This window comes from Stappia sp. MMSF_3263, from assembly GCF_030733745.1.
Classification (GTDB): Bacteria; Pseudomonadota; Alphaproteobacteria; order Rhizobiales; family Stappiaceae; genus Stappia.
The window spans coordinates 114109-226963 of record NZ_JASHIK010000006.1 but is presented as its reverse complement, the minus strand read 5'-3'; the positions used below and the strand labels follow the sequence as shown (position 1 = coordinate 226963).

Sequence of the window (112855 nt, the reverse complement as noted above, 5' to 3'; positions counted from 1 at the left end):
CGCGGGGCCTTTCCTGGATTTCAAAGGCTGCGTCGCGGTCGAAGCGGCCGCGAGCAGGATATCAGGCGGCTTCGGTCTGCTCGCCATCCTCGTCCTGGGCGGCTGCGGCCGCTGCCGCCTCCGCTGCGGCCTTGCGGCTGGCGGACTTGGCCAGGTTCTGCTCGATCTGGCGGATGGCCTCGGTGTCCGAGCACTTGTTGACGGCGGCGATCTCGCGAGACATCCGGTCGAGGGCGGCCTCGTAGAGCTGACGCTCGGAGTAGGACTGCTCGGGCTGGCTGTCGGACCGGAACAGGTCGCGGACCACCTCGGCAATGGCGATCAGGTCGCCGGAATTGATCTTCGCCTCGTATTCCTGGGCGCGGCGGCTCCACATGGTGCGCTTGACGCGCGGGCGCCCGCGCACGGTCTCGAGCGCCTTCTTGACGAAGGCCGCATCCGCCAGCTTGCGCATGCCCACGGTTGCAATCTTGGCAACCGGAACACGCAGCGTCATCTTGTCCTGTTCGAAATTGATCACCAGAAGTTCAAGCGCATATCCCGCGACGTTCTGCTCCTCGATTGCGGTGATCTGTCCGACGCCGTGTGCCGGGTAGACAATGTATTCACCGGTCTTGAAACCCTGTCTCTGCGCGGTCTTCTTCATCGTTGTTGCCATACGCCTATGCTACTCCTGCGCAGTTGCGGCCAGAAGCCGAATGGTGACGCCGTGCCGGCGTCGACCTGTCTACGGAGAAACGCACGTCCGCCAGCCCGTGGCTCACCACAAGCTGCCGGAGTCCGCTATTCGATGATCAGCCGACCGAACTCTAGCCTCGGATCAGTTCCAGGAGGGATGTCGCCTCCCTTCGCGGGAGGCGAAGGGTTCGCAACCATAAAAAAACCTCCGCTGGGAGGGGAGACCGATGGTTCGATTACTGAGGAAAAGACTATATCACAAAACTTGTGGATTTCAAAATATTGCAGTGCAGTTGCGCATGACGCAACGTCACCGCGGCCGGGAGGTCGCGATGCGCGCGGGCACTGGGGGCCAGCGGACCGGCCAGCTCATGGGTCTCAGTCGCCGCTGCCCGGTTCGGCGGAGAAGTGCTCTTCGTACTTGTTCTGCTTGCCGTCGAACTCCTCGGCCTCCGGCAACTGGTCCTTCTTGACCGTGATGTTCGGCCATTTGGACGCGTATTCTGTATTGACCTCAAGCCATTTCTCGAGGCCTGGCTCGGTATCGGGCTTGATCGCGTCGGCGGGGCATTCGGGCTCGCAGACGCCGCAATCGATGCATTCGTCGGGATGAATGACGAGCATGTTCTCGCCTTCATAGAAGCAGTCGACCGGACAGACTTCGACGCAATCCGTGTACTTGCACTTGATGCAGTTGTCCGTGACGATATAGGTCATCGCAGTCCTCTCGCGGCAGTCATTTCACCGCCGGAAGCCGGCAGGCGAACGGTGCCCAACACAGTTCTGGCCTGGAGATCGGTCCGTTGCGCGGCGTGGAAGGCGGGCGCTGCGGTCTGGCATCCGGGCGGGTCGTTGAAACTGCGTAACGGGTTTGCCGGCACGCTTCAAGTTCGGAATATGTTGTCAATCATAGTGCCCGGAGAACAATTTTCTCCTGCGCCGGGAGGGCGTGAGCACGCTCCCGTGCGATGCGCGGCGGCAAAATGCCGTGTCGTTTCCTACTCGTCGCCGCGCAGCCGGTCGAGTTCGCGCCGTTGCCGCTTGGTCGGACGGCCGCTGCCGGGCTCGCGCCGGGCGGGGGCCGGCAGGTCGGCGCCAATCGTCGCACCTGTCCTTCCGGCAGGCGCCGCGACGTCTTGCGGGTCCGGTTGGGCGGAAGGATCCGGGCGGGGCTGCAGGTCCTCGTAGAGTTGCTGGGCTTCCGGTGCCGGCCCGCGCCTGACGCCCGGCGCGCGCACCTTGAGCAGCCGAACGCGGTCGGCGACGACGATGGTCAACACGTCTCCGGCCCGCACCAGCTTGGCCGGCGCCGTCGTCTTGTCGCGATTGACGCGCACATGCCCGCCGCCGACCAGTTTCTGCGCCAGGCTGCGCGACTTGACGATGCGGGCGAACCACAACCACTTGTCGAGACGCTGGGGTGGCCCGTGCGCCGCGCCGGGCAGCGCATCCGCCTTCGTGCCGGGATCCTCGTCGCTCAACGTCCTCGCACCTCCGCGCTCCGGAGTTGCCGGCTCCGACGAAGGCGGAGCGCGGCCGTCAGGTCTTGGGTTTCTTTTCGCCGGGCTTCTTCTCGAGATCGGCCTTCAGTGCGGCCAGCTTGGCAAAGGGCGAATCCGGGTCGATCGCGCGTTCCGGCTTCGGTCCGCGTCCCCGGTTCCCGTCCGGCCTGTTGCCCTCCGGCCTTGGTCGCTCGCCGCGATTGCCGGGTCCTTTCGCCGCGCGCGGCGCACCGCGCTGGTCACCGACCCGCCCCTGGTCCGGCCGGCCATGCTGACGGTTGCCGCCCTTGCCATGACCGCGCCCCTTGCCCGCACCCCGGGGCTGGCTCTCGCCATCCCGCTCGGCATCGCCGCCGCGCCGCGTCCGCTGGCCGGCGGCCTGGGGGCGACGGTCGCGGCGCCCCGGGCGCCAGATTTCGATGGTGACGGTCTCCATGACCACGTCGGATGCGGCCGCGGATGCATCGTCGGGCGCGGACGCGGCCTCGTCGAGCGGTCCTCCGGCCGCTTCCGCCTCACTGGAGGCGGTGCCCGTTTCCTGGGAACTTTCCGCAGATGCGACCGGGATGCCGTTCTCGCCTGCGGGGTCCGCCTCTGCGACGGTTTCCTCCTGCGGCGTTGCCGCGATATCGGCTGCTACAGTGGCGACGGGGGCTTCGCCGACCGGGGCCAGGTCAATCGCGGGCTCATCGCCGGCAGTGCCAGTCGCGTTCGCCTCCGCGCCCTCAAGGCTGGCGGCGTCCGCATCCGGCTCCCGGGCGGCAGGTGCATCGACCAGCGGTTCGGCCGCAACGGGCGGGGCCGTTTCCTGCGCCGGGCTGTCGTCAGGGCTTGCCGCCGCGGCCACGACCGGCGCCGGGCGCTGGATCTCGCGAGCCTCGACCCGGTATCCGAGCGATTTCAGCACGGCGGAGAAATCTTCGCCGGCACAGCCGAGCAGCGACGTCATCGCCACGGTGACGGTAAATCCGCCGCCTTCGGCGATCGCCCCTTCAGGCGGCTCGACGCTGGCGTCGAGCGGCTTCCAGGAAAGCAGTGGCCGGATCAGGTCGGCAAGCCGCTCGAGAATGTCGATACGCACCGCGCGCGGTCCGCAGACGCGGAAGCCGACGACCTTGTAGAGGTCCTTCGAGATCTCCGGATCGACGGTGATCGAGGTCCGTCCCGAAGCCGAGAGCTGCGGCAGTTCGGCAAGGCCCGGCATGTCCGGGTTTCCATGTTTCAGCGCCCAGAGTTGCGCCAGCAACCGGCTCGGGGCCGGCTTCAGCAGGGCAGGCACGAAGATGTGGTAGGCGCCGAAGCGTACGCCGAGGCGGCGCAATCCCGCCCGCATGGTCTGGTCGAGCTGACGCACGTCCTCGCCGATCTCGGAGCGTTCGAGAATGCCGAGCGCCTCGACGAGGCGGAAGGCAACGCCACGGGCGAGCCCCTCGAGCCCTTCGCCGGTCTCCAGGTCGCGAAGCGGCTTCAGCGCCGTGTCGACATGGGTCTTCAGCCAAAGGGTCAGGCGCTGGTCGACCTTGTCCCGGTCGGCCGGCTCCAGCGTTTCCTCGCAAAGCAGGACGAGGCCCGGGGTCAGCACGCTTTCGCCGGGAATCACCCGGGCGACGATTTCGCCATGCCAGCGCAAGGCACCGTCGGAGGCGAGCGCGAAGTCCTCGTTGGGACTGCGCGACAGCCTGTCGGCGCGCTGGGTCAGCTCGCTCGCCAGTGCCTTTTGCGCGGCTGCGCGCAAGGCCTTGACGTCCGGTCCGTCCGCGGCCGGGTCCGGCGCAAAGCGGAAGCCCTGCAACTGGCCGACATGCTGTCCTTCGACAAGCACGTCTCCTGCCGATGTGATTTCCGCTTCAAGCATCGCATTCTCTCTCAGCCGTCGCATCAATACGCTGGTCCGTCGGTCGACGAAGCGCTGTGTCAGCCTCTCGTGCAAGGCATCCGACAAACGGTCTTCTACGCCGCGCGTCACGCCTTGCCAATGGGCGGGATCCGCAAGCCAGTCGCCGCGGTTGGCAACAAAGGTCCAGGTACGGATGTGCGCCATCCGGTTGGACAGGGTGTCGATGTCGCCGTCGACACGGTCGGCATAGGCCACCTGGCGGGCGAACCAGTCGTCGGGAACGACGCCGTCGCGGGTCAGGTGGCCGTAGATTCCGGCGATCAGGTCGGCGTGGTTGGCCGGCGCGATCTTGCGATAGTCGGGCACCTGGCACACGTCCCAGAGCAGGCGCACCCGCTCCGGCGCATCGGTCACGCGGCGGATCGCCTCGTCCCGCACCGCATGGTCGAAGGCGGTTTCGTCGGCCGAGGGCGGGGAGCGGGTCAGCCCCTGCTCGCGCGGCGGCTCGTCGAGCGAGCTGCGCAGCGTCTCGATCTGCGAGAAATCGAGCGCCCGGTTGCGCCATTGCAGGACCTTCAGCGCCTCGAAGCGGTGCGCCTCCAGCGCCTCGACCAGTTCGTCGTCGAACGGATCGACGCGACCGGTGACGCCGAAGGTGCCGTCGCGCGTGTGCCGGCCGGCGCGGCCGCCGATCTGGCCCATCTCGGCCGGTGTCAGCATCCGGTACTGGTAACCGTCGAACTTGCGGATGCCGGCAAAGGCAATGTGGTCGACGTCGAGGTTGAGCCCCATGCCGATCGCGTCGGTGGCGATCAGATGCTCGACGTCGCCGTTCTGGAAGAGTTCCACCTGGGCATTGCGGGTGCGCGGGCTGAGCGAGCCGAGCACCACCGCCGCTCCGCCGTGCTGGCGGCGAATCAGCTCGGCGATCGCATAGACCTCGGAGGAGGAAAAGGCGACGACGGCGGAGCGCGCCGGCAGGCGGGTGATCTTCTTCTGCCCCGAATAGGTCAGCATCGACATGCGCGGACGCGTCACAACGTTGAGACCGGGCAGCAGACGCTCCAGCAGCGGACGGGCCGTTGCCGAACCGAGCAGCAGCGTTTCCAGCGTGCCGCGCATGTTGAGGATACGGTCCGTGAAAACGTGGCCGCGCTCCAGGTCGCCGGCAAGCTGGACCTCGTCGATGGCGACGAAGTCGGTCCGCAGGTCCAGCGGCATCGCCTCCACCGTCGACACCCAGTAGCGGGCGCCGGCGGGAATGATCTTCTCCTCGCCGGTGACCAGCGCCACCTTCTCCTCGCCGATGCGGGCGACGATGCGGCCATAGACCTCGCGCGCCAATAGGCGCAGCGGCAGGCCGATAATGCCGCTTTCGCGGGCGATCATGCGCTCGATGGCAAGATGCGTCTTGCCGGTGTTGGTCGGCCCCAGGACGGCCGTCACCGTCCGCGCACGCACGGATGGCGGCAACTGCGCAGGGAAGGCCTGCTCCGAAAGGGGCTGCGAACGTGAGGATTGGACCATTGTCTGGCGACGACGCTGTGCGGTTCCTGGCGACGGCGATACACGGTCCGGCGCGGGAGGATGCGGCGGATCGCTGGGCTGTGCCGGCGGGCCTTGGCGATGCCGGCGAACAATGCCTTGTCTGGTAGCACAGACAGCGCCGCGCTGTCGCGCCCTCTTTTGCGGCGCTTCGCAACCCTGGCGGGCAGCGCCGCCGCGCCCGCGTCCGCTGGCGAATCGGTCTCCCGGGGGCGGGCTTCCGGCTTCCGGGGCGTGGATTTCGGGGAGAACAGAACGAGTCCTGAACAAAGCCGGACCGAATCGATGACCTGTGTGGATTCAGGTTTCGTTCCCTACGACATGTTGTGTTCGGGCGGAAGGGCATGTCGAAATCGTGAATCGGCTCAATATCTTGGCTCGGCGGGGCGGCTGATTCTCCCGATCGCTCCGGCCGGGCCAGGTGTTGCGATAAAGTTAACCGGATGAATTGATTTTTATCGAAGCCGTTAACGTTTCGGCGAAACCGGGAACGAAGCCTGTCCGAATCGCTGATCCGGGAGTGTTTTTGTTTTGTTCTCGCGACATGTTGTGTTTTCCTGCCGATGGGCGTCCGTATCGTGAAGGCGGCTGAAGCTAGGTTTTGCAAGCTCGCATAACGGGTTTACCCATTCGTCCCGTTCTGGCACGTCGCCAGGGGCGGTGGAGCTGCCTATGGCCATCACTGCCTGCTGCCACCTTCCCATCCGCGGATCTGGCCGTTAGAAGGCGGTGACGTAAAGGCACTGGCGGAGAGGTGTTCCGCCGGCAGTTTGAGGAGGGGTGCTTTTGGCCATTCGCAAGATACTTGTCGCCAACCGGTCCGAGATCGCGATCCGAATTTTCCGTGCGGCGAACGAGTTGGGCATGCGTACGGTTGCAGTCTATGCCGAGCAGGACAAGCTGGCGCTGCACCGGTTCAAGGCGGACGAGGCGTACCAGATCGGACGCGGGCCGCATCTGGCCGAACCGCTCGGTCCGATCGAGGCCTATCTGTCGATCCCCGAGATCATGCGGGTTGCGAAGGCCGCCGGCGTTGATGCGATCCATCCTGGCTACGGCTTTCTTTCCGAAAGCCCCGAATTCGCCGAGGCCTGCGCCGAGGCTGGTGTCATCTTCATCGGGCCCTCTCCGGAGACCATGCGCCGGCTCGGCAACAAGGTGGCGGCGCGCAACCTGGCCATCGAGGCGGGCGTACCGGTGATGCCGGCGACCGATCCGCTGCCCGACGACATGGCGGAGGTCCGCCGGCAGGCGGCCGCGATCGGCTACCCGGTGATGCTCAAGGCGTCCTGGGGCGGCGGCGGACGCGGCATGCGCGTCATCCGCGACGAGGAGACGCTGGTGCGCGACGTGGACGCGGCCAAGCGCGAAGCCAAGGCGGCCTTCGGCAAGGACGAGATCTATCTGGAAAAGCTTGTCGAGCGCGCCCGCCATGTCGAGGTGCAGATCCTCGGCGACGCGCATGGCAATCTCGTTCACCTGTTCGAGCGCGACTGCTCCATCCAGCGCCGCCACCAGAAGGTGGTTGAGCGTGCGCCGGCGCCGTATCTGTCGGCCGAGCAGCGCACGCGGCTCAGCGAATACGGCCTGAGGATCGGCCGCGCCTCGGATTATCGGGGCGCCGGCACCGTCGAGTTCCTGATGGATGCGGATACCGGAGACTTCTATTTCATCGAGGTCAATCCGCGCGTCCAGGTCGAGCACACGGTGACGGAGGAGGTCACCGGCATCGACATCGTCAAGGCACAGATCCGCATCGCCGCCGGCGCGATTATCGGCGATGCCGGCTCGGGCGTGCCGGCACAGGGCGACATCCGCCTCAACGGCCATGCGCTGCAATGCCGGATCACCACCGAGGATCCGGAGCAGAACTTCATTCCCGATTACGGCCGCATCACCGCCTATCGCGGCGCCACCGGCTTCGGCATCCGGCTTGACGGGGGCACGGCCTATTCGGGCGCGGTGATCACCCGTTTCTACGATCCGTTGCTGGAGAAGGTGACCGCCTGGGCGCCGTCGGCGGAAGAGGCGGCGCAGCGCATGGACCGCGCCCTGCGCGAGTTCCGCATCCGGGGCGTTGCCACCAATCTCGTCTTCCTGGAAAACGTCATCGGCCATCCGGACTTCCGGGCGAACAGCTATACGACACGCTTCATCGACGAGACGCCGGCCCTGTTCGAGCAGGTGACGCGCCGCGACCGGGCGACCAAGCTGCTGACCTATATCGCGGATGTCACCGTCAACGGCCATCCGGAAACCAAGACCCGGCCGCGTCCGGTCGCAGACGCGCTGGTGCCGCGCGCGCCGGTCTATGGCGGCGAGGCGAAGAAGGGCACGAGGCAGCTTCTCGACGAACTCGGGCCATTCGGTTTCGCCGACTGGATGAAGGCGGAGCGGCGTACGCTCGTCACCGACACGACCATGCGCGATGCCCACCAGTCGCTGCTGGCCACCCGGATGCGCACCTTCGACATCGCGGCGATCGCGGAGGCCTATTCGCGCGGGTTGCCGCAGCTTTTCTCGCTCGAATGCTGGGGCGGGGCGACGTTCGACGTCGCCATGCGCTTTCTCACCGAGGATCCCTGGGAGCGGCTGCGAATGGTGCGCGAGCGGGCGCCCAATATCCTGTTGCAGATGCTTCTGCGCGGAGCCAACGGTGTCGGCTATGCCAACTATCCCGACAATGTGGTGCGCGACTTCGTCGCCCGCGCGGCGGAGAACGGGGTCGACCTCTTCCGCGTCTTCGACTGCCTCAACTGGGTGGAGAACATGCGCGTCTCGCTCGATGCGGTGATCGAGGCGGACAAGCTGTGCGAGGGCACGATCTGCTATACGGGCGATCTCAATGACAGCGCCCGGCCGAAATACGATCTGGCCTATTACGTCAGGCTGGCGAAGGAACTGGAGCGCGCCGGCTGCCATATCCTCGGCGTCAAGGACATGGCCGGCTTGATGAAGCCGGAGGCGGCGCGGCAGCTCTTCACCGAGCTGAAGCGCGAGGTCGGCCTGCCGATCCATTTCCACACGCACGACACCTCGGGCATCTCCGCGGCGACCGTGCTGGCCGCCGTCGAGGCCGGGGTCGATGCGGTCGATGCCGCGATGGACGCCTTCTCGGGCCTCACCTCGCAGCCGGCGCTGGGCTCGCTTGCCGCCGCGCTGCGCGACGGGCCGCGCGATACGGGACTCGATCCGAAGGTGATCCGCGAGATCTCCTTCTATTGGGAAGCGGTGCGGGCCCAGTACCGGGCCTTCGAGAGCGACCTCAAGGCACCCGCCTCGGAGGTCTACCTGCACGAGATGCCCGGCGGCCAGTTCACCAACCTGAAGGAGCAAGCGCGCTCGCTCGGCCTGGAAACCCGCTGGCACGAGGTGGCGCAGGCCTATCACGACGTCAACATGATGTTCGGTGACATCGTCAAGGTGACGCCTTCGTCCAAGGTCGTCGGCGACATGGCGCTGATGATGGTGGCGCAGGGGCTGTCGGTCGCCGATGTTCTGGCCCCCGACAAGGACGTCGCCTTCCCCGACAGCGTCGTGCAGATGATGCGTGGTGATCTCGGCCAGTCGCCGGGTGGCTGGCCCAAGGACATCCAGGCGCGGGTGCTGAAGGGCGAGAGCCCGATCACGGTGCGTCCAGGCTCGCTGCTTGCCGATGACGATCTTGCGGCCCGCCGTGCGGAAGCCGCGGAGAAAATCGGTACGGATGTCGACGATGCCGACCTTGCCTCCTACCTCATGTATCCGAAGGTGTTCACGGACTTTGCCGCCGCCCGCGACCTCTACGGTCCGGTCAGCGTGCTGCCGACGCCGGTCTATTTCTACGGACTGCCGGCCGGCGAGGAGATCATGATCGATCTGGAGCCGGGCAAGACGCTGGTCGTGCGTACCCAGGCCGTCGGCGAGACGGACGAGAACGGCGAGCGCAAGGTGTTCTTCGAGCTGAACGGCCAGCCGCGCATCATCAAGGTACCCGACCGGGCGCATGGCGCGGCCGGGGCGGCGGTGCGGCGCAAGGCCGAGGTCGGCAATGCCGCTCATGTCGGTGCGCCGATGCCGGGCGTTATCTCCACGGTGGCGGTGAAGGCCGGTCAGAGTGTCGCCGCCGGTGACGTGCTGGTCTCCATTGAGGCTATGAAGATGGAGACCGCGCTGCATGCGGACCGGGCCGGCGCCATCGCCGAGGTGTTGGTGACGCCGGGACAACAGGTCGACGCGAAGGACCTTCTGGTCGTCTTCGAGGCAGGCGGGGACTGAGCGCGGGCATGGTGCCGAGGATCGCCGCTTCCGACCTGCGACGGGTGTTCCTGCACCTGCAGGGATTGTCCGACCCGCCGGCGCGGCGGGTCGGCCCGGGCGAGCTTTGCGACCTTGTCGACCGTCTCGGCTTCGTCCAGGTCGACAGCATCAACACTGTCACGCGTGCCCACCACCAGATCCTGTTCTCGCGAAACCAGACCTATCGCGAGGACGGGCTCACCCGGTTGCTGGAGCGCGACCGGGCGCTGTTCGAGAACTGGACGCACGACGCGGCGGTGATCCCCTCCGCCGCCTGGCCCTATTGGCGGCATCGGTTCGAGCGCCAGCGCGAAAGGCTGAAGGCGCGCTGGACCAATTGGCACGGGGGCGATTTTCACGGTGAGATCGACCGGGTGCGCGACCATATCGTGGAGAACGGTCCCTCGCGCGGGCGCGATTTCGACGGCGAGCGGGAGCGCAAGCAGCCGGGCTGGTGGAACTGGCAACCCGGCAAGACGGCGCTGGAATATCTCTGGCGGACCGGCGAGATCGCCGTCACGGGGCGGGAGAATTTCGCCAAGATCTACGACCTTGCCGAGCGGGTCATTCCCGGCGAGCATTTTTCCCGCGAGGTCAGCCACGACGAATTCGTCGACTGGGCCTGCCGCGAGGCGCTGCTTCGGCTCGGCGTGGCGACACCCGGCGAGATCGCCGCCTTCTACGACCTGGTCAAGCCGGAGGAAGCGAAGGCGTGGTGCGCGGCGCAGGCTGGCGACACGATCCTGCCGGTCGAGATCGATTTCGGCCGCGACACGCCGCGACGGGCGAGCTTTGCCCGTTCCGATATCGCTACGCTGGTGGCGGAGGCTCCCGAGCCGCCGGCGCGCGTGCGGGCGCTCAGTCCCTTCGATCCGGTTTTGCGCGACCGCAAGCGGGCCGAGCGGTTGTTCGGCTTCTCCTACCGGATCGAGGTCTTCGTGCCGGCGCCGAAGCGGACCTATGGCTACTATGTCTATCCACTGCTGGAGAAGGACCGGCTGATCGGCCGGATCGACATGATCTGCCGGCGGGCGGAGGGCGAGCTTCTCGTTACGGCTTTCTGGCCGGAGCGCGGCGTCCGTCTTGGCGAGGGGCGTCTTGCCCGGCTGGAGGCCGAACTTGCCCGCATGGCCCGCTTCACCGGCATGGACCGCGTGCGCCTGGCCGATGGCTGGCGACGCGATCCGGCCGGCTGAGACGGGTCTTGCCTCAGTTCTTGGTGGTCAGGATCCGCTCGATTTCCTCCGGCGGATGTTTCGTCAGGGTCTTGTCGACCTCGGCGACGACGCGCGAGGCCACTTCCTTGTGGAACTCCTTGCGCAGGTCTCCAAGGGTCATCGGCGGAGCGACGACGACCAGCTTGGAAAAGCGTCCCTTGTGGGCTTCCTTGTAGAGTGCGGCGGCGATCCTGCCGGCGAAGCGGTGCTTCTCGATCAGGTGCCAGTCGGTTGGTTCCATGGCGCTGCGGTTCGGCCCCGGGCCGTCACTGCGTCGTCCGGGTGCGTCGGTGCCCTGCTGCGATGTCGCCGGGTTGTCCTGCTCCAGCACTCGGAGAACCTCAAGGTTGGGATAGTCGGCATCGCCCTGGTTGCGGAAGAAGAGGGCCTTTTCGCCGTCTCCCACAAGCACCCAGCTGTCGTGCTCGATACGCAATCCGCTCATGATCGGGTCTCCTTCGCGAGTGTCGCCGATGCCCTCCGGCACCGGGTGCGCCTGCGACCCAAAGTGCGCCGCAAGCGTGCGCCCCCATCACTCCACGTAGGTATGCGTTCGCGGTTTTTGAATGGCCGCGGCCAAACGGTCGCAGCTCAGGTCGCGTTCCCGTGTTCGGCAAGCAGCTCCTTGCAGCCCTTTTCGAGCATGGCATGTACATCGGCGAAGCCGTCGTCACCGCCATAATAGGGATCGGGAACGTCCCGACCGAGAAAGCGGCGCAGCCGCGCGCGCGCACCGACCGGAGCCATGGCCTGCAAGTCCTCCAGGTTGGCAGCATCCATTGCCAGGATCAGGTCGAAGCGGGAAAAGTCGTCAAGGCAGACCTGGCGGGCGCGCAAGCGGGAGATGTCGATGCCGTGACGCGCGGCGATGGCGATGGAGCGCGGGTCCGGCGCCTTGCCGACATGCCAGGCGGCGGTGCCGGCGCTGTCGACCTCAATGTCCGGTCGGTCGCCGGCCTCGGCGCGAAGGATGCCCTCGGCCAGCGGCGAACGGCAGATATTGCCAAGACAGACGAACAGGATGCGTGTCATCTCGCAGGCTCTCTTGTTGCGGCCCCGGGGCCGGGCGCCGATTGTCTCGCCGCGTCTCGCGGCGGTGGTTGTCTTGCCGCCGCCGCCGTGTTCCCATCGTGGCTCCCGGATGTCCCCGGGGGGCGGAGGCAAGGAGACAGATCATGACCGAGAAACTCGCCCCCGAAGCCCGCGCCGATGCGCTTGCCGCGCTTTCCCGCTGGCGGGAGGTCGAGGGGCGCGATGCGATCGCCCGCACCTTCACCTTCAAGGATTTCAACGAGGCCTTCGGCTTCATGACGCGGGCAGCGCTGGTCGCAGAGAAGATGAACCATCACCCTGAATGGTTCAATGTCTACAAGACCGTCGAGGTGGTGCTGACGACCCATGACGCGGGCGGCCTCAGCGATCTCGACCTGCGCCTTGCGCGGGCCATGGACCGGATCGCGGGGATCTGACGCGGCGCGTTTGATGCGGCGGGGAGGCTCTCAGCCGCGCTCCAGCGTGAAGACATGGACCTCGTCCGCCCCCGTCTCGCGGGACAGCAGCCGGTGACCCGCCTCCTGGCAGAAATGGGGAATGTCGATTACCGACATGGGGTCCGTCGAGAGGATGCGGACGCGGGCACCCGGCCGCATTGCCGTCATGGCCTTGCGGGCCTTGAGCACCGGCAGCGGGCATTTCAACCCCTTCAGGTCCAGTTCGTGATCGACATCGTCCGTCATGCGGGGTCTCCGGCCCGGTCTTCGCTTCCGCATTTCCCGCCTCGATCCGCTCCGAACGCCGGCGGGAATTGTGCGGGGGCCGCGAGGGATGCAATGATCCGCCTCCCGAACCACGTCCCGACAGGAGCATATGTCCCCGATGACCAGCGGCAAGCCCGATGCGACCGATATTCTCGATTTCTGGTGGATGGCAGGCCCGCCCAGGTGGTTTGCCCGCAGCGATGCGTTCGACGAGGAGATCCGCGACCGCTTCGGCGCGCTTGTCGCTGCGGCGCGCGAGGGTGAGCTCGACGGCTGGGCCGGAACGCCGCACGGGGCGCTGGCGCTTCTCCTCCTGCTCGATCAGTTCCCCCGCAATATCTATCGGGGCGACCCACTGGCCTTCGCCTCCGATGCCCGCGCCCGCACGATCGCCGGCAAGGCCGTGGACGCCGGGTTCGACCGGGCGTTTCCCAAACAGGCGCGCCCGTTCTTCTACCTGCCGTTCGAGCATGCGGAGGACATGGCGGCGCAGGAACGCAGCGTCGACCTGTTCCGCCGTCACGGCGAGCAGGAAGCCTATCTCTATGCGCTCATCCATCTCGACGTGATCCGCCGCTTTGGCCGGTTCCCGCATCGCAACGCCGTGTTGGGGCGGGTGTCGAGCGAGGCGGAAAAGGCCTTCCTGGCGGATGGCGGGTTCAGCGCCTGAGGTGAATTGCACAAAATATGTGCACATAATTTAGCCACATTCGGTCGCCGGATGTGGCTATTTTTTATGCAGAAGCGCAGGGGCGGCACCCCCTTTGCCGGTCTCTTCGGGCTGGGTCCGGATATTGTGCTCAATCCGTTGTTTTTGTTGCTTTAATTCAGCCTGCCTTGAGAGCCTTGGCGACGCTTTTCGCGACGCAACACGAGTTGGCACGCTCCTTGATACCTGTAACCCGGCGTTAACCGGACCGGTCGTTTGCGCGGCATCACCGCCGTCGGGGTCCGCCGGCACAAGCCAGCAGCGGCTGACCGACGCGTGTGCGCGGCGGGCCGGTGAAAGCGAAACAGGGAAAGGAACGGAAGCGAGCATGAAAATCGTGATGGCGATCATCAAGCCGTTCAAGCTCGACGAGGTGCGCGACGCCCTCACGAGCCTCGGCGTCCAGGGGCTGACCGTGACCGAGGTCAAGGGCTACGGCCGGCAGAAGGGACACACGGAAATCTATCGTGGCACCGAATATGCCGTCAGCTTCCTGCCGAAACTGAAGATCGAGGTCGCCGTGGCCTCCGAGCTTGCCGACAAGGTGGTCGAGGCCATCGCCGGCGCTGCCAAGACCGGCCAGATCGGTGACGGCAAGATCTTCGTCTACGCGCTCGACCAGGTTCAGCGCATCCGTACCGGCGAAACCGACGCCACCGCGCTTTGATCCATTCCGAGCAGAGGAAACCCCGATGAATACTCGTTTCAAGATCGCCGGAACGGCTTCGCTTGCGCTTCTCGCGGCGACCGGTGCGGCTCTCGCCCAGGACACGACCGCAGCGGCCGAGGCGCCGCAATACGCGCTCGCCTCCGAGACGGCCTATATCTTCAACACGCTGCTGTTTCTTGTCGGCGGCTTCCTGGTCATGTGGATGGCGGCAGGCTTTGCCATGCTTGAGGCCGGCATGGTGCGTTCCAAGAACGTGTCGATGCAGTGCCTGAAGAACATCACGCTCTACTCGATCGCCGGCCTGATGTTCTGGATCACCGGCTACAATCTCATGTACACGGGCGTCGACGGCGGCTACATGGGCTCCGTCGGTCCCTATGCCTTCGACGCGGTCGGCGGCAATGCCCTCGACACCGGCTACTCGACGGCCTCCGACTGGTTCTTCCAGATGGTGTTCTGCGCCACCACGGCGTCGATCGTCTCGGGCACCCTGGCCGAGCGCATCAAGCTGTGGCCGTTTCTCATCTTCACGGTTATCCTGACCGGCATCATCTATCCGATCGCCGGTTCCTGGGAGTGGGGTGCCGGCTGGCTTGACGGCATGGGCTTCTCCGACTTTGCCGGCTCCACCCTGGTGCATTCGGTCGGCGGCTGGGCGGCACTTGCAGGTGCCCTGGTGCTCGGCGCGCGCACCGGCAAGTATACGGCCAACGGCGTGCATCCGATGCCCGGTTCCTCCATGCCGCTGGCCACGCTCGGCACGTTCATCCTGTGGCTCGGCTGGTTCGGCTTCAACGGTGCCTCGCAGCTCGCCATGGGGACGATCGGCGACGTCAGCGACGTCTCGCGGATCTTCGCCAACACCAACATGGCGGCGGCAGCCGGCGTCGTGGTCGCAGTGATCCTCACCCAGATCATGTACAAGAAGGTCGACGTGACCATGGCGCTCAACGGCGCGCTGGCCGGCCTGGTGTCGATCACCGCCGAGCCGCTGGCACCGTCCGTGTGGCAGGCGGTCTTCATCGGCGCCGTCGGCGGCGTGATCGTCGTCTTCACCGTGCCGCTGCTCGACAAGCTGAAGATCGACGACGTCGTCGGCGCCATCCCGGTTCACCTGGTGGCCGGCATCTGGGGCACGCTGATCGTGCCGCTGTCGAACTCCGACGCGACCTATGGCGTGCAGATCATCGGCATCGTCGCCTATGGCGTCTTCACCTTCGTCGCCAGCATGGTTGTGTGGCTGGTGCTGAAGTCGACCATCGGCATCCGCGTCACGCCGGAGGAAGAGGCGCTCGGCCTCGACAAGGTCGAGGTGGGCGTCGAGGCCTATCCGGAATTCGGCCAGGGCAGCCAGCGCGTCTGAGCCCGGCCGGCAAAGTCTCCCGAAGCAGTCGTCGTGATCGGCGGCTGCACCTTGAAGCCCGGGGTTCGTCCCCGGGCTTTTTTTACGTGCCGACGGCCATTGCCGTTTGCCCCGCGAGGCGGCATCCTGCACTCCGCTTCGGGAGGTACGCTCTGCCCGGGCGTCCGGACATTTCCGATCCCGCCCGTCAGGTTCCCGGGGCAGAACGCAAGGACCATGGCATGCCGCTGATCGTCTCCATCCCGCTCACCGTGGCGCCGCTTCTCGTCTACAACATCCTGGCCTTCTCTCTGCTCGGCGATGCAGGCGGGGATCCGTGGCAAGCGCCGGTGCTGACGCTGGAGCTTGTTTCCGGTGCCCGCTTCACGCTGGTGATCGGCGACCTGATGATCATCGCCGGACTTGCGCTGCTCTTCGTCGAATTGCTCAAGGCTACCCGCACCGGCGTCGTCGCGCTCACCGACCACATCCTGTCGACGCTGGTGTTCATCGCCTATCTGGTGGAATTCCTGACCGTGCGCGAGGCCGCGACCTCGGTGTTCTTCATCCTGATGTGCGTGACGCTGGTCGATGTCATCGCCGGCTTCTCGATCACCATCACCGGCGCACGCCGCGACTTCGGCGTTTCCAACGGCGATCACCTGCGCTGAACCACCGGACGGCTTTCGCCATGTTGCCGGACTTCTCGACCGAGCGACTTTTCCTGCGGCCGCGGACAATCGCCGATCTCGGTGCCTGCCTCGCCATGGACCGCGACCCTGAGGTGACGCGGTTCGTCGCCGGTCCCTGGGCCGATCCGAAGGCGCATGAGGCCTTCGTGCGGGCCCGCATGCTGCGCGACTGGGGAGCGGGGCTCGGCTACTGGTCGATCGCCGCGCGCGCCGCGCCGGATCGCTTCCTCGGCTGGATCCTGCTGCTCCCCCTCGACGGCGAGGAACCGGGGATCGAGATCGGCTGGCGGCTGGCGCGCGCTGCCTGGGGCCATGGTTATGCATCGGAGGCCGCCTGCCCGATTGTTGCCCACGCCTTCAACACGCTCCTGCTTTCGCGGATCATTGCCGAGATCAATCCCGGCAATGCCGGCTCGATCCGGGTCGCGGAAAAGATCGGCATGCAGCGCGATGCCGTTGTCCCTGCCGAGGCCGGCTACATCTCTTTTGTCATGACCCGGGACGATTTTCACAGCACCCGGGCGTGAAGGACGGGCGGGGCCTGCCCCCACTGGTCCGCCATCCCCATGCATTGCCACCCTGGAAACCGTGGAAAACCGGGCTTTTCGGCCGTTCTTCACCCAAAAGTTAACAAAACCTTACCTGCTGGCACGGCATTTGCGCTAAATTCTACGGCAAGAAAGCCAATGTCCCGAATTGGCACGCCGGGGAGGCGAGAATGCGGATCGAACAGGGATACCGTCCCGCGAGGGGACCGGGAGAGACACGGCGCAGCGCCCGCACCGAGACCGGCGCGGCAGCGCAGGTCGACGCGTCCCTCACCCGTGAAATCGTCGCCGTCGATCCGGTCGCGTCGGTCAGGACCGACCGCTTCTACGGATTTCACCGGCCGAATGCGGGTTTCATCGCCCAGCTGATCGCGACGCGCGAGCATCTGCCGCAGACGCGGGCGCGCCGCCGGGCCGCGCCGGCCGAGGCGATCGACGCCTACCGGACCGCCGAGCGTCAGCCGCGCATCCTGCCCGCCGGTCGCATCCTCGCCGTCAGCCGCTGAGGCCAGGCGGCTGCGCAGACCACCGGTTTCGCAAATGAAAACCCCGCCCGGCAGGTTGCCGCGCGGGGTTTTTCGTTTCAGCAGGGACGCGGGATCTCAGTAGCCGATGGCGCAGCCGTCCTTGCGCGGGTCGGACCCGCCGATGAGCATGCCGCTTGCCCGGTCGATGAGGATCGCCTGGGCGCCGCCGATCGGTTCGTTCGACGGCGTGACCTTGTGGCCAAGCGCGCGCAGGCCCGCCACGGTTCCCTCGGGTACCCAGCGCTCGGCCTGCAGCACATGGGTCGTCTCGTCGAAGAACATGCGCGGCGCGTCGATCGCCTGCTGCGGATCCATGCCGAAGTCGACCATGTTGGTCAGCACATGCGCATGGCCGCAGGGCTGGTAGCCGCCGCCCATCACGCCGAAGGAGAGGAACGGACGCCCCTCCTTCATCACCATCGCGGGAATGATCGTGTGCAAGGGGCGCTTGCCGCCGTCGATGCAGTTGGGATGGCCCGGTTGCAGACGGAAACAGGCGCCGCGATTCTGCAGCAGCACGCCGCTTTTCGGTGCGCAGATGCCCGACCCGAAATCCTTGTAGACCGAGTTGATCAGCGACACGGCCATGCCGTCGGCATCGACAACGGACAGGTAGACGGTGTCCGAGGAGGGGCCGAGCAGGGCCGGCGGGATGTCGGTCATGCGCGCCGTCGGTGACATGCGGGCGGCGAGCTTGTCGAGATAGCTGTCGGCCAGGAACGTGTCGGGGCCATGGTCCATATGCGCCGGATCGGCGAGGAACAGGTCGCGCACGGAATAGGCGATCCGTCCGGCCTCGAGTTCCAGGTGGAAGCGCTCGGCGCCGATCGGGTTGAGCGGGGCAAGGTCGAAGCGCTCCAGCAGGCCGAGCATGACCAGCGCGATGAAACCCTGGCCGTTGGGCGGCAGCTCGACCACGTCGAGGCCGCGATAGTTGCGGCTCACCGGCGTCATCGGCAGTGTGGTCATGCCGGCCAGGTCGTCGAGCGTCATCAGCCCGCCTTTGGCGGCCAGCGTGTCGACGATGTCGCGCGCCACCTCGCCCTCGTAGAAGGCGGATGCGCCCTCGGAGGCGATCTTCTCCAGCGTGCGGGCAAGGGCTGCATGGCGCATCACGGCTCCCGCCTTGGGCACCTCGCCATCGACGAGATACTCGGCGGCCGCGCCGGCATCGGCGGAAAGCTTCTCCTTGTTGCGGGCCCAGTCATGGGCAACGCGCGGGGCGAGCGCATAGCCGTCGCGGGCATAGGAGATCGCGCGCTTGAGGACGTCGGCCAGGGTTCGCCGGCCATGGGAGGCGAGGAGGTCCTGCCAGGCGCGCACGGCACCGGGCACGGTGACCGCATGCGGGCCGTGCGGGTCGATCGCGGTCACGCCGAGTTCCGCAAGCCGCGCCGGAGTGGCGGCCTTGGGCGCGGGGCCGGAACCGTTGATGCCGGAAATCGTGCCGTCGGGCTTCGCGACGATGGCGAAACAGTCGCCTCCGATGCCGGTCATCTGCGGTTCGACCACGGCAAGCACCGCGGCGGCGGCAACCGCCGCGTCGACCGCATTGCCGCCGCCCTGCAGCACTTCAAGCGCGGCGGCGCTGGCCAGCGGATGGGACGTTGCGGCCATCGCGTTGGGCGCATAGGCGGTCGAGCGTCCGGGAGCGTGGAAATCGCGCATGATGGGCCTTCCTTCTTGTTGGCGGCGGGCCGGCGAGGGCGTGAACGGGCCGCGAGGGCGGGAGGTGACGGGTTGTCCGGGCGATGGGGAAGCCGGGACGGAAGGTGGCGGGACCTATTGTTTCCGCATCAGAATGAGTGATTATCGTTTTTGTCCGTTGGTTGGCAACCGGGACGCTGATAGCCAGTTCACGGAACAGTACCGAAAGCCGACCGGGAGACCATATCGCAATGAGCAAACTCACTCTTGCCCAGGCGGAAAAGATCATCGCCTCCGCCTTCGCCAGGGGGGCGGAACTGTCCCTCAAGCCGCTCACCGTCGCCGTGCTCGACGCGGGCGGCCATCTGGTGGCGCTGTCGCGCCAGGACGGCTCCTCGATCCTGCGTCCGCAAGTGGCCAGCGGAAAGGCCTTCGGCGCCGTTGCCGTGGGCGCCGGCTCGCGCTGGCTCGACGACAACGCCAAGACACGACCGCATTTCGTGCAGGCGCTGAACGGGGCGGCCGGAGGGGCCATCGTGCCGGTGCCCGGCGGCGTTCTGATCCGCGAGGCCAAGGGCGGGGAGATCCTCGGTGCGGTCGGTATCAGCGGCGACACGTCCGACAATGACGAGGCCTGCGCGATTGCCGGCATCGAGGCGATCGGCCTGACGCCGGACCAGGGCTGAGCCTCGCGGCCCGGCTCGTTGCCGGGAATCTCGACCGATCAACCTTGCAGCGGGCGCCGGTGACGGCGTCCGCCCGCCTGCTCAGCCCTTGCCGCCGCCGTCGGCGATGGAATCGATCTTCTTCTGCATGTCGGCGAGCTGCCGCTTCAGCGCATCGAGGTCGTCGGCGCTCGCCGCGGCCGATCCCTTTGCCGGATCGGCGGAGCGTGCCTGCTGTCCGGCCTGCCCCTCCTCGCCTTCGCCTTCCTTGCCCGTGCCGAAGGGCAGGAACATGCGCATCGCCCGATCGAATATCTCGGCGTTGCGCTTGACCTGGTCCTCGATCACGTCGAAGGCGGTGGAACCCAGGGCATTGGACATCTGCTCGCGCATCCGGTCCTGCTCCCTGGTGAGCGAGGAGATGGAGAAGTCGAGATAGCTCGGCACCACGTTCTGCATGCTGTCGCCGTAAAAGCGGATGAGCTGGCGCAGGAACGTGATCGGCAGCAGGTTCTGCCCCTTGTTTTCCTGCTCGAAGATGATCTGGGTGAGCACCGAGCGGGTGATCTCGTCGCCGCTCTTGGCGTCGAAGACCACGAAATCCTCTTCGGCCTTGACCATCAGGGCGAGGTCTTCCAGCGTCACATAGGTGCTGGTACCGGTGTTGTAGAGGCGGCGGTTGGCGTATTTCTTGATGATCGTCGGCTCGGTCGTCTTTGCCATGTCGGTTTTCGGATCCCGGCTTTGCGCACCGTTCAGGGCCCGGTGCGTCTTTCCTCCCAGCGACGCGCGCGCATTGCAAGCGCGCCCGCGACGTCTCCTGCACTGCACGATAAGCCAATCGTGGCCGGGCGCACCACCGTTTTGTCGACGGCGCTCGTGTAGCCCCCGCCCCGACGAAAGAATGATCCGCCGCGCGCCCGTCTTGCCCGGTGCCGCGAGGGCTCAGGGCCCATCAAATTGACGAAAACGGCGTTTGACATGACAAGCGACACCAGGAAAAGCCCGGAGAGCGGGGTCGGCACTCCGGTCGAGAGCTTTGATGCCGCAGGTCGCCGTCGGATCGAACGTCCTTCGGAGCGGGCGAATTTGCACGGGAGCTCAGCATCGCAAGTCCTTGAACGGCCTCAGCCTTCCTTTGGTGCTGCTCCTCGCCTCCGTAGAAATTCGCTCCGACCATGTTCGCCAATTTAATGGGCCCTGCCTCTAGGGGTTCCGGTTGACTACGGCCGCGCGGGCGTCTCTAGTTCGGGGGAAAGCGCGCGCGTGACGCCAACCACAAAAGAGGGGACGCGCGCCACGGGAGGTCCGGATAGTCTCGGGAGATCATGAAATGAGCGCAGCCACCGACGTCGTCATTGTCAGCGCCACACGCAGCGCAGTCGGGTCCTTCAACGGAGCCTTCGCCAATACCCCCGCCCACGAACTCGGCGCGGCCGTCATCCGCTCCGCGCTGGAGCGCGCCTCCGTCGCGCCCGCCGATGTGGATGAGGTCGTCTTCGGCCAGGTCCTCACCGCCGGCCAGGGCCAGAACCCGGCCCGCCAGGCCGCCATCCTCGCCGGCATTCCCGACAGTGCCACCGCCTGGGTGCTGAACCAGGTCTGCGGGTCCGGGCTGCGCACCGTCGCCATCGCCATGCAGCAGATCGCGGCCGGCGATGCCTCGGTGGTCGTTGCCGGAGGCCAGGAGAACATGTCGCTGTCGCCGCACTGCGCCCATATGCGCGCCGGCTACAAGATGGGCGACTACAAGATGATCGACACGATGATCAAGGACGGATTGTGGGACGCCTTCAACGGCTACCACATGGGCCAGACGGCGGAAAACGTCGCCGAGAAGTGGCAGATCTCGCGCGACCAGCAGGACCAGTTCGCCGTCGCCTCGCAGAACAAGGCGGAAGCCGCCCAGAAGGCCGGCCGCTTCAAGGACGAGATCACGCCCTTCACCATCAAGGAGCGCAAGGGCGAACGCGTCGTCGAGGAGGACGAATATATCCGCCACGGCGCCAGCCTCGACGGCATGGCGAAGCTGCGTCCGGCCTTTGCCAAGGAGGGCACCGTGACCGCCGGCAATGCCTCGGGCATCAATGACGGTGCCGCCGCGCTGGTGGTGATGAGTGCCGCGGAAGCCGCCAGGCGCGGCCTGACGCCGCTGGCCCGGGTGGCCTCCTGGGCAACCGCCGGCGTCGATCCGACGATCATGGGCTCGGGTCCGATCCCGGCCTCGCGCAAGGCGCTCGACAAGGCCGGCTGGAAGGTCGAGGACCTCGGCCTGGTGGAAGCCAACGAGGCCTTCGCCGCCCAGGCCTGCGCGGTCAACAAGGACATGGGCTGGAACCCGGATATCGTCAATGTCAATGGCGGCGCCATTGCCATCGGCCATCCGATCGGCGCCTCGGGCGCCCGCGTTCTGGTCACCCTTCTGCACGAGATGGCGCGCCGCGACGTGAAGAAGGGTCTTGCGACGCTTTGCATCGGCGGCGGCATGGGCGTGGCGCTCTGCGTCGAGCGCTGATCGCGTAGTGCCGGTCCGGCTCGGAGGGGCCGGATCTTGTTGACAGGGATCATGGCGGGAGACGACCGGACTGCCATGATCCATCGCATACCGGAAGAACGGGCCGCCGCCAGAGGCATCGGCGGCCTGCAACACGCGGGAGGAAATGCATGAGCAATGTGGCAATCGTGACAGGCGGCACCCGGGGCATCGGCGCGGCGATCTCGAAGGGCCTGAAGGACGCCGGCTATACGGTCGCGGCGACCTATGCGGGCAACACCGAGAAGGCCGAGGCTTTCAAGGCCGAGACCGGCATCCATGTCTACAAGTGGGATGTGGCCGATGCCGCCGCCTGCCAGGAAGGCGTCACCCAGGTCGTGTCGGATCTCGGCGCGGTCGAGGTGCTCGTCAACAATGCCGGCATCACCCGCGACGGCTGGTTCCACAAGATGGACTACGAGCAGTGGTCGGCGGTGATCCGCACCAATCTCGATTCCATGTTCACCATGACCCGCCCGGTGATCGACGGGATGCGCGAGCGCGGCCACGGCCGGATCGTCAACATCTCCTCGATCAACGGCCAGAAGGGCCAGCTCGGCCAGACCAACTATTCGGCGGCCAAGGCCGGCGTTATCGGCTTCACCAAGGCGCTGGCCTCGGAAAACGCCCGCAAGGGCATCACGGTCAATGCCATCTGCCCCGGCTATATCGACACCGACATGGTCGCGGCCGTGCCGGAGAAGGTGCTGGAAGGGATCATTGCCGGCATTCCGGTCGGGCGACTGGGCCAGGCGGAAGAGATCGCTGCCGCGGTCGCCTACCTCGCCTCGAAGCAGGCGGCCTTCATGACCGGCGCGGTGCTGACCATCAATGGCGGCCAGTATTACGCCAACGGCTGAGGCAGGCGCGGCCTGCGCGGCCACAATGTCTTGCCATCGGGGCTCCCGGCCAGGCCGGGAGCCCTTTTTTGTGCCGAGGATGCCGGCATTCGGCCTCCGTTGTCAGGGAAGCGACCTTGCCCAGCGGCGCAGTTGCCTGCCGGCCGGCAGGGGGCCAAGGGTGAGGCGGTAGAAATCGAAGAGATCCGGTCGCTCGGATGCCAGGAAATAGCAGAAATGCAGCTTGAAGAAGCGGTAGCGCAGATGGCGATAGCGCTCCGCCGTCATCCGGTCCGGCACCCTTGCGCTGAAACGTCTCGGCTCCCGGACACGGGGAGCCAGATGGGGCGTATAGGTCGCCACCGGCGTGGTCCTCCCGCAGCAGAGCAGATCGTGCGGCGCGTAGACGTCCGTCCAGTCGAGATGTTTCGCCTCGGCCACGCTCGCCACGGCGGCGCCGAACCCTCTATGCGCTCCGAAACCGCCGACATAGGCAAAGGCCGAACCCATTGTCAGGACCGTGAGGCGATCCTGCGTTGCGCCGAAATCGGGTACGCGCCTCAGCACCTCCTGCAGCGTGTAGAGCATGACGAATGTTCCGGAACTGTGGGCGACAAGCACAAGCTCCTCGTCCGGCTCGCATCTGGCGGCGATCCCGATGATCCGTTCGGCGAACTCGGCGATGCGCGCCGTCATCTGCGGGTCTTCGTTTCGCGCCAGGCGCCTGATCGAATACCAGTCGTGGATCAGGTACCAGACATAGGTCCAGCGCTCCACATGGATGGTCAGCCGGTAGAGCAAGACCATCCAGATCAGGCCCGCTGCAATGCTCGCGAGGGCATGGGCAGGACCGGTTCCGGGAAGAAGCAAGGGAAAGAACAGCGGCGGAACGATCGAGGCGATCAGAAACACGAACAGCGCGAGCACCGGATAAAGAAAGAAAAGACCGTTCGCCCAGTTGTGCCGCATGCGCTCGGCGTAGCCGCCGGCGGCGGCGAACAGGATGAACGTGCGCACCGCCTCGGCAATGACCACCGGGAGGGGGCGCTTGAAGTCCCTCCGGCCCAGGTCCCGCCAGCCCAGCAGCGAGAAATGCGTCGTCACCCTGCCTTCCGGCCAGTCGATCTCGCCGGTCCAGTCGACGGAAGCTTCCCCGGATCCAGCGGCTGGCATCAAACCGGAGAATGCTCCCGGCACCGACCGCAGCTCGCGGAAACGGCTCAGCTCGTTCGTGAGCAGGGCATGGGATGCCTCGGGTCGGCGCAGGTCGTAGCCCGGTACGTAGACGACCCGGCGCTTGCGGATCGCCGGCGTTTCACTTTTCTTGTCGTCCATGCGCATCCTGCAAGCTGCGATGGTCCCGTGGTCAGGTGTGACACGCACAAATCTGTCCGCGTAGGTAGCCGGAGCTGTACGTGGCCTGCAAGGCGTGATGGTCGCGGCCTTGCAAATGATCTCGGGCACAGCCGCTCGTTGCAGGCATGGGACCGATTTCGAACGGAAAAAGGGCCGGTGCTTGCGCGCCGGCCCTTTCAATTCGCATGCTTGTCGCCGCGTGCGACGTCAGGCCCGTGAGGGCCGCGACATCACGCTCAGACGTCGTCCTTCGGCGCCAGGATCTGACGGCCCCGGTACATGCCGGTCTTCAGATCGACGTGATGCGGGCGGCGAAGCTCGCCCGAATCCTTGTCCTCGACATAAGTCGGCTGCCTCAGGGCGTCCGTGGAGCGACGCGCGCCGCGCTTCATGCGCGAGGTTTTTCTCTTCGGAACGGCCATTGTTCTTCTCTCCGTCGTGCAATAACCATCGGAACCCGGACCGGGTCAGCCCGGGGCGTGGGTCCGCACGGTGTGCAGGAATGGCGGGCTTATACCGAACCTTGCGCCGCTTTGCCAGCCCGAATGGCAAAAAATTTGGTGCGCGCGCGGCGAATCTTTTCGTTCCTCACGAGCCGAAACCCGGCAGGCAGCCGAGATGGGCGTCGATGGCGGAGGCCCGGCCCCGGTTGATGCGCGCCAGGCGATCGTGGCCGGGGCGCGGCCGGGCCGGATTGCGGGCCAGCGGATTGGGCAGCGCGGTGGCAAGGCGCGCGGCTTCCGTGCGGCTGAGATCGGCGGCAGGCTTGCCGAACCAGGACTGCGCGGCGGCCTCCGCGCCGAACACCCCCTCGCCCCATTCGGCGATGTTGAGATAGATTTCCAGCAGCCGGCGCTTGGTCAGCATGGCGTCGAGCATCAGCGCCAGCGGCAGCTCCATGGCCTTGCGGATATAGTCCCGGTCGTTCCACAGGAACAGGTTCTTGGCCACCTGCATGGTCAGCGTCGAGGCGCCGCGCGGATTGTCGCCATCATTGAGCGCCTCGATCTGTTTGTCGAGCGCCTCCCAGTCGATGCCGTTGTGCTCGCAGAAGCGGGCATCCTCCGAGGCGATCACCGAGCGAACGAGATGCGGGGAGATCGCGTCGAGGCGCACATAGGTCCGCTCCACCCACAGGCCGCTGACGTAGCGGCCGAGCATCAGGGTGCTGACCGGCGGCACGACCGCATAGAGCAGGGTGAGCACCGGCGGCAGCAGTAGCAGCGCCAGCAGTGCCCGCAGCACCCAGCGGCGCACTCGCCGTGCCAGGGACGCATGTCCGCCCTTGCCCTCGTTCCCGGGGCCGTCCCGCTTGCCGCCCCTCATCGGCAGGGCACCTGCAGCGGGCGCCGCGTCATGATCCTCGAATGTTTCGCCATCGCGGCTCGCACGCTCCCCGGCCACATCTGCGCCCTGCACTCCCGGTTTCCGTCCACGGGACCTGCACAGCACGCCCTTGTGGTGAATACAGGCAGTCGCGGGAGCGCACAACTCGCCGGACCCGATTGCGGCGGCGGGGTGCGCGGCGGATTGATCCGCCAGCCGATCCGCCCGGTTGACCTGCGGCCGGATTTTCGACACTGAAGCCGGCAGGGACGTTGTCCCCGCCCTGTCGTTCCCAGCCAGCCGGAGCCCGAGCGTGACCGCCGATCTTGCCACACAGCTTGCCAGACAGCTCGCCAGCGATGCCGCCCGGGTCGAGGCGATGCTCGAGACGGTTCTCGTCAAGGAGCCGGGGGACGGGGAAAGCCCGCGCCCGGCACGGATCATCGCGGCGATGCGCCATGCCTGTCTTGGCGGCGGCAAGCGGCTGCGCCCGGCCCTGGTGGTAGCGGCGGCGCGTCTGTTCGGCCGCGATGACGACGGCGTGGCGCTGGCGGGCGCGGCGCTGGAATGCATCCATTGCTACTCCCTCGTCCATGACGACCTGCCGGCCATGGACGATGACGACATGCGCCGGGGCCGGCCGACCGTTCACAAGGCTTTCGACGAGGCAACCGCCATTCTTGCGGGCGATGCCCTGCTGACGCTCGCCTTCGACCTGATCGCCGATCCGCGTGTCCATGCGGATGCGGCGGTGCGGCTTGCCGCCTCGCGGGACCTTGCCCGCGCCTCCGGGTTCGGCGGCATGGCGGGCGGGCAGATGCTCGATCTCGCCTCCGAGCATCGCGATCGCAGCGAGGACGAAATTCGCCTGCTGCAGGCGATGAAGACCGGGGCGCTGATCCGCTACGCGGCGCGCACCGGGGCACGGCTTGCGGGCGCGGCGGCGGGCGACATCGAAACGCTGACGCGCTTCGGCGACGTCATCGGCCTTGCCTTCCAGCTTGCCGACGATCTTCTCGACGTGGAAGGCGATGCGGCGCGGCTCGGCAAGGCGGCCGGCAAGGACGCCGCCGCCGGCAAGGCGACGCTTGTCGCGCTGAAGGGGGCCGACTGGACGCGGGCCGAGTTGCAACGGCTCGTTGGCGAGGCGGAAACGCTGCTGGCGCCGTTCGGCGCGCGGGCGACCCCTCTCGTCGCGCTGGCCCGATATGTGGCGGTGCGCGATCGCTAGGGCGGCAGGGCAGTGCATCCGGTTCTCGATATCTGGGAGCATGCCGCCGTCACGGACGGGCGGGAACTCGTCCTGCCGGACGGATGCCGCGACCTGATCATCGTCGAGGAGCCGGGAGGCGTTCGCGACGCCTTTGTCAGCGAACTGCATGCCGTGCCGCATCTGGCGAGGATTGCCGCCGGCAGCCGGCTCACAGGATTTCGCCTGCGCCCGGGCTCGGCCGTCGACGAGACGCGCTTGCTCGCGCGGTTGCGGCTGCGGAGCAATGATCCGGACAGGGTCGGGGACCTGCTCGAGGAGCATGCCGGTTGCGCGGCCGATGTCGGCGAGGCGCTCACCGGGATCGCGAGCGGCGCGGCGACCGGCCCGCAGGCTGTTGCAACCCGGCTTGGGGTCTCGCTCCGCTCGCTGCAGCGGCTGTTCCGCGACAACAGTCTGCCCGCGCCGGGCTTCTGGCTGCAGCTCGCCCGTGCCCGGCGCGCCGCCCTGATGCTCGGGCGAGAGCCGGACGTGTCTCTGGCGGATGCGGCGGCCGTGGCCGGCTATGCCGACCAGGCCCATATGACGCGCGCCTTCCGGCGGTTTTTTGGAGCCACGCCGGCCCGGCTCATACGGGATCCGGCGCGGCTCGACCTGGTGCTTCAGCCGGGATTGGCGACGCCGGCCACCGGCGAGCAGATTTCCACCAGATAACCGTCCGGGTCCCGCACATAGGCGGTTGTCTGTCCCCAGGGCTCCTCGCGCGGTTCCTGCAGCACGCTGGCCCCGGCCCGCCTTGCCCGTTCGATGGCTGTTGCCACGTCGTCGGTTTCGAAGGCGACCTCGAAGACCGGCGCCTTCGCATCGGCACGACCGGGCGACTTGCCGAGGGAGGTCATCAGCTTGCGCGAGGAGAAGGCTAGCCTGGTGTCCCCGGTGACGAGTTCGCCATAGTCGCCGCTTTCGTGCAGGAACCCTGTCTCGAGGCCGAAGGCTTGGCCGTAGAAGTCGAGGCTTGCCGCGACGTCCTCGACATAAAGGATGGTGTATCTGAAGATCATCGATGTGCTCCGCTGGTTGCCGTCCGCTTCTGGACCGGGCCGACACATCCGTCTTGAACGAAAGCGTCAACGGGGTGGCGTTCAGCCGAAAAAGGCTCTCATGTGGAGGGCCGCCGCATCCCGCGACTGGGCGTATTCGCGCCCGTAGGGGCAGGCGCGGCGGGCAAGGCATCCCGTGTGGCAGGCAGTGTCCGGCGCGGCCCTCAAATGGGCAAGGCAGCGCGGCACGTCATAGCTTGCCGGCGGCAGGGCATCGGAGAGCGCGCCGGCCGGACAGGCGGTGATACAGGGTTTGTCGAGGCAGGTTCCACAAGGGCCGGGCTCGGCGGCCGAAGCGGTCGCCTCGACCGGCTGCGGTGACAGGAGCGCGGCACGCAGGCCAAGCCAGGTTCCGTATTCGCGATGCGCTAGCACCCCCATCGGCGAGGGCGAGAAGCCGCCCGTCCTAAGCGCCCAGCGCTGGAACGGAAAATAGGGCGGTCCCTCGAAGGGAAAGACGATGCCGAGCCCGGCTTCCTCGGCGATGCCGGCCAGCGCCCGCCGCGTGTAGCGGTCGAGCGGGTCGGGCCTGTCGTCCGCCGCTTCCGGGCTTTCGCGAAACAGCGTGAAGAGTTCGTCGGAGAGCGAGCCGACGAGGAACAGCGCGCGGGCCGGCCGGCCTTGTGCGACGTCGGGCACACGATCGGCCGGGGTCGTCGCGAAATGGCCGAGCAGGCGGAAGCCGGCGCGGGCAAGGGCCGCGCCGGGATTATCCCTGCCGTCCCTGTCCCGCGCCCCGCTCATCGGCCGGTGCGCCGGTTCAGCGCAGGCGGTCGCGCTTGGCGAGCGTCCTGAGGCGCAGGGCGTTCAACCGGATGAAGCCGGCCGCGTCCTTCTGGTCGTAGGCGCCGCGGTCGTCCTCGAAGGTGACGAGTTCTTCCGAGTAGAGCGAATAGGGCGACTGCCGGCCGACCACGATGACATTGCCCTTGTAGAGCTTGAGGCGAACCTCGCCAGCGACCATTTCCTGGCTCTTGTCGATCAGGGCCTGCAGCATCTCGCGCTCCGGCGAAAACCAGAAGCCGTTGTAGATCAGCTCGGCGTAGCGCGGCATCAGCTCGTCCTTGAGATGCGAGGCACCCCGGTCGAGCGTGATCGATTCCATCGCCCGGTGGGCGGTGAGCAGGATGGTGCCGCCGGGCGTCTCGTAGACGCCGCGCGACTTCATGCCGACGAAACGGTTCTCGACCAGGTCAAGCCGGCCGATGCCGTTGTCGCGGCCATAGTCGTTGAGCTTTGCAAAGAGCGTTGCCGGCGACAGCGCCTCGCCGTTGAGCGATACGGCATCGCCCTTGTCGAAGCCGATGGTGATCTCGGTGGCGACGTCGGGGGCGTCCATCGGCGACAGCGTGCGCTGGTGCACGTATTCCGGCGGCTCGACCCAGGGATCCTCCAGCACCTTTCCTTCCGAGGAGGAGTGCAGCATGTTGGCGTCGACCGAGAAGGGCGACTCGCCGCGCTTGTCCTTGGGAACGGGGATCTGGTGCTTCTCGGCGAAGTCGATCAGGTCGGTGCGCGACTTGAACGTCCAGTCGCGCCAGGGCGCGATCACCTTGATGTCGGGGTCGAGCGCATAGGCGGACAGCTCGAAGCGGACCTGGTCGTTGCCCTTGCCGGTGGCGCCATGAGCGATGGCGTCGGCGCCGGTCTCGTGGGCGATCTCGATCAGGCGCTTGGAAATCAGCGGCCGGGCGATCGAGGTGCCGAGCAGGTAGACGCCTTCATAGACGGCGTTGGCACGGAACATCGGAAAGACGAAATCGCGCATGAACTCCTCGCGCAGATCGTCGATATGGATTTCCTTGATGCCAAGCAGCTCGGCCTTCTTGCGTGCCGGCTCGAGTTCCTCGCCCTGGCCGAGGTCGGCGGTGAAGGTCACCACCTCGCAGCCATATTCGGTCTGAAGCCATTTCAGGATGATCGAGGTATCGAGGCCGCCGGAATAGGCGAGCACCACCTTCTTGATGTCTTTGTGAGCCATGGGGTCGGTTGTCCAGTCCTGGGCGGGTTGCGGCGGTCCCGAGGAGCGCGGTTGTTCTCGAAGGGCCTGCCGGGCGGTCAAATCCGCGCGCACTGTATCTTCTGCGCGCCGGAGCGCAAGCGGGGAAACCCTGCCTCGTCGCGGGTTTTCAGCCGCGCGGGCGGGGGCGCCAGCCCTTCGGCGCCATCTCGAAGCCGGCAAACTCGAAGCCGGGCGCCACCGTGCAGCCGACCAGTGTCCAGCGCCCGAGGCTCTCCGCCGTCTGCCAGGCGCCGGCCGGCACGATGCCCTGCGGGCGCTGGTGCGCGGCAAGGTCCGGGCCCAGATGCAGGGCGCGGGCGTCATGACCGTTTTCCGAGATGGTCAGCGCCAGCGGGCCGCCGGCATGCCAGTGCCAGACCTCCACCGCATCGACCCGGTGCCAGGCCGAGAGCTCGCCGGCGTCGAGCAGGTAATAGATCGCGGTCGAGCGCGCCCGTCCGTTCGCGTCGGTGGCAGGATCGCGGAAGGTCTCGCGATAGTGTCCACCCTCGGGATGGGGGCTGAGGTCGAGCAGCGCGACGACATCGGCGGCGGAAAGTGAGGCGTCGATCATCCGTCTTTACTCTTTGGGCTTGTCAGAAACTGTCCTTGCGGCGGCGTATCTCGGCAAAGACCTCCGCGTCGCTCGCATCCGCCATACCGAGGCTGGCACGAACCGCCGGGTCGGCGGCACGCAGGAAGGGGTTGGTGGCGCGTTCCGCCGCCATGGTCGTCGGCAGGGTGGGCAGACCCTTTTCGCGCAGTCCCTCAACCTCGCTGGCGCGCGCGGCGAGCGCGTTGTTGTCGGGATCGATGGTAAGCGCGAAGCGGGCGTTGGAGAGCGTGTATTCGTGGCCGCAATAGATGCGCGTGTCGTCCGGCAGCAGGCGGGAGAGCTTGTCCATCGAGGTCCACATCATCGCAGGGTCGCCCTCGAAGATGCGGCCGCAGCCGAGCGAGAACAGCGTGTCGCCGGTATGGGCGAAGCCGATCGCCGGCGCCCACCAGGAGATCTGGTCGAGCGTGTGCCCCGGCGTCGCGATGGCGTGAAACTCGGTGCCGCCGATTGTGACCCTGTCGCCGTCGTCGACGCCCTCGTCGAGGCCCTCGATCCGTTCGCGCGACAGTTCGGGGCCGATCACTCTTGCGCCCGTCTGTGCCTTGAGCTTCAAAAGCCCCTGGACGTGGTCCCAGTGGTGGTGGGTGACCAAGATATGGGTCAGTTGCCAACCGGTTTCCTTCAGGACGGCGAGGTACGGGTCCGCGTCCGGCACGTCGATGGCGATCGTCGCGCCGCCGTCGTCGCCCGGCAGATGCAGGATCACGCCGAAATTGTCGTCGAGACAGGAAAACTGCCGGATATCGACGGTCGGGTTGGTGTCGCTCATCGTCTGTCCTCGTCCGCTGTGCCGGTCTTGTCGGGGCATGGTTAGCATCTTTCGCCGGACGATGGCAGGTGCCGGGGCCGGCCTGGCGGCCGGGTCAGCGGCTTCGCGTCGTTTCCCGTTCGACAAGGGCCGCCTCGAGGCGCAGCAGTTCGGGTGGCGCGTCCGGGTCGGCGAGGCGGCGTTCCAGATGGGCGACGGCGGCCTCGGCCATCTTCTCCGGATCCTGGCGGAAGGTGGTCAGCCGATAGGCGTCCCAGGCGGCTTCGGGAATGTCGTCGAAGCCGATCACGGCGACATCTTCTGGAATGCGCAGGCCGAAGCGGCCGCGCGCCCGGTCGATCAGGCCGATGGCCATCAGGTCGTTGACGCAGAAGACCGCGTCCGGCCGTTCGTGCCGGCTGCCGTCCCGCGCAAAGAGTGCATCGGCCGCCGCCTGGCCACCGGCATAGGTGGCATCGCGCGCATGTCCGGCCGCAACCGTCATGCCGAGCGCGCGGGCCTCCTGGGTGAAAGCCCTCTCGCGCTCGGCCAGGCTCGGGGTTGCGGCGGCGACGCCGGCAAGTGCCAGGTGCCGGTGGCCACGTTCGACAAGGATGCGCGCGGCCATGCGCGCCGCGCCGGAATTGTCGATCCGCACGTGGTCGCAATCGGTCTCGGCGCGGCCGATCATGATCAGGGGCTGGCCGTTGCGCCGGGCGAGGTCGACAAAGGAGGCGGGCGGCGAGCCGGACAGGATGATCGTCGCCTCGGCGCGGTAACCGAACAGCGCTGCCTGGGCTGCATGCAGCTCCTGCTCCATGCTGCCGGTGTTGATCACCAGCGGCACGCTGCCGCGCAGCACCAGCGCCCTTGTCAGGGCCGATACGAGATGGGCGCGAAAGCCTACTTCCGGTTTCGTGACAACGAGGCCGACGAGCCGGCTGCGATTGGCGAGCAACCCGCGCGCCAGGTCATTGACGTGGTAGCCGAGCTCGAGGGCTGCCCGCATCACCTTCTCGCGCGTCTCCGGCGCGATGCTGGCGCCGGGCGTGAAGGCGCGAGAGACGGCCGAACGCGACACGCCGGCCCTCTTCGCCACCTGCTGCGCGCTGACAAAGCGGCGCGCATTGGCGGGGTTCTCGCTTTTTTCGCGTTTCAATGGCCGACCTTCGACAGCACGTCGGATTTGAGGAACCGTTCGACGACAAGCATGAAAGCAATGGACGGTACAAGGAGCAACAGCGCGGTGATCGATGCAACCTGATAATTGCCGCCGGCACCGGCGGTGTAGAGCAGCAGCGGCAGCAGGTTGACGTCCGGCGCGCCGACGAAATAGCTGCCGGTGAACTCGTCGAGCGATTCCAGGAAGACGAAGACGGCGCTGGCGAGCAGGCCGGGCGCGGCGAGTGGCAGCGTCACGTCCTGGAACGTGCGCAAGGCGCCGGCGCCGAGCGAACGTGCCGCTTCCTCAAGTTCGCTGTCGACGGCGGCAAAGGCGGCGGTCGCGATCCACACGGCATAGACCAGCCCGTGGGTGACATGCACCAGCACCACCCCGGCGACCGTGCCGTTGAGGCCGATCTGGTAGAACAGCCTGGCGATGTTGACGTAGACCGGCAGGTTGGGAAAGGCCTGCGGGATCAGGAAGGCGAGCAGGATGAGCGCCCGGAAGGGAAGCTTCAACCGGGCCAGCGCATAGCCGGCGGGAACCGCCAGCGCCAGCGCCAGCACCACGGTGAGGCTTGCCACCAGAACGCTGTTGGCGAGCGATTCCATCGCATTGCCGCGCGGCGAGAAGACCTTTGCCCAGTAGCTGAAACCGTATTCGAGCGGCAGCGCGTGGGGGAAGTACCAGCGCTCGGCGAGGGTCCACAGCAGCAGATTGGCGAGCGGGCCGAAGATGACGAAGGCCAGCAGCCCGAGCGCCATGGCGCGCGGGATCCACCACAGGCCGGCAAGCGCGGCGGCCGGCAGACGGGTGGCGGGCAGGGTACGGGTGTCGGAACTCATCCGCGATCCCTCATGCTCTGGCGCAGGTAGAACCAGGCGACGCAAGCGGTGGCGGCAAGCGAGATCAGGCCGAGCGCGTTGGCAACGCCATAATCGCCATAGGCGTTGATGCGGAAGGCGATGTCGGCGGTCAGCATGGTCGGCGACTGGGCGTTGATCATCAGCGGCACGGACAGCACCGACATCATGGTGACGAAGGAGAGCACGAGGCCGACCATCAGCGTGCGGGCCACCTGCGGCACCAGGATCTCGACCAGAATGCGCGCCCGCGAGGCGCCGAGATTGCGTGCCGCCTCGATCGTGCCGCGGTCGACCGAGGCCATTGCGCCGGCGAGCAGCAGCGTGACGAAGGGCGTCTGCTTCCAGACGAAGGCGATGACGATGCCGCGCCAGTCGAGGAAGCTGATCGCCTGCAGCGGCGTGATCAGCCCGGCGCCGACGAGAATGTTGTTCATCAGGCCGTTCTTGGCGAGGAAGGTGCGCAGGACCTGGCCGACGACGATGAAGGGTATGAACAGCGGCCAGCGATAGAGCCAGCGCAGGATGGCGACGGCGCGCGGGTTCTCGCCAAGCGTCAGGTAGCCGCCGATGGCGATGGAGACGAGGCCGATCATGCAGGTCGACAGACCGACGATCATCAGGGTGAAAATCATGTCGGAGCTGTAGAGGGCGAAGGACTTGACGAAATTGTCGAGCCCGAACCCCGTTTCCGTCTCGAAGGCGCCGGCGACCGACAGGGCGAGCGGCAGCACGAACAGGAACAGGATCACCGTCAGCGCCGGCAGGACGAGAAGCAGGGCAGGCAGGCGTCTTTGCATGGGGGTGTCGGTCCGGCTGGGACCGCCCGGAACTGCCGGGCGGCCCTTGTCTGTCGGATATGGCGGTCAGGCGCGGATCAGTTCGCCGCCTTGGCCTCGTAGGCCTCCAGGATCGCGGTGTTGTAGGGCGCGATCGGGAAGGGCTTGCCATAGCTGGCGAGGTCTTCCGGCGTCACGTCGGTGAACAGCTTGTTCCAGGTGTCCGCGTCGAGCTCGGCCTGGACATGCTGCGCGTCGATACCTGGATACCAGTTGAAGCGCTTGACGATACCTTCCGCCTGCACTTTCGGGCTGGTGGCGAGCGCGACGAACTTTTCCGCCAGCTCCTTGTTGGCGGCCTTTTCCGGGATCACGTAGTGCATCGGCTGGCCGGGCATGCCGGGCGCCGGCAGCACCAGCTTGAATTCCGGCGGCAGCTGGCCATTGGCCTGCCAGGAGTAGAACATGTCGACCCAGACCGGGCCGATGGCGATCTCGCCGCGCGACAGAAGGTCGAGCGTGCCGGCATTGCCCGGAGTGAGTGTGGCATTCCGGGTGAAGGCCTTGAGGCTGTCGAACGCGGCATCCCATTTCTGGGTCTCGGCCTCCTCGAACGGGCCGTTCATCAGCTTGTCGGCGTCGCCCTCGCCGAAGGCGTAGATCCAGCCCATGACGAAGCTGACGCCGGAGGCGCCGCCCTTGATGCCGTTGTAGCCGAACTGCTTCGGGTTCTCCGTCACCCAGGCGGCGAGTTCCGCGTAGCTCTTCGGCGGGGTGGGCACGAGCGCCGGATTGTAGGCGAGCGCCGTCTGGCTGTTGAACATCGGCATGACATAGCCGCTGACCCTGGCGCCGAGCGCCATGTCGGCATTGGCGCGGGTGACCAGCTTGCCGGTGGCGATGTTGTCGCGATAGGCGGCGAGATAGCCGCCCTCGATCATCGGGCCGATGAACTTTTCGTGGGCAACGGCAACGTCCGTGTCCCAGGTCTCGCTGCCGGCCTGCTTCTGCGCCTCGAAACGCTCGACGATCTTCTGCGAGCCGGCATCGCCGGGGCCGGTGCCGACCGCGCGCACCGTGTGACCCGGGTTCTGCTCCTCGAAGAGCGGGCCGAGATATTCGTTGATGTAATCGACCATGTTCTGGTCGCCCGCCGTGATGACGGTCAGTTCAGCCGCTGCGACGGGCGTGGACGCAAGGCCCAGCGCCAGGGTCGCCGAAAGAAGGTTCCGCATGTCGGTTCTCCGCTTTGTGGTCGTCGGGGTCAGTCAGGTCTTCAGCGCTTCCAGGGCGCGGCCGCGCGGACCGTTGCCGGTGGAGCCTTCGTTCGGGCCGGGCACCTCGCCCGGCCGGTCGAAGAGGAACAGCGCGGGGGCCGGGATGCGGATGCGCACCGCAGCTCCTTGCGCGAAGGGTTCGGGGGCATCGACGAGCAGCGTCTCGTCGCCGATCCGGACCGAATGGCGCCAGGCGCCGCCGGGATAGCTGGCCGTCTCCACCCGCCCTGCGAGGTCGAGCGCTTCGTCTGTCACGTCGCTGGTCGCGACATCTTCGCCTTCGGCGGCGGGCAGCAGCCGGGCGGCCTCGGCGCGGAACCGCGCCTCCAGCGGACCACTGGACAGGGGGCGGCCGTCGCGCGGCAGGCGGGCGGGCGCATTGTGCGGGCCGGCGAGGATCGCGACTGTGTCGCCCTCGATCCCCGCGCTCAGCTCTATGCGGTTCTCGGCGCCCATGAAGGCGGCGACGAAGGAGGTTTCCGGCCTGTTGTATAGCGCCTGCGGCGTGCCCTGCTGGGCGATGCGGCCGCGATCGAGGATGACGATGCGGTCGGCCATCACCATCGCCTCCTCGCGGTCATGGGTGACATGAACGGCGGTGATGCCGAGGCGCTTCTGCAGTGCCGAGATGTCGTGGCGCACCTTGAGGCGGATGCGGGCGTCGAGATTGGAAAGCGGTTCGTCGAGCAGCAGGATGCGCGGATCGACGGCGAGCGCCCGGCCAAGCGCGACGCGCTGGCGTTGGCCGCCGGAGAGCGCGGCGGGCTTGCGGTCGCCAAGGCCGGTGAGGCCGAGCAGCTCCTCCAGCTCGCCGACGCGGCGGGCAATCTCTGCCTTCGATCGGCCGCGCAGCTTGAGCCCGTAGCCGATGTTCCGCGCCACGCTCATGTGCGGCCAAAGGGCATAGGACTGGAACACCAGCGCCATTCCGCGTTTGTCGGGCGGGCGGTGGGTGACGTCCTGGCCGGCAACCGAGATGCGGCCGGCGGATGGTGTCGCGAAACCGGCGATGGCGCGCAGCAGGGTCGTCTTGCCGCAGCCGGAGGCGCCGAGCAGGGCGACGAACTCCCCCTCGCCGATCGACAGGTCAAGACCGCCGAGCACCTGCGTCGCGCCGTATCCGGCGGACAGTCCGGCAATGTCGAGGAAGCCCTGATGCATCATTCCCGTCCTTTGCACAGCTGTGCAAGCCAAGGCGCAAACGCCCCCGTTGATGCGAAGCGGCGCAAGCCCGTCGCCCCGTGCAAACGGGGACACCCTGACGGGAGACGGGCCATGGCGCCGGCCGCGGAACGAGTGATAGGGGGTGTGTGTAACGGCCGCATGACGGCGCAAAGCGGATGCAATTTCGAAAAAGAATCGCGCAATTTTTCGCAGATTTCTGCAAAACTTGTCGCAATCGGCGGAAATCCGTCCGGCTTTTTGCCCATTTCCGCAAGGTCCGGGCCGGACGGGGACCCGCGCATGGCGTGCCGCCACAGCTATCGTGGATCGCCTGCCGGCCCTGGCCGGATGCCTCGGCCGTCTGCCCTTGGCCGCTTGATGTGGCGATGACGGGTCCGCCGGCGGATCCCGTCTGCGCAGGCGCTAAGGCTCGCTTCTGGCGGCCATCGCAACGATGAACTCGTTGAGTTCCGCCTTTGCCTCTTCGGTCGAAATTTCCCTGCGCGCGGCGGCATGCGACACGGCATCGGCGGCACCGAGCATCGCCCAGAAGCTGGATCCCGGTATCCCTTTCTCCCCGGTGAACGGCGCAAGCGCCCTTCGGCACTTCTCGATGAATGCCCGCTGATAGTCCTGCTTGACCGCTTCCAGTTCAGGGGAACCGGCGAGCCCCGCGAGAACACCGGGGATTTCGCGCCCCTGGGCAAGCACGCAATCGACATAGGAAGACGCGATGACCCCGGCCGTCGCTTCCAGGGTCGGGGCGCCGGCCTCGAGCGCGGCATCGATCACCATTGTCTGACGTGCATCGAAGTCCTGATAGAGCGCGGTGAGCAGGCCGTTGCGCGTTGAGAAATGATCGTAGATCACCGGCTTGGTCACGCCGGCCTCCTCGGCCAGGCGCGGCAGTGTCAGGGCATCGGTGCCCTCCTCCCGCGCAAGCTGCCACGCAACGTCGAGAAGCTGGCGGTACCGCTGCCCGCGGCTCAGGCGAACACGCTTCACAGCGGTCTGAGGGTCATTCGGCATGCTTGACATCTCGATATACCATTAGTAACTTACCTGAAGTATATAGACTGTCCCCTTCAAACGCAATCATCCCGCCAGCGTCCGTTCGGCGGCCGATGCGGCGTGCTCGCGCGCCGCACACAGAGGAACTGCATCCCCATGACAGACTTGACGCTTCCAGGTTCCGCGCATCGAAACGCATGGCTTGGCCTCATGGCCGTGCTCCCGCTCGTCCTTCTCGTCGCGATGGATGGCTCCATTCTCTATCTTGCCATGCCCCACGTGACCTCGGCGCTCACACCGACGGCGGATCAGGCGCTCTGGATTCTCGACATATACGGTTTCGTGGTCGGTTCGCTGCTGATTGCTTTCGGCAATATCGGCGACCGCTACGGGCGGCTCAAGCTCATCATGGCAGGCGCGCTGATCTTCGGTGCAGGGTCGCTTGGCGCGGCATGGTCGCAGTCGCCGTTGATGCTGATCGCGGCCCGGGCGCTGATGGGGCTGGGAGGCGCGACGCTGCTGCCGGCCGCGCTTGCCATCGTCAGCGCCCTGTTCCCGGATGCGCGCCTGCGTGCGCGCGCCATCGGCATTTTCGCCGCAACCTTCGCGGCCGGCTTTGCCATCGGGCCGCTCATTGGCGGCATGTTGCTGCGACAATTCGAGTGGGGCGCTGTCTTTCTCATCAATGTCCCCGTCGTACTCGCCTTCCTGCTGGTCGCGCCGATCCTGTTGCGTGAAGTCCGTGCGACAAGCTATGGCCGGATCGACCTGCCAAGCCTTCTGGCGTCGTTCGTCGGCATCTTGTTGTTCACCTGGTCGCTGAAGACGGCGGCTGCCGAGGGCTTTTCGGCGGCGCAGTCGGCGGGCGGAATTGTCGGCATCCTCGCCCTTTCGATTTTCCTGCGCCGGCAGACCCGCATCGACCACCCATTGGTGGACCTCGACCTGTTCCGTGACCGGGTCTTCTCGATCGCGATCCTGACCGGGTTCCTGTCCCTGGTCGTCTGGTCCGCCGCCAGCTACCTGTCCGGGGTGTACCTGCAGTCCGTGCTCGGCTTCGACGTGTTCACGACGGCGCTTCTGACGCTGCCGGGGGCCGCCGTGCTGACGGCGACATGCGTCGGCACGGCGCGCATCGTCGAGCGGATCGGACGCAAGGCGGCTCTTGTGGCGACATATCTGCTCATCAGCGCGGGCATGTGGATGCTGTTGTTCACGAGTACCGAAGCCGGTGCCACGGCCTTCATCGTCTCCACGGTTGTCGCAGGCATCGGCTATGGCCTGTCGTTCAGCCTCGTTGCCGAGGTCGCGGTGTCAGCGGTTCCCCCCGAGCGCGCCGGCGCCGCCGGGTCCCTCGCGGAAACCAGCAATGAACTGGGAAACGCGTTGGGCATAACCCTGCTGGGATCCCTGGCCGCCCTGAGTTTCCGGCTGCTTGGCCCGGGCGTGGCCGGGACGCTTGATGAAACGCTCGATCATGCGGGCATCGCCCCGCAGGTCGCCGAGCAGGCCAGGGAAGCGTTCGTTGCAGGTCTGCACATCGTCGTGGGAGTGAGCGGGCTGGTCACCCTCGTTGCCGGTATCGTTGCCTGGCTCTGGTTGCCGCGCACCCTGCCGGAATGACGGTCCTCGAGCCGGACCGTTCCGGATACAGTTTGGCAATCGCTGGCTTGGAGGAAATGGTGATCCCGACAGGATTCGAACCTGTGACCCTCAGATTAGGAATTTAAAGCGAGCCATACGCGGCTTTATCCGTTAGCTCTACTGATCTCAAAAATCGTCAAATTTCTCTTGATATTCAATTAATTATCGTACAGCGTGCGGTTGTGGCGAACTGCAGCCGCTAAACACTTCGTTACGCCAAAACCGTTTCAAAAACCGTTTCAAAAAGTTCAGGTATCATGACATGGCCGACATGCGTATCCTATTGAACGATAAAGCAATTGAACGTCTCATGTCGCCCGATAAGGGACGCTACATTGTCCGGGATACCGAGCTTAAAGGGTTCTTCCTGATGGTCGGAGCTCGAAAGAAGACCTTCATGGTGCAGGCGGATCTCCGAAAACTAGGCAAGCGCGTCTCCACGGTTCGCCTCGCCATTGGCGATACGAGGGAACTTTCCACGCGTGCGGCGAGGTCCGTCGCGAAAGAGTACTTGTCCCAACTCAGCCGGGGTATCCATCCTAAGAGCGGTGAGAAAGCTGCGAAGGCTTCAATCGCTTCTGAGATAACGAACGGCGAAAATAGCGAGGCATCCGGCATCACACTCAAGCAAGCCTGGGCTCGCTACAAGATCGCCATGCAGCGTAAGAACCGGAGCGAGCGCACGATCGAGAGTTATAGGGATCACGTCGAGCGGATCTTTAAGGATTGGCAGGAAACGCCTCTGAAACAGCTTGGCGACGATCCTGGTCAGGTTGCCACCAAACATGATGAGATTGGTGAGAAGCACGGACCCTACATTGCCAATGGCAGCATGCGTACTTTCCGGGCGATCTACAATCATGCTCGCAAGACCAATCGGGAGCTGCCTGCGGACAACCCGGTCGACAGTGTGGACTGGAATCACGAGAAACGCCGCGATAGCGGCATGGGTCTCATTGACCTGAAGGGATGGTTTATCGAGGTCGCCAAGCTTGAAAATCCCGTCCGACGCGAGTTTCACCTGTTTACGCTGCTGTCCGCGTGCCGGCCAGCCGCGTTAAAAGAAGCGAAACCGGCCCATCTGGATCTCCGCCGCAGGGTGCTTCACATCCCCCGTCCGAAAGGAGGCGCGGATCGTGCCTTTGATATACCGCTGTCGAGGGAGATGATCTGTTGTCTACTGCGATGCATTCGATTTGGTCGGCAGATGCACCCGTATGAGGCCAATGACTGGCTGTTTCCCGCAGACAGCGCCACTGGTCACCTGGTTGAGCACAAGGAAGATCGCGCGACATTGTCGAAATGGGGCAATGAACTGCGCCAGACCTATCGCACTGTGGCGACGCCGGCGGGTGTCTCGGAGTTGGACGCAAGGATGTTGATGAACCATTCGGTTCCTGGCGTGAATTCTGGGTACATTACTCGGCACAAGCTGCTCGAGGATCATCTACGAGCGCAGCAGCAGGCAATCAGCGATACGATGTTTTCAGTGTTTCGCAACCCGTTAAATGAGAACCGTGAAATTCAAGATTGGCTTGGGATCGGTGCGGCACGTCGTCAGCTCCTTCGGGCAAAAGAGGATGCTAGACGCTCTGAGATGAATGAACTCACGCGGACGCGTAGAAGGGCCGCTTAGCCAAATAAGTGAAACTGTATTGCATTTTGCGATACAATTCTCTATAAATGCAACAAAGGAGACCTGCCATGGCTACCGTTGCCGATCGCAAGGAGCATCCGATATCGATGCGTCTGCCTGAATCGGATGTCGCAATGATCGACCGGGCCGCCAGCTTGCGCGGCCGCTCGCGCACAGACTTCGTGCGCGAGGCTGCCGTGCGTGCTGCCGAAGAGGTGGTTATGGAGTCAGGTCTCATTCGAATGAGCGCGGAGGGTTTCGCCGCTTTCATGGATGTCGTTTCCGCCGATACTGCGCCTGTTCCTGAGATGGTGGATCTGGTCCGGCGAGCCGCGCCTTGGGAGTCCAGCGGCACCTCGAAGCCGTAATCCACTGTGCTCTCCGCACCGGAGCCGTTGAATGCGGCGCATGTTCTTACCGATTTCTCCTGTGGCAAGCCCGCTCTCGATCATTGGCTAAAGACCCGGGCGCTCTCCAACCAGCAGAAGGGTTTTACGGCCGTCATGGTTGTGCATGATGATGGCCGAGTGGTGGGCTACTATGGGCTCGCGCCGACATCGATCGTGCCCACCGTCATGCCGAGATCGATCCGCACCGGTCAACCGCCGGATCCCGTTCCCTGCCTTCTGCTCGGACAACTCGCTACCGATTTGGCCTGGGCCGGGCATGGGATCGGTACAGGCCTCGTCAAGCATGCATTGGAGCGCAGCGTTCAGGCGGCGGCGCTTGTTGGAGGACGGGCACTTGTGGTGAATGCCGTCGATAACGAGGCGGCGCAGTTCTGGCAGCGCCGCGGTTTTGTACCTTCCCGCGGCGACCCGTTTGTTCTTTTCCGTTCAGTTGCCGCCATTGCGACATCACTCGAAGCTGCAAGAACTTAGTCACCAAGGAGGAGTGAGGGTGAGCGGGAGGCTTGCCGTATCAGGTACTCGGTTGAGCGAATGGAACTCGGTGACCGTCGCGGAAAATCGCGATACCCCGAAATAGGCGCAATCAGAGTGCCGGCTCGGGCCGGACAAAAAATTTATGACCAAATCACCGACAAAATCATCGCCGGTCTGGAAGCTAACCGCGTGCGTGAATCGGCGTCACGGATTGACCCCGGTGGTGTATACAATTTCAATAACCCACGACGCCGATCGGCGACCGGACCTCTAACCAGTAAGAAGGCGGCGAGCGCAGCCGAGAAGGTCTTACGGAACCCGAAAAGCAGCAAGGCCGCCAAGAGCGCGGCTGCGTCGGCGCTGACCCAGCGTCCGAACGAGAAGTAACCCGGAAAGGGGGCAGCGATGACGGCCGCGAAGCGATCCACCCTTGTCGTGTATGGTCGCCTGGCAATGCGGGAGGCCCGCCTCGCGGCGGCCCGCGGCGGTCAACATGGCCTCCAGATCATGTCATTCGAACAAGTCGCGGTGCGGCTCGCGGGCGGCTTCACCCGCGCGATCGACGAAGACAGCCTGCGCGCGGCGATCCAGACGGTCCTCCCTGAAACACCGATGGGCGAACTGGAAGATATCAAGATGCTGCCGGGCATGATCGGCGCGGCCGCCGACACACTGCACAAGGCGTGGCGGGCAGGTATCGATCTTGCCTCCCGGTCAGCTGATCATCCAAGGCTTGAAGCCATCGCTCGCCTGGAGGCCGCTGTTCTCACCGAACTTCCGGGCGGAATGATGTATCCGGTCGATATTGTCGCCGCAGCCATCAGCCGGGTCACCCATGCGCCCGCCATATTCGGCTCGATGGAAATCGTCGGACTGACCGAACTGTCTCCCTGCTGGCGGCCTCTGCTGAAGGCGCTCGCCGAGCACATCCCCATGCAATGGACGTCAGGTCCTCGCCCTGTCCCGGCGTGGCTCAAGGAAAGCGGCGTTGCTGTCGCTCGAGGTGACGCTGAGGCACCGACCATTCGATCCGTCAGTGCCGCGACCGCTTACCATGAGGCAGTCGAGACACTGCGTTGGGTCCGGTCGCTGCTCGCGTCGGGCGTATCGCCCGCCGACATTGCCATCGCCACCGCGTCGCCGGCCGACTACGACGATCACTTTCTCGCGCTGCGCGCCAATGCCAATATCGATCTGCATTTCGTTCATGGCGTCCCTGCCGTGACGACACGTGACGGACAAGCGGCAGCGGCACTCGCCGACATCGTCGTGCGCGGACTTTCGCAGTCGCGCTTGCGCCGTCTCGCCGCCCTGTGCCGCGATTCTGCACCTCTGACTTCCTTTCCCGATGGCTGGATGCGCGTCCTTCCAAGGGATGCACCCTTGTCAACGCCGTCCGCATGGAACCAACTGCTGGCACGCCTCGCGCCAGACGACTGGCCTGACGGCATGGATCACGCCCCGGTGTTGCGTGCTGCGGTCGATCTGCTGGCAAAGGGACCGGACGCGGTACAGGAGATCGGCGAAGCCTTCCTCAAGGGCCGGGCATTGTCCATCTGGCGCAAAGCCCTACTGGCAGGGCCCGCCGGCGCGATCGACAGCACGCTGGAATCATTGAAACAGGATGACGGGCTCGAGGCCTCCGTCTCCGTGGCTTGGATGCCGGCCAGCGCCCTCGCCGCGTCGCCGCGACGCTTCGCTCGGCTGATCGGTCTCAATTCCTCCCGCTGGCCACGCGGGATCGCCGAAGATCGGCTGATCCCGGACCACATCATTCCAACGGGCGAGCTCGACCCGCTTCCCGTCAATCTGGCGGATCGCCGTGACTTTGATACGATCCTCGCCACTACGGGCAGCGACGTCGTCCTCTCCCGCGCCCGACGCGACAGCGACGGCCGGCTGCTGGGTCGCAGCCCCCTCCTCGCCACCTATGACGAGGAAGCCTATCTGCGGCGCAACGCTGTTCCCGCCCATGCCTTCAGTGAAACCGACCGGCTGATGGCGCGGCCACAGGAATTCGCCGCCGATCCCCAGGCATTGAGTGCGCGTTCCTGCTGGCGCGATTGGCGCATGGCCGATGTGACAGCTCATGATGGAATGGTCAGGTCTGATCATCCTTTGGTTCTCGCGATCCTCGCGCGGACCCAGTCGGCGAGCTCGCTCAAAACACTGCTGCGCAGCCCCATCAACTTCCTCTGGCGCTATGCTCTCGGTTGGAAATCCCCGCAAGGCAGTGCCGAGCCGCTCGTGCTTGACGCCCTGCAAACCGGCGACCTCATCCATCTGGTGCTCGACGGCGCCCTGCGAAACCTCGAGGCGACAGGCGGTATCGCGTCGGCCGACGTGGCTGCCATTCGGGATGCGGTGGACGAAGCTGCTGGTGCGGTGGCGGCCGAATGGGAAAGCGAACGGCCCGTTCCGCCCGCTGTTATCTGGGGTCGCACGCTCGGGGACGCGCGCGCTCTTGCCGGACAGGCGCTTGCCTATGGCAATGATCATTTGCCGGGCAGCCGATCCTTTGGCGAAGTCCCGTTCGGCGGGTCCGAGCCCAAGTCGGAGGCGGCATTGCCCTGGGACGCTAGTGTGCCGGTGATCATCCCCGACACCGGATTTCAGATTGCCGGCTATATCGACCGGCTCGACATCGCTGATGACGGCAGTTGGGCGCTCGTACGCGACTACAAGACCGGTAGGCCGCCCAAAGGCAACATCCGCATGAACGGCGGCCGCGAGCTTCAGCGTTGCCTCTATGCCTTCGCCGTCAAGGCGCTCCTGGGCGACCACATCGCAATCAGTGCCTCGCTGCTTTATCCGCGTGAACCGCTTGACCTCCAGCTTGACGAGCCGGATATCGTCCTGGCGGAGATCAAGGCATATCTGCAGGCGGCGAGAACCGCATTGGCCAGCGGCGCTGCACTGCCCGGGCCGGATACCGGAGGCGACTACGACGATCTCGCTTTTGCCCTGCCGGCAAACGCAGACGCCACCTATTGCAAACGCAAGCAAGCCGCCGCAATCGAGTGGCTGAGCGAGGTCGCACCGATCTGGGAGGCGGAATGATGAGCAGCGTGGAAGTCCTCAAGGATGATGGTGCCCGGCATGACGCTATCAGCCGTCACGACCGGTCCATCCTGGTGGAGGCCGGCGCGGGATCGGGCAAGACCGCGGTCATGGCCGGCAGGATCGCTGTCATGTTGGCGAAGGGCGTCGCTCCAAGTTCCATCGCGGCGGTTACGTTTACCGAACTGGCGGCAAGCGAGCTCCTCCTGCGCGTTCGGGAATTTGTCGAAAATCTCGCCGCCGGTCATATCGCACCGGAGCTCCGCGTCGGCCTGCCGGAGGGACTGTCTGCGGCACAGCGCGAGAATCTGATTTCAGCCAGCGCGGCGATCGACGAAATCACCTGCTCGACCATCCACGGCTTCTGTCAGCGATTGATCAAGCCCTACCCGGCGGAAGCTGATATCGATCCGGGCGCAGCGGTCATCGATCGCAACCAGGCCGATCTCAACTTCCTCGAAATCGTCGATGGCTGGCTGCGCGAGCGATTGTCTGGCGATCAGGGCGGTGTCCTGGCCGAGATGGTTCTGCATAGCCCGGGAGAGACCGTCGCTCTGATGCATAAGATCGCCGAAGCCCTCCGGCGTTCGAGGAATCTGGTCGCACCGGACGCGATGCCCTTTGCAAGCCACCTGCAAGCCTTCCAGCAGGCGGCCGACGAACTATCGGCCTTTGTGCAAGGTGCCGGCGTCGATGAGCCGGAAACGGAGGTCTTCGCCGCGCGCTTTTCTGAAATGGTGGCTGCCCTTCCATCCGTTGCAGATGGTTCCACGCCCGCCGCACTCGTCGGGCTGCTGGTTGCACGTCCGCATCCCGACCTTACGACCGGGGCAGGCAGTTTTTACGCCTACCGCAAGAAGGGCAAATGGGCGGCGGCGGCCAAGCAGGCCGGGCTTTCCAAGGCAGACGGCGACAGGCTGAACGATACGGCCAGTGGTTTGTACGAGGCGTGCTGTGGCGCGTGGACCGCACTGCTCCAGGCGGTTTCCGGCCAGGTCCTGACGACATTGATAGATGAAGCACGCACAATCCTGGCACGCTATCGCGAGCACAAGCGCACCAGCGCCCAGCTCGATTTCGACGATCTTATCTACGCCGCGCGCGATCTGTTGCGTGACCATGAATCTGTGCGACAGGCGCTCGCCCATCGGTATTCAAAGGTCTTGGTCGACGAGTTTCAGGATACCGACCCGCTCCAGGCCGAAATTTTCTGGCGTCTATGCGGTGATCCCGATGATGATCCGCAGGACTGGACGCGCTTCCGGATTCGGCCGGGCGCACTCTTCTTGGTTGGCGACCCCAAGCAGGCAATCTATCGTTTCCGCGGCGCGGATGTCGGCGCTTATATCCAGGCCCGCACCGCCTTCTCGACACAGGACGCGGACGGACTCGTCTCGATCTCGACCAATTTCCGTTCCTGTGCTTCGATCCTCACTTTCGTCAACGAACGGTTCGAGACTGTCCTGTCGGCTGATGGCCAGCCCGGCTTCACAGCGCTTGATCCCTTCCACGGCGATCCGGATGACGGCGTCTGCGTCGCGGCGATCGATATCGCGGTTGCTGACGAGAACGGCAAGGCCAGCGCCGAGCAGCGACGCGACGCCGAAGCCGAAGCGGTGGCTGAACTTTGCGCACGGTTGATCGACAGTCATCCGGTCCAGGATCGCAAAGCCGGTGCTGAACGTCCCTGCCAGCCGGGCGACATCGCCTTGCTCGCCCCGACCGGCGCGGAACTCTGGCGTTATGAAGAAGCCCTTGAACGCCGCGGCATCCCGGTCGCAACCCAGGCCGGTAAAGGGCTGTTTCGCCGGCAGGAAGTCCAGGACCTCATCGCAATCACGCGGGTTCTCGCCGATCGTCGTGATACGCTGGCGCTCGGCGCACTGCTGCGCGGCCCGATTGTCGGGCTCAGCGAAGAGGAACTCCTGGACATCGTCTGGGCGCTTCCGCGTTCGGAGCAAGAGCCTGACCGGATCCCGCAGCTCGACCTCGGCGTCGACTCCGCAGCAATAGTGCATCCGCTGGCGAGCGATGTGATCGAGCGGCTGCAGGCGCTCCAGAAACGCGCCAATAGCACGACACCGCACGATCTTCTTTCGCAGGCCGTCGACGTTCTTCGGTTACGCCCGGTTCTTCTGGAACGGCATCGCGGTCAGGCAGAACGAGCGCTTGCCAATGTCGATCTCTATCTCAGCCTCGCCGTCGGCTATGCAGTACGCGGCCTGCGGGCCTTTTCCGAGACAATAACGGCGGCATGGACGAATGAGTCCCGTGCGGTGGAAGGACGGCCTGATGCGCAGGAAGAAGCCGTCGCCCTCTACACGATGCATGCCGCGAAAGGTCTCGAATGGCCGGTCGTCATCCCCATTAACACCATGACAGGTGTGATGGCGCCTGATAGCGCCGTGACCGATCGCCAGACTGATACCTTCTACTGCCCGGTTCTGGGTGTCCCTCCGTCCGGTTACGACGCGGCGCGGCAGGCTGAGAAGGATGAACTGGACCGCGAGCGAGTCCGGCTCTGGTATGTCGCGGCAACCCGCGCCCGGGAGCTCTTGGTCTTGCCGCGGCTCGACGCCAAGCCTTCAGCGTCGGCCTGGATCGGTCTGGTGGACCTGTCCCTGACAGAACTCCCTCCCTTTGACGTGTCGCATCTGCCGCTCGATCCGATCGCGGTGACAGGCGATGCCACAAACGACCAGACACGGGAGAGTTTTGCCAATGAGGCTGGTGTGATTGCCAAAAAGCAGATGCACCTGACCTGGCTTGCACCGAGCCGCGACGAGGCGGCGACCGGTTCGGTGCTTCAGAAAGAAGAACCGGATATATGGACCGGCTCAGCTGATGCTTCGACGCCAGACGCCGAAGCGCCCACTTCCATCCAGGGCGGGCGCGAGCGTGGATTGATCCTTCACAAGCTCATGGAAGAAGTCCTGACAGGTGAATGCTACGAGGCCGGCGAGTCGCTCACCGCGCGTGCCGCTGACCTCATCCGTGCGCTCGGCAAGGAGCTCTCCTCCGATCCGGCGAACGGACTTTCTCCCGAAGAACTGGCCGATTGCGTGACGCGGACGCTGGCCTTGTCGGAGGTTGCGGCCCTGCGTCCCTCATTGCTCGGAGAATTTCCGGTCTATGCCCTTCAGCAAGAAGATGCGGAGTTGGTTGCGACGGTCGGCGTTGCGGACGCGCTTACAATTGATCCGGAAGGTCGGCCAGCCGTCGTGATCGACTGGAAGAGCGACGTGAATCCCGCCCAGGAGACACTCGATCACTATCGGGCCCAAGTGTGTGCCTATCTCGACATGACCGGCGCCGAACGGGGCCTGATCGTTCTGATGTCGAGCGGAACGGTGATCACCGTCCCGCCTTCGCCCCAGACGATTGCGGCTTAGTCGAGGACGCGACCATGGCCTCCCGCAAACGCCCCGAGCCCGCCCAGGACGATCTCTTCAATCCCGAGGTCGAACTGCTTCTGCCGGCTCGGCTTGCGATCGAGGGCAAAGTCCTGGGAAGCCCGATACGCCAGTTGGCGGTTCCGCCGCCGCGCGTGCGTTGCCGGCTGCGACCCTTTTCGATCCGCCGTGTGACGGGTTATGAAACCACGCTGCCGACCGGCGAGACACTGAAGATCCTAAATGCGAAGACCGCCACTTCGCTGGAGGCCGATCTCATTCTTCTAGTCCCCGGTGCAAGTGAACCGGCGCAGATCGCCAAAGCACTCGATGCCGGCGAAGGCCGGTGGATGACTGCGTTGCCCATCCGCATCGACATGTTGAATCGCCAAGCGCGGGTCGAACGGCTGGCAGAGGTTTCGGCATCCTGGTTAGGCGCCTTTCATCTCCGGGAGGGACGAGCCGCCGAAAGTGAGCGGCCAGCCCAGCCCGGTCTGCGACGTCCCCAAATCGGCGCGTTGCACGCGGCTTTGGCCCATGCGACGCGATCGAGCGATCCGGCCACCATCGTCATGCCGACGGGCACCGGCAAGACGGAAACCATGCTCGCGCTCAACGCCCACCAGCGCTTCGAGAGACTGCTGGTCGTGGTGCCGACGGACGCCCTGCGAGAGCAGATCGCGGGCAAATTCGAGACCTTCGGCGTGCTGAGGCAACAGCAATGCCTGGAAGACAAGGCAGTATTTCCCGTGGTGATGCGCCTTTCGCACATTCCGACGACGGTAGTCGAGGTGGATGAGATCTTCGACAGCGCCAATGTCATCGTCACGACGATGCAGATCGCCGGCCGCGCCGAAGCAGCGGTCCAGGAACGGATGGCAGCACGTACCTCGGCACTGTTTATCGACGAGGCTCATCACATCGGCGCGCCGACCTGGGCCCGCTTTCGGGGTCTCTTCGTCGATCGCGAGCCGCCGCTTCCGATCGTCCAGTTCACCGCCACACCGTTCCGTGAGGACGGCCGGCGCGTCGACGGCGAGTTCATCTACACCTATCCGCTCAAGAAGGCGCAGGCCGAAGGCTATTTCAAACCGATCCGCTTCGAGGCTGTCTTCGGGCTCGATCAGGCGGACGCCGATCTCGCGATTGCGGAGAAGCTCGGTGAAGTCCTCCAGGGTGATCTGGCCGCCGGCCTCAACCATCTCGCCATGGCGCGCTGTCAGACCATCGACCGCGCCAGAACCCTCCACCAGCTTTACAGCGAGATGTACCCGGAACTTCGTACGGTCATCGTTCATAGCCAGCAGTCGATCCGTGAACGCCGTGCAAACCTTGCCGCTCTGCGGCGCTTCGAGAGCCGGATCATCGTTTGCGTGGACATGCTTGGCGAAGGTTTCGATCTGCCGGAACTGAAGATCGCCGCCCTGCACGATCCGCACAAGAGCATCGCCGTCACCATCCAGTTTGTCGGCCGCTTCACCCGCCAGGATCCACGCCTCGGCGACGCCACCGTCATCGCCAACACCGGCATTGACGACATTGATCGTTCACTGGCCAAGCTCTATGCGGAGGATGCCGACTGGAACGCACTGGTCGAGGCACTCAGCACCGCGAAGATCGACCGGCAGGTCCGCCGTTCCGAGATGTTCAAGGGCTTTGTCGGCGACTTGAGCGACATTCCGCTGCAGACGCTTGAACCGAAGATGAACGCCGTCGTCTATCGCACTAATTGCGATGGTTGGGAGCCTTTGCGGGCCGAGGACTTGTATAGTCCCGGCGTCTATCTCGGCATGAAGGTTAACCCACACCAGCGTGTCGCCATCTTCGTCACCCGCTCCGAAGAGCAGGCCGGCTGGACCACGGCCCAGCACGCGACCAATGTCACCTGGGACCTGCACATGATGCATTGGGATCCCGATAGTCAGCTCCTCTATATCAGCAGCTCAATCAAGGGACCGTATGACCGATTGGCCAAGGCGGTCTGCGGTGAGGCCACGCGCCGGGTCGAGGGCGAGGAGGTTTTCCGCAGCCTGCATGGGTTCAATCGCCTGATCCTGCGCAATCTTGGCCTGACGCACCATCAGGGACGCGGTGTCCGCTACTCCATGTATATGGGTGTCGATGTCGCCGACGGACTCGACACGGCGAAGTCCCAGTCGCGCATCAAGAACAACGTGTTCGCAACCGGGTTCCTCGACGGCGTTCCCGCCTCTCGTGGCTGTTCAGCCAAAGGCAAGTTCTGGTCGATTTCGCGGGTTCGTGATCTGACTGACTGGGTCGAATGGTGCGCGGATATCGGCAAGGCCGTCAACGATCCAGGGATCACCACCGATGGCGTATTCAAGAGCGCGATGCGACCTCGCCAGATCAGCGAACGCCCACATGTGCCGCCGGTCGCGATCCACTGGCCGGAATCGCTGCTGACGCAAATCGAGGACCGGATAGAAATCAGTTTCGGCGACGAGCCCGTAGCCTTCGCCGAATGCGACATCGAGCTGCTGGATCATGAACGCACGGGTCCGTTGCGCTTCGCGGTGCGCAGCGACACCCATATCGCCGAATTCGAAGTTGTGTTTGCCGAAGGTGTTGCCCGCTATCCGCAGCGCTCTGGTCCGAAAACAACCATAAAGGTCAGCGGCAAGGTGAAACCGCTGTCGGAATCCTTCGGCGAGGATTCCCCACAGATCGACTTTGGGGATGGCTCACTGCTGATCTACAGCCACCTCTATGCCCTGCCTGAAGGCGTCGTGGTCGAACCCTATCCCAACGACCGGATCGAGGCCTGGGATTGGTCGAAAACCAATATCCGCGCCGAGGCGCAGGGACCTGAGAAGCGTGCCGACTCGGTGCAGCGACGCGTCATCGAGACATTGCTCGCAGAGCGTGACGCATATGACCTCATTTTCGACGATGACGGCGCCGGCGAGATCGCGGATGTGGTCACGCTTCGAGTAACTGAAGGTCTGGTGCAGGTGACGCTTCACCATTGCAAATATTCCAGTTCCGACACGCCTGGTACGCGGGTGAAGGATCTCTATGAAGTGTGCGGGCAGGCCCAGAAATCCGCCCGCTGGCGTGATCGTCCCAATCGAATGTTCATTCATATGCTGAAGCGGGAGAAGTTGCGCTTCGAGAAGGGCCAGACTTCTCGCTTCGAACATGGAACGGCCGCCTTCCTCAAGAAGCTGAAAGCGAGCTGGCAGGACTATCGCTACGAATTCGATGTGCGCATCGTTCAGCCTGGACTGTCGCGAGCGGCCGTCACAGAGGAAGGGCTGCATCTACTAGCCAGCGTGGAAACCTATCTCCTTGAGACGCGTGCCATGCGGCTGAAGGTAATCGCAAGTAGCTGACCGCTTGAAGAAGATGGAGGGGAAAGCCTTCCTCTGCGGCCGAGCCTGTAGTCTGGGCCGACCCCTTCGAGCGGGGGATTCCCCCGCAACGCCCCCTTTGAGAGTGAGAGTGCGGACGGGCTTGCCGTGACGGGATGAGGACCGGAGGAGAAGTCTCCGGCGCCCGTCGCGGAGACCCGCGATGTCCAAACAGAACGGCAAATCCGGCGCCCGGAGCAACCGGACCAACCTTTAATCCGAAATCACGGACAAAATCATCGCCGAGCCGGAGGCCGGCCGGGCCGCCGACTGGATCGTGTCCTTCCTTCTGGATGCCGACAGCTCTACCGCCGACGCTGGCGCCGGCGACAGGAGGGCGGCATTATCCTCCTGCCCCCCGAATTGCGCGAACGCCTGCTTGCCAACGGCCGTGAGCGCAGCGCCGACCATGTGCCGGACGTCAAATTCTTCAATCCTTTCGGTCAAGGCGTCTGGCTCGCGACTGAACTCAATCCTGACGGCGACATTCTGTTCGGCCTTGCCGATCTCGGCTATCCGGAATTGGGCAGCTTTTCACTTGAAGAACTCGCGTCCATTCACCTGCCGTTCGGAATGGGCATCGAGCGCGACATCCTGTTTCAGACGGATGTCTCGATTTCGGTATGGGCGGAAGTGGCCCGGCAAGCCGGCAGCATCCGCGGGGCTGAGCGCTTACTTTATGCCCGGCATCGAAGCGATGATGCGCACAACAGAAATTCCGTCGATACGCAAAACAGGAAAGCCTGAATTCCGGCTGCCCTGCTTTGCAGGTTTGCGCCGCTCTCCGAGGAAGAGGGCGGCGCGGTTCCTCGTGACGGGTTGAGAGCATTGGCAAGGGGCCTGCTGCCCGTCGGGAGACCAGATCATGACCCGGCATCAGAAGACATTTGCCATGGAAACGCAGCACGCACCGATCTCGGCTGAGGAGCAGGTGGTTATTTACGAAGCGCGCCAGATCCTGCTGCGCCACCTTAACCAGAATCCGGTGCTGTCGTCCTGGCAGGCGGTGCTTGACTATTGCGCTCTCACCATTCGTGGTGAGGTGGAGCGGTTTCATGTGCTTTATCTGGACAAGAAGAACCGGCTTATCTCGGATGAGTGCCTGGCGACCGGGACCGTCGATCACGTGCCGGTCTATCCCCGCGAAGTCCTGAAACGCGGTCTCGAATTCAATGCGACCGCGCTGATCCTCGTCCACAATCATCCGTCAGGCGATCCTGAGCCCTCGCGCGCCGACATCACGATGACGAAGGAAATCAACAAGGGCTGCAAAGTTCTGGGACTAACGCTGCACGACCATATCATCGTCGGCATTGGCCGAGAGCTCAGTCTGCGCGCCCTCGGCGAAATCTGATTGCCTGGCGAATGGAATGGCGGACCTCGGCTGCATTCGTCCGTCATTCCCGAGGCGAAGGCTTCCGATCGCAGGGGGCGGGCCGTGCCCTTTCGAGAGTGAGAGGAGGGGTGGGGTTTTCGCGACGGGTTGAATGTTGAGAGAGAGGCTCTCGGCGCCCGTCGCGGAGACTACCCTGATGGCAACTGCAAATCAGAAACTCACCCTGTCGCCCTCGCGCGATATTCCCTTCAACAAGCTCGTTCTCAGTCAGTCCAACGTCCGGCGTATCAAAGCCGGCGTTTCTGTCGAGGAACTGGCCGAGGATATCGCCCGCCGCGGCACACTCCTCCAGAGCCTCAATGTCCGCCCTTTGCTCGATGAGGCTGGCCACGAGACCGGCATGTTCGAGGTGCCGGCCGGCGGCCGTCGCTATCAGGCCCTGGCAATCCTCGTGAAGCAAAAGCGTCTGGCAAAGACCGCGCCGGTGCCCTGTGTCGTCCGCGATCCGGCGACAAACATCCTCGCCGAGGACGACAGTCTGGCCGAAAACACTCAGCGTGTTGCACTCCATCCCCTCGACCAGTTCCGCGCCTTCTTTGACATGCGCGAAAAAGGCATGAGCGAGGAGGAGATCGCGGCGGCCTTCTTCACCACGGTCCAGGTCGTCAGGCAACGGCTTCGCCTTGCCACTGTGTCTCCCGTGCTGCTCGACGTCTATGCCGAGGACGGCATGACGCTGGAGATGCTGATGGCCTTCACCGTCAATCCCGAGCATGTCCGTCAGGAGCAGGTCTGGGAGAATATCCGCAATTCCTGGCAGAAAGAGCCGTGGCAGATCCGGCGTATGCTCACTGAAACCTCGGTGCCTTCTTCCGACAAGCGCGCCCGTTTCATCGGCCTTGAAGCTTATGAGGCGGCGGGTGGAGCCGTCTTGCGTGACCTCTTCTCCCAGGACAATGACGGCTGGCTGGAGGACGTCGCCCTGCTCGACCGCTTGGTGGACGAAAAGCTGAAACGTATGGCTGACGAGATTGCCGGCGACGGTTGGCGGTGGATCGAAGCTTCGGTCGAGCTCCCCTATGGTCACGCCAACGGCCTGCGCAAACTCACCGGCACGATGCAGGACCTCATAGACGAGGAACGGGCGGCCCGCGAGGCACTCCGCAACGAGTATGACGATCTCGAGTCGGAATACACGGAGGCCAGCGATCTGCCCGACGAGGTCGATCGGCGTCTCGCGGAGATCGAGGCCGCGCTTGAGGCTTTCGAGAACCGTCCCGTCAGCTTCGATCCGGACGAAATCGCCCGCGCCGGTGTCTTCCTCAGCATCGGCCGGGACGGTGAACTCGTCGTCGATCGCGGCTATGTCCGTCCAGAGGATGAGCTTGACGTCGCCGTTGAGGGCAGTGGCTCCGGGAACGGTGGTGAGGCCGACATCGACCGCGCCGATGCCGATGTCGATCCTTCTGCCCGGCACGCTGTCATCACCATCGGCAGCCAGCCGACGGATACGGATGACGATGAAGGCGAAGTCATCAAGCCGCTGCCGGAACGCCTGGTGACGGAGCTGACGGCCGAGCGGACGTTGGCGCTGCGCGACAGGCTGGCGAACAATCCGTCCGTCGCGTTCCTGGCCGTGCTGCACAAGTTTTGCCGGGACGTCTTCTCTCGCTACATGACCTATAGCCCGGCCATGGAAGTCTCGGTGCGCAACACCGGCTTCTCCCTGCAAGCACCTGGCTTGAAGGACATTCCGGCGGCACAGGCTATCGAGGAACGCCACAAGGCCTGGGAGGCACGTATGCCGGACGACGAGGCCGCCCTCTGGGATTGGCTCGCTTCTCTTGAAGGCACCGAGCAGGCGGAGCTCTTCGCTCATTGCGCGGCTTTCGGGGTCAATGCCCTTTACGAGAAGGCCGACCGCTACGGCGGTGGCACCGTCACCGTGCACGGCATCCAGCAACGTCTCGCTGAGGCGGATCGCCTCGCGCGCGCTGTCGACCTCGACATGGTGGAAGCCGGCTGGACGCCGACGGTCGAGAACTATCTCGGCCGGGTCACCAAGCCTCGCATCCTCGAAGCCGTGCGCGAGGGGGCGGGCGAGCGTGCCGCCGAGCTGATCGACCATCTCAAGAAGGGCGATATGGCCAGGGAGGCTGAACGCCTGCTGGCCGGCACCGGCTGGTTGCCGGAACCGCTGCGCATGACGGACGATTGCGAAGCCGCGCCGGTCGAGACGGAAGGTGAGGAGGACGGAGCAGATGAGGCTCTTCCGGCATTCCTCGGCGATGATGACGGAGAGGACGATAAGGCGGATGCCGACGAGGAGGATGCTGCCCTTGTGGCGGCCGAGTAATGCGATCCCGCCCCGGAGCTGCAAGGCTCCGGGGTTTTTTCATGGTGGCCTTGTTCGGGCAGCAATTACCGGACCGATAAGCGAACCGAGCCCCATCAGGTCCATTGTGCTCCATTGGAGATGGCTGGGTTGCCTGACTCATGTCTTCACTCCTGCCCATTGTTGCATTCCCACTTGATCGGCTGGCAGAGGACAGAGGTGGCCGTGCAAACGCATTTACGCCTTGCCGGCTTCTGACAGATACGGAAAACCTTCCCCCGCTTCCATTCGCTGACCTTGGCCTGAACGTGGCGTTGTCATTCAACCCGCATGGGGTCGGCTTACGCAAAGCGTGCCGCCGCGCGGTGCCGGGGCGGGCCCGAACGCGCGCGGTGATTGCCATCCTCGATCAGACACTTCGGGCGCCTGTCGCGCGGGGGATGGTTCCCCGCCTCCCAAGACAGGAACCGGAACAATGACCCTTCATGACGCCACCGCATACGCCGCCAGCCTCGCCGCCACGCTGATGGTTTCCATCGTCGTATTCCAGGCCGGTGACGGGTCCTTCGGTGCCGTGACCGCCGACGAAATCGACGGCGACGAGGTGGCTGTGATGATCGAGATCGATCCCTTCTCTTGAGGCGAAGGCCTCATGGCCGGCCGGGGCCGTTGCGTCCCGGTTCCCCGTTCCGCTTGTCCATAGCGCCGCGGCGGGGCCGTGGGCGTTTGAGGAACCAGGCTCGCCTCCTGCTTCCCGAAACCGGCCTTTGACCCGCCTCCAATCTGGTCGCGCCCGCCTTCCTGCGCGACGCGATTTCTTTTGCCCTGAGAGGGAGAGGCCTGCCGGGACGGGGTGAGCCCGGGCGGTCGAGAGAGCGCTGGCCGGGCTTTCCCGATGCTGCTCTCAAGGATCTCCTCTCATGAACATGACCGCACCCGTGACCGTCCCGGTCACGCCGATCGCTCCTGCGCCCACCATCCTGGCCGCCGCCCATGATCTTCTTGAGCATCTCGAACAAGGCCAGCGTGTTGACGCTACCCTGCTGCGCGCCGCAATGGAAACTGCCTTTGGGGCGTCCGATGCGTCGGGCGCCTGGGACTGGAAGAGCGCCTATGACGCCTGCGAGGTAGCGACGGTTCTGTTCCTGCGCAAATACGGAAAGGCGGTTTTCCGTAAAGTAGCAACCCCGGAAGCACGGCTTTCCGTGCTCGATAAGATCATGGCGCTGCTGCCGACGCAGACGCGCCGGTCCGAGAAAAGCCAGGCGCTCCAACAGTTCAGCACGCCTGTTCCCCTTGGCCTTGCCGCGCTGACGGCGGCTTGTGTTTCCGCCGCCGACCTTGTGCTGGAGCCGTCGGCCGGCACCGGCCTGATGGCAGTATTGGCCGAAACCGCCGGAGGATCGCTGATCCTCAACGAGCTTGCGGAAGCCCGCGCCGATGTGCTCTGCTTCCTCTTTCCTGCCGTTTCCGTCACCCGCTTCGACGCCGCCCAGATCGACGATCATCTCGATCCGGCGCTGGTGCCTTCCGTCGTCATCATGAACCCGCCCTTCACGGCGCTCGCGAACGTTTCCGGCCGGGTCGCCGATGCAGGCTTCCGGCACATCGCATCGGCGCTGAGCCGTCTTGCACAGGGCGGGCGCTTGGTGACAATCACCGGGGCAAATGTCGGTCCGGAGCTGCCGGCCTGGCGTGATGCCTTTGCACGCCTGCAGGAGCGCGGCTCTGTCGTGTTCTCCGCCGCGATCGCCGGATCGGCATATGCGAAGCACGGAACGACGTTCCCAACCCGGCTCACAGTCATCGACAAGGTGCCTGCTAAGAATCCAGCCCTGTTCCCGGCCTCGCCAGGCATGGCGCCGGATATCGCCACGCTGCTTAGCTGGCTCGAGCGCCAGGTTCCACCGCGGCCGCCGGTTTCGCTCCCCGAGGTTCCGCGGTCATCGGTCCCCGCTGCAGGCCGAACGGTGCGAGGTGTTCCTGAGCGCTCGGCAAAATCTCGCCCGGCGGGATCTGATATGCCCGACCCCGAGGGCGTCGAGTTAACCTATGAGACCGTCGACTGGACGTCGCCCGATGGTGCCGGGCTCACCGATGCGATTTACGAGGCTTACAGACTGCAGTCGATCCGTATTCCCGGATCTCAGGCTCATCCCACGAAACTGGTGCAGTCGGCGGCGATGGCCTCCGTCGCCCCGCCGAAGCCAGATTACCGGCCGATGCTGCCGGCGAATGTCGTCACCGATGGACTGCTGTCGGACGCGCAGCTCGAAACGGTGATCTACGCGGGCGAGGCTCATTCCGGCCATCTCGCAGGCAGCTGGACCGTCGACGAGACCTTCGATCTCGTCCAGGCAGCGCCCGAAGGGGTTGCCGGCGCTTTCCGCTTCCGCCGGGGCTTCATGCTCGGCGACGGCACCGGCGCGGGCAAGGGCCGCCAGTCGGCCGCGATCATCCTCGACAACTGGCTGCGCGGCCGACGCAAGGCCGTCTGGATCTCAAAATCCGACAAGCTGATCGAGGACGCGCAGCGCGACTGGGCAGCGCTCGGCATGGAGCGGCTGCTCGTCACGCCGCTGTCGCGCTTTCCGCAAGGTAGGCCGATCGCGCTCAGCGAAGGCATCCTTTTTACCACCTACGCCACGCTGCGCTCCGACGATCGCGGCAACAAGGTTTCCAGGGTGAAGCAGATCGTCGAATGGTTGCAGTCCGGTCCCGGCGCCGAGGCCGAGAAGGACTTCGATGGAGTGATCATTTTCGACGAAAGCCATGCCATGCAGAACGCCGGTGGCGGCAAGGGCGAGCGCGGGGATGTCGCGCCGTCGCAGCAGGGCCGCGCGGGACTACGCCTGCAGCACGCGCTACCCGATGCTCGCTTCGTCTATGTGTCGGCGACCGGCGCCACCAATGTCCACAATCTTGCCTATGCGCAGCGGCTCGGCCTTTGGGGCGGCGAAGATTTCCCGTTCACGACAAGGGCCGAGTTCGTCGAGGCGATCGAGGAGGGCGGCGTCGCGGCGATGGAGGTGCTGGCCCGCGATCTGAGGTCGCTCGGGCTCTACACCGCCCGCTCACTCTCTTATGACGGCGTCGAATACGAGCTGGTCGAACATGAGCTCACTGCCGAGCAGCGCCGCATTTATGATGCCTATGCCGGTGCCTTCGCCGTTATTCACAACCATCTCGACGCGGCGATGGAGGCCGCCAACATCACAGGCAATCCAGCGGGAGGTGGAGCCACGCTCAATCGGCAGGCCAAATCCGCTGCCCGCTCCGCCTTCGAGAGCGCCAAGCAACGCTTCTTCGGCCATCTCCTGACCTCAATGAAGACGCCCACGCTGATGCGTTCGATCGAAGGCGATCTGGAGGCTGGCCATGCTGCCGTCATCCAGATCGTTTCCACGGGCGAGGCGCTGATGGAGCGGCGGCTCTCCGAAATCCCCACCGAGGAGTGGAACGACGTCCGGGTGGACATCACCCCGCGCGAATATGTTCTCGACTATCTCGCCCATTCCTTCCCGGTGCAGCTCTATGAGCCCTTCACCGACAGCGAGGGCAATCTTTCCTCGCGCCCGGTTACTCGGGACGGTCAACCGGTGGAATGCCGCGAGGCGGTTGCCCGGCGGGACGAGTTGATCGAGCGGCTCGCCGCGCTGCCGCCGGTTCCCGGTGCCCTGGATCAGGTCATCCAGCGCTTTGGCACCGATACGGTTGCCGAGGTGACGGGCCGTTCACGGCGCATCGTGCGGAAGGGCGATTGTCTCGCCGTCGAAAGCCGCGCAGCCTCGGCCAACCTTGCTGAGACGTCCGCCTTCATGGATGACCTCAAGCGCATTCTCGTCTTCTCGGACGCGGGCGGCACCGGGCGCAGCTATCATGCGGATCTCTCGGCAAAGAACCAGCGGCTCCGGGTCCATTACCTGCTCGAGCCCGGCTGGAAGGCCGATGCGGCAATCCAGGGGCTCGGGCGGACAAACCGCACCAATCAGGCGCAGCCGCCGCTCTTCCGGCCCGTCTCCACGGATGTGAAGGCGGAAAAGCGGTTCCTTTCGACCATCGCCCGCCGGCTCGACACGCTCGGCGCCATCACCCGCGGCCAGCGCCAGACCGGCGGGCAGGGGCTGTTCCGCCCTGAGGACAATCTCGAAAGCTTCTATGCCCGCGATGCGCTGCGCCAGCTCTATCTAATGATCGTGCGCGGCAAGGTCGAGGGCTGCCCGCTTGAGCGGTTCGAGACCGCCACCGGCCTGAAGCTGACGGATGCGTCCGGCATCAGGGATGATCTGCCGCCGATCACCACCTTCCTCAACCGACTGCTGGCGCTGACGATCGAGCTTCAAGGCATCCTCTTTGCCGCCTTCGAGCAATTGCTCGATGCCAGGATCGAGGGGGCGATCGCCAGCGGCACTTATGATCTCGGGTTGGAGACACTGACGGCCGAGAGCTTTGTGGTCACCGATCGCCGGACGATCCATACCCATCCGGCGACCGGCGCGGAGACCCGGCTTCTCACCATCGCCGAGAAGCGCCGCAACCAGCCGATGCCGCTCGACGAAGCGTTTGCCCGCGCGGGCGCGGAGCCCGGTGCCAGGCTGCTCGTCAACGGCAAGTCAGGGCGGGCGGCCGTTCAGGTGCCGGCGCCGTCCATGATGCTCGACGATGGTGAGATCGAGCGCCGTGTCCGGCTGGTCCGGCCGATGGAGCGCAGCCACCTCTCTTTCCAGGCGCTGACCGGCAGCTATTGGCGCGAGGTGGACCGGGACACCTTCGCGTCAGCCTGGAGCCATGAACTGTCGGAGGTTCCGGAATTCACCGAGACCACGCTGCACATGGTCAGCGGTCTGCTCCTGCCGGTCTGGAAGCGTCTGCCAAATGAGTCGACACGGGTCTATCGGCTGCAGACCGACGAGGGCGAGCGCATCATCGGCCGCCGTGTCTCGCCCGCCTGGGCGGCCAATGCAGCTGCTACCGGGTCGGTGACGCTGTCTCCCGATGAAGCCCATGCCGCACTGATCGCCGGTCAGACGATCCTGGGTCTGGCCGAAGGGCTGCAGCTCCGCCGAGTCCGCGTCATGGGAGCGAACCGGATCGAGTTCTCCGGCTTTACGGAAGGCATGCGCGAACGGCTCAAGTCTTACGGGCTCTTCTCGGAGATCATCTCCTGGAAGCTGCGCTTCTTCGTGCCCGCCGACGAGCGCGGCGTGAAAGTGCTCGGCAGGCTGATCGAGACCTGGCCGATCGAGCGCGTCTCGGATCGCGGGGCGGCCTGATGTCCCGGGCTGACGCCTCCGAGCTTGCGGCGCGCCTTGCAAGAGAAGCCGAGGCAGTCTGCCGTCATTACCTGCCGGCCGGACAAAAATCCGGCCGCTACTGGCTGGTGGGGGATGTGTATGGCACACCGGGCCGGTCGATGTTCGTCCGGCTCACGGGGTCGGATCGTGGCAAGGGTGCTGCTGGAAAGTGGACGGATGCCGCGACGGGCGAACATGGCGATCTCCTCGATGTCATCCGTGAAAGCTGCGGGTTCTCCGACTTTCGCGATGTCGCCGGGGAGGCGCGCCGGTTTTTGAGCCTGCCGCGCCCTGAGCTGGAGAAGCAGTCCCGGCAGCTGACGCCGGTCCCGTCCGGTTCTGCCGCGGCCGCACGGCGGCTCTTTGCTATGTCGCAGCCGTTCACCGGAACACTCGTGGAAACGTATCTCCGTAGTCGCGGCATTACGGCTTTGCACGAAACCGCCAACCTGCGCTTCCATCCGGCCTGCTACTACCGGCCGGAGGGCGGCGGCGCGACCCGGCAACTCCCGGCGATGGTCGCCGCCGTCACCGATCTCGCCGGGCGTCAGACCGGCGCGCATCGCACCTGGCTCGCCGCGGACGGCTCGGCCAAGGCGGATGTCGAGACGCCAAGGCGGGCGATGGGAGACCTGCTCGGTCACGGGGTGCGGTTCGGGGTGGCGCAGGACGTGCTCGCCGCCGGCGAGGGGATCGAGACGGTGCTCTCGGTTCGCTCGGTGCTTCCCGGACTGCCCGACCTGGCGGCACTCTCGGCGGCCCATCTTGCCGGCATCCTGTTCCCGAAGGGGCTCCGGCGGCTCTATGTCCTGTGTGACCGCGATCCGGCGGGCGAGGGCGCGCGAAAGGTTCTTTTGGCCAGAGCCGCCGAGGCCGGAATCGAGGCACTGGGGCTGACGCCACGGCTTGGCGACTTCAATGACGATCTGAGGCGCGATGGCATTCAGGTCCTCCGGGAGCTGCTGCGGCTTCAGCTCCATCCCGAGGACGTAGCACGCTTTCTGGCGGCGTGAGGGAGCGGCAGGTCAGGACTGTGACAAGCCGGTTGCCTTCCTCCTGTCATATCCGGGTCTTCCCCATGTCGCGAAAGTCGCCGCCCACGGCCTTCTTGAGAGGGCAGGCGGCCCACAAACGGGAAGGCCGGGCAATGGCCGCGCTCCGGCTATTTTCCGCCGCGCCTCCAGGGAGGCTCTTTGCATCGCGAGACAAAATAGCCGGGCTTGGCCATCAAGGCCCTCGACTTGCTCGGGCTGCTCGGCCTTCCCGCCCCTGGGCTGGTCGCTGCCACGAAGGCCGCGATGGGCGCGGCTCCCCCGACGAGGAACCCCGAAATGACCTTTTCAAACGATACGGCAGCCAATGAGTCGGTCCACAACTCCTCCCAGACCGGTCACGTCCTCACCGAACTCCAGCTCTACGGCTGGCGTCCGTTCGAGGACGAACCCGATCCGAGGCCGCTCCCGGAGGACAGCATGATTTCCAGCGCCGTCACCGATATCTTCGACGCGCTGATCGCGACACTCGGCGACACGCGCCTCGAACCCGAACTCGACGAACTGCTCTGGGGCACGGTCAATCTCTTCCACCGTGCCACGACGCGCACCGAGCGGGAGCTTGACGACAATGAGCAGGCGCAGCGCCGGCTGCAGCGGGAACAGGATGGCTCGGAGGTGAAGTCCGTCGAGCTGGAGCGCCTGACGGCCGAAGGGCAGAGCCTGATCGAGCGCAGGAACGCGCTGGAGCTCTTCCGGGACCTCGCTGTCGAAGGCTTCGAGCGCCACCAGGGCAAACCCTGGCAACCCCGCAACGGATCGCGGGTCAGCCACCGGAACCTCACTTCGGCGATGATCGACAGCCGGGATTTCCTGGCCGCGAAACGCCGGGCCGCGGCCGAGATGCTACTACCGCAAGGACCGAAGGTCGCCATTACCGGCGGGGTCGACTTCAACGACCACCGCCTGATCTGGTCAAGGCTCGACCAGGTCCATGCCAAGCATCCGGACATGGTGCTGCTGCATGGCGGCTCGCCAAAGGGAACTGAACTGATTGCCGCGAAATGGGCGGACCATCGCAAGGTGCCCCAAGTGGCGTTCCGGCCCGACTGGGCCAAACACGCCAAAGCAGCACCCTTCAAGCGCAACGACGCGATGCTGGACGCGCTCCCGATCGGGGTTCTGGTCTTTCCCGGAACGGGCATTCAGGAAAACCTCGCCGACAAGGCCCGCAAGCTCGGCATCCCTGTCCTGAAATACGAGGGTGGCGCCTGAGCGCCCCCTTTTCGTTTCCGACACCCTTGACCCCGGACGTCGTCCTGGAGTCAACTGACCAGACTTGCAGAACCGGCGAAGCAGCATAGTCGCAGGCGGAGCGTATCCATCGGCAGCCTGTCGTGATCCCTCAAAAATCACCGACGCCGGAGGCTGTCATGACGCTCATTCTGCTCGCCATCTCTCTTTCCGTCGCACTCTGCGTGCTCGCTTTCAACTTCGCGGTCTACGCGCTGCCGGTCATGTTCGGGATCGCGGCGTTCCAGCATGTTCACTCTGCTGGCGCGGGATTTAGCCTGTCGGCGCTCGCCGCACTTGGTAGCGCTGCACTCTCCGTTGGTCTGGTGATCGCGGTCCTGGGCTTTGCCAGGCACCCGTTTCTGCGCCTCGCGGCGCTGGCGATGTTCGCCGCGCCGGCGGCGGTCGCGGGCTATGCGCTGGCCCACGGGCTCGTGAAATACGCCCTCGACTCCGCGATCGTGCTCAACCTCCTCTGCGGCATTTGCGGGTTGATCGTGGCTGTCGCTGCGATGATCAATCTCAGCGCGCTAGGCGAGGATGTGCTGTCGCGGTGAAAGGGCGCAAGCGAAGCCTGTCGAGGTGACTGCCGTCTTGCAAGAGACCCCGGGGTTTGCGCCAAGACCTCGGCACTTCCCGGTCCTATTCGAGCGACGACCGGTATGTGCCCCTGCGCCTTGTTCTGCTGGTCGCGGGCTGGCTGTGGAATTCGCTGAGGCGAAAATCGCTGCGGGTGACCCGCGGGTGTCGCGCGCTGGAACGGGTTGGTGGGTACTGCCCCGGCACCGGATCGGCACTTCACGCATGCCCGCGAACCGCGAACCGCGAACCGCTTGCCGACTGTTTCCGCAAAGGGAGCGGTGCCAGATGTCCAAGCCCGAAACCGTTCTCGCGGTCTCTCCTGCCAGCGGAAAGTCATGGCGTTTGTGGCTGGTCAAGAAGTGAACCATAGCCGCAATTGCCAGTGGGGTGGCCGGGGTTGCCCGTGAAATCCTGCGAGCGGGAATGATGTTTCCGCACCATGTCTCCGAGAAAGCTTTCCCGAAAAACCTGCCCCTCCTCTTCCGTGATCCCCTAAGCCCGTTCGGTCTCGGCCGGCAACCCCCGCGGCGGGACCCGTGTTGACGCGTGCCGCGCCTGCCCGCACCACGTCCCGCCTTGGGGGTCTAGCGGATGCCGAGGCATCCGTGCAGGCCTCGCCCGACGGTCTTGGCCGGGCATCATCGGAGGGACGGTCCCTCCGGTTGAAGCAACGGAGACTGAACATGCAGAACATCGTCATCCTCGCCGGCAACATCGGTCAGGCCCCGGAAACCCGCACCACCCAGGGCGGTACTTCCATCACCCACTTCACCCTCGCCACCTCGCGCCCGCGCTATTCCGAAGGCAAGGTGATCCGCGACGCAGAAGGTCACCGAGTCCAGGACACCGAATGGCACCGCATCACCTGCTTCAACGGTCTCGGTAAGACGGTCCAGCAGTATTGCGAGAAGGGAATGAAGATCCTGGTTCGGGGCCGTATTCACTATTCCAAATGGACCGATCAGGCGGGCGTCGACCGCTACGGCTGCGAGATCATCGCCGAGACAGTCGATTTTCTGAGCGGGGCTAAGCAGACTGAAAACGAAGGCGAGGAGCCCAATGATCAGGACGAAATCCCGTTCTGAGGCGGATGTCTTCGGCCCGGCGGAGCTATCCGCCGGGCTCTTTTTTGGAGTCAAATTGCATTGTCTCCACTTGGCGTCAATCGTATCCGTTGCGAATGACTGAAACGGGGCCGAAATCCGAAAGTCTTGTTTTAACTGTTGCGGTTCAGACGACTGCTATTCACTGGTTAAATTTAATTGGGTAATTGATACTGTGAACAGAATTAACGCGTCGTCGAGAACAATAGGAAAGCATGCCAACTCGAGTAGTCTAGCTGGGATGCAAACCTAGGTCCGGCATGATAAAATCGTCTGGTACTATGACGATGTCCGTAGGATCCACCTTCAGGCACATTTGTGTTGGAGAAATCACCTCGACGACATTGTGAAAATGCGCATCATAATTTTCCGGCAAAAATACACGGTCGTCGCGATCCTTTAAGTCGGCTCTCAGCCATGTGTCAAAGCCGGACAGGTCGAAGAACTCGTCGGAGAAATAGCTGTGCAGTCGCCGGAATAGTTTTGGCCAGATCGCGAGCTGCTGGTACTTTTGGAGCGTCACCTCAAAGGTCTTTCCAGGTATTGACGCGTCGTTCGGATAAAGGCCTTCGCCGTTGCTGCGCGCCTCTCGCGCAATGGCGCCTAGAGCCCGATTGAGGTCAACCGGAAGAGACATGTAGAACAATGGATAGGATTGGCCATTTGCTAGGCTGAGAGCATTGAAGCTCTGTGCAACGCGGGCCGGGTCGAGATGGAGTTCACTTCCGTCCGCTTCTTCGATTTCACCGAAATAGACGAAGGCAACAATGCGGCCGTGACCGTCAAGGCCATTCGAGATGATGTATCCAGGCACTGGGTGGTTTTGAACCGACTGGACCTTGTTGGGCAGGTCATCCCAGAAGGCCACCGGCCCATAGCCAGCGGCTTCGAGAAGAAAATCACGCGAAGCTTCCGCCAGTTCAAGGTTCTGATGCCCGTTGGAAAAATGCGTTTCGAGCGCGTCCAGGCCCTCGAAGCGCAAATTGATCATGTCGCGTCCGTTGAAACCGGGTCTGGGGACACCGGGTCGCCAAAGCGTTTCCACGAAGGACCGATTGTAAGGTTTGAATTTCAGGGTGTCTCCGTCCGGTTCCGGACCTTGTCTTGGAATGTCGGGATAAAAGATATGAAACTCGCCCTTGATCAATTTGTAAGCCATGAAACCTCCCTCAATAGCCGGAACATGATGTTGTCCCGGGTGCCCGGTCTTCGGCAGAACGTCCCTTCCAGCATGTGGCTGCGTGCTGGAAGTACTGGGAAGCGGCCGAAGCTGAAATACAACCTTAGGTGATTAAAACTATCAATGCATGCTACTTTTTAGTGTTATTTTGCGTCAATCTATCCAAGGCTTAGACAGTTTCCCGAATTTCTGCTTATATGGTTATCACAGGTTGTATCGCTTGGGGGCGAATTTGTTATCTCTGTGCGCTGTAGGACAGTTCCGAATACTGGACGAAGACGGGAAAGACCACGCTCCACGCAGCGCGAAGGCGCGCGCGGTTCTCGCGCTCTTATCGGTTGCGCCTGATCAGGCGCGAAGCCGCTCCTGGTTGCAAACGCGGCTATGGAGTGATCGGCAGAGTGCGCAGGCCGCAGGAAGTCTGCGCAGAGCCTTGAGCGACATCAGAACTGCACTCGGTCCTCATCGAGATATATTGCTTACCGACGGCTCAGTCGTTTCGTTGGACCGGGATCGGATCAAGATTGATTTCTCGACACCGCCGGCGGACTCTCATGTCACTCTTCGCGCGGATGTCTTTGAAGGTCTGGACGAAATCAAGGATCGTGAATTTGAGCATCTGCTGCGTGACATTCGAGTGCTGCTCGGGAAAAACGCCGACCCGGTCCCTGACTTTACGGCGCCCCGGAGCGACAAGCCCGTAATCCTCCTTGAATTCGTGTCGGGCGGCGAGAGCGACAACCAGTTGATCCTGCAACTCGCAAGGGACAGGCTGCACAATCAGCTCTCGGAACATGACATCGTTGTCATTGCTGGAACGGGCTTTGTCCTGGAAGGCTCGAACAGGAACCGCAATTGCGTTGCGCTTCGCGTCTGCGTCAATTCCGCGGATGACGCGACCTACATGTCCTTCTCGACCTTCCTGCCGACCAGCGGAATGCAGCTCTGGTCCGAGGGCGCGCTGGTGCCGGCCCTTTTTGCGGACGCGGCAACATCCCTCAGCTTCGACAGGTTCTGTTTTCGCGCGTCCGAGAAAGTTCTGGACGCGATTTCTGACCCGAAATCCGAACTCTCCGCCACCCAGTTCGCTTCCGTGCTGGCGCGCCGTGCGCACAGAAGGATCTTCCAGCTGGACTGGGACAGTCTGGCATCCGCGGATCAACTGCTTCAGCGTGCCTTCGAGATCACGCCGCATGGAGCGCATCTCGCCTGGAGGGCCTTCCTGAGAAACCTTGCCTTTTTCCAGCATCGCCGCCTCGATTTCGGGCAAGGCGCAAGCCTGCAGGAACTGGCCGTTGAAGCCTATAGGTTTTCGCCGGAGAGCGTGACGGTTCAGGCGATTGCCTCACAACTTGAATATGTTCACAAAGGCGACACGCGCACGTCGCTGCAACTCTCGCAAAGCGCTGTCAACGCGAATGCCTCGAATCCGCTCAGCTGGGCCATGTATTCTAACGCCCTTGCGGTTAATGGCGCGCAGACAGACAGCTATGCAGCTGCCGAGCGGTCCGTGAGGCTTGCCACCGGCAGTTACCAGCAATTTTTCTTCGAGCATTTTGCCTGCATGGCCGCTGCCTCGCTTGCCGAATACGACAAGGCGCTCACGCACGCCAGAATGTCGCTGTTCATGAAGCCGGAATTTGTCTCGGTGAGGCGCTATGAAATCGCACTGACCCTGAGACAGCACGATGCGCCGGCTTCGGACAGGTCAATCACGTCCATGCAGCGATACGAGCCTGATTTCACAGCATCGAAATTTCTTGACCCGACCTATCCAGTTACAACCCTGCGGCGTTTGCCGCTGATGGAGGAAATTCAGCAACCGTCCGGTTTTTAGCAATTTTCAAGGAGGACGTCATGACAAGCACACCGCCGCTTCCAGCCCGGTTCGATCAGAAAACACTTGATCTGATAGAAAGCGTGTTGAATTCAAATCATCTGTTTTACAGACGTTTCGACGGTACGAAGTCCTTTGCGGACGAGGCAATTGAAGCGTTCAGGAACCATCTTGATATCGACTACGTCGCGACGACGTCCTCGGGCACGGCCAGCATTCATACCGCTCTCGCCAGCCTCGAAATCGATGCGGGTATGGAAGTCGTCGTACCGCCGATTACGGATGTCGGCGGGCTGATGCCCGTGATCTTCCAGAACCTCATTCCGGTCTTTGCCGATGTAGACCGGGACAGCGGAATGGTGACTGCTGAAACAATCCAGGCTGCGCTTACCGAGCACACCAAAGCTGTCATCGTAATGCACCATTCGGGAACGCCTGTTGACCTGGATCCGATCCTTGCACTTTGCAATGAAAAAAACATCCCGGTGATCGAGGATGCGGCGCAGGCACTTGGCGCGACATACAAGGGAAAACCCTGTGGTACGCTCGGGACTCTCGGAGCATTCAGTCTCAATCACTGGAAACATGTCACTGCTGGTGAGGGAGGCTTCGTTGCCACCCGGGACCGGGCACTGTTTGAAAAGTGTCACCACTTTGCCGACAAATACTGGGATCGGCTCAATTCGCTGGACTCAGGCAAGAACGTCAAGAACCATCGCATCGGCCTAAATTACAGGCTGAACGAACTTGAAAGCGCTCTTGCGCTTGACCAATTGCCGAGGCTTGCCGATCTCGTGGCACACCGGAAGGCCGCAGGTGATGCCTTACGCTACCTGCTGGCGGGACTTCCCGGTGTCGTGCCCCAATCAGACCCCCAGGACTCCTCTTCTTCCTATTTCTTGTTTACTTTCCGTCTTGCAGACTACGCGACACGGGAAGCCGTCATTGAAAGCCTTCTGCTTGACGCCAGCGGCAGATGGGATGCGTCGCGGGGATATCAAAACCTGCTTCACCGCTATCCCGTCGTTCAGCAGAAGGCATTTTTCCCGGGCGGCGTATGGCCTGCGGAAGTCGTTTCGGGACGGAAGTACGATTACAACAATATCCAACTCCCGAACGCCGAGTTCTACCATGATACCTCCATTTGCATGACCCTCCACCAGGGGTTCACGCACGAACATGTCAAGGAGATTGCAGGCCGCGTGGAGTCCGCCCTGCCTTGATTACGGGCTCCGGAGATTACTCCTCCCAGTCTTTTCCTTCAATCACAAGGGGGAGGAAGCGTGCTGATCGTGCGGGTGACCTGGTAAGCGGCACCTGACGTCAACCTCAAAAGGGCTAGCGGCGGATATTGGCGCCCTTGGGGGCTGGAATCTTTATATACAGATCCTGGTAGGTGCCGGTTTCAGAACCTTTCAGGTAGGGGCCGTTGGATTTGGTGTAGCTCCCCGTGAAGGTGTTGGAAACTCGGGCCGAATTCAGCCAATCGACGTAGAACTGAAGGCTTTTGGCGAGTTGCAGAGAATAGTCCAGGGGCAGGTAGCCAGGCTCGTAGGACACGTCCCCTCTTCGATTGGTGAAAAACTTCGTGAAAAGAGAATTCACCTCGCACGGTTCCCCTACTTTTGGGGCAGCAGTTCCACATGCGTGCCATGGCAGCTTGTCTTCGCCCGGGCGTTTTAGAATGCTTTCGTCTTTCTTGTGACCGACCGCCTGGGCCGAGTGACAGGATGTGCAACCGGATTTCCAGTTGTCAACCGGGCCATTCAACCGCCCGTGTAGGCCAAGCCATTCGCGGCCTTCAGAGCGGAACAGGTCGGCGACTTCCGGGTTGACCCAGCCCTCACGTAATGGGACCTGCCACCACTTCGAGGGCTCGAGACCAGCCAGGTCCTGTTCTTCCCGTTGAGGATCGTTACCCCATTGGAGCCCGACCGGATTCAGTCTTTCCCAGACGTTCGTGATCTTGTCATCATACATGTAGACGAACGTCCCGAAAGTCCATCCGGTCGGATTGCCGGAACGCGTGTCCTTGACGGCGATGTCAAGCTGGAGCAGTCGGAGTTCGTGCACATCCTGTAAATAGCCGGCGTCGCAGAAATCTCTTTCTGGTTCTTGCGGTGTCGGAAAGATATAGGCTTTCCATCTCGGCGCCTCCTTGAGAAAGGGAACCTGCTCGGCAGTGGCAGTAGTGAAGAGCAGCTTGAAGGACACCGTGCCTTCCGGGAAGTCGATATCGACCGGTTCCGCCGGTTCGGAAGGACAGGTTGCAGCTTCGATCCAGGACTTCCAGACCTGGCCGATCTGGTAGCCACCGGGTGCGTTGTAGAAACCTACCGCCCAGGAATCCGTTTGCCTCTTCTGCTGGGAGTGCAGCACACCCGGTGCAGAACAGAGTTCCCTGGTCAGGCCGCGCAGAGGTTCCCGGCCATTGACGTTATCGAAATGCATCCAGGGCGCATAATACCAGTCACGCACCTCGTTTTTCTCGACGCGCCAATCAACCTCCCTGTTTCCTTCCATTACATAGGAGAGCACAGCCGCTAGGTAGCCTCTGGACTGGTCCGCTCGTTCCTGAAACGACCTTGCCTTGAAGGGGTCGAACTTCAGCCAGGGCCCATCTTCCACCTCGGGTTCGGTCTGCGGAAAATCGATCTTCAATTGGTAGGGCTCATATCCCGAAGGCGGTGCCAGGAGTGACGGGCACGCCATCAGCTGCTCGGCCCGGCACTTGAGATCTTTCTGGCCACACACACTGAGGTCCACTGCCGGACAATGCTCCTTCGGCATCCTAAAGCCGGCACACACCTCCTCTGCATCGGCAGACGTTTCGATGCCGACCGCAATCAGCAAACCGCAGACAAGCAACGGCATGCGCGGAGAGAAGGAAAATGAAGACCTGGAAATCATTGTTAGGCCCATCCGGTTGGCTATCTAGTTTCAAATTGCTTCTGGTTCGGCATTTCAGGCAGCAAGCATACACTCTCGTGACAAGGGCTCGTGAACCAGCCCTTGCCTCAGGGCAGTATAAGACCGATATCCATGCAATTTTTAGCAGCAATTCCCTGAATTTGCACTTTTCACGCAATTTTCACACACCACTCATGACGCACTCATTCTGCGCTCACAGCACTTCGATCATGCTTTCCGCACCGATTTGAACCGGAGGCATGACATGTTCCCTGATCCCGACCGGCAAACCAAAGCCGCTGAGATTCGTAACCGCGCTACAGCGCTTTCCACAGCAAACCCGCAGGACGTGCATCTTTCCAATCAGGATGAACAATTCCCGTATGTTTTTAGCTTCACCAAGGGGCTGCTGCACCTCGACAATGGGCTGCTGGACCATCCGGGTGATTTCGAACTGTTTGCAGAGGGCACCCGGACATCAGATCCGACCGTCTTCCAGATGGTTCCGCTCAACGTCGACCTGCAGGTGATCCATGGGGCCAGCCAGTCGGATTTCGACAAACTGGATTGTCCTGGGGACAAGCAGACTTATCGGGAATGGGAGAGTCCCACTGCGGGCCATGCCTACGTTCTCGAAGGGCCGGATCCCTTTGCGGTCACGATGCCTCCCGCACCGAAGGTTGGTTCCGCCGAATTCGCGGCGGAGATGGCTGAAGTCTACCAGATGGCGCTGTCGCGCGATTGGCCGGTGGCGGCTTTCATGGACGACAGCCTGGTCGGCGACCTGACCAAGGCCGATGGCACTGTCCTTTCGAATGCGACCAAGGGGCGTCTCCAGAAAGCCAATGGCGACGTCGGTGACGCGGCCAAGCGTCTTTCCGGCATGCGCTGGTTCCGTGGAGTTGGAAACGGACTGGATACAGCCGCGCGGGAGCATCGTGCGCGCAGGCGGTTCGGAACCAAGATGACGCCCTCCACCGTTTTCCGGGGTCTCGGTGAAGATCCGTGGCACTCGCCCTTCCTGTCCCAGTTCATGGTGATGGGCGATGGCGGTTGCACGCGCAACACCGAAGGACGGGCGGGAGGCGTCATCCGTTATGGCGCACAGCGTATCGATCAGAAGGTCAGGATTGCCAAGCCCGGCAAGGATTACATGACCACCTGGCGCGACTGGCTGGACGTGCAAAACGCCCTGAACGCGCGGCCGCTTGTCGGGATCGGCCAGTATCTGGCACCTGCCGGCAAGGCCCAGTACCGAACCATGAGCCGCCTGCGCGACATGGCGACCTATGTCCACGACGACCAGCTCTACCAAGCCTATCTGAACGCGGCCCTGATCCTGCTGCAGGAGAAATACAGTTTCGACCCGGGAATTCCGTATCACGGCAAGACAGGCAACGACACGCCGCGCTGGAACCGGGAACCGTTCGCATTGTTTGGTGGTCCGCATCTTCTGACGCTCTTGACGGAAGTGTCGAGCCGGGCCCTGAAGGCTGTCCGGGCACAGAAGTTCACGGTGCACCGTCGTTTGCGGCCCGAGGCGGCCGGCGCGCTGTTCCACACCATCTATTCGGGCTACGACCCGAACCGCGAACACGCGAGCAAGCCGTTCGAGACCGGCGGCGATTCTGCCGAAGCACGCGCACGCGCCCAGCTCGGCCGGACGTTGGCCACCTACAGCTTTCCCAATGGTGGCGGGACGGAGCCGCCCCTGGAAGGCATCCTGACGGACATCCGCGAACACAACGCCAGCCAGAACGGTGAAGATCCGTCAGACTACGACATCGCCAAATGGCTTTTGCCGATGGCCTTTCCCGAGGGATCCCCGATGCACCCGGCCTATGGCGCGGGACATGCAACCGTAGCGGGGGCTTGCGTGACACTGCTGAAGGCGTTCTTCAACATGCGCAATCCTGACCATCCGGACAAGCCAGCCTATCTGGTCGAACCTGGCGGGACCGCGCTTGTGCCCGACTGTGGGACAGGTGCCGAAGACACCAGCATCGATCTGCTGGGTGTCGCGATCGGCAAGGGACTAACCCTCGAAGGCGAGCTCAACAAGCTTCTCTGGAACATCTCGAACGCGCGCAACATCGCCGGGGTTCACTACTACACCGACTACATCGAATCCGCGTTGCTGGGCGAGGCAATCACGATCGGCATCCTGAGAGAACAGATGCTGGCCTACGAGTCCGCGGAAAATGTCTCCATGACGGTTCCTCTCCTCGTTCGTCGCAAGTTGCCGGCAAGCCTGCTGAGCGGCAGTTCGATCGGTCCGGATGGACAGGTCGACGCCGTCAGGATCAACCGGCACGGCCACCTGGAAGCCGCTCCGGCCACGCCGCGGCACTGAGCCCCGTTCCGCCGCGTTGCGCTCAGGCGCGCTGCCCGGCGGAACGATATCGCCCGGGGATTTCCTCCCGCCGGGTTCCGGCCCCATCGGCCACATCCACAGCATCCAGATACCTGCCACGCGGGGGACATCAAGATGGTCAAGAAAAAGACATCCGGACGCAGCCAGTTTGCACTGCGCGACGTGCGCGACTGCGCGCGAGATGAGGAAGAACTGACGCACATCTATCATGGCGGCGCCAGGTGTGTGACCGACAGCATGGGTCACGCGACACCCGAAAACAGGTCGCCGCTGGAACTGGTGGTGGACGCGAGCCAGGGGTTCATCCCGCTCTGGGGCCGGGACGTGACGCTTCACTGGCGGTTCAACGAGCAATCCCTGACCCGGTTTCTCGACCCCGAGGCCGTCAAGGGATTTGTCCGCGAACTGTTTGGTGAAGCCCTACTCGAGTGGGGACCGGCCGTACCCGTGAAATTCACCGAGGCACAGCAGCCCTGGGACTTTGAAATCGTCGTGTCATCGCAAAACGATTGTGATGCCGCACAACGTTGCACGCTTGCCAGCGCCTTTTTCCCCGACGGCGGACAGCATCGACTGACGCTGTATCCGCTGCTGTTCGAGCAAAGCCGCCAGGAACAGATCGAGACCATGGCCCATGAATTGGGGCATGTGTTCGGGCTTCGCCATTTCTTCGCCAAGACGGGTGAGGCCGCGTTTCCCAGCGAGATCTTCGGAACGCACGAGCGGTTTTCGATCATGAACTACGGCCCGGATAGCCGTCTCACCGACACGGACCGCTCGGACCTGATGGTTCTCTATTCCCATGTCTGGTCCGGCCGGTTGCTCGAAATCAACGGCACGCCCGTCGAGTTGATGCGCCCATTCAGCGAGACCCGGATTTCCCGTCGGCCCGAAGCCGTGGCCGCCTGGGTGAGGGAGCCGGCCGCTCAGGCGTGAGCGCAGCCGGAAGAAAAATACACAACTGGAGGACAATGACGTGTCATTGACATGGTACCCCACACCCTTGCCGACGGCGAACTCGCGAACGGATGATGTCTGGTTTCACGATGATTTGCTTGGCTGGGCGGTGAACTCGGACGGCAAGCTGTTCCGTACCAGGGACGGTGCGCAGACCTGGGAGGAATTGCAGCTTTTCCCAGACAGCTATCTTCGCTGCGTCACCTTTTCCTCGCCGATGCGCGGGTGGATCGGCACATTGTCGGGACCACACAGGCTTTACGCAACGGAGGATGGTGGCGAGACGTGGCAACCGGTCGCTGGCCTGCCCGAAAATGGCCCGGCCCGCATATGCGGACTGATTGCGGTCACCGACGACGTCGTTTTCGCCGCCGGCACCAATTACCCCGACGAGACCGCCGGCGTGTTGCGCAGTACGGACGGGGGAAACACATGGACACTGCTTGATCTAGGGCTCACGCCGGCACTCCTGGTCGACATCTTCTTTCAGGACGAGCGTACAGGCTGGGTCGTCGGAGGTGTGGACGAGGTTCTTCACCCGGACAGGGACACGGTGCGGCGTGACGTCGTGCCTGTCGTGCTTGCCACCGAAGATGGCGGGGCTACATGGCGCAACGCGATCGAAGTCAATACCAGCATCGGGGAATTTCCCCGGGGAGAATGGGGTTGGAAAATCCAGAAGCTTGGCGAGAGCACCCTGCTGGTGTCCCTGGAGAACCTCCATGACGGTGCGATCCTGCGTTCCAACGACCTGGGGCAGACCTGGGAAAGGTTGGCCATCAACGACAGACAACGTAACGCCAATCTGGAGGGTATCGGCTTTCTCGATGACAGCGTCGGCTGGGTCGGGGGCTGGGGAGACCTGTTTTTCCAGGGTGGCTACACAAGTGAAACCCTCGACGGTGGCAAGACCTGGAACAACGCCAACCATGTCGGATTTCGACTGAACCGGTTCCGGTTTATCGGCGACCCGGTCCGTGTGGCCTATGCGAGCGGCGACACGGTTTACAAGCTGGCGGAAGCGCCCATCCGGCGCGACATGGTGCACGTCCCGCCGATCGAACTAGCGGCCGACAAGGAAGTCACCTTCGATATCGATGTTCCCGAAGGCACCGAGAGGCTGGAGGTCCGGATCTGGGAACGGTTCGGCCGGGAAGTCCGTCTCCTTCTGTCCGAGACCGCTCCGGCCACCGGAACACGCAAGATCACCTGGGATTTCGCCGATGAACACGGCGAGACAAGCGATCCGGGCAGTTTCATCGTCCGGATCGTTACGGATGACGCCTCAGTCAGCCAGATCGTTCACCACCGTAGTCGGAAATAAGCCAGCAGAGCGAGGCAAGCCATGTCGACGAGAATTTACAGTGTTGATCTGATTGATCTTACACTTCTGAAAAGCCTTCCATCCAAACTTCTGGTCATGGCCACCGGTCGCACCAGCAGCAGCGGCTGGAGCAGCATCGAGCTCAGTCCCTTCATTTATGTCCAGCCACCCGCGGACGGCATTCTGGACTGTGACATGGTCGGGACGCCCCCGGCACCGGGTCAGACCGTCCTGCCGGTCCTTGTCCCGGTCAGCGCGGATATTCTCCTGGACAATGTCGAGAATTATTGGGGACCGGACCAACCCCTGACCGGTGTCCGGATTCACGCCGCTGCAAACGCCAAGACCGCTCTTGTTGGAAAGGCCCCCAAAGGCATGCCAGAAATGCGACTGGTTGCATCGACGTCAGGCGGTGAGATCGCATCACCGAGTTTCGACGCCGACATCAAACCCCTGTTCCGCGTGCGGGACGCGGCGGTGATGAAGGCAATCAGCAGCTTCGACCTTCACGTCTACGAGGACGTCGCAAAGGCTGCGGATCGTATCCTTGCCCGGCTAGAAGACGGAACCATGCCCTGCGACGGGGAATGGCCGGAGACGGACATCGCCCTTTTCAAGCGCTGGATCGACGCTGGCAAGCCGGCCTGACCAAACGGTGCGCGACGGAGGCGCTCTGGAGATGAAGATCAGTTCCTACATATCGCCGAACGTGTTTGCCCGTCCCGTGGCAAACCCGGCCGCGACCGTCGCGTCGCCGGCTGCTACACCCGTTGTCAGCCCACCCCTTGCGCCAAGAGACGAGGCGGTGTTCTGGCTTACGGCGGCCGCGGAAATCGAGCACTTCCTGATGGTGCATTACCTGTTCGCATCCTACTCGCTGGATGAAGGACGGGGTGGTGATGCAGCGGACAAGGTCCGGATGCTCAAGGACATCCTTCGGCAGATCGCCAGGGAGGAAATGGGGCATCTGATAACCGTGCAGAACCTGTTGACCCTCCTTGGAGCTCCCTTGCATCTGGGGCGGGAGCACTCGCCACATGCGAGCGAGATCTATCCGTTTCGGTTTGCGCTGGAACGCGTCTCGCTTGACAGCCTGGCGAAGTATGCCATCGCGGAGAGCCCGGTCGACCGGGCCGCGCTTGATGTCGGGCTAACGGCGGATGAACTCCGGCTTTACGACACCGAGCTGGAACCCAGGGCGCGCAAAAGCAACGACGGCCACATGGTCCGGCACGTCGGTCCCTTGTTCGCCAGATTGCGTGAGCTTTTCGCCCATGACCTCAGGGATGAGGATTTCCGGCTTGACCGGGTATCGCGCCAGGCGCGCTGGGACGACTGGGGCTACAGGCCGCATCCTTTCCCCGTGAAGGATATCGATCTTAGGGTGCTGGTGCACACGTTCGATCAGGTGGACAGCGCTGACGCTCGACGGGCAGCAGTGTCTGCGATTCAGGAAATCGGTGACCAGGGAGAAGAGGCCGATGTCGACATGGGGGATGGCGAATCCCATTTCGAGCGGTTCATTGCCGCCTACAAGTTGCTCGCGGAAATCGAGCAGGAAACGGGTACGGTGCCGGTCTGGCCGGTCGTGTCCGACCCGAATGTCACGGTGGCCGTGTCCTCCGGGCAGGGAGCCGGGGATGCTCCGGACGGCCGGATCACGGCCTCACGAACGCGCGCCTGGGCCCAGCTGTTCAACCTGAGATACAGGTTGCTTCTGCGTTTCCTGGCCCATGCACTCAGGTCCGAAGGCCCGGTATTCGTCCGCGAGGGCGGTCAGTCCGGTGACCGCACGCCCAAGGGGTTGCTTGCATACTGGACCTTCAAGGAGATGCGGCGGCTCAAGAAAATCGCGGGCAAGCTCGTTCAGATGCCGCTGAACGACGCTGGCGGTGAAACCAGGGCCGGACCACCGTTCGAATTGCCCTACCGGCTGGACCTGCCACCCGATGACACCGATTGCTGGCGGGGCCATGCAGACGTTTTTCGCGCTACGGAGAACCTTGCACGGGAGCTGACTTCGACCGATGAGGACCGGGATGATCCATTCCTGGCGTTTCTGGTCGAAGACGATGCCGGCAGCATTGCCATGGCGGACCTCCTCGGTTCGGGCGGATCTCTGCCCGCATCCGGTGCCGCTTATGAGTTCCGAAAGGTTGCTGAAATCCTGGATGAGGCCGTGCGTGGTTTTTCCGTCGGCCCGCCTCATCAGGCCTTCTGGAGAGACACCGATTTGCAGCAGTTCTTGGCCAGTTCCGTCAATCCGGTCAAGGCCGGTGATCCGGACGGCTCGGCGATCATCCAGCGTATCGGGTTGCCTGAGGAGAACCTTCAGCGAATGCCGCGTTATCGGCCGAGGATTGCACAGGTCCGGATCGACTATATCCGGAACTGGATTTCACGGGGCGCTCCGGATAGTCAGCCACCCGGCATGATCGGCGTGGTCTCGGAGCCGGAGCCCCTGCCGGAAAACTGATGCGGCACGGCAGAAACCGGCGGCTTCTGCCCAATAGCTGGAATTCCCAACGTCGGGGCCGGCCTCATGATCAGGGAGTCGCTCCGAATTGCATGAATGATCCCCTTTTTCTGAAACGGAGGACCGAGATGACCACAATACCACCCGCCGACCCGGATACCGGCCTAGTTCCGCTGGATGACGACAATCTGCGCGAGGTTCGAGATGCTTTGGAGCTTCTGGAATTCGTCGTTCAGACCGGCTACGCGAATCCGGAGGGTCAGACGGTGCCGCAGGAGTTGGTCGCGGCCCTTCAGGGGTTCGCCGCGCTAACTGAAGGCTCATCGAAGCCGCGAGAAAACGAGTTGCCGGTAACCGTCGCCGTTGCGGACCTTGTCGACTTCCAGATGCAATACATGGCGCTGGCACAGTTCACCGCACCAGTAACCGCCGAGACGCTGCGCAACACCGAAACTGGCGACACCAATGCTCCAAAAGCATCACTTGCGCAGAAATTCACGCGCCAGATCTGGATCATGGCGATCGTGTTTGCCGTGTTGATCGTGGCATTCGATTGGGGCGGTGCGCATCTTCCTTTCGAGAGTGAGAACGCCTCGGGCTGGAAGGCCGGGTTGACGGCATTTGCGAGCATCATCACACCTTATCTCTACGGGGGGATCGGCGCTTCAGTCTACCTCTTGCGTTCAGCGCATGTTTATCTCTACGAGCGCAGCTTCGACATGCGCCGGCAACCCGAGTATTTCAATCGCATTCTCTTAGGGACGATTTCGGGCGGTGCCATTGTCCTTTTTGCCGAAACCATAACGACCGAGGAGAGTGGGGTCATCCATCTCAGCACCGCCGCGCTCGGTTTCCTTGCCGGTTACAGCACCGACTTCCTGTTCAACACCGTTGAGCGCGTGATTGCCGCAATTCTTCCGCATGTGGGCGTGACTGGCATCAGCCGGACTGATCGGCCGAATACGCGCAAGACGACCAGGGTAGACGTCACCTTGAAGGACTTGCTCGACCGCATCGACAAGTCCGAAGGCGAGGAGCAGAAGTTCTACAGGTCACTGGTCACCAAGCTGTTCTGAAGTCCATTACTTTCCATCGGGCACAGATCGATTTGAAAATTCTGTAATAAGCACGCGTGATGTCGCCCTTTGTGCCAAGTAAACAGGAGGTCATAGCGTATAGTTGTATGATATTTTCCATACTTTCGACTTAGCTGTCGAAAATTTCGGTTGGGGCAAATCGGTCCATCTGGCAGTAAAAGTTTACGGTTCAGATTAAGCGCCACTCTTTGGCAAGAGCGAGAGTTGTCGTGTCCTTGTCTCGGGGCTGATGGATCTGGCGAATATCGATGCGGAAAACGAGTGCACGGTTGATGCCGTAAAAATGTGCTGCAGCCAGACGGAGTGTCCGAGCGGCAGTCTGACTGGTGACTTGCTCAGCCACGTGGTACTGCAGCATGATGTTCCGACTTAGCCGGATAGCTTTTGCCACGGCCGAATTCAAGCGACCAACGGAGATGTTCTGACCGTATATTCGCATCTGGAAATACAAAACGAGGTCGCGAATACAATTTTATTTGCTGGTGGGTTCTATTTGCCCTCGTTGAGGAGCCGCTTCGAGCTGAGTTCCAGCAAGTGAACCTTACCAGTCTGCGGTTCATATTCGCTCAGGATACGCACCCGTTCTGGTGGGAAGCGCTTCCATCGAAAGTGCGAGATGGCGCCATCAGATTCGTGCGCGAACTGCCATTTGGCCTTCCGCGAAGCCGATTTCTGACGCAAGAGGAAAAGATCTCCGTCGAGGAACTTTAATACAATCATCCATTGAAGAATCGCTGAGTACATATTTTTTTAAGTATCGGCCTCAAGCTTCAATTCTTCATGGTCTGTGGTCGTTGGTTTAAGCAACTGTGCGGCTTCCACCCCCAGCACTTGTGCCAATCTATCAACAACATCAATGCTGGCATTATACACGTTGCGCTCTAGGGCACTGATGTAGGTCCGATCAATCCCTGCTTGATGGGCAAGTTCCTCCTGTGACAGGCCTTTAGCCTGCCGCAAAGCTCTCAGATTTTTTGCAAAAACCTCTCGGATTTCCATAAATCGGAGAGCAACGCCTTGAAGAGTATTTTACCACGGAGTATTCTCTACAAAAGAACCTCGAAGAATTTGATTACGAGGCTGGCTTTTTGCGTCCTGAGAAAAATCTCTGCGTAACCACCGGTTGTAGCGGGTCAAATTCGGCGTTTTTTTGCGTGTTTCGATGCGCCGTGTGCATCACGCGATGCATCCGGCGAACCTTACAACCATTCTCAATTATTGTTACAAAGACATGGGCACCACCGCTTTCACGGCGGCAGGAAATTAAGAGGGGACGCGCGATGACTGAGCCGGGATTTCTCGACCGGGCACCGGATACAGATAAACTCACCGACTACGACCGAAAGTACTTCAAGCTTTATATGCGTCTCCTCGACGCCAAGGCAGACGGGGCGGACTGGACAGAAGCCGTGCAAGTCCTCTTTGGCCTCGACCCGGACCGGGAACCCGATCGGGCACGGCGAGTTCACGACAGCCATTTGGCACGTGCGCAGTGGATGACGGAACACGGCTACCGGCTGCTCCTGGCGGAAGGCGAGGGGAATTGACCTCATTTGGCGATGCGTTCCGCGCATCATGTTCTCCCAACCCAAGGGGTTCCCATTCCTGCTACAACTTATGATGGTTCCGGCCTCCAATTGCATTGTTCCTGCATTTCAGGAGGTTGCCGATGGTGCCGGATGTTTCGCAGTGGCGATCAGACGCTGCGTACGATTACTTTGACGATTCGAGTGTCCCCGATCTTTGCTGGGAAGGCCTCAGACGAAACACTAACTATCAGCGAGAGTTTGCAGACCTGAAAGCCGAAGGGAGGTCTCCTGACGAGATGGACACATTGCTCCGCGCTCGCTGGGGGATCTCGTTTCGCGACAAGTCCGGATCTGACGGCTCTCGATGAACCCGTTCACTGGGATCCGGCTGCCGATAAGTCGAAGCTCATCCTGAAATCAGCGGAAACCGGCTTTAGACCGGACAAACCCAGCCTTCTCACTATTCAAACCCTCCACAGCGGGATAACTCGCCAGGGCCCTGATGGGATGCATGTCATCCTCGGAAAAGGGCTGAGAACTGTCCATCTCCTGCTTCAGGCCTCTCGCTTCACCGAATATCCGCTCTCTGTCTTTTCTCCATTGGACGATGGTGCTCGCGCCCGGCACAGGGCAATGGGGCGGTTGCTTGATTTCCTCGAAGGCAGAGAGATCGGCGCGGACAGCCGTCTCACCCCGCAGAAACGCCTTCGGTTCAAATCCATGTTGCGAGCGGTCGATGGCCGCTCAAATGGAGCGACTTATCGGGAAATCGCAAAAAACCTCTTCGGGGCCAGGCGGGTGGCCTCGGAGCCCTGGAAAACCTCTCCCCTTCGCGACACGACCATACGGCTTCTGCGGGACGGCCTCGCCATGGTTGCCGGCGGTTATCTGGATCTGCTCCGCCGCTAGAAAACCCGAAAGTTCGAAGGGGTGCGATTTTCGTATCCTCATCTTCGCACTCCCCCTCCGCTTTGCCACTCCGCCATCGTGACCTCCATCGGCCGCTGTTGACCAGCGGTGCTCACCACTTCCTGGAGGTTCGACCATGCCTGATCCGCTCGCCGGTTTGCCGCCGCGCTATCTGCGCACTCCCGAAGCTGCGCGTTTTCTCGGCCTCTCCGGCCGCACGCTCGAAAAGCATCGCACTTATGGAACTGGGCCTGCATACCGCAAGCTTGGTGGCCGCGTGGTCTATTCGCTCGAGGACCTGCAGGACTGGGCCAATCGGGGCGCTGTCACCTCGACATCCGACCCGAGCGGGCGGGTGCTTCCAGCAAAGCGCCATAATGCGCAGCAGGCAGGCGGTTCCGGCCGCGCCGTGCGGTGACGCGCGCCGTGACGGACCGCGAGTCCCCTACACTTCATGATCAGCTCGATCTCTTCCGGGCCCTGCCCGGAGACCTTGCCCCGCGCGATGCACAGGATCTGATGGCCTATCCGTTCTTCTCGCTTGCCAAATCGAGGCGGTTGAAGCCGATAGATTTCAAGGCGGGGCCGATCGTCATTCGCGTCGAAGCCGTGGCCGAGCATGGCATGGCAACCATCTGGGACGCCGACATCCTGATCTGGGCCGCTTCGCAGATCGTGGAGGCACGTGATGCCGGACTTCGGACGTCGCGCCTGATGTCCGCGACACCCTATGAGATCCTGACATTCATCGGCCGGGGTGTCAGCCGGAGAGATTACGACCGGCTCAAGTCCGCTCTCGACCGGCTGCAGTCTACGACAGTTGCGACCTCGATCCGTCAGCCGACCGAACGGCGCATGCATCGCTTCTCCTGGATCAATGAGTGGAAGGAGAGGGCCGACCAACGCGGTCGCCCCCTCGGCCTTGAACTGATCCTGCCAGACTGGTTCTACGCCACGGTTCTCGAAGATGCCCTCGTGTTGACCATCGACCGGGCCTATTTCGGCCTGACAGGGGGGCTTGAGCGCTGGCTTTACCGGCTTGTCCGCAAACATGGCGGCCGCCAGGAATATGGCTGGAGCTTCTCGCTCAAGCACCTCCACGCCAAGTCCGGCAGTCTCTCGCCGCTCAAGCATTTCACCTACGACCTGCGCGATATTGTCCGCCGGCAGCCCCTGCCTGGTTATCGCCTGGAACTGGCGCGGGCGTGCGATGAGCCTCCGCGCCTGTCATTCGCACCAACTGCTGAGGCGGTGGTCTCCCGCACATCTCGTCAACGCCGCACCAACATTCGCTCTGGGGGAAAGCTGTGAATTCACTCGTGCTATCAGGGACCGAAACTATCGTGCCATCGGGGACCCGAACCTCGTGCTATCGGGGACCGAAACCGGCAAATCCGGCAGTAGAAGCAATAGGTTATGTGCCCCGTAACTTACCTAACCAGAATTCCTTCGGAATTCTTCTAACGCCGGCGCGGTTTTCAGCCCCTGCGGATAAGTCCCCGAAGTGTCGTGGAGCAGCGACATGATCGTCGCTCTGCTCAACCAGAAGGGCGGTGTCGGCAAGACGACGCTGGCGCTTAATCTGGCAGGAGAATGGGCAAGACGCGGCAAGCGCGTCACGCTCATCGATGCGGACCCGCAAGGCTCGGCTTTGGACTGGTCGGAAGCCCGCAGCCGGGAAGGCCTGCCGAGGCTGTTCGGAGTCGTCGGCCTTGCCCGCGACACGCTTCACCGGGAAGCTCCGGAGCTCGCCCAGAGCGCTGATCATGTCATCATCGACGGACCGCCCCGTGTCGCTGGCCTGATGCGCTCGGCGCTGCTCGCTGCCGACCTGGTGCTGATCCCGGTGCAGCCGTCACCGCTCGACGGCTGGGCATCCGCGGAGATGCTCGCTCTCGTCAATGAAGCTCGAATCTACCGGCCACAACTGACGGCGCGCTTCGTTCTCAATCGCTGCGGCACCCGTACCCTGATCGCCCGCGATACGGCTGAAGCCCTGTCCGACAACGACCCTCCGGTGCTTACCCGAACCATCGGTCAGCGTGTCGCTTTTGCGAGCGCCGCGCAGTCCGGCCGGCTTGTAAGCGAATTGGACAAGGAAACGCCTGGTGCCAGAGAAATCGCAGCCCTGGTGTCGGAGATAGACAGGCTCGGGATCGAGAGGTCCGGGTCATGAGCAATCAGTCCACCCGCCAGGGTTTTACATCGAGGCCGGCAGATCCGGAGCGATGGGTCAAGGATGCTGAACGCAAATCAGACGCCGGTGCCGCGAACGGTTTTACCGCGCGCCTCACCATCGATGTGACACCCGATCAGCGTGCCCGGATCAAGATCGTGGCTTTTCAGCGAGGGGTCACCGTTGCCGACATGCTGCGCGATCTCTTCGCGCGCGAATTCCCAATCGCCGACGGAGAAAAGCCATGAGCGAGAAACCGCGCCGCAGATGGATGGGCCATCCCTTGCCCGACGATGTCACCTCGGAGATGACCTTGGTCGAACTCACCTGGGAAAAAGGCAAGATCGAACACTGGATCCGCTTCGGTCGCCAGTCTTATGAGCACATACTCAATGGCAGCGACCGCATCGTCGGTTTCTCGCCCGGTTCAATCTTCTGTTTTGTCCGGTGGGCTGCGAACGGTTACGGCACGGTGATCTCGCGCATCGATATCTTGAGCGCGGTCGGACGCGGCGCACCCTACCAGACACTGCCCTTCGTGCGGCCCGGCGGGGAGTTGCTTCTGAAAATCCATGGCTGGCCAAAGGTCGAACGGGTGCTGCAGGCGGTCGACGCGATCGAGGCGCTTGCCATCGATCCTGCGGATGCATCGCCGGACTATTGGCGGCACCTTCACAACCGCCTGACCGTCGGAGAAGAAGCCCATCCCTATACGCGGCCCGAGCATCATGCCTGGCTCAAACGGCGGCGGGTACAGTGATGCGCCGGCGCAAATTCATCTTCGCGCTGACCGGACTGTCGGCAGCACTCACCCTGTCGTCGCTCGTCTCCACATGGCAACCACGCCTGATCTGGAATGCCTCGGCCAGCGTGCCGGTGGGGCTCTATTTCGCGCAGCCCGTAGGCAGGCTGGAGATCGGCGACCTGGTTGCCGTTGTGCCGCCCAAAGCACTCGCCGATTTCCTTGCTAAGCGGGAATACCTTCCGCGCGGCGTGCCTCTGATCAAACACGTGATTGCGCTGCCCGGTACCGGTGTCTGTCGCAAGGGGGCGACGATCTTCGTCGGGGGTAGGTCGCATGGAGAGGCACGGGGACATGATCGGCTGGGTCGTTCTCTGCCGCGCTGGCAGGGCTGCCGCGGGCTTGGTGAGGGCGAAATATTTCTCATGAACCCGGACGCGCCGGACAGTCTTGACGGCCGGTATTTCGGGCCGCTCCCGGTCACTGCGATTACCGCAAAGCTCACGCCGGTCTGGACTGAGGAGTCTGCTCGCCTCACGCAATTCCAGAACCGTCGCAGTACTTCTCGATCGAGCGGGCAGGAGTAATGCCATGCGTCACGCTGCCTTCCTTCTCCTTACCGGCCTGTTCCTCGAGTGCACAACGGCAGATGCTGGGCCGGCAAGATACGCGCCGTCCGGGCAGCCGGTAGCACGTGATCCTTATGCCGCTCACATCGCAGAGGCTTCACAGCGTTTTGGTGTTCCGGGGCACTGGATAAGGGCGGTCGTAGACCTGGAAAGCGACGGCAATCCGAATGCCGTCTCCGCCGCCGGCGCCATGGGACTGATGCAGCTGATGCCCGGAACCTGGGAGGAGCTGCGCATCCGATATGATCTCAACGCAGACCCGTTCGATCCGCACGACAACATCCTCGCGGGCACAGCGTATCTCCGCGAAATGTTCGACCGGTACGGCGATATCACCGGCATGCTGGCTGCCTATAATGCAGGTCCAGCGCGCTACGACGCCTATCTGGAAGACTGTCGAACGTTGCCGGCCGTAACACGCAGCTATGTGGCGCTGCTCGCCCCGGCACTCGGCGGCCACCCGCTCCCGGACGTCGGCGATGCATCCGCTTGTTCGCTAGATTGGCGTGACGCACCGCTCTTTGCGAGTCTCAAGACTGCCGACACATCTGTAAATCGACAGCAAATTGACGGTGGGTCCGGTGCTGCACCGAATGCAGTTGAAACGGTCCGCGGGTACACTGGCTCCGGGGCAGCTGGGACTCTGTTTGTCTCCAGATCTTCCAGAGAGGGTTTTCGATGAGCGCGGTCGACGAAACCCGCACTCTGGAGTGCATCCGCGCAGGACAGAGTGGACTGGGGCCGGCGGGGTGTGACGCGGCCGGGGGATGGCGAGATAAAAGGGCGCAAGGTGCGCTTGGGTCGGTCGGTTGTTTTTATTGGTCTTTTCGCTGCGTCGCGCAATGTGCTGCCAAAATCCGCAACGTGCGCGTCAAACTTATCTCCCTGACTTTGCTTGGATCTTTACACATTGCGGAGATGTCACATGTCCGATGAGCACGATTTCCGCATCCGGCCCGGGCGCGTCCGATCATCGCGCGCGCAGCGGGCCCGCCCGTTCATTGCCCAGGCGCTGGCTGCCGCCCAGAAGGCTGGCGGACATGTGTCTCGCTCGGGCCGGATCAGCACTGTCAAGCGCTCCAGTTTCGGGCGCGGCCGGAGGGCAAGCGTCCAAGCCAACCGGCTGCTGACCGGCAGGTCCCGTGTCGTCGTCATCAAGACGCGGGTCGTTCGGCATTCGGCACGATCGTCACCGCTTGCTGCACATCTCAAATATCTCGGCCGGGAAGGAGTGACCCGAGACGGAGAGAAGGCACGGATGTTCAGCCCCAGCGATGATGCTGTCGATCCGAAGGCGTTTGCCGAACGCTGCCAGGACGACCGGCATCATTTCCGTTTCATCGTCTCGCCGGAAGACGCCACGGACCTGGCCGATCTCAGATCATTCAGCCGGGATCTGATGCGTCAGATGGAAAAGGACCTCGGCACAGACCTCGACTGGGTTGGCGTCGATCACTGGAATACGGACAACCCCCATGTCCATATCATCCTGCGCGGAAAGCTTGACGACGGCCAGGACCTGGTGATTTCCCGGGATTACATCAAGGAGGGCATGCGGGCCCGCGCTCAGGATCTGGTGACGCTGGAGCTTGGACCGCGCACCGATCTCGATATTCGACATCATCTGGAGCGCCAAGTCGAGGCGGAGCGCTGGACCCAGCTTGACCGGCAGCTTGTTCGAGATGGCCGCAGGACCGGCATCATTGACACGGCAACAGACACAGATCGGAAGCCGGATGAATTCCACACTCTGAAGGTTGGACGTTTACGCAAGCTGCAGGCTCTCGGCCTTGCCGATCAGGTTGGTCCCGGTCAATGGGTGATTGGCGACGATGCAGAAGCAACATTGTGCGAACTGGGCGAGCGTGGCGACATCATCAAGCGGATGCACCGGGCTTTGACTGATCAGGGTATAGAGCGTGGATCGTCAGGCTTTGTGCTCGCTGGGGAGAGCCTGGACACGCCCATCATCGGTCGGCTGGTGAGGCGCGGCCTCGACGATGAGCTGAGGGGATCTGCTTATGCGATCATCGACGGTGTTGACGGCCGGACACATCACGTCCGGCTTCCCGATATTGACGCAGCCGGTGACAGCGCGCCTGGATCGATTGTCGAGCTCCGAAAATTTGCTGATGCACGTGGGCAGCGGCGTGTAGCGCTAGCGGTCCGATCCGATCTCGACATTGAGCGGCAGGTCACCGCCTCAGGTGCCACTTGGCTCGACCGGCAGAGGATTGCCCGCGAACCTCTTGCGCTCTCGGAGGGGGGCTTCGGTGCCGAGGTGAAGGAAGCGCTCGAACACCGGACGGAGCACCTGATTGAAGAGGGCTTCGCCGAGCGGAAGGGACTGCGTGTCACCTTCGCCCGAAACCTCATCGAGACATTGCGCCGTAACGAGTTGGAGGCATTTGGCGAGAGACTGGTAGCCGAGACCGGGCAGCCATTCAATCGTGCTGGTTCCGGTGAGTATGTCGCCGGCACCTACCGCCAACGATTTGACCTCGCCTCTGGCCGTTTCGCCATGATCGATGACGGTCTCGGCTTCCAACTCGTTCCGTGGACACCGTCACTCGAAAAGCAACGTGAGCAGCTTGTGTCCGGCATCGCCCGCTCTGGTGGCGGTGTGGACTGGAGCTTCGGGCGCAAGCGAGGGCTTGGTCTTTGAAATTGGATCGATCGGGAGCACCACAATGTCTGCGACAAAAATCCTCTGGGGCCAGCTTTTGGCGGTCTCTCTCATCGTGACCCTCACCACCTGGGGCGCAACGCAATATGTTGCTTGGAGACTGGGTTTTCAGGGGCAGCTTGGTCCTTCTTGGTTCGAACTGGCCGGTTGGCCAATCTACTATCCGCCGGCCTTTTTCTGGTGGTGGTACTTCTATGATGCGTATGCGCCTGGAGTTTTTGTGCGCGGCGCCGTCATTGCCGTTTCCGGCGGATTTCTGTCCATCGCGATCGCCATCGGCATGTCGGTCTGGCGTGCGCGTGAAGCGAAACGCGTTGAGACCTACGGGTCTGCTCGTTGGGCCGAAAGGCAAGAGGTACGAGCGGCGAACCTTCTGAACCCTGACGGTGTTATCCTCGGCTGCTACGAGAAAGACTATCTCCGTCATGATGGACCGGAGCACGTGCTGTGCTTCGCCCCCACCCGCTCCGGCAAGGGTGTCGGTCTGGTCGTCCCGTCGCTGCTGACCTGGCCGGGCTCGGCCATCGTTCACGATATCAAGGGAGAAAACTGGCAGCTCACGGCGGGCTTCCGCGCCAAGCATGGCCGGGTTCTGCTATTTGATCCCACCAATCCGAAATCTGCAGCTTACAATCCGTTGCTTGAAGTCCGCTGCGGCGAATGGGAAGTGCGCGACGTCCAGAACATCGCTGACATCCTGGTGGATCCGGAAGGGTCGCTCGAAAAGCGGAACCACTGGGAGAAGACGTCCCATGCGCTTCTCGTTGGCGCGATCCTGCATGTCCTCTATGCCGAGAAGGACAAGACACTGGCGGGTGTCGCGGCTTTCCTGTCCGACCCGAAACGAGCGATCGAGTTGACCTTGGCGGCGATGATGAAGACCGCCCATCTGGGGGAAGCCGGCCCGCATCCGGTGATTGCCAGTGCGGCAAGGGAGCTGCTGAACAAATCCGAGAATGAACGCTCCGGGGTGCTCTCGACGGCCATGTCGTTCCTTGGGCTTTACCGGGATCCTGTGGTGGCTGAGGTGACGCGCCGGTGCGACTGGCGGATTACCGACATGGTGGGAGGCACGCACCCCACGACGCTCTATCTTGTGGTGCCGCCATCGGACATCAACCGTACCAAGCCGCTGATCCGCCTGATCCTCAATCAGATTGGCCGCCGTCTTACAGAAGACCTTCGTGCAAACGCAGGCCGGCACCGGCTGCTTCTGATGCTTGACGAATTCCCAGCCTTGGGTCGGTTGGATTTCTTCGAGTCGGCACTCGCCTTCATGGCCGGCTATGGCCTCAAGAGTTTCCTGATTGCGCAATCGCTGAACCAGATCGAGAAGGCTTACGGGCCGAATAACTCAATCCTCGACAATTGCCACGTTCGCGTCAGCTTCGCCACGAATGACGAGAGGACTGCCAAACGCGTTTCGGATGCACTCGGTACCGCAACAGAAATGAAGGCGATGAAGAACTATGCCGGTCACAGGCTGAGCCCCTGGCTCGGTCACCTCATGGTCTCCCGGTCTGAGACCGCACGCCAATTGCTGACCCCAGGCGAGATCATGCAGCTTCCACCGACTGATGAAATAGTGATGGTCGCGGGCACACCGCCGATCCGGGCGAAAAAGGCGCGCTATTACGAAGACAAGCGATTCAGCGAACGCATCCTGCCACCGCCTGTGTCAGCTTCGGCCGTCCAAAGACAGAGCGATGATTGGAGCGACCTGTCACTTCCTGCGACTCCCGAAGTCAGCCTAAGAACGTCGGCATTGGCTGCAGAGGACGAGGATCCAACGGGGTCTGAACGTCGGCACCAACCGGAACTCAACAGAGTTGGGCCTGTCGAAGAGAAGGCCCCGAGCGAAAACGAATTTGAGATCGACGTTACTGAGGACAGTGAAGATGACACCGCCCGGTCCAGCCGGATGACCCGGGTCCTGCAAGGTGTGGCGCGGCAAGTTTCGCTTGATCTCGGTGATGGCATGGAGCTTTGACGGCTATGGCGGCTCGCAAGAAGAAGGCGCAGATCTCTGCCTATCTCGACCAGGACGTCATGAAGTTGCTGTCCGACTATGCCGCGCGTCGGGATCTTTCGCAGTCACTGGTCGTCGAAGCGGCCATTGCCTCTTTTTTGTCGCCGGATGCAGATGAGCGACGCGAGGCGGCAGTCACCAAACGCCTTGATCAGATCGACCGGCGAATGACGCGGCTGGAACGGGATCTCGGGATATCTGTCGAGGCTCTGGCCATCTTTGTCCGTTTCTGGCTTGCGACAACACCGGCCTTGCCAGAGCCAGCTGCCCAGGCAGCGCGCGCGAAGGCAGGAGAGCGGTACGATGCATTCGTCACCGCGCTGGGGAGACGATTGGCGAAGGGAACGAAATTGGGGCAGGAGATATCGGACGACGTGGTAGCGCGCTGGGAGTAGGCCCACCCAGTTGCGACAGATATCTTCTTACCTGAACGGGTGATCGGCCTTATAATTTTGGAATGTGACCGCGCTAATGTATACCGGCGCGGCTAAGAACTCTTTGGGCAAACTTCCTTATTTTGACATCTGATATCCGGCCCAAGTTTTCAGAAACAAAATTGTCAAACTCTTCAATATTGTTGAATTTGTGTTTGTAAATCATAGCTTGAACGATTGCATCAAGCTTGTCGAAACCCATTGCCAATTTTGCTTCGAATGTCATTCCATCCGAATATTCTTCAAAACGACTTCCAAATGATCTAAGATTAGAGAAGTCTCCGTAAACACGCATAGAGTCAATTAAGGCAATTGCCCTTTTTTCTTCTTCTCGTTTTTCTTGATTATTTGGGTGGAAATCTCCGACAAAAGCCTCGCCGATGTCATGGGTCAGCAATATGTCTTTCACTTTTTGGACCTCATGCGCTTTCATGTGTGGATAGAAATCGGGTAGCAAGATGTCTGCCAATAGCAAAGCGCCCAAAACATGAGAGCCAACTGTCTCTAAACTTTCACCCTTTGGTCCAAAATTTCTAGATACCCAACCGAAGCGCTGTGTAATCTTGATTGAGTAAAGTTTCTTAATAATGTCAACAATATCAAATCGATCAAATTGCAAAACATAATCAAGAACCTGCAAAAAACCAGTTAGTTGCTTCCCTAATTCAACGGTAAATGGCTTCAATTTATTAACTATATCTTTTGCGTCTGAAATTTCTTCTTTGGAAAGTGTGCCTGCTTCGTGCTTATTCTTAATTATACAAAAATACGTGAGTATGTGAATTCTGTGAACTTGCGAAAACTCCGCATTAGCAATTGCCGATGTAATTCGTTGCGTCAGTACTCCCCTAGTGCGTTTCCAGCCTTCAGAGCTATCGTCGAGTTCGAGGCGGACACTAATACTAGCTGAGCCAAAAGATTTCGTTGGATGATCACCATAATATTCTAAATGAAATGTTCTATTCAAACTCTCTTCAATAGGGTCATTTAGAACGCGGCGAATATACTCAGATGTAATATCCGCCTCTCCTGCATACGCTGCGCTGATAAAATGAGTTCGCGTTGCCAAGCGTAAAAACTTATCTTCCCTGCTTACCGACGATATCGACCGAACGTCTTTCATCGACATATCAGCAGGGTCTTTTTCCCGCAAAAAATTCGTCAGTCTGAAAATTTCTTTCGCAATCGCTTTGCCGTTTGCTGATACTGCACGTCCTGCAAGGTATAATGCAAACGATAAGCTTGGTCCTTCGACTTTGTCACAGATAGAAATCGCTGACCGTAAGAGGCGATCCTCTAACTCTTCATTATGCAGCAGATCTTTGATGCTAGATGTCACATCGCATCCGAACACAATAGAGTAGAAATCTTGAGGGTCAATTTCCAAAGACTCGAACAATTGCTGGCTCCCGCTTGGGGGGTATGCCATTAACTTGGCTACAGCATTTGCAATAAGACTAGTTTGTACGAGTTTTGGGAACTGAGCGAAATTCTCGTCATAATACTCCCGCAGCCATTCTCTTTTTTGCGAGACACCTTTTCTAGATAATTCTGGAATGTGAACTCTTAGCGCCTCAACACAAATATCATCGAATTTCACCTGCATTGAGGAACCATCTAGTCGCAACTTCAGTTCGTCTCGCATTGCATGAAGTATAAATTCGGTGCTAGATCTACTTTCTTCAAACAGTCTTTTGCCGTGATTTTCCAAAACAAGAGAGACAACAAACGTGTTTAGATAAGGAAATCCCAACCGTTTGACTTCATCTAAGATATTTTTTGCTGTGGTTCCGATAATAATTGGATCAGTTGTTTGCAAAATTCCTTCAATTATTGGGATGGTTTTTTTGGGTTCAAAGACGTTAGTGTTCTTCAGGCGAAATTCTGCATCGTAACGCATCCTATATAGGTAAAGTCCATCATGAGAGCCACGATTGGATTTCGATGTTTCATAGTGATCGAAACCGAATGCTAGAACAGCTTTACCTTTAATGCTCGCCAGAACGTCAAGAAGAGCGGTAACAACCATCTCTTCTCTTGGATGGCCGAATAGCTCATCTAAAAGAACGACAAGTTTCGCGCCCTTCTTAGCGTTTATTGATAGTATATTCTTAAAGTATTCTCTTGCTGCAATGTCGGCTTGTTGATTTGGTAAAACGTCGAATACGAGACGAGAATTCACATATATGGCGTAATGCTGGTCCGCCATATTGTTGATTTCGTCTTCGGCAAACCTAAGCATAGAACTTTTGCCACAGCCACCTGCGCCTTCCACCAGATATTTGGCCCCATCAGCGGCGGACAAGAGTTCTTCCAAGAACTCTTGGTATGTAATAGAATGGTGTTCCCCATCTACGCTGCGCCGTAGATTAGAAAATCGATTATTTTTTGCATCTATATCTGCTCTAGTGTTAACCTTTTGCCCCGGATAGCTTTCCGCGTAATGATGTTGAACTTTTTCGCCGTTAGGGGGTGAGTTTCTAGGCAATCTTTCGATCTTTGCAACGTCACTGATTGGTTTTTCTGGGAATTCTGCTTCCTTCTCAAGAAAATGTTGAATTATTTGAACAATATTGTTCATGGCCCATTTTCGGAAAGCACCATTTCCGATGGCATCAAAATCCTTTTTGCGATGGTCGCCTGGATCACTTACTGCACGCACGGCTAAAAAATTGGGCCGGTTTTTTCGATTCATATTCTCAATTGCGTCACCGACATAACCGCTTTCCATGTCGATTGCCAAAACGTTCTTATCGATGCCTTTCAAAAAATGTTTGAATCCTTCCGCTTTGCCGACCAACGGGCCCGCCGCGAACGGACCAACAACAGCGGTAGGCACATACGCAACTTCTTCATCGTCGATCCAAGCTCGATACTGGTGTTCGCCTTCGGTCGAGATTTCGATTTTCGTTTGTCTGCAGAAGGCATCAAAAGTTGGAAACGCAACATCTGATAAAAACTGCGGTTCGGAGATCGCGTTCCTCAATTCACGCTCGATTGGAATTGCCGAACCGCCAGGCTGTAATACGTACCCTTCACCTTCAGGAACAGCAGCTCCCCTCTCGGCGTAAAGATTAATTTGGCTAGCAATTACAATATCGCCGATTTTGGCATCATTGCTTAGTCGCCCCGAAATTCCAATATTTAGAACAAGATCCGGCCTAAACTCGCTGCAGGCAGCCATCGCGGCGTCTCGAATCCTACTCCCCATATCATTGACTAACACCAATGTACCATTTCGCCTCGTATTCATTTTGTCGAAAAAAGAAAACTCGTAAAATTTGAAGGGGCCTAGGCTTTTTTTTGAACCAAGTTGGTAGAATCCATATTTACAGAATGCCTCTAGCTCTTCAGTAAGTGCTACTAGAATCACAACATCCATATTAGGCATCGCAGTTTTCCAATTACAGAAAGGATTATTATTTACGGGTGATTTCGAGATTGGCAACTCAGTGTTTATGCTGCCGTGTTGCTGGATCTTTAGCGCTTATCGTTTATTCAATTCGTATGGACTGGTCTTCCTGCCGTATATGGAATAATTAGTGTTTTCCCGGCGCTGCGATCGATCCTAATTCAGGGCCAAAGAGTTGTCAGTTTTTTCAATTTGTTATGATGCAAAACTTGAACACCCATCATTGTACTCGATCAAGTTGTACCTAAATTCGGCCTACTGTTGAATACAGCAGCTATCTCTCGCTGACCATCCAGTTCAGACGTCGCTGCAACTTCAAGCTGCGAGTCGATTTCAGGCACTAAGCGGGCCATTCGAAGCGACGGTAGCTGGGTCTTAAATGCGCAAAACCAACCGCCTTTCCCCTGTCTTTACACGCTACACTACTACGCCTTTAAACAGCTATTGAACCCTTCCAAAATCAGGTCCTTTTAATCATCCCCGTCCGGGAACTTTCGTGTCGTCCCCGGCATCAACGGGGATCCCATGGCACCATCACATCAAGACCCGGAACGCCAGGCACGTAGCGCACGGATGCTCCGCACGGCGCTCGGGCCGGCAATCGCTTGTCTTCTGGAAGATCCCGCTGTCATCGAGGTGATGCTGAACCCGGACGGGCGCATCTGGATTGATTGCCTCTCCGAAGGCCTGTCTGATACCGATGAACGGTTGTCCCCTGCTGACGGCGAACGCATCGTGCGCCTGGTCGCGCACCATGTCGGCGTTGAGGTGCACCACGGCGCGCCGCGTGTTTCGGCCGAACTCCCAGAGACGGGTGAACGCTTCGAAGGTCTTCTTCCTCCTGTCGTTGCCGCTCCGGCCTTCGCCATCCGCAAGCCCGCCGTCGCTGTTTTTACCCTCGAGGACTACGTTGCCGCTGGGATCATGACGCCGGCACAGGCCGAGACACTCCGCTCGGGCGTCGCGACGCGCGCAAACATTCTCGTTGCCGGCGGGACCAGTACCGGCAAGACCACGCTGACCAACGCGCTTCTGGCCGAAGTCGCCAAAACTTCCGACCGTGTAATCCTCATCGAGGACACCCGCGAGCTTCAGTGCGCCGCGCTCAACCTCGTTGCCATGCGCACCAGGGACGGCGTCGCCTCGCTCTCTGATCTCGTCAGGTCTTCCCTGCGTCTGCGCCCCGACCGCATTCCAATCGGCGAGGTGCGCGGACCCGAAGCTCTGGACCTCCTGAAGTCCTGGGGCACGGGTCATCCGGGCGGCATTGGCACCATCCACGCCGGCTCCGCCATCGGAGCTTTGCGCCGGCTCGAACAGCTCATCCAGGAGGCCGTGGTCACGGTTCCCCGCGCCCTGATCGCGGAGACGATCGACTTGATCGCTGTGCTCGCCGGCCGCGGTTCTCAGCGACGGCTCGTGGAGCTTGCCCGTGTCGAAGGTCTTGGTCCCGACGGCGACTACCGCGTTTCCCGGGCCATTCCAACAACTCCCTCCCACTCAGGAGATCATTGATGATCCGAACCACCTTTCGCGTGCTCCATCCCATCGCGACTGCCGTCGCTATGCTTCATATCAGCCTGCTCGCGGTTCCAGCCGCTCACGCTGCCGGGTCTTCCATGCCCTGGGAAGCACCGCTGCAGTCGATACTGGAATCCATCGAGGGCCCAGTCGCCAAGATCGTCGCAGTGATCATCATCATCGTAACCGGCCTGTCGCTGGCCTTCGGCGACACGTCCGGCGGCTTCCGCAGGCTCATCCAGATCGTCTTCGGCCTGTCGATCGCCTTCGCCGCCAGTTCCTTCTTCCTGTCGTTCTTCTCCTTCGGTGGCGGGGCACTGATCTGATGGCAGAGACGTTCGAACAGCGTGATGTGGTGCCGGGTTTCACCGTGGCGGTGCATCGGTCGTTGAGCGAGCCGATCCTGCTCGGTGGTGCGCCCCGTGCCATCGCGATCCTGAACGGAACGCTTGCCGGCGCCGTCGGTCTCGGCCTGCGCCTCTGGCTGGTCGGGCTTGCCATCTGGCTGATCGGGCATCTCGCCGCGGTCTGGGCCGCAAAGCGTGACCCGCTCTTCGCTGAAGTTGGACGCCGGCACCTGCGCTTTCCCGCGCATCTGAGCGTGTGAGCGGAGGCCCTGCTGATGATGAACCTCTCCGAATACCGAACGCGCAACAGCCGCCTTGCCGATTATCTGCCGTGGGCTGCCCTGGTCGAGAAGGGTGTGGTGCTCAACAAGGACGGCAGTTTCCAGCGCACGGCCCGATTCCGCGGGCCGGATCTCGACAGTGCTGTTCCCGCCGAACTCGTTGCAGTCACCGGCCGTCTCAACAATGCCTTCCGCCGTCTTGGCTCCGGATGGGTTATCTTCGTCGAGGCACAGCGCCATGCCGCCAATCACTACCTTGACAGCAGTTTTCCGGATGCGGCGTCCGCGCTGGTTGATGCGGAGCGCAAGGCAAGCTTCGAAGAAGCTGGAGCGCACTTTGAATCGAGCTATTTCCTCACCTTCACCTATCTGCCGCCGGCCGAAGAAGCCGCCCGCGCGGAACGCTGGCTCTTCGAAGGCCGGGAGACGAATGACATCAACCCGCAGGAGGTGCTCACCGGTTTCGTCGATCGCACCGACCGGATCCTCCAGCTCATCGACGCCTTCATGCCCGAATGCATATGGCTCGATGATGCCGGGACACTGACCTATCTGCACTCGACGGTCTCAACCAATCGGCACTGTGTCCGCGTGCCGGAGACGCCGGTTTATCTGGATGCGCTGCTTGCGGATCAGCCGATCGCCGGCGGCCTGGAGCCGAGACTCGGACCGTCGCATCTGCGGGTCCTTACGATTACCGGGTTCCCGTCCGTGACGACGCCGGGCCTGCTCGATGATCTCAACCGGCTGGCCTTTCCCTATCGCTGGTCAACCCGCGCCATCCTGTTGGACAAGACGGACGCGACAAAACTCCTGACCCGGATCCGCCGTCAGTGGTTCGCCAAGCGCAAATCCTTAGCTGCGATCCTGAAGGAGGTGATGACCAGCGAGCAGTCGGTACTCGTCGACACCGATGCCGCGAACAAGGCAGCCGATGCCGACCTGGCGCTTCAGGAACTCGGCGCGGACCATGCAGGCATCGCCTATGTCACGGCGACCGTGACTGTCTGGGATACTGACAGCAAGATCGCCGAGGAGAAGCTGCGGCTCGTGGAAAAGGTCATCCAGGGTCGCGATTTCACCGCCATGCCGGAGACCCTCAACGCTGTGGACGCCTGGCTTGGCTCGCTGCCGGGACACGTCTACGCCAATGTCCGCCAGCTTCCAATCTCGACCCTCAATCTCGCCCACATGATCCCCTCAAGTGCGGTGTGGGCGGGGCCGGAGCGGGACGAGCATCTTTCGTCTCCTCCCTTGCTCTACGGCAAGACGGAAGGCTCGACCCCGTTCCGGTTTTCTCTGCATGTTGGTGACGTCGGCCACACGCTTGTCGTCGGCCCGACAGGGGCGGGCAAGTCCGTCCTGCTGGCGCTGATGGCGCTGCAGTTCCGGCGTTATAGGAACTCCAGGGTGTTCGCCTTCGATTTCGGGGGATCGATCCGTGCAGCGTGCCTCGCCATGGGCGGTGACTGGCACGATCTCGGCGGCGGCCTCACCGAAGGCGGCAGCGTGTCGCTGCAGCCTCTTGCCCGGATCGATGCCGCCGCCGAGCGCTCCTGGTCCGCCGACTGGATCGCCGCCATCCTCATGCGTGAAGGCGTCACCGTCAACCCGGACGTAAAGGACCATATCTGGACGGCGCTGACATCGCTTGCCTCTGCGCCGAGAGACGAACGGACGCTCACCGGACTTTCCGTGCTGCTCCAGTCCATCGATCTCAAACAGGCCTTGCGGCCCTATTGCATCGGCGGTGCCAATGGCCGGCTGCTCGATGCAGAGAGCGAGCACCTGGGCTCGAGCAGCGTTCAGGCCTTCGAGACCGAGGGGCTGATCGGTACAGGTGCGGCGCCTGCCGTGCTCGCCTATCTGTTTCACCGGATCGAGGACCAACTCGACGGATCGCCGATCCTGATCATCATTGATGAAGGCTGGCTGGCGCTCGACGACGAGGGGTTTGCAAGCCAGCTCCGGGAATGGCTGAAGACGCTCCGAAAGAAGAACGCCTCTGTCGTCTTCGCCACCCAGTCTCTATCCGACATAGATGGCTCGGCCATTGCGCCCGCCATCATCGAGAGCTGCCCGACACGGCTCCTGCTGCCGAACGAACGCGCGATCGAACCGCAGATTGCCGCTATCTATCGCCGCTTCGGTCTCAATGACCGTCAGATCGAGATCCTCGCGCGGGCAACGCCCAAGCGCGACTACTACTGCCAGTCCCGGCGCGGCAACCGGCTCTTCGAACTCGGTCTTTCCGAAGTCGCGCTGGCCCTTTGCGCGACCTCCTCGAAGACCGATCAGACAGCCATCGCCGGCATTCTCGCGGCTAACAGCCGCGAAGGTTTCCTCGACGCCTGGCTGCGCCACCGCGGTCTTCCCTGGGCGGCCGATCTCATCCCCGACCTTACCAACCTGGAGACCTCCTCATGACGTTCCGTCGATCCCGCGCATTTGTTGTTGCTGCCGCACTCCTCACCATTCCCACATTCGGCTCCGTCGCCTTTGCCCCACATGCCTATGCCTGGCGGGTCGTGTTCGATCCGTCGAACTATGCCCAGAATGTGCTGACGGCGGCCCGAACGCTGGAGCAGATCAACAACCAGATCGTCCAGCTTCAGAATGAAGCGCAGATGCTGATCAACCAGGCCCGCAATCTCGCCAGTCTTCCCTATTCGGCTCTGCAGCAGCTCCAGCAGTCCGTGCAGAGGACGCAGCAGCTTCTGCAAGAGGCTCAAAACATTGCGTTCGATGTCCAGCAGATCGATCAGCTGTTCCAGCAGCAATATGGCAACATAGACCTGAACGCGAGCGAACAGCAACTGGTCGCTGGAGCCCGCAGCCGCTGGCAGAACACGGTCGGCGGCCTCCAGGACGCCCTGCGCGTACAGGCAGGCGTCGTCGGCAATATCGAGACCAACCGGACCCAGATGTCCGCGCTGATCGGACAGAGCCAGGGGGCGACCGGTGCGCTTCAGACCGCCCAGGCGGGCAACCAGCTTCTGGCGCTCCAGGCCCAGCAGCTTTCCGATCTCACCGCTGTGGTCGCCGCCAATGGCCGGGCGATCGCACTAACTGAAGCGGAACGAACAGCCGCGGCCGAACAGGGCCGCATCCAGCGCCAGCGTTTCCTGACGCCGGGTTCCGGTTACCAGCCCGGCAACGCGCGCATGTTCAACAACTGATTTTTTTTGGAAGGACATCCCCATGGACGGCAGGATGCTGGCCCGGCTGGCAGCAATCGTCTTCGTCGCGATCGCCATCACCGCAAGCCTGATCGAGATGTCCCGCAAGGACGAGCCAGCGCCCGTCCTGTCTGCACCGGTCGCTCCATCATCTTCCGATCCTTTGCGCGCCGATCTGCGCCGCTGTCAGCGGATGGGCCGGGCTGCGGTCGATGACGAAGACTGTCTGGCAACCTGGCAGAAAACCCGAGACCGTTTCCTTGGCCGGGATCCTCTAACCGGTGAGGCTCGGTGATCCATGGGCGGGACCGGTGTCATAGACAATTTCCTCGGAGTCTTCACCAGCTACATCGACAGCGGCTTCGGTCTGCTCGGCGGTGAGGTAGCCTTCATCGCGACAACGCTGATCGTCATCGATGTGACGCTGGCCGCGCTCTTCTGGTCCTGGGGTGCCGAGGACGACATCATCGCCCGGCTCGTGAAGAAGACGCTGTTTGTCGGCATCTTTGCCTATCTCATCGGCAACTGGAACAGTCTCGCCCTGATCGTTTTCGAGAGTTTTGCCGGTCTCGGCCTGATGGCTTCCGGCACCGGTTTTTCCGCCGCCGATCTGCTGCGCCCGGGCAAGGTGGCCCAGGTTGGTCTCGATGCCGGCCGGCCGCTGCTGGAATCGATCTCCGACCTGATGGGCTGGGTCGCCTTCTTCGAGAACTTCATTCAGATCGCCTGCCTGCTCTTCGCCTGGGCGCTCGTAATCCTGGCTTTCTTCATTCTCTCTATCCAGCTCTTCGTCACCCTGATCGAGTTCAAGCTGACGACCCTGGCTGGCTTCGTACTCATTCCTTTCGGCCTTTTCGGTCAAACTGCCTTTCTGGCCGAACGTGTCCTCGGGAATGTCGTGTCTTCCGGCATCAAGGTACTGGTGCTGGCCGTCATCATCGGAATCGGCTCGACGCTGTTCGCGCAGTTCACCGCCGGTTTCGGAGGTGTTACGCCTACGATCGACGAGGCGATGGCCGTGGTCCTCGCGGCCCTGTCTTTGCTCGGCCTCGGAATCTTCGGTCCGGGCATCGCGAACGGTCTCGTTTCAGGCGGACCGCAGCTTGGTGCCGGGTCGGCCGTCGGCACCGGCCTTGCGGTCGGCGGTGCGGCCGTGGCCGGTGTCGGGGCTGCCGGGCTGGCGGCCCGTGGAGGCGCGCTCGCCTTGTCCGGGACCGCCGCTGCTGCTCGCGGCGGTGCTGCTATGGCGGGTGGAGCCTCGACCGCTTATAGCCTCGGGTCGGCCGGCCAGTCAGGCGTTTCCGGTGTCGCGTCCGGCCTCGGCGCTGTGGCAAGTGCAGGAGCCCGGGCCGCGGCATCGCCGCTCAAACGGCTGCAGTCAAAGGCAGCGGAAAGATTTCAGGCGAGCCATCAATCTGGAGCCCGGACAGCTTTCGAGGCAACGGGCGGCACGATTGGCGATGCCGGTACACCTGATGCCTCTGCCACGTCCTCAACTCCGGCCGCCGATGGCCCTCCTGCCTGGGCAAAGCGCATGAAGCGGTCCCAGCAGCTTTCTCACGGTGTGTCCGCTGCTGCCCATGCCGTCCGTTCGGGCGACAGCCACGGTGGCGGCGCTTCCATCAATCTCCAGACAAGCGATCGCACATGAGCCTTTTCAAACGATCCTCCGTTCACTACGGAAAATCCCCCGAGCCCGTAACACCCTACCAGAAGGCCGCCCAGGTCTGGGACGAGCGCATCGGCTCGGCCCGCGTTCAGGCAAAGAACTGGCGGCTGATGGCCTTCGGCTGCCTCACCCTCTCCGGTGGTTTTGCCGCGGCGCTTATCTGGCAGTCGGTCAACGGCACCGTCGTGCCCTGGGTGGTGCAGGTGGACAAGCTGGGAGAGGCGCAGGTGGTTGCGGCGGCCACCGCCGACTACGAACCGTCGGATCCGCAGATCGCGTTTCATCTGGCACGGTTCATCGAGAAGGTCCGTAGCATTCCGGCCGATGCCATCGTCGTCCGGCAGAACTGGCTCCGGGCCTATGAGTTCACCACCGATCGCGGTGCCCTCGCGCTCAACGACTATGCGCGGTCAAACGATCCCTTTGCCAGGGTCGGCAAGCAGCAGATCGCTGTCGAGGTTTCCAGCGTCATCCGGGCCTCGCCCGGCAGTTTCCGGGTTGCCTGGACCGAGCGGCATTACGAGAACGGGCAGCTTTCCGCCACCGAACGCTGGACCGCGATCCTGACCATCGTCATCCAGCCACCCCGCGATGCCGAGAGGCTGCGGGCCAATCCGCTCGGCATCTATATCAACGCCATCAACTGGTCGCGGGAGATGGGGCAATGAAGACGGTTTTCCGTAAACCCGTGTTTCCGGCTTTCCGGAACGCCGCAAGTGCGGCTGTCCTTCTCTTGGCAACGGTTTTGGCGGGCTGCGCGACCTACACGCCTCCGCAGATCAGTTACGATCAGACTGTGCCGCCGCTGCCGGCGGTACCCAGAAAGGTGGGCGACGATCGGCCCAAACCGCTGCATACGCCGCCGGCCTGGACACCCGCAAAAGGAGGTAAGGCGGCAAAAACGTCAGCCGGCAAGATCGAGAATGCCAATGCGGCCGCGCGCATCGAGCCGCGCCGCGAAGGCTATTACAATGCCATCCAGATCTATCCCTGGTCGGAAGGCGCGCTCTATCAGGTCTATACCGCGCCGGGAAAGATCACCGACATTGCCCTGGAACCGGGGGAAGCGCTGACCGGTGCCGGTCCGATCGCAGCCGGTGACACCGCCCGCTGGATTATCGGCGACACCACCAGCGGCTCTGGCGAAGAGCCGCAGGTCCACATCCTCGTCAAACCGGCGCGCCCGGACATAGAGACCAATCTGGTCGTCACCACGGATCGGCGAGTCTACAGGATCGAGCTGCGCTCAGGCGAAGGCTCCTATATGGCCGCGGTCGCCTGGAACTATCCCCGGTCCTCGTCTTCACAGCGTCCCGTCCTGCCGGCAACGCCGCGTATTCCGGCGGTCGCGGCACGGAACTATCGCTATGGTCTCACCGGCGACACCCCGCCCTGGCGTCCGGTCTCCGTCTATGACGATGGCAGGCGGTTCTATGTCGAGTTCCCGGGTGGCATTGTTCAAGGGGAGATGCCGCCGATCTTCGTGCTCGGACCTGAGGGAAAACCGGAGATCGTCAACAGCCGCGTCTACAGGAACTTCCTGATCGTCGACCGGATTTTCGGAGCAGCCGAACTGCGCCTTGGCAGCGGCAAACACCAGCAGACGGTCAGGATCGTTCGGACGGATGGAAAGCACAACGGCCTGACAAAGGGGTATGGCGCTGGTGATCCTTCAGAGCAACCAAAGTTCGGCAATGGAGGTGAGGGGGCATGAGCGGTCCGGAGCAAAAACAGGAAGACGGCGATCCGTACGCGAACGCTGATGTCAAAGCGGCAATGCGGCTGCGGCCAGATCCACCACGCGTGACGCGCCTCTCGCGCAAGGTGCTGGCGGGGGTCGGGTTCGTCGCCCTGCTCGGTATCGGAGGAGCCTTGATCTATGCGCTCCAGGCACCAGACCGGAGCGGTGGAGGTGAGGAGCTGTTCTCGACGGAAAACCGCAACACCGCTGACGGGCTGAGCACCCTGCCGAGTGACTATACCGGTCCGGTGCTGGGACCACCCCTGCCGGGAGATCTTGGTCGGCCGATCCTCAAGGCGCAGGAGCGCGGCCAGCCGGTTGTGCCTCCTGCAATCCAGGCGCCCAAGCTCAACGAGCAGGAACAGCGCCGTCTTGCCGAAGAAGAGGCCGCCCGCACCAGCCGCGTCTTTTTCCAGACGGGACAGGCCACATCTGACACTGCAGGGCTTGGCGCAGTGCCGTCGATCGGCGGTAGTGTTCCAAGTGGGGTTAGCGCACAAGACGGCAATACCGCATTCCTGAATGCCTCCGTGGATCGCAGGACCACGGCATCCGATCGTGTCATGGCGCCGGCATCGCCTTATGTGCTGCAGGCCGGGTCCGTCATCCCGGCGGCGCTCGTCACCGGGATCCGCTCCGATCTGCCCGGGCAGATCACCGCCCAGGTCACGCAGCATGTCTATGACAGTCCAACAGGGAGACTGCTTCTCATCCCGCAAGGCACCCGCATCATCGGCGAATATTCCAACGATGTCGGCTTTGGCCAGCGCCGTGTCCTGCTCGTCTGGAACCGGCTGATCCTTCCGAACGGCCGGTCCATCGTGCTTGAGCGCCAGCCGGGAGCGGACACGCTTGGGTTCGCTGGCCTGGAAGACGGTGTCGATTACCACTGGTGGGATCTCGCCAAGGCGGCCGGGCTGTCGACGCTGCTCAGCGTCGGTGCGGAACTGGCCGCAAGTGACGACGATCGCCTGGTTCAGGCTATCCGCGAAGGTGCCCAGGACACGATCGGCGATGCCGGGCTGCAGATCGTTCAGCGCCAGTTGCAGGTCGCGCCCACGCTGACTATCCGGCCGGGCTTCCCGGTGCGGGTGATCGTCACCCGTGATCTCGTGCTTGAGCCTTACGGAGGTTGACTGTGGTGAAGCTGAAACTGGGGCCGTTGCCGGACGACAAGCCCGTCAAGGTGAGTGTGGAATTGCCCGCAAAGCTGCATCGGGATCTGGTGGTCTATGCCGAGATTCTTGGGCGGCAGAGCGGGCAGACCGTCGAGGATCCTGCCAGGCTGATCGTTCCGATGCTGGAACGGTTCATTGCGACGGATCGTGGGTTTGCGAAGGCGCGGCGGAGCGTTAGTCAAGATCGGTAGGCGAGGGATATCGTTCCTTCAGCAGAGCGATGAAGTTGGCCAGAACGGGGTTATGGTTGTCGCTGCGCCAGTGAGCAGCAAAGCTGAGACGGCTTGGACCATTCCCGTCACGAACCTCAAGATAAGCAACGTCGGGAATGCTTGACCCCAGGCTTGCTTCGAGAATGAGGCTTACGCCGAACCCGGCGGAAACCAGACCTTTGATATTTTCGTGGCTGATATTGTGGGCCACTAACTTTGGTTGTCCGCCGAGCGGCGCGAGCTTGGAAACAAGGACATCTCGCAATTCAGGTCCAGGATCGTGATCGCTTAAGAGGAATGTTTCGTCTTTCAGGTCGGTCCAATGGAGAACTTTTTTGTCAGCGAGTGGATGCGACTCAGGCAAGACGACCATAATACGTTCGGTCCAGAGGGACTTTGCGCCAACTTCTGCAGGAGAAGGATCGCCGGTGACTATGGCTATGTCCAGGAAACCACCGGCAAGATCAGACAAAAGACGCGAACGCGAAGCTTCAATCGTGAGGAGTTCCACATTGGGAAACCTTGTTGCAAATTCTGTGAGCCTTGCGCGTAATTTGCCCATCGAGAGGGACGTATAAAATCCAAGACGAAACTGTCCCGTATTGCCTCGGCTTAGCTCCTGGGCGTTTAGTGTCATTTGGTCCAATGACTGGATGAGATAGCGGGAAGTCTTCACGATCTCGGCACCCGCCTCTGTTAAGCGCGCACCGCCACTCGTTCGTTCGAAAAGGATCAGACCCAGACGAGCTTCCATCTGAGAAATGGTCCGACTGAGTGTCGATTGCTTCACTCTGAGCGCGAGTGCGGCTTTTCTGAAACTTCCATGACTTTCGACCGCCACAGCGTGGCGCAGGTGTCTTATTTCTATCGGCCCTGCGAGGCGTCTTTTGTGTTTCAAAGAATCAACCGACTTCAATTTCTTGCCCAGTTTTCCATGTCGCTCCTGTTAATTGTGAATGCTCTGGAACATCGTTAGCTCAATCGGGGATTTGGAAGATTAGAGTCGGCGACTGCGTGAAATCGAGAACACACCCTGCTCAGGGTTCTCGCAACATCCTCTCCCCGATCACTTGGCCGTGGATCAAGCCCCGGCACATAGCGAGAGAACGTATCGAACACGGTCAAAACGCGGATTTTCGATCAGTTGCGTGCTGGTCATGCATGAAGTCCATAGCCCAACGTCATTCGGCCCGACGGCCGATTGGCGATCTTCCTGAAGCGTTGCTTTCATCCGGCGCTCCAGAAACTTGTTCCTCATTGGAGGCCCAACTCGTTGTAGATCTGACGGGTTTTCTTCTGACTGATCATCCAGCACTCTCGGCACAGCAATACATCCAAGCATTGCTATCCGAACCGGATATGCCTCTGACAAATCTCTCTGATCCGCTGTTCCAAAGCGGCCTGACCGGGCCGACGGGATCTGTAACGTTTGTTCGTTGGGTCAAGCCGGTTCACCGCGTAAGTTCGGCAAACGGAAACCTACCACCCGAACGCAACTCATCGACTACGTTCTCTTCCGAGTAGGTCTATGATGCTCAAAAAGCCATGTTGATGTCCCTTTCATGTGACCTCCTCTCAGGCTCAATTGTTTTGGCGGACCGGCACATGATGCCGATGCAATTCGAGAGCTGAGTATAGTCTTGGGTGCTTTTCCAAAACATACCTCATGTGCCCCATCGCCGACGTAAATAAACTTTCTCCATATGCCTTCAGAAATGATAGATGTAGTGGAAAAGGTCAAAAATATACCTGCACCTTTCAATATGATATCAGATCGACCTTGGATCAATTTTAATAAATCCATCATCTAGTCTTGGTTCGTGTTTTGAAAGACGTGCAGCTCAGGTTCACGAAACTAGTTGCAAGCTCCCAGTGCAATTGCAATTCCTTGGCCAACTCCGATGCACATGGTCGAGAGGGCATAACGGCCGTTTTTCTCCGACAGTTCCAGAGCCGCCGTGCCGGTGATCCGGGCGCCGGACATGCCGAGCGGGTGGCCGAGGGCGATGGCGCCGCCATTGGGGTTCACCCGCGGATCGTCGTCGGCGATGCCGAGATCGCGCAAGGTGGCAAGCCCTTGGGAAGCGAAAGCCTCGTTCAGTTCGATCACGTCGAAGTCCGCCTGCGCCAGGCCGAGCCGCGCCATGAGCTTTTTGGAGGCGATCGCCGGACCGAAGCCCATGATCCGGGGCGCCACGCCGGCGGTCGCGCCGCCGAGCACCTGGACAATCGGCTTGAGGCCGTATTTTGCTGCCGCTTCGCCGGAGGCCACGATCAAGGCGGCGGCACCGTCATTGACGCCGGAGGCATTGCCGGCCGTAACCGAGCCGCCGTCCCGGAAGGGTGCGCGCAGCTTGGCGAGACCTTCGAGCGTCGTTTCCGGGCGCGGATGCTCGTCGATATCGATGATGACGGGGTCGCCCTTGCGCCTCGGGATCGAGACGGGCGTGATTTCGCGGGCGAGCCTGCCATTGTCCATCGCGGCCTTGGCTTTCTGCTGGGAGCGGAAGGCGAAGGCGTCCTGATCGGTCCGGGAGACGTTGAAATCCTCGGCGACGTTTTCGCCGGTTTCCGGCATGCTGTCGACGCCGTATTGGGCTTTCATCAGCGGGTTGACGAAGCGCCAGCCGATGGTGGTGTCGTGGATTTCGCTGGTGCGGGAAAAGGCACTTTCGGCCTTGGGCATGACGAAGGGCGCGCGCGACATGCTCTCCACGCCACCGGCGACGATCAGCTCGGCCTCGCCGGCCTTGATCGCACGGGCGGCGGTGATGACGGCATCCATGCCCGAGCCGCACAGGCGGTTCATCGTGGTACCGGGGACCGTCTCCGGGTAGCCGGCGAGCAGAAGAGACATGCGCGCCACGTTGCGGTTGTCTTCGCCCGCCTGGTTGGCACAGCCGAAGATCACTTCGTCGATCGCCGCGAGATCCAGGTCCGGGTTGCGGGCCGCGAGCGCCTTGAGGGGGATCGCGCCGAGGTCGTCGGTGCGCACCGGGGCGAGGGCACCGCCGAAGCGGCCAATGGGTGTGCGGATGTAGTCGCAGATAAATACGTCTTGCACAGGTCTTTCCTCAGTCTAGAGCGGGTACGGTCAGGTCGGTGGGGTCGCCCTCGAGATGCAGCGGTGCTCCGGTCACGTCCTGCAAATTTTCCAGTGTCATTCCGGAAAGCTTTTCGCGCAGGACGAAATGACCGTCGACGATGTCGACCACGGCAAGGGAGGTGTAGACGCGGGTGACGCAGCCGACGCCGGTGAGCGGGAAGGTGCAGGTTTCGACCAGCTTCGGCTTGCCGTCCTTGGTGACGTGGTCGGTGACGACCGCGACCCGCTTGGCGCCGTGGACGAGGTCCATCGCGCCGCCGACGGCGGGCACGCCCTTCGAGCCGACACGCCAGTTCGCCAGATCGCCGTTCTGGGCCACCTGGTAAGCGCCGAGGACCGCAAGGTCGAGATGGCCGCCGCGCACCATGGAGAAGCTGTCGGCATGGTGAAAGAAGGAGGCACCCGGTTTCAGCGTGATCGCCTTCTTGCCGGCATTGATCAGGTCCCAGTCCTCTTCGCCCTCTTTCGGAGCTCCGCCGAACCCGAGCACGCCGTTTTCGGTGTGATAGATCACGTCCCGGCCTTCGGGCTGGAACTTGGCGATCATTTCGGGAAAGCCGATGCCGAGGTTGACATAGGCGCCGTCCTCGATGTCCTGGGCGGCGCGCCAGGCGATCTGGGCGTTGGTGAGTTTCGTATAGGCCATCAGTAAACCACTCCCGCGCGGACGAGCATTTCTTCCTGTTCAGGTTCCGGAACTGCGACCAGTCCGTCGACGAAGATGCCGGGCGTGACGACGGTTTCGGGGTCGATGCCGCCGGGTGCGACCAGATGGCTGACCTGGACGATGGTGCGGTCCGCGGCCATGGCCATCAAAGGGCTGAAGTTGCGGCCCGCACACCGGTAGGTGAGGTTGCCGAGCGTGTCGCCGACCTGCGCCTTGATGATCGCAAAGTCGGCTTTCAGCCAGCGTTCGCGCACATACATCTTGCCGTCGAATTCTTCCGTGGGCTTGCCTTCCGCCAGCTCGGTGCCGAAGGAGCTCGGCGTGTAGAAGGCGGGGATGCCGGCACCGGCTGCGCGGATGCGTTCCGCGAGTGTGCCTTGGGGAACGAGCTCCAGCTCGATTTCACCGGCCAGATATTTTTCGTTGAAGGCTTCCGCATTCGACGAGCGCGGGAAGGAGCAGATCATCTTGCGGACCATGCCGGCCTTGATCATCGCGGCGATGCCGATGCCGCCGTTGCCCGCATTGTTATTGATCACCGTCAGGTCCCTGGGGCTGCCGGTTTCGCGGAAACGGTCGATCAGGGCGTGGATCAACTCGATCGGCGCGCCGGAGCCGCCGAAGCCGCCGATCATCAGTCGGGAACCGTCCTTTATGTCCGCGACCGCAGCCGTAAGGGACGTTATTGTCTTATCCATGGAAACCTCCTCGGTTGAGGATTGTCTAGGCCCGCTGCTTCGGTTCGGCCAGTCAATTTGTTCGCATGTTGACATTTGTTCAAATAGAACTGAATTTTGTGCGCATGTTGAACAAACCGACGGATCACATCGCTTCGCTCGCCAAGGGACTGAGGGTGATCGAGTGTTTCGGGGCCGACACCCCCCGTCTGTCGATATCCGATGTCGCCGACGCCACGGGGCTGGACCGGGCGACCGCGCGCCGCTGCCTGCTCACCCTTCATCACGAGGGGTATGCGGACTACGACGGCAAGTTCTTCACTTTGACGCCACGCGCGCTCCGGCTGGGTCTCGGGGCGCTCGCCTCGCTGCCGCTGCCGCAGGTGGTGCAGCCGTGGCTCGACCAGCTTACCGAGCAGATCTGCCAGTCCTGCTCGGTATCGATCCTCGACGGCACGGAAATCGTCTATCTGGCGCGGGCCGCGCAGAAACGGGTGATGTCCATCGGACTGACGCCCGGCTCACGGCTGCCCGCGCATTGCACGTCGATGGGCCGCGTGCTGCTGGCGGCGCTGCCGGAAGAAGAGGCCCGGGCACTCGTGGAGCGCTCGGACCTGACCCCGCGCACGGCGCTGAGCCTGACCGATCCGGACGAGATCATGAACCGTATCGGTGAAACGCGCACGCAAGGCTTTGCCGTCATCGATCAGGAAGTGGAGATCGGCCTCAGGTCGCTCGCCGTGCCGGTCTACGATAGCCGCGACCGGGTGGTGGCGGCGCTCAACACGGGCATGGCCGCCGCGCAGGCGAGCCTGGACGACCTCGTCGCCATCTACCTGCCGGCGCTCCTCAAGGTGCAGTCGGGCGTGCGGCGGGTGCTGCACTAGGTCTTTCAGTCCTTGTCGTCCGGTTCCTGTTTGAGCATTACGCTTTCCGGCGAGAGTTCGGGGCGGGCCGGCCAGCGAGTTCGACAGCAGCGTTGATGCGGATGCCCGTTATGCACAGCAGTTCGGCGATGATCTGCTGCTTGCTACTTTCAGGAAAGCCACCGCTGGTAATATCCATATTGGCTCCGATTAGCGCATGAGTGTTGATCAGAGCTCGGAGTTCAACCCACTGAAGCTGGATTTTTGATCCTACCAAGGGGATCGCACTGGACTTCTCTAGACCTGAGAAACCGATGGATAATGCCTGCATATAGGCGGTAAATGGATGGTTCGAACAGAGTTCCTGGGCTTGTATTGGTTCTGACCCTTGCGGACTCCCGCGAAAATTTGGAGGATTGGCGTAGACATTACTATGAGGATCAGCCTCGCTTTGCGATCAGAATCAATGTTCCGAATGCGCTGTATTATCCCAGTCATCTCCAGCCCGGAACCGTGATACTAGATGGAGAACTCCATGATCCTGAGGTTCCTACTTGGGGATTGGAGCACTGGTCAGGTAAGAACCTATTCATCGCGTCTCTAGTTGAGTGCTTCCGTTAATTCAATTCTATCTTAAGCGTAATGCACAAACTTCCCCCTCACCTCCCAGTTGATCGTAGCTTATTGCTAAAAACATCTCATTCCAGAGAGCGAAGAATAGATGGAGAGATTTTTTTAAATTTGGTGCAGCAAGTTAGGCTAACCATACCACGTCCCGTAATTCCAGAAGGAAACGCTTATGGTGGCGTCCTTACGGCTTACACTGTGAACGTCGTCACAACTGCTTCAGATTCCAGTTAAGTTGATGGTTCGGCGCTGGAGCCGGTTGCTGAGTGCGTGCTCAGGGGCACTATAGATTTAGTTAGTTCTCTGATCGTTGACGACGCTAATATCTTTGAAAGGCTCTATGTGGCTATGATTCCAGGTAAGAGACATATTGCGGTGCAGCATCCAGATCGCATTCCGCAGCTTATTATATTTGATTGCGATGGTGTGCTTGTGGATTCCGAAACGATCTCCAATCGGCATCTTCATAGATTTCTGCTTTCACGCGGCGCTGACATATCCTTTTCCGAATGTTGCGACAGGTTCATAGGAAAAAGCAGGCATGATGTCGAAAGGTATTTATCGGAACAAGGCTTGAAAGTGCCCGAAAATTGGTTGGTTCCGTTCTCGAAGGAATTGATAGCTTCGTTGAAGAGCGAAATAAAGCCAATTAAAGGTGCAAAAAAGGCGCTGAAAGTACTAAAGAATCATGAAGTAAAATTTTGCGTTGCTTCAAATGGATTGATGGAAAAGATGTGCGCAACGTTGGAGACAACGGGTATGCTTCCTTGGTTTGAAGGCAATATGTTCTCGGCGCATGAAGTTGGAGCAAGCAAGCCTGCCCCGGACGTGTTTCTCCACGCTGCGCAAGCAAATCGTATCCTGCCTGAGCATTGCCTGGTTGTAGAAGACAGCTCCAGTGGTTTTGAAGCCGCCGCAAGAGCGGGCATGTCGTGTCTCGCTTATGTGCCGAAAGAAACGAAGTCGACCCCAGATCTTTTCGGTGCACGGCAATTTGGCGACATGGCGCTGTTGCCGTCCGAATTAGGGATCGCCTAAGTAATAAATTAGATTTGTTCATAATTTTATTTCTTTGTCGCCAGTAAGCCTTTTTTTGATAAAGTATTAATGTCCTGCTTGTGAGATCGTCTTGCGGTTGAGAAAATTCGACATCAGTGGAAAAGCAAAAAGAGATATCGCCATCTTCATCTGAAGGGTCGGCATCCTCCTCAATCCGCTTGCCTCCAAGCCCGGTGCGCACGGCGCGTGCCACTGGCTCCGGATGGCCGAATTCCACTACGCTTCGTGTCTGAACGAAACCGGGAGATGTCAAGCTTGTGCCCTGTCAGACTTCTTAGGCGAAGGTACCTGTCGGATAATTCATTCAACAAAGTCCCGGTGTCGTAATTACGCTTTTCAGTTATGATTCTGGCTGTTTCCCGCGAGCGGGTTGGCATCGACCCACCATCGAGTGGAGTTTTCGCCCGATGCTCCAATTTCCGGAAAATCCCCAAAATCTCCGTGCAAACCCAGGAAATCCGGGGGTCCGGACATAATTTAATACCGGCCTACACACCGGCCGCCTGCTCTTTTCATAAGGATAAGGTTATATATTTCTCGTTTCTCAATATTGGACAAACGCGGATCGCTTCGCCAGCGTGAGGCTGCCTTCAGTGCATAATGGAACACGCACCAGGCGGCGGGCCTGTGTCGGATCGCTGGGACCAACCCCGGGGAATTCGGCTTGGGTCATGGGGAGGAAAATACATTGAAGTTTGACCGGAATGCCGTTCTGTCGCTGAATCAGGAACAGATGGTTATGGCCATCTCGGCGGTTCTGTTCGTCCTGTTTTCGATTTTTCTCGATGGGTTTTTCCGGATATCGAACTTGCTCTCTCTTTTGCAGAGCGTCTCGATCCTGGGAATTCTGGCGATCGGAATGGCGGTCGTCGTGATCGGTCGCGGCATCGACCTTACGATGGTCGCAGTGATGGTGTTCTCGACTGGCTGGAGCTTCACGCTTTTCTCCGGAGGAATGCAGGTGGAGACGGCCCTTCTTTTGGGTCTGCTGCTGGCGGTGGCCTTCGGCGCGGTCAACGGATTCCTGATCGCCTATGTCGAGATTCCGGCCATCTTCGCCACGCTTGCGATGGCGACCGTGATTTCCGGGCTGGGACGCTTTGCCCTTGTGTCGAGCGAGAACATCTTCATCAGCGGCGATGTGGGCTGGTTTGCGTCTCTCGGAACCGGTGCGCTCGCGGCGGTTCCCATGCCGGTTCTGCTGTTCCTCATCATCTCCTGTCTCGCGTTCGTGGCCTTGCGCCTGACGCGTTATGGCGCCTTCGTCTACGCGATCGGTGACAATCCGCTCGCTTCGCGCAACAGCGGAATGTCTATCCGGCCCATGACGGTCCTGATGTACAGCTTCGCATCCCTCGTCGCTTTCTGCGCGGGCCTGATCATGGCGATGACCGTGTCATCGGTAAACACCAAGCTGGCCAGCTCGACGATGATCTACGACATCATCCTGGTCGTGGTGATCGGAGGGATCGGTCTGGCGGGCGGCAAGGGCAGTATCCGGAATGTCATTTCGGGCACGGTTCTCATCGGACTGCTGTTGAACGGTCTGACGATCATGAACGTGGATTATTCGGCTCAAAATATCATCAAGAGTCTGATCTTGCTGCTGGCCATCATCGTGGACTCGCTGCTCAACCCCCGCGACGAACAGACATCGCAGCAAGGCGACATCTAGAATTCCGGGTGGTCCAGACGGGCGATCCGGAAAAAGAACCACATTTCTAGGGAGGAAGACATGAAACTTTCTATGTTCAAGAGGATAGGTGCGGTCGCAGCCGTAATGCTGGGTGTCCTGGGTCAGGTCGCGCCGGCCTCGGCGGAGCGCCCGGATGACGGCCTGATCCTGAAGTACCAGAAGGCGTTTGAAGGCAAGACCGTCGCTTTCGTTCCGGTCACGATGGGATGGGACCTGACACAAGGCTGGATGGCCGCAGTGCAGCGGGATGCCGATAGGCTTGGCTACGAGCTGACGATCAGGGATGCCAACTATAGCGTCGATGCAGGCGCACAGGCTATCTCGCAACTTATCAACGAGAAGCCGGACATAATAATAATTCAGAACGCAGACATGCAGGCCTACGTCAAGCTTATCCGACGCGCAATGGACGCCGGCATCAACGTCATCCAGATGAACATGAAGACACCGGTCAACTCGGATGCTTTCGTCGGAGGAGACTGGTATGGCGTGGGCGTGGAAACCGCGAAAGAAGCGGCCCGTCTTTGTGGTTCTGGAACATCCGGAAAAATTGCCCTGATTCAGGGCCCGGTGACCGCACCGCCCAACCAGCTCGGCGTTGCCGGGGTCGAAGATACCTTGGTGGATTACCCGGATGCGACACTTGTGGCCACTCAGGCCGCGGATTGGGATGCCTCGAAAGCGCATTCCATCGCCTCCACGATCATCAAGCAGCACGACGATTTGTGCGGCTTTATCGGGCTGTGGGACAACATGGACGTGGGAATTGCCGCGGCCATCCGGGAATCCGGCAAGCAGGA

The 112855-nt window shown here is 62.2% G+C and carries 95 protein-coding genes, 1 tRNA gene and 1 pseudogene (1 of these 97 cut by a window edge); 65 read left to right on the top strand and 32 right to left on the bottom strand.

Annotation, left to right across the window (positions count from 1 at the left end; all coding sequences use genetic code 11):
- Positions 1 to 61 precede the first annotated feature (61 nt).
- From RBB46_RS09605 to RBB46_RS09590, 4 genes are all read right to left on the bottom strand, one after another.
- On the bottom strand, positions 62 to 658 hold the full coding sequence (locus tag RBB46_RS09605) for a CarD family transcriptional regulator (protein WP_306028749.1): 597 nt from the start codon (positions 656 to 658) through the stop codon (positions 62 to 64).
- Between the two features lie 398 nt (positions 659 to 1056).
- Positions 1057 to 1395 (bottom strand): ferredoxin FdxA, encoded by a 339-nt coding sequence (gene fdxA / locus RBB46_RS09600; protein WP_306028748.1) that lies wholly within the window; start codon positions 1393 to 1395, stop codon positions 1057 to 1059.
- A 281-nt stretch (positions 1396 to 1676) separates the two neighbouring features.
- On the bottom strand, positions 1677 to 2123 hold the full coding sequence (locus RBB46_RS09595) for an RNA-binding S4 domain-containing protein (protein WP_306028760.1): 447 nt from the start codon (positions 2121 to 2123) through the stop codon (positions 1677 to 1679).
- A gap of 94 nt (positions 2124 to 2217) precedes the next feature.
- The gene (locus tag RBB46_RS09590; protein ID WP_306028747.1) at positions 2218 to 5478 is read right to left on the bottom strand and encodes a helicase-related protein; all 3261 of its coding nucleotides are present in this window, start codon (positions 5476 to 5478) and stop codon (positions 2218 to 2220) included.
- A gap of 65 nt (positions 5479 to 5543) precedes the next feature.
- On the opposite strand from RBB46_RS09590, the gene RBB46_RS09585 reads away from it, so the two are divergent.
- The 3 genes from RBB46_RS09585 (at position 5544) to RBB46_RS09575 (ending at position 11036) form a co-directional block, all read left to right on the top strand.
- The gene (locus RBB46_RS09585) at positions 5544 to 5672 is read left to right on the top strand and encodes a hypothetical protein (RefSeq protein WP_306028746.1); all 129 of its coding nucleotides are present in this window, start codon (positions 5544 to 5546) and stop codon (positions 5670 to 5672) included.
- A gap of 676 nt (positions 5673 to 6348) precedes the next feature.
- Positions 6349 to 9819, top strand: a complete 3471-nt coding sequence (gene pyc / locus RBB46_RS09580) for a pyruvate carboxylase (RefSeq protein ID WP_306028745.1) — start codon at positions 6349 to 6351, stop codon at positions 9817 to 9819.
- A gap of 8 nt (positions 9820 to 9827) precedes the next feature.
- A complete protein-coding gene (locus tag RBB46_RS09575) occupies positions 9828 to 11036 on the top strand; it encodes a winged helix-turn-helix domain-containing protein (RefSeq protein WP_306028744.1) in 1209 nt (402 codons plus the stop codon).
- 13 nt (positions 11037 to 11049) lie between these two features.
- Here RBB46_RS09575 and RBB46_RS09570 read toward each other — a convergent pair whose 3' ends face one another.
- Positions 11050 to 11502, bottom strand: a complete 453-nt coding sequence (locus RBB46_RS09570) for a host attachment family protein (protein WP_306028743.1) — start codon at positions 11500 to 11502, stop codon at positions 11050 to 11052.
- A 146-nt stretch (positions 11503 to 11648) separates the two neighbouring features.
- A complete protein-coding gene (locus tag RBB46_RS09565; RefSeq protein ID WP_306028742.1) occupies positions 11649 to 12089 on the bottom strand; it encodes a low molecular weight protein-tyrosine-phosphatase in 441 nt (146 codons plus the stop codon).
- A 143-nt stretch (positions 12090 to 12232) separates the two neighbouring features.
- Here RBB46_RS09565 and RBB46_RS09560 point away from each other — a divergent pair, with 143 nt between their 5' ends.
- On the top strand, positions 12233 to 12526 hold the full coding sequence (locus RBB46_RS09560) for a 4a-hydroxytetrahydrobiopterin dehydratase (protein WP_306028741.1): 294 nt from the start codon (positions 12233 to 12235) through the stop codon (positions 12524 to 12526).
- A 30-nt stretch (positions 12527 to 12556) separates the two neighbouring features.
- Here RBB46_RS09560 and RBB46_RS09555 read toward each other — a convergent pair whose 3' ends face one another.
- Entirely contained in the window at positions 12557 to 12793 is a 237-nt protein-coding gene (locus RBB46_RS09555) for a sulfurtransferase TusA family protein (RefSeq protein WP_306028740.1), read from the bottom strand.
- Between the two features lie 139 nt (positions 12794 to 12932).
- Between RBB46_RS09555 and RBB46_RS09550 the strand changes: the two genes are divergently transcribed.
- The 6 genes from RBB46_RS09550 to RBB46_RS09525 all read left to right on the top strand — a co-directional run bounded on the left by RBB46_RS09550 (position 12933) and on the right by RBB46_RS09525 (position 17281).
- The gene (locus tag RBB46_RS09550; RefSeq protein WP_306028739.1) at positions 12933 to 13484 is read left to right on the top strand and encodes a DUF924 family protein; all 552 of its coding nucleotides are present in this window, start codon (positions 12933 to 12935) and stop codon (positions 13482 to 13484) included.
- A gap of 367 nt (positions 13485 to 13851) precedes the next feature.
- On the top strand, positions 13852 to 14190 hold the full coding sequence (locus RBB46_RS09545) for a P-II family nitrogen regulator (protein WP_306028738.1): 339 nt from the start codon (positions 13852 to 13854) through the stop codon (positions 14188 to 14190).
- A gap of 25 nt (positions 14191 to 14215) precedes the next feature.
- A complete protein-coding gene (locus RBB46_RS09540) occupies positions 14216 to 15556 on the top strand; it encodes an ammonium transporter (protein WP_306028737.1) in 1341 nt (446 codons plus the stop codon).
- 221 nt (positions 15557 to 15777) lie between these two features.
- Positions 15778 to 16206, top strand: coding sequence for a hypothetical protein (locus tag RBB46_RS09535; RefSeq protein WP_306028736.1), 429 nt, complete (start codon positions 15778 to 15780; stop codon positions 16204 to 16206).
- A gap of 20 nt (positions 16207 to 16226) precedes the next feature.
- The gene (locus tag RBB46_RS09530) at positions 16227 to 16754 is read left to right on the top strand and encodes a GNAT family N-acetyltransferase (protein WP_306028735.1); all 528 of its coding nucleotides are present in this window, start codon (positions 16227 to 16229) and stop codon (positions 16752 to 16754) included.
- Positions 16755 to 16945: 191 nt separating this feature from the next.
- The gene (locus RBB46_RS09525; protein WP_306028734.1) at positions 16946 to 17281 is read left to right on the top strand and encodes a hypothetical protein; all 336 of its coding nucleotides are present in this window, start codon (positions 16946 to 16948) and stop codon (positions 17279 to 17281) included.
- Positions 17282 to 17377: 96 nt separating this feature from the next.
- Here the strand turns inward: RBB46_RS09525 and ggt are convergent, their stop codons facing one another.
- Entirely contained in the window at positions 17378 to 18970 is a 1593-nt protein-coding gene (ggt, locus tag RBB46_RS09520; protein ID WP_306028733.1) for a gamma-glutamyltransferase, read from the bottom strand.
- 230 nt (positions 18971 to 19200) lie between these two features.
- Here ggt and RBB46_RS09515 point away from each other — a divergent pair, with 230 nt between their 5' ends.
- Positions 19201 to 19635, top strand: a complete 435-nt coding sequence (locus RBB46_RS09515) for a heme-binding protein (protein WP_306028732.1) — start codon at positions 19201 to 19203, stop codon at positions 19633 to 19635.
- An 81-nt stretch (positions 19636 to 19716) separates the two neighbouring features.
- Here the strand turns inward: RBB46_RS09515 and phaR are convergent, their stop codons facing one another.
- A complete protein-coding gene (phaR, locus tag RBB46_RS09510; RefSeq protein WP_306028731.1) occupies positions 19717 to 20337 on the bottom strand; it encodes a polyhydroxyalkanoate synthesis repressor PhaR in 621 nt (206 codons plus the stop codon).
- Between the two features lie 610 nt (positions 20338 to 20947).
- Here phaR and RBB46_RS09505 point away from each other — a divergent pair.
- Together RBB46_RS09505 and phbB are read left to right on the top strand one after the other, a co-directional pair.
- The gene (locus RBB46_RS09505; protein WP_306028730.1) at positions 20948 to 22129 is read left to right on the top strand and encodes an acetyl-CoA C-acetyltransferase; all 1182 of its coding nucleotides are present in this window, start codon (positions 20948 to 20950) and stop codon (positions 22127 to 22129) included.
- 149 nt (positions 22130 to 22278) lie between these two features.
- Entirely contained in the window at positions 22279 to 23007 is a 729-nt protein-coding gene (phbB, locus tag RBB46_RS09500; RefSeq protein WP_306028729.1) for an acetoacetyl-CoA reductase, read from the top strand.
- 102 nt (positions 23008 to 23109) lie between these two features.
- On the opposite strand, the gene RBB46_RS09495 is transcribed toward phbB, so the two are convergent.
- The 3 genes from RBB46_RS09495 to mtgA form a co-directional block, all read right to left on the bottom strand.
- Positions 23110 to 24321, bottom strand: a complete 1212-nt coding sequence (locus RBB46_RS09495) for a hypothetical protein (RefSeq protein WP_306028728.1) — start codon at positions 24319 to 24321, stop codon at positions 23110 to 23112.
- Between the two features lie 257 nt (positions 24322 to 24578).
- Positions 24579 to 24764 carry a 50S ribosomal protein L32 gene (gene rpmF, locus RBB46_RS09490; RefSeq protein ID WP_306028727.1) on the bottom strand — a complete coding sequence of 62 codons (186 nt, stop codon included), beginning with the start codon at positions 24762 to 24764 and terminating at the stop codon, positions 24579 to 24581.
- Between the two features lie 166 nt (positions 24765 to 24930).
- On the bottom strand, positions 24931 to 25761 hold the full coding sequence (gene mtgA / locus RBB46_RS09485) for a monofunctional biosynthetic peptidoglycan transglycosylase (RefSeq protein WP_336623151.1): 831 nt from the start codon (positions 25759 to 25761) through the stop codon (positions 24931 to 24933).
- Between the two features lie 286 nt (positions 25762 to 26047).
- Here mtgA and RBB46_RS09480 point away from each other — a divergent pair, with 286 nt between their 5' ends.
- A complete protein-coding gene (locus RBB46_RS09480; protein WP_306028758.1) occupies positions 26048 to 26899 on the top strand; it encodes a polyprenyl synthetase family protein in 852 nt (283 codons plus the stop codon).
- A 12-nt stretch (positions 26900 to 26911) separates the two neighbouring features.
- Entirely contained in the window at positions 26912 to 27592 is a 681-nt protein-coding gene (locus RBB46_RS09475) for a helix-turn-helix domain-containing protein (protein ID WP_306028726.1), read from the top strand.
- Here the strand turns inward: RBB46_RS09475 and RBB46_RS09470 are convergent.
- The 11 genes from RBB46_RS09470 to RBB46_RS09420 form a co-directional block, all read right to left on the bottom strand.
- Positions 27541 to 27939, bottom strand: coding sequence for a VOC family protein (locus RBB46_RS09470; RefSeq protein WP_306028725.1), 399 nt, complete (start codon positions 27937 to 27939; stop codon positions 27541 to 27543). The genes RBB46_RS09475 and RBB46_RS09470 overlap by 52 nt on opposite strands.
- A gap of 81 nt (positions 27940 to 28020) precedes the next feature.
- Positions 28021 to 28722, bottom strand: a complete 702-nt coding sequence (locus RBB46_RS09465) for a hypothetical protein (protein WP_306028724.1) — start codon at positions 28720 to 28722, stop codon at positions 28021 to 28023.
- A 16-nt stretch (positions 28723 to 28738) separates the two neighbouring features.
- Entirely contained in the window at positions 28739 to 29959 is a 1221-nt protein-coding gene (locus tag RBB46_RS09460; RefSeq protein WP_306028723.1) for an argininosuccinate synthase, read from the bottom strand.
- A gap of 148 nt (positions 29960 to 30107) precedes the next feature.
- On the bottom strand, positions 30108 to 30554 hold the full coding sequence (locus RBB46_RS09455) for a cupin domain-containing protein (protein ID WP_306028722.1): 447 nt from the start codon (positions 30552 to 30554) through the stop codon (positions 30108 to 30110).
- Positions 30555 to 30576: 22 nt separating this feature from the next.
- Positions 30577 to 31368, bottom strand: coding sequence for a hydroxyacylglutathione hydrolase (gene gloB / locus RBB46_RS09450; RefSeq protein ID WP_306028721.1), 792 nt, complete (start codon positions 31366 to 31368; stop codon positions 30577 to 30579).
- A gap of 94 nt (positions 31369 to 31462) precedes the next feature.
- Positions 31463 to 32506, bottom strand: a complete 1044-nt coding sequence (locus RBB46_RS09445; RefSeq protein WP_306028720.1) for a LacI family DNA-binding transcriptional regulator — start codon at positions 32504 to 32506, stop codon at positions 31463 to 31465.
- Entirely contained in the window at positions 32503 to 33276 is a 774-nt protein-coding gene (locus tag RBB46_RS09440) for an ABC transporter permease (protein ID WP_306028757.1), read from the bottom strand. Before RBB46_RS09440 ends, RBB46_RS09445 begins: the two co-directional genes overlap by 4 nt.
- A 77-nt stretch (positions 33277 to 33353) precedes the next feature.
- On the bottom strand, positions 33354 to 34175 hold the full coding sequence (locus tag RBB46_RS09435) for an ABC transporter permease (protein ID WP_306028719.1): 822 nt from the start codon (positions 34173 to 34175) through the stop codon (positions 33354 to 33356).
- Positions 34176 to 34252: 77 nt separating this feature from the next.
- On the bottom strand, positions 34253 to 35389 hold the full coding sequence (locus tag RBB46_RS09430; protein WP_306028718.1) for an extracellular solute-binding protein: 1137 nt from the start codon (positions 35387 to 35389) through the stop codon (positions 34253 to 34255).
- A gap of 33 nt (positions 35390 to 35422) precedes the next feature.
- Positions 35423 to 36595, bottom strand: a complete 1173-nt coding sequence (locus tag RBB46_RS09425; protein ID WP_306028717.1) for an ABC transporter ATP-binding protein — start codon at positions 36593 to 36595, stop codon at positions 35423 to 35425.
- Between the two features lie 423 nt (positions 36596 to 37018).
- Positions 37019 to 37633 (bottom strand): TetR/AcrR family transcriptional regulator, encoded by a 615-nt coding sequence (locus RBB46_RS09420; protein ID WP_306028716.1) that lies wholly within the window; start codon positions 37631 to 37633, stop codon positions 37019 to 37021.
- 129 nt (positions 37634 to 37762) lie between these two features.
- On the opposite strand from RBB46_RS09420, the gene RBB46_RS09415 reads away from it, so the two are divergent.
- Entirely contained in the window at positions 37763 to 39229 is a 1467-nt protein-coding gene (locus RBB46_RS09415; RefSeq protein ID WP_306028715.1) for an MFS transporter, read from the top strand.
- A gap of 57 nt (positions 39230 to 39286) precedes the next feature.
- Here RBB46_RS09415 and RBB46_RS09410 read toward each other — a convergent pair.
- A tRNA-OTHER gene (locus RBB46_RS09410) sits at positions 39287 to 39371 on the bottom strand.
- A gap of 141 nt (positions 39372 to 39512) precedes the next feature.
- On the opposite strand from RBB46_RS09410, the gene RBB46_RS09405 reads away from it, so the two are divergent.
- The 21 genes from RBB46_RS09405 (at position 39513) to RBB46_RS09280 (ending at position 78662) form a co-directional block, all read left to right on the top strand.
- Positions 39513 to 40886 (top strand): integrase family protein, encoded by a 1374-nt coding sequence (locus RBB46_RS09405; protein WP_306028714.1) that lies wholly within the window; start codon positions 39513 to 39515, stop codon positions 40884 to 40886.
- Between the two features lie 68 nt (positions 40887 to 40954).
- Positions 40955 to 41254, top strand: a complete 300-nt coding sequence (locus tag RBB46_RS09400) for a DUF1778 domain-containing protein (RefSeq protein ID WP_306028713.1) — start codon at positions 40955 to 40957, stop codon at positions 41252 to 41254.
- A gap of 27 nt (positions 41255 to 41281) precedes the next feature.
- Positions 41282 to 41767: a GNAT family N-acetyltransferase gene (locus RBB46_RS09395; RefSeq protein ID WP_306028712.1), complete on the top strand. Its 486-nt coding sequence runs from the start codon at positions 41282 to 41284 to the stop codon at positions 41765 to 41767.
- Positions 41768 to 41827: 60 nt separating this feature from the next.
- Entirely contained in the window at positions 41828 to 42157 is a 330-nt protein-coding gene (locus RBB46_RS09390) for a hypothetical protein (RefSeq protein ID WP_306028711.1), read from the top strand.
- Between the two features lie 18 nt (positions 42158 to 42175).
- Positions 42176 to 44830, top strand: coding sequence for a PD-(D/E)XK nuclease family protein (locus RBB46_RS09385; protein ID WP_306028710.1), 2655 nt, complete (start codon positions 42176 to 42178; stop codon positions 44828 to 44830).
- A complete protein-coding gene (locus RBB46_RS09380) occupies positions 44827 to 48222 on the top strand; it encodes an exodeoxyribonuclease V subunit beta (protein WP_306028709.1) in 3396 nt (1131 codons plus the stop codon). Before RBB46_RS09385 ends, RBB46_RS09380 begins: the two co-directional genes overlap by 4 nt.
- A gap of 14 nt (positions 48223 to 48236) precedes the next feature.
- Positions 48237 to 51575, top strand: coding sequence for a DEAD/DEAH box helicase (locus RBB46_RS09375; protein ID WP_306028708.1), 3339 nt, complete (start codon positions 48237 to 48239; stop codon positions 51573 to 51575).
- Between the two features lie 360 nt (positions 51576 to 51935).
- The gene (locus tag RBB46_RS09370) at positions 51936 to 52340 is read left to right on the top strand and encodes a DUF2958 domain-containing protein (RefSeq protein ID WP_306028756.1); all 405 of its coding nucleotides are present in this window, start codon (positions 51936 to 51938) and stop codon (positions 52338 to 52340) included.
- Between the two features lie 118 nt (positions 52341 to 52458).
- Positions 52459 to 52947, top strand: a complete 489-nt coding sequence (locus RBB46_RS09365) for a RadC family protein (RefSeq protein ID WP_306028707.1) — start codon at positions 52459 to 52461, stop codon at positions 52945 to 52947.
- A 178-nt stretch (positions 52948 to 53125) separates the two neighbouring features.
- Positions 53126 to 55285 carry a ParB/RepB/Spo0J family partition protein gene (locus RBB46_RS09360; protein ID WP_306028706.1) on the top strand — a complete coding sequence of 720 codons (2160 nt, stop codon included), beginning with the start codon at positions 53126 to 53128 and terminating at the stop codon, positions 55283 to 55285.
- Between the two features lie 454 nt (positions 55286 to 55739).
- Positions 55740 to 55904 carry a hypothetical protein gene (locus RBB46_RS09355; protein WP_306028705.1) on the top strand — a complete coding sequence of 55 codons (165 nt, stop codon included), beginning with the start codon at positions 55740 to 55742 and terminating at the stop codon, positions 55902 to 55904.
- Positions 55905 to 56184: 280 nt separating this feature from the next.
- Complete coding sequence (locus tag RBB46_RS09350) at positions 56185 to 60537, top strand: strawberry notch family protein (protein WP_306028704.1); 4353 nt, start codon at positions 56185 to 56187, stop codon at positions 60535 to 60537.
- The gene (locus tag RBB46_RS09345; protein WP_306028703.1) at positions 60537 to 61571 is read left to right on the top strand and encodes a toprim domain-containing protein; all 1035 of its coding nucleotides are present in this window, start codon (positions 60537 to 60539) and stop codon (positions 61569 to 61571) included. Before RBB46_RS09350 ends, RBB46_RS09345 begins: the two co-directional genes overlap by 1 nt.
- A 318-nt stretch (positions 61572 to 61889) precedes the next feature.
- Positions 61890 to 62825, top strand: a complete 936-nt coding sequence (locus tag RBB46_RS09340) for a DUF2493 domain-containing protein (RefSeq protein WP_306028702.1) — start codon at positions 61890 to 61892, stop codon at positions 62823 to 62825.
- A gap of 158 nt (positions 62826 to 62983) precedes the next feature.
- Complete coding sequence (locus tag RBB46_RS09335; protein ID WP_306028701.1) at positions 62984 to 63400, top strand: hypothetical protein; 417 nt, start codon at positions 62984 to 62986, stop codon at positions 63398 to 63400.
- Between the two features lie 708 nt (positions 63401 to 64108).
- Entirely contained in the window at positions 64109 to 64510 is a 402-nt protein-coding gene (locus tag RBB46_RS09330; protein ID WP_306028700.1) for a single-stranded DNA-binding protein, read from the top strand.
- An 8433-nt stretch (positions 64511 to 72943) separates the two neighbouring features.
- The gene (locus tag RBB46_RS09300) at positions 72944 to 73765 is read left to right on the top strand and encodes a matrixin family metalloprotease (RefSeq protein WP_306028694.1); all 822 of its coding nucleotides are present in this window, start codon (positions 72944 to 72946) and stop codon (positions 73763 to 73765) included.
- A gap of 40 nt (positions 73766 to 73805) precedes the next feature.
- Positions 73806 to 75110, top strand: a complete 1305-nt coding sequence (locus RBB46_RS09295) for a YCF48-related protein (RefSeq protein ID WP_306028693.1) — start codon at positions 73806 to 73808, stop codon at positions 75108 to 75110.
- Positions 75111 to 75131: 21 nt separating this feature from the next.
- Positions 75132 to 75758 carry a hypothetical protein gene (locus RBB46_RS09290; protein ID WP_306028692.1) on the top strand — a complete coding sequence of 209 codons (627 nt, stop codon included), beginning with the start codon at positions 75132 to 75134 and terminating at the stop codon, positions 75756 to 75758.
- 31 nt (positions 75759 to 75789) lie between these two features.
- Complete coding sequence (locus tag RBB46_RS09285) at positions 75790 to 77586, top strand: ferritin-like domain-containing protein (RefSeq protein ID WP_306028691.1); 1797 nt, start codon at positions 75790 to 75792, stop codon at positions 77584 to 77586.
- A 128-nt stretch (positions 77587 to 77714) separates the two neighbouring features.
- Positions 77715 to 78662 (top strand): hypothetical protein, encoded by a 948-nt coding sequence (locus RBB46_RS09280; protein ID WP_306028690.1) that lies wholly within the window; start codon positions 77715 to 77717, stop codon positions 78660 to 78662.
- A 771-nt stretch (positions 78663 to 79433) separates the two neighbouring features.
- Here RBB46_RS09280 and RBB46_RS09275 read toward each other — a convergent pair.
- Complete coding sequence (locus tag RBB46_RS09275; protein WP_306028689.1) at positions 79434 to 79682, bottom strand: helix-turn-helix domain-containing protein; 249 nt, start codon at positions 79680 to 79682, stop codon at positions 79434 to 79436.
- A gap of 281 nt (positions 79683 to 79963) precedes the next feature.
- Here RBB46_RS09275 and RBB46_RS09270 point away from each other — a divergent pair, with 281 nt between their 5' ends.
- From RBB46_RS09270 to RBB46_RS09215, 13 genes are all read left to right on the top strand, one after another.
- Entirely contained in the window at positions 79964 to 80230 is a 267-nt protein-coding gene (locus RBB46_RS09270; RefSeq protein ID WP_306028688.1) for a DUF2285 domain-containing protein, read from the top strand.
- Positions 80231 to 80352: 122 nt separating this feature from the next.
- A complete protein-coding gene (locus RBB46_RS23280) occupies positions 80353 to 80580 on the top strand; it encodes a DUF6499 domain-containing protein (RefSeq protein ID WP_369293113.1) in 228 nt (75 codons plus the stop codon).
- A gap of 139 nt (positions 80581 to 80719) precedes the next feature.
- A complete protein-coding gene (locus RBB46_RS09265; protein WP_306028687.1) occupies positions 80720 to 81121 on the top strand; it encodes a DUF2285 domain-containing protein in 402 nt (133 codons plus the stop codon).
- Positions 81122 to 81257: 136 nt separating this feature from the next.
- On the top strand, positions 81258 to 81539 hold the full coding sequence (locus tag RBB46_RS09260; RefSeq protein WP_306028686.1) for an AlpA family transcriptional regulator: 282 nt from the start codon (positions 81258 to 81260) through the stop codon (positions 81537 to 81539).
- Between the two features lie 8 nt (positions 81540 to 81547).
- Positions 81548 to 82432, top strand: coding sequence for a replication initiator protein A (locus RBB46_RS09255; RefSeq protein ID WP_336623152.1), 885 nt, complete (start codon positions 81548 to 81550; stop codon positions 82430 to 82432).
- A 211-nt stretch (positions 82433 to 82643) separates the two neighbouring features.
- Positions 82644 to 83297, top strand: a complete 654-nt coding sequence (gene parA / locus RBB46_RS09250) for a ParA family partition ATPase (protein ID WP_306028684.1) — start codon at positions 82644 to 82646, stop codon at positions 83295 to 83297.
- Positions 83294 to 83545 carry a hypothetical protein gene (locus tag RBB46_RS09245; RefSeq protein ID WP_306028683.1) on the top strand — a complete coding sequence of 84 codons (252 nt, stop codon included), beginning with the start codon at positions 83294 to 83296 and terminating at the stop codon, positions 83543 to 83545. Before parA ends, RBB46_RS09245 begins: the two co-directional genes overlap by 4 nt.
- 23 nt (positions 83546 to 83568) lie before the next feature.
- Positions 83569 to 84057: a DUF2840 domain-containing protein gene (locus tag RBB46_RS09240; protein WP_306028755.1), complete on the top strand. Its 489-nt coding sequence runs from the start codon at positions 83569 to 83571 to the stop codon at positions 84055 to 84057.
- Positions 84057 to 84626, top strand: a complete 570-nt coding sequence (locus tag RBB46_RS09235; protein ID WP_306028681.1) for a S26 family signal peptidase — start codon at positions 84057 to 84059, stop codon at positions 84624 to 84626. The genes RBB46_RS09240 and RBB46_RS09235 overlap by 1 nt, the downstream gene beginning before the upstream one ends.
- A 4-nt stretch (positions 84627 to 84630) precedes the next feature.
- Positions 84631 to 85350 (top strand): lytic transglycosylase domain-containing protein, encoded by a 720-nt coding sequence (locus RBB46_RS09230; RefSeq protein ID WP_306028680.1) that lies wholly within the window; start codon positions 84631 to 84633, stop codon positions 85348 to 85350.
- A 243-nt stretch (positions 85351 to 85593) separates the two neighbouring features.
- On the top strand, positions 85594 to 87333 hold the full coding sequence (locus RBB46_RS09225) for a VirD2 family relaxase/mobilization nuclease (RefSeq protein ID WP_306028679.1): 1740 nt from the start codon (positions 85594 to 85596) through the stop codon (positions 87331 to 87333).
- 25 nt (positions 87334 to 87358) lie between these two features.
- Positions 87359 to 89344 (top strand): conjugal transfer protein TraG, encoded by a 1986-nt coding sequence (locus RBB46_RS09220; protein ID WP_306028678.1) that lies wholly within the window; start codon positions 87359 to 87361, stop codon positions 89342 to 89344.
- Between the two features lie 5 nt (positions 89345 to 89349).
- Positions 89350 to 89778, top strand: coding sequence for a CopG family transcriptional regulator (locus RBB46_RS09215; RefSeq protein WP_306028677.1), 429 nt, complete (start codon positions 89350 to 89352; stop codon positions 89776 to 89778).
- Positions 89779 to 89851: 73 nt separating this feature from the next.
- Here RBB46_RS09215 and RBB46_RS09210 read toward each other — a convergent pair whose 3' ends face one another.
- The gene (locus RBB46_RS09210) at positions 89852 to 93208 is read right to left on the bottom strand and encodes an HD domain-containing protein (protein ID WP_306028676.1); all 3357 of its coding nucleotides are present in this window, start codon (positions 93206 to 93208) and stop codon (positions 89852 to 89854) included.
- 546 nt (positions 93209 to 93754) lie between these two features.
- Between RBB46_RS09210 and trbB the strand changes: the two genes are divergently transcribed.
- Genes trbB through RBB46_RS09155 form a run of 11 tightly spaced genes read left to right on the top strand, consistent with a single transcriptional unit; the run spans position 93755 to position 103336 of the window.
- On the top strand, positions 93755 to 94744 hold the full coding sequence (gene trbB, locus RBB46_RS09205) for a P-type conjugative transfer ATPase TrbB (RefSeq protein ID WP_306028675.1): 990 nt from the start codon (positions 93755 to 93757) through the stop codon (positions 94742 to 94744).
- Positions 94744 to 95076, top strand: coding sequence for a TrbC/VirB2 family protein (locus RBB46_RS09200; RefSeq protein WP_306028674.1), 333 nt, complete (start codon positions 94744 to 94746; stop codon positions 95074 to 95076). Before trbB ends, RBB46_RS09200 begins: the two co-directional genes overlap by 1 nt.
- Positions 95076 to 95357, top strand: coding sequence for a VirB3 family type IV secretion system protein (locus RBB46_RS09195; RefSeq protein ID WP_306028673.1), 282 nt, complete (start codon positions 95076 to 95078; stop codon positions 95355 to 95357). Before RBB46_RS09200 ends, RBB46_RS09195 begins: the two co-directional genes overlap by 1 nt.
- Positions 95358 to 95372: 15 nt before the next feature.
- The gene (gene trbE, locus RBB46_RS09190) at positions 95373 to 97805 is read left to right on the top strand and encodes a conjugal transfer protein TrbE (protein ID WP_306028672.1); all 2433 of its coding nucleotides are present in this window, start codon (positions 95373 to 95375) and stop codon (positions 97803 to 97805) included.
- Positions 97802 to 98557, top strand: a complete 756-nt coding sequence (gene trbJ / locus RBB46_RS09185) for a P-type conjugative transfer protein TrbJ (protein ID WP_306028671.1) — start codon at positions 97802 to 97804, stop codon at positions 98555 to 98557. Before trbE ends, trbJ begins: the two co-directional genes overlap by 4 nt.
- 22 nt (positions 98558 to 98579) lie before the next feature.
- Entirely contained in the window at positions 98580 to 98852 is a 273-nt protein-coding gene (gene trbK-alt / locus RBB46_RS09180) for a putative entry exclusion protein TrbK-alt (protein ID WP_306028670.1), read from the top strand.
- A 3-nt stretch (positions 98853 to 98855) separates the two neighbouring features.
- Positions 98856 to 100208, top strand: coding sequence for a P-type conjugative transfer protein TrbL (gene trbL / locus RBB46_RS09175; RefSeq protein WP_306028669.1), 1353 nt, complete (start codon positions 98856 to 98858; stop codon positions 100206 to 100208).
- Positions 100205 to 100894 (top strand): conjugal transfer protein TrbF, encoded by a 690-nt coding sequence (gene trbF / locus RBB46_RS09170; RefSeq protein ID WP_306028668.1) that lies wholly within the window; start codon positions 100205 to 100207, stop codon positions 100892 to 100894. The genes trbL and trbF overlap by 4 nt, the downstream gene beginning before the upstream one ends.
- On the top strand, positions 100891 to 101940 hold the full coding sequence (gene trbG / locus RBB46_RS09165; RefSeq protein ID WP_306028667.1) for a P-type conjugative transfer protein TrbG: 1050 nt from the start codon (positions 100891 to 100893) through the stop codon (positions 101938 to 101940). Before trbF ends, trbG begins: the two co-directional genes overlap by 4 nt.
- Positions 101937 to 103103, top strand: a complete 1167-nt coding sequence (locus RBB46_RS09160; RefSeq protein ID WP_306028666.1) for a TrbI/VirB10 family protein — start codon at positions 101937 to 101939, stop codon at positions 103101 to 103103. Before trbG ends, RBB46_RS09160 begins: the two co-directional genes overlap by 4 nt.
- A 2-nt stretch (positions 103104 to 103105) precedes the next feature.
- The gene (locus RBB46_RS09155) at positions 103106 to 103336 is read left to right on the top strand and encodes a DUF2274 domain-containing protein (RefSeq protein ID WP_306028665.1); all 231 of its coding nucleotides are present in this window, start codon (positions 103106 to 103108) and stop codon (positions 103334 to 103336) included.
- Here RBB46_RS09155 and RBB46_RS09150 read toward each other — a convergent pair.
- The 5 genes and pseudogenes from RBB46_RS09150 to RBB46_RS09130 form a co-directional block, all read right to left on the bottom strand.
- Positions 103320 to 104255, bottom strand: coding sequence for a LysR family transcriptional regulator (locus RBB46_RS09150; RefSeq protein WP_306028754.1), 936 nt, complete (start codon positions 104253 to 104255; stop codon positions 103320 to 103322). The genes RBB46_RS09155 and RBB46_RS09150 overlap by 17 nt on opposite strands.
- 122 nt (positions 104256 to 104377) lie before the next feature.
- Positions 104378 to 104782, bottom strand: a pseudogene (locus RBB46_RS09145) (IS3 family transposase); the annotation flags it as partial.
- 430 nt (positions 104783 to 105212) lie between these two features.
- A complete protein-coding gene (gene pcaF / locus RBB46_RS09140; RefSeq protein ID WP_306028664.1) occupies positions 105213 to 106421 on the bottom strand; it encodes a 3-oxoadipyl-CoA thiolase in 1209 nt (402 codons plus the stop codon).
- A 10-nt stretch (positions 106422 to 106431) separates the two neighbouring features.
- Entirely contained in the window at positions 106432 to 107109 is a 678-nt protein-coding gene (locus tag RBB46_RS09135; protein WP_306028663.1) for a 3-oxoacid CoA-transferase subunit B, read from the bottom strand.
- Positions 107109 to 107828: a 3-oxoacid CoA-transferase subunit A gene (locus tag RBB46_RS09130; RefSeq protein ID WP_306028753.1), complete on the bottom strand. Its 720-nt coding sequence runs from the start codon at positions 107826 to 107828 to the stop codon at positions 107109 to 107111. Before RBB46_RS09130 ends, RBB46_RS09135 begins: the two co-directional genes overlap by 1 nt.
- 104 nt (positions 107829 to 107932) lie before the next feature.
- Between RBB46_RS09130 and RBB46_RS09125 the strand changes: the two genes are divergently transcribed.
- On the top strand, positions 107933 to 108694 hold the full coding sequence (locus RBB46_RS09125) for an IclR family transcriptional regulator C-terminal domain-containing protein (RefSeq protein WP_152505178.1): 762 nt from the start codon (positions 107933 to 107935) through the stop codon (positions 108692 to 108694).
- A 37-nt stretch (positions 108695 to 108731) separates the two neighbouring features.
- Here the strand turns inward: RBB46_RS09125 and RBB46_RS09120 are convergent, their stop codons facing one another.
- Positions 108732 to 108872, bottom strand: coding sequence for a hypothetical protein (locus RBB46_RS09120; RefSeq protein WP_173013793.1), 141 nt, complete (start codon positions 108870 to 108872; stop codon positions 108732 to 108734).
- A 698-nt stretch (positions 108873 to 109570) separates the two neighbouring features.
- Between RBB46_RS09120 and RBB46_RS09115 the strand changes: the two genes are divergently transcribed.
- The 3 genes from RBB46_RS09115 to RBB46_RS09105 form a co-directional block, all read left to right on the top strand.
- Positions 109571 to 110338 (top strand): HAD family phosphatase, encoded by a 768-nt coding sequence (locus tag RBB46_RS09115; protein WP_152509089.1) that lies wholly within the window; start codon positions 109571 to 109573, stop codon positions 110336 to 110338.
- A 709-nt stretch (positions 110339 to 111047) separates the two neighbouring features.
- Positions 111048 to 112034: an ABC transporter permease gene (locus RBB46_RS09110; RefSeq protein ID WP_269585038.1), complete on the top strand. Its 987-nt coding sequence runs from the start codon at positions 111048 to 111050 to the stop codon at positions 112032 to 112034.
- A gap of 60 nt (positions 112035 to 112094) precedes the next feature.
- Positions 112095 to 112855: the 5' portion of a sugar ABC transporter substrate-binding protein gene (locus RBB46_RS09105; protein ID WP_152505180.1), read on the top strand. It continues 265 nt past the right edge of the window; the window shows 761 of its 1026 coding nt (coding positions 1-761); it begins with the start codon at positions 112095 to 112097; the stop codon falls past the right edge of the window.

Bases quoted from the DNA above. Each gene is read 5' to 3' on its own strand.
- RBB46_RS09225 (WP_306028679.1), top strand. From the start codon at position 85,594: ATGTCCGATGAGCACGATTTCCGCATCCGGCCCGGGCGCGTCCGATCA.
- RBB46_RS09380 (WP_306028709.1), top strand. From the start codon at position 44,827: ATGATGAGCAGCGTGGAAGTCCTCAAGGATGATGGTGCCCGGCATGAC.
- RBB46_RS09455 (WP_306028722.1), bottom strand. From the start codon at position 30,554: ATGATCGACGCCTCACTTTCCGCCGCCGATGTCGTCGCGCTGCTCGAC.
- RBB46_RS09200 (WP_306028674.1), top strand. From the start codon at position 94,744: ATGATCCGAACCACCTTTCGCGTGCTCCATCCCATCGCGACTGCCGTC.
- RBB46_RS09460 (WP_306028723.1), bottom strand. From the start codon at position 29,959: ATGGCTCACAAAGACATCAAGAAGGTGGTGCTCGCCTATTCCGGCGGC.
- RBB46_RS09270 (WP_306028688.1), top strand. From the start codon at position 79,964: ATGACTGAGCCGGGATTTCTCGACCGGGCACCGGATACAGATAAACTC.
- RBB46_RS09505 (WP_306028730.1), top strand. From the start codon at position 20,948: ATGAGCGCAGCCACCGACGTCGTCATTGTCAGCGCCACACGCAGCGCA.
- RBB46_RS09550 (WP_306028739.1), top strand. From the start codon at position 12,933: ATGACCAGCGGCAAGCCCGATGCGACCGATATTCTCGATTTCTGGTGG.
- RBB46_RS09235 (WP_306028681.1), top strand. From the start codon at position 84,057: ATGCGCCGGCGCAAATTCATCTTCGCGCTGACCGGACTGTCGGCAGCA.
- RBB46_RS09195 (WP_306028673.1), top strand. From the start codon at position 95,076: ATGGCAGAGACGTTCGAACAGCGTGATGTGGTGCCGGGTTTCACCGTG.
- RBB46_RS09405 (WP_306028714.1), top strand. From the start codon at position 39,513: ATGGCCGACATGCGTATCCTATTGAACGATAAAGCAATTGAACGTCTC.
- RBB46_RS09375 (WP_306028708.1), top strand. From the start codon at position 48,237: ATGGCCTCCCGCAAACGCCCCGAGCCCGCCCAGGACGATCTCTTCAAT.
- phbB (WP_306028729.1), top strand. From the start codon at position 22,279: ATGAGCAATGTGGCAATCGTGACAGGCGGCACCCGGGGCATCGGCGCG.
- RBB46_RS09285 (WP_306028691.1), top strand. From the start codon at position 75,790: ATGAAGATCAGTTCCTACATATCGCCGAACGTGTTTGCCCGTCCCGTG.
- RBB46_RS09135 (WP_306028663.1), bottom strand. From the start codon at position 107,109: ATGGCCTATACGAAACTCACCAACGCCCAGATCGCCTGGCGCGCCGCC.
- trbB (WP_306028675.1), top strand. From the start codon at position 93,755: ATGGCACCATCACATCAAGACCCGGAACGCCAGGCACGTAGCGCACGG.
- RBB46_RS09280 (WP_306028690.1), top strand. From the start codon at position 77,715: ATGACCACAATACCACCCGCCGACCCGGATACCGGCCTAGTTCCGCTG.
- RBB46_RS09420 (WP_306028716.1), bottom strand. From the start codon at position 37,633: ATGTCAAGCATGCCGAATGACCCTCAGACCGCTGTGAAGCGTGTTCGC.
- RBB46_RS09495 (WP_306028728.1), bottom strand. From the start codon at position 24,321: ATGGACGACAAGAAAAGTGAAACGCCGGCGATCCGCAAGCGCCGGGTC.
- trbK-alt (WP_306028670.1), top strand. From the start codon at position 98,580: ATGGACGGCAGGATGCTGGCCCGGCTGGCAGCAATCGTCTTCGTCGCG.
- RBB46_RS09275 (WP_306028689.1), bottom strand. From the start codon at position 79,682: ATGGAAATCCGAGAGGTTTTTGCAAAAAATCTGAGAGCTTTGCGGCAG.
- RBB46_RS09360 (WP_306028706.1), top strand. From the start codon at position 53,126: ATGGCAACTGCAAATCAGAAACTCACCCTGTCGCCCTCGCGCGATATT.
- RBB46_RS09120 (WP_173013793.1), bottom strand. From the start codon at position 108,872: ATGGATATTACCAGCGGTGGCTTTCCTGAAAGTAGCAAGCAGCAGATC.
- RBB46_RS09350 (WP_306028704.1), top strand. From the start codon at position 56,185: ATGAACATGACCGCACCCGTGACCGTCCCGGTCACGCCGATCGCTCCT.
- RBB46_RS09240 (WP_306028755.1), top strand. From the start codon at position 83,569: ATGGGCCATCCCTTGCCCGACGATGTCACCTCGGAGATGACCTTGGTC.
- trbG (WP_306028667.1), top strand. From the start codon at position 100,891: ATGAAGACGGTTTTCCGTAAACCCGTGTTTCCGGCTTTCCGGAACGCC.
- RBB46_RS09415 (WP_306028715.1), top strand. From the start codon at position 37,763: ATGACAGACTTGACGCTTCCAGGTTCCGCGCATCGAAACGCATGGCTT.
- RBB46_RS09575 (WP_306028744.1), top strand. From the start codon at position 9,828: ATGGTGCCGAGGATCGCCGCTTCCGACCTGCGACGGGTGTTCCTGCAC.
- RBB46_RS09340 (WP_306028702.1), top strand. From the start codon at position 61,890: ATGACCTTTTCAAACGATACGGCAGCCAATGAGTCGGTCCACAACTCC.
- RBB46_RS09355 (WP_306028705.1), top strand. From the start codon at position 55,740: ATGACCCTTCATGACGCCACCGCATACGCCGCCAGCCTCGCCGCCACG.
- RBB46_RS09390 (WP_306028711.1), top strand. From the start codon at position 41,828: ATGGAACTCGGTGACCGTCGCGGAAAATCGCGATACCCCGAAATAGGC.
- gloB (WP_306028721.1), bottom strand. From the start codon at position 31,368: ATGAGCGACACCAACCCGACCGTCGATATCCGGCAGTTTTCCTGTCTC.
- RBB46_RS09465 (WP_306028724.1), bottom strand. From the start codon at position 28,722: ATGAGCGGGGCGCGGGACAGGGACGGCAGGGATAATCCCGGCGCGGCC.
- RBB46_RS09555 (WP_306028740.1), bottom strand. From the start codon at position 12,793: ATGACGGACGATGTCGATCACGAACTGGACCTGAAGGGGTTGAAATGC.
- RBB46_RS09335 (WP_306028701.1), top strand. From the start codon at position 62,984: ATGACGCTCATTCTGCTCGCCATCTCTCTTTCCGTCGCACTCTGCGTG.
- RBB46_RS09440 (WP_306028757.1), bottom strand. From the start codon at position 33,276: ATGGCGCTCGGGCTGCTGGCCTTCGTCATCTTCGGCCCGCTCGCCAAT.
- RBB46_RS09290 (WP_306028692.1), top strand. From the start codon at position 75,132: ATGTCGACGAGAATTTACAGTGTTGATCTGATTGATCTTACACTTCTG.
- RBB46_RS09385 (WP_306028710.1), top strand. From the start codon at position 42,176: ATGACGGCCGCGAAGCGATCCACCCTTGTCGTGTATGGTCGCCTGGCA.
- trbF (WP_306028668.1), top strand. From the start codon at position 100,205: ATGAGCCTTTTCAAACGATCCTCCGTTCACTACGGAAAATCCCCCGAG.
- RBB46_RS09515 (WP_306028732.1), top strand. From the start codon at position 19,201: ATGAGCAAACTCACTCTTGCCCAGGCGGAAAAGATCATCGCCTCCGCC.
- RBB46_RS09435 (WP_306028719.1), bottom strand. From the start codon at position 34,175: ATGCAAAGACGCCTGCCTGCCCTGCTTCTCGTCCTGCCGGCGCTGACG.
- RBB46_RS09400 (WP_306028713.1), top strand. From the start codon at position 40,955: ATGGCTACCGTTGCCGATCGCAAGGAGCATCCGATATCGATGCGTCTG.
- phaR (WP_306028731.1), bottom strand. From the start codon at position 20,337: ATGGCAAAGACGACCGAGCCGACGATCATCAAGAAATACGCCAACCGC.
- RBB46_RS09545 (WP_306028738.1), top strand. From the start codon at position 13,852: ATGAAAATCGTGATGGCGATCATCAAGCCGTTCAAGCTCGACGAGGTG.
- trbJ (WP_306028671.1), top strand. From the start codon at position 97,802: ATGACGTTCCGTCGATCCCGCGCATTTGTTGTTGCTGCCGCACTCCTC.
- RBB46_RS09220 (WP_306028678.1), top strand. From the start codon at position 87,359: ATGTCTGCGACAAAAATCCTCTGGGGCCAGCTTTTGGCGGTCTCTCTC.
- RBB46_RS09125 (WP_152505178.1), top strand. From the start codon at position 107,933: ATGTTGAACAAACCGACGGATCACATCGCTTCGCTCGCCAAGGGACTG.
- RBB46_RS09480 (WP_306028758.1), top strand. From the start codon at position 26,048: ATGCTCGAGACGGTTCTCGTCAAGGAGCCGGGGGACGGGGAAAGCCCG.
- RBB46_RS09560 (WP_306028741.1), top strand. From the start codon at position 12,233: ATGACCGAGAAACTCGCCCCCGAAGCCCGCGCCGATGCGCTTGCCGCG.
- RBB46_RS09130 (WP_306028753.1), bottom strand. From the start codon at position 107,828: ATGGATAAGACAATAACGTCCCTTACGGCTGCGGTCGCGGACATAAAG.
- RBB46_RS09265 (WP_306028687.1), top strand. From the start codon at position 80,720: ATGCATGTCATCCTCGGAAAAGGGCTGAGAACTGTCCATCTCCTGCTT.
- RBB46_RS09425 (WP_306028717.1), bottom strand. From the start codon at position 36,595: ATGATGCATCAGGGCTTCCTCGACATTGCCGGACTGTCCGCCGGATAC.
- trbL (WP_306028669.1), top strand. From the start codon at position 98,856: ATGGGCGGGACCGGTGTCATAGACAATTTCCTCGGAGTCTTCACCAGC.
- RBB46_RS09300 (WP_306028694.1), top strand. From the start codon at position 72,944: ATGGTCAAGAAAAAGACATCCGGACGCAGCCAGTTTGCACTGCGCGAC.
- RBB46_RS09565 (WP_306028742.1), bottom strand. From the start codon at position 12,089: ATGACACGCATCCTGTTCGTCTGTCTTGGCAATATCTGCCGTTCGCCG.
- RBB46_RS23280 (WP_369293113.1), top strand. From the start codon at position 80,353: ATGGTGCCGGATGTTTCGCAGTGGCGATCAGACGCTGCGTACGATTAC.
- RBB46_RS09605 (WP_306028749.1), bottom strand. From the start codon at position 658: ATGGCAACAACGATGAAGAAGACCGCGCAGAGACAGGGTTTCAAGACC.
- RBB46_RS09260 (WP_306028686.1), top strand. From the start codon at position 81,258: ATGCCTGATCCGCTCGCCGGTTTGCCGCCGCGCTATCTGCGCACTCCC.
- RBB46_RS09540 (WP_306028737.1), top strand. From the start codon at position 14,216: ATGAATACTCGTTTCAAGATCGCCGGAACGGCTTCGCTTGCGCTTCTC.
- trbE (WP_306028672.1), top strand. From the start codon at position 95,373: ATGATGAACCTCTCCGAATACCGAACGCGCAACAGCCGCCTTGCCGAT.
- RBB46_RS09345 (WP_306028703.1), top strand. From the start codon at position 60,537: ATGTCCCGGGCTGACGCCTCCGAGCTTGCGGCGCGCCTTGCAAGAGAA.
- RBB46_RS09535 (WP_306028736.1), top strand. From the start codon at position 15,778: ATGCCGCTGATCGTCTCCATCCCGCTCACCGTGGCGCCGCTTCTCGTC.
- RBB46_RS09210 (WP_306028676.1), bottom strand. From the start codon at position 93,208: ATGCCTAATATGGATGTTGTGATTCTAGTAGCACTTACTGAAGAGCTA.
- RBB46_RS09245 (WP_306028683.1), top strand. From the start codon at position 83,294: ATGAGCAATCAGTCCACCCGCCAGGGTTTTACATCGAGGCCGGCAGAT.
- fdxA (WP_306028748.1), bottom strand. From the start codon at position 1,395: ATGACCTATATCGTCACGGACAACTGCATCAAGTGCAAGTACACGGAT.
- RBB46_RS09330 (WP_306028700.1), top strand. From the start codon at position 64,109: ATGCAGAACATCGTCATCCTCGCCGGCAACATCGGTCAGGCCCCGGAA.
- RBB46_RS09365 (WP_306028707.1), top strand. From the start codon at position 52,459: ATGACCCGGCATCAGAAGACATTTGCCATGGAAACGCAGCACGCACCG.
- parA (WP_306028684.1), top strand. From the start codon at position 82,644: ATGATCGTCGCTCTGCTCAACCAGAAGGGCGGTGTCGGCAAGACGACG.
- RBB46_RS09470 (WP_306028725.1), bottom strand. From the start codon at position 27,939: ATGATCTTCAGATACACCATCCTTTATGTCGAGGACGTCGCGGCAAGC.
- RBB46_RS09430 (WP_306028718.1), bottom strand. From the start codon at position 35,389: ATGCGGAACCTTCTTTCGGCGACCCTGGCGCTGGGCCTTGCGTCCACG.
- RBB46_RS09570 (WP_306028743.1), bottom strand. From the start codon at position 11,502: ATGAGCGGATTGCGTATCGAGCACGACAGCTGGGTGCTTGTGGGAGAC.
- RBB46_RS09525 (WP_306028734.1), top strand. From the start codon at position 16,946: ATGCGGATCGAACAGGGATACCGTCCCGCGAGGGGACCGGGAGAGACA.
- RBB46_RS09215 (WP_306028677.1), top strand. From the start codon at position 89,350: ATGGCGGCTCGCAAGAAGAAGGCGCAGATCTCTGCCTATCTCGACCAG.
- ggt (WP_306028733.1), bottom strand. From the start codon at position 18,970: ATGCGCGATTTCCACGCTCCCGGACGCTCGACCGCCTATGCGCCCAAC.
- RBB46_RS09530 (WP_306028735.1), top strand. From the start codon at position 16,227: ATGTTGCCGGACTTCTCGACCGAGCGACTTTTCCTGCGGCCGCGGACA.
- RBB46_RS09160 (WP_306028666.1), top strand. From the start codon at position 101,937: ATGAGCGGTCCGGAGCAAAAACAGGAAGACGGCGATCCGTACGCGAAC.
- RBB46_RS09230 (WP_306028680.1), top strand. From the start codon at position 84,631: ATGCGTCACGCTGCCTTCCTTCTCCTTACCGGCCTGTTCCTCGAGTGC.
- rpmF (WP_306028727.1), bottom strand. From the start codon at position 24,764: ATGGCCGTTCCGAAGAGAAAAACCTCGCGCATGAAGCGCGGCGCGCGT.